The organism is Novipirellula herctigrandis (assembly GCA_007859835.1).
Classification (GTDB): Bacteria; Planctomycetota; Planctomycetia; order Pirellulales; family Pirellulaceae; genus Novipirellula_A; species Novipirellula_A herctigrandis.
In genome coordinates this window covers 4,111,715-4,227,057 of the sequence record SJPJ01000001.1, presented here as the reverse complement: position 1 = coordinate 4,227,057, position 115,343 = coordinate 4,111,715, and the positions used below count along the sequence as shown (strand labels likewise).

98 protein-coding genes, 1 tRNA gene and 1 pseudogene (2 of these 100 running past the window's edge) are annotated in these 115,343 nt (G+C 52.6%); 54 read left to right on the top strand and 46 right to left on the bottom strand.

The window, feature by feature from the left end; genetic code table 11:
• Nucleotides 1–441: the start of an AAA family ATPase gene (locus tag CA13_RS15755; protein ID WP_146398182.1), read on the bottom strand. It extends 594 nt beyond the left edge of the window; the window shows 441 of its 1,035 coding nt (coding positions 1–441); the start codon lies at nt 439–441; the stop codon falls past the left edge of the window.
• A 127-nt stretch (nt 442–568) separates the two neighbouring features.
• On the opposite strand from CA13_RS15755, the gene CA13_RS15750 reads away from it, so the two are divergent.
• The 12 genes from CA13_RS15750 (at nt 569) to CA13_RS15695 (ending at nt 13,162) form a co-directional block, all read left to right on the top strand.
• Nucleotides 569–958, top strand: a complete 390-nt coding sequence (locus tag CA13_RS15750; RefSeq protein ID WP_419194417.1) for a response regulator — start codon at nt 569–571, stop codon at nt 956–958.
• Complete coding sequence (locus CA13_RS15745; protein WP_146398180.1) at nt 955–1,902, top strand: SGNH/GDSL hydrolase family protein; 948 nt, start codon at nt 955–957, stop codon at nt 1,900–1,902. The genes CA13_RS15750 and CA13_RS15745 overlap by 4 nt, the downstream gene beginning before the upstream one ends.
• Nucleotides 1,899–2,429 (top strand): molybdopterin adenylyltransferase, encoded by a 531-nt coding sequence (gene mog, locus CA13_RS15740; RefSeq protein WP_146398178.1) that lies wholly within the window; start codon nt 1,899–1,901, stop codon nt 2,427–2,429. Before CA13_RS15745 ends, mog begins: the two co-directional genes overlap by 4 nt.
• 6 nt (nt 2,430–2,435) lie before the next feature.
• Complete coding sequence (truB, locus tag CA13_RS15735) at nt 2,436–3,332, top strand: tRNA pseudouridine(55) synthase TruB (RefSeq protein WP_419194416.1); 897 nt, start codon at nt 2,436–2,438, stop codon at nt 3,330–3,332.
• Nucleotides 3,333–3,461: 129 nt separating this feature from the next.
• Nucleotides 3,462–4,352 carry a zinc ribbon domain-containing protein gene (locus CA13_RS15730; protein WP_146398169.1) on the top strand — a complete coding sequence of 297 codons (891 nt, stop codon included), beginning with the start codon at nt 3,462–3,464 and terminating at the stop codon, nt 4,350–4,352.
• A gap of 78 nt (nt 4,353–4,430) precedes the next feature.
• Complete coding sequence (locus tag CA13_RS15725; protein WP_146398167.1) at nt 4,431–5,777, top strand: redoxin domain-containing protein; 1,347 nt, start codon at nt 4,431–4,433, stop codon at nt 5,775–5,777.
• A gap of 198 nt (nt 5,778–5,975) precedes the next feature.
• Nucleotides 5,976–6,956 (top strand): ABC transporter substrate-binding protein, encoded by a 981-nt coding sequence (locus tag CA13_RS15720; RefSeq protein ID WP_419194415.1) that lies wholly within the window; start codon nt 5,976–5,978, stop codon nt 6,954–6,956.
• Nucleotides 6,957–6,967: 11 nt separating this feature from the next.
• Nucleotides 6,968–8,500, top strand: a complete 1,533-nt coding sequence (locus CA13_RS15715) for a sugar ABC transporter ATP-binding protein (RefSeq protein WP_146398163.1) — start codon at nt 6,968–6,970, stop codon at nt 8,498–8,500.
• Entirely contained in the window at nt 8,490–9,509 is a 1,020-nt protein-coding gene (locus tag CA13_RS15710) for an ABC transporter permease (RefSeq protein ID WP_419194414.1), read from the top strand. The genes CA13_RS15715 and CA13_RS15710 overlap by 11 nt, the downstream gene beginning before the upstream one ends.
• Nucleotides 9,506–10,459 carry an ABC transporter permease subunit gene (locus tag CA13_RS15705; RefSeq protein ID WP_146398161.1) on the top strand — a complete coding sequence of 318 codons (954 nt, stop codon included), beginning with the start codon at nt 9,506–9,508 and terminating at the stop codon, nt 10,457–10,459. Before CA13_RS15710 ends, CA13_RS15705 begins: the two co-directional genes overlap by 4 nt.
• Nucleotides 10,460–10,625: 166 nt before the next feature.
• Nucleotides 10,626–11,906: a DEAD/DEAH box helicase gene (locus tag CA13_RS15700; protein WP_419194413.1), complete on the top strand. Its 1,281-nt coding sequence runs from the start codon at nt 10,626–10,628 to the stop codon at nt 11,904–11,906.
• Between the two features lie 107 nt (nt 11,907–12,013).
• A complete protein-coding gene (locus tag CA13_RS15695; RefSeq protein WP_419194412.1) occupies nt 12,014–13,162 on the top strand; it encodes a DUF932 domain-containing protein in 1,149 nt (382 codons plus the stop codon).
• A 13-nt stretch (nt 13,163–13,175) separates the two neighbouring features.
• Here CA13_RS15695 and CA13_RS15690 read toward each other — a convergent pair whose 3' ends face one another.
• From CA13_RS15690 to CA13_RS15675, 4 genes are all read right to left on the bottom strand, one after another.
• Nucleotides 13,176–13,829, bottom strand: a complete 654-nt coding sequence (locus CA13_RS15690) for a BamJ family beta-barrel-assembly machinery protein (RefSeq protein ID WP_146403692.1) — start codon at nt 13,827–13,829, stop codon at nt 13,176–13,178.
• A 207-nt stretch (nt 13,830–14,036) separates the two neighbouring features.
• A complete protein-coding gene (locus CA13_RS15685) occupies nt 14,037–15,071 on the bottom strand; it encodes a serine/threonine protein kinase (RefSeq protein WP_146398159.1) in 1,035 nt (344 codons plus the stop codon).
• Nucleotides 15,072–15,209: 138 nt separating this feature from the next.
• Nucleotides 15,210–16,193, bottom strand: a complete 984-nt coding sequence (locus CA13_RS15680) for an aldolase catalytic domain-containing protein (protein WP_146398157.1) — start codon at nt 16,191–16,193, stop codon at nt 15,210–15,212.
• Between the two features lie 51 nt (nt 16,194–16,244).
• On the bottom strand, nt 16,245–17,081 hold the full coding sequence (locus CA13_RS15675; RefSeq protein WP_146398155.1) for a 3-keto-disaccharide hydrolase: 837 nt from the start codon (nt 17,079–17,081) through the stop codon (nt 16,245–16,247).
• A gap of 124 nt (nt 17,082–17,205) precedes the next feature.
• Between CA13_RS15675 and CA13_RS15670 the strand changes: the two genes are divergently transcribed.
• The 4 genes from CA13_RS15670 (at nt 17,206) to CA13_RS15655 (ending at nt 20,447) form a co-directional block, all read left to right on the top strand.
• On the top strand, nt 17,206–18,078 hold the full coding sequence (locus CA13_RS15670; protein WP_146398153.1) for an EamA family transporter: 873 nt from the start codon (nt 17,206–17,208) through the stop codon (nt 18,076–18,078).
• A 61-nt stretch (nt 18,079–18,139) separates the two neighbouring features.
• Nucleotides 18,140–19,066: an alpha/beta fold hydrolase gene (locus CA13_RS15665; RefSeq protein ID WP_146398151.1), complete on the top strand. Its 927-nt coding sequence runs from the start codon at nt 18,140–18,142 to the stop codon at nt 19,064–19,066.
• Complete coding sequence (locus CA13_RS15660) at nt 19,063–19,959, top strand: triphosphoribosyl-dephospho-CoA synthase (protein WP_146398149.1); 897 nt, start codon at nt 19,063–19,065, stop codon at nt 19,957–19,959. The genes CA13_RS15665 and CA13_RS15660 overlap by 4 nt, the downstream gene beginning before the upstream one ends.
• Complete coding sequence (locus CA13_RS15655; RefSeq protein WP_146398147.1) at nt 19,956–20,447, top strand: 6-pyruvoyl trahydropterin synthase family protein; 492 nt, start codon at nt 19,956–19,958, stop codon at nt 20,445–20,447. The genes CA13_RS15660 and CA13_RS15655 overlap by 4 nt, the downstream gene beginning before the upstream one ends.
• Here the strand turns inward: CA13_RS15655 and CA13_RS15650 are convergent.
• The 5 genes from CA13_RS15650 to argB all read right to left on the bottom strand — a co-directional run bounded on the left by CA13_RS15650 (nt 20,444) and on the right by argB (nt 24,923).
• Entirely contained in the window at nt 20,444–21,052 is a 609-nt protein-coding gene (locus CA13_RS15650; RefSeq protein WP_146398145.1) for a thymidine kinase, read from the bottom strand. The two genes, CA13_RS15655 and CA13_RS15650, sit on opposite strands and share 4 nt — an antisense overlap.
• 7 nt (nt 21,053–21,059) lie before the next feature.
• On the bottom strand, nt 21,060–21,770 hold the full coding sequence (gene rph / locus CA13_RS15645) for a ribonuclease PH (RefSeq protein ID WP_146398143.1): 711 nt from the start codon (nt 21,768–21,770) through the stop codon (nt 21,060–21,062).
• A 47-nt stretch (nt 21,771–21,817) separates the two neighbouring features.
• Nucleotides 21,818–22,753, bottom strand: a complete 936-nt coding sequence (gene argF / locus CA13_RS15640; RefSeq protein WP_146398141.1) for an ornithine carbamoyltransferase — start codon at nt 22,751–22,753, stop codon at nt 21,818–21,820.
• 80 nt (nt 22,754–22,833) lie between these two features.
• Nucleotides 22,834–24,036, bottom strand: a complete 1,203-nt coding sequence (locus CA13_RS15635; RefSeq protein ID WP_146398139.1) for an aminotransferase class III-fold pyridoxal phosphate-dependent enzyme — start codon at nt 24,034–24,036, stop codon at nt 22,834–22,836.
• A gap of 23 nt (nt 24,037–24,059) precedes the next feature.
• A complete protein-coding gene (gene argB, locus CA13_RS15630) occupies nt 24,060–24,923 on the bottom strand; it encodes an acetylglutamate kinase (protein WP_146403691.1) in 864 nt (287 codons plus the stop codon).
• A 163-nt stretch (nt 24,924–25,086) separates the two neighbouring features.
• Here argB and proC point away from each other — a divergent pair, with 163 nt between their 5' ends.
• Together proC and CA13_RS15620 are read left to right on the top strand one after the other, a co-directional pair.
• Complete coding sequence (gene proC / locus CA13_RS15625) at nt 25,087–25,890, top strand: pyrroline-5-carboxylate reductase (protein WP_146398137.1); 804 nt, start codon at nt 25,087–25,089, stop codon at nt 25,888–25,890.
• A 24-nt stretch (nt 25,891–25,914) separates the two neighbouring features.
• Nucleotides 25,915–26,172 carry a hypothetical protein gene (locus tag CA13_RS15620; protein WP_146398135.1) on the top strand — a complete coding sequence of 86 codons (258 nt, stop codon included), beginning with the start codon at nt 25,915–25,917 and terminating at the stop codon, nt 26,170–26,172.
• Nucleotides 26,173–26,180: 8 nt separating this feature from the next.
• Here the strand turns inward: CA13_RS15620 and CA13_RS15615 are convergent, their stop codons facing one another.
• The gene (locus tag CA13_RS15615) at nt 26,181–26,447 is read right to left on the bottom strand and encodes a dihydrofolate reductase family protein (protein ID WP_146398133.1); all 267 of its coding nucleotides are present in this window, start codon (nt 26,445–26,447) and stop codon (nt 26,181–26,183) included.
• Between the two features lie 365 nt (nt 26,448–26,812).
• Here CA13_RS15615 and CA13_RS15610 point away from each other — a divergent pair, with 365 nt between their 5' ends.
• A complete protein-coding gene (locus tag CA13_RS15610) occupies nt 26,813–27,445 on the top strand; it encodes a hypothetical protein (RefSeq protein ID WP_419194411.1) in 633 nt (210 codons plus the stop codon).
• 18 nt (nt 27,446–27,463) lie between these two features.
• Here CA13_RS15610 and CA13_RS15605 read toward each other — a convergent pair whose 3' ends face one another.
• The 10 genes from CA13_RS15605 to CA13_RS15560 form a co-directional block, all read right to left on the bottom strand.
• Entirely contained in the window at nt 27,464–29,668 is a 2,205-nt protein-coding gene (locus tag CA13_RS15605) for an NAD-dependent epimerase/dehydratase family protein (protein WP_146398132.1), read from the bottom strand.
• Between the two features lie 36 nt (nt 29,669–29,704).
• Entirely contained in the window at nt 29,705–30,694 is a 990-nt protein-coding gene (locus CA13_RS15600) for a glycosyltransferase family 2 protein (protein WP_146398130.1), read from the bottom strand.
• Nucleotides 30,694–31,368, bottom strand: a complete 675-nt coding sequence (locus tag CA13_RS15595; protein WP_146398128.1) for a sugar transferase — start codon at nt 31,366–31,368, stop codon at nt 30,694–30,696. Before CA13_RS15595 ends, CA13_RS15600 begins: the two co-directional genes overlap by 1 nt.
• Nucleotides 31,369–31,472: 104 nt before the next feature.
• A complete protein-coding gene (locus tag CA13_RS15590; protein WP_146398126.1) occupies nt 31,473–32,780 on the bottom strand; it encodes a glycosyltransferase family 4 protein in 1,308 nt (435 codons plus the stop codon).
• Nucleotides 32,780–33,379: a serine O-acetyltransferase gene (locus CA13_RS15585; RefSeq protein WP_146398124.1), complete on the bottom strand. Its 600-nt coding sequence runs from the start codon at nt 33,377–33,379 to the stop codon at nt 32,780–32,782. Before CA13_RS15585 ends, CA13_RS15590 begins: the two co-directional genes overlap by 1 nt.
• Entirely contained in the window at nt 33,379–34,338 is a 960-nt protein-coding gene (locus CA13_RS15580) for a glycosyltransferase family 2 protein (RefSeq protein ID WP_146398121.1), read from the bottom strand. The genes CA13_RS15585 and CA13_RS15580 overlap by 1 nt, the downstream gene beginning before the upstream one ends.
• Before the next feature lie 75 nt (nt 34,339–34,413).
• Nucleotides 34,414–35,577 (bottom strand): glycosyltransferase, encoded by a 1,164-nt coding sequence (locus tag CA13_RS15575; protein WP_419194410.1) that lies wholly within the window; start codon nt 35,575–35,577, stop codon nt 34,414–34,416.
• 219 nt (nt 35,578–35,796) lie between these two features.
• The gene (locus CA13_RS15570; protein WP_146398117.1) at nt 35,797–37,083 is read right to left on the bottom strand and encodes a glycosyltransferase family 2 protein; all 1,287 of its coding nucleotides are present in this window, start codon (nt 37,081–37,083) and stop codon (nt 35,797–35,799) included.
• Nucleotides 37,084–37,133: 50 nt separating this feature from the next.
• Entirely contained in the window at nt 37,134–39,254 is a 2,121-nt protein-coding gene (locus CA13_RS15565) for a coiled-coil domain-containing protein (RefSeq protein WP_146398116.1), read from the bottom strand.
• Nucleotides 39,255–39,467: 213 nt separating this feature from the next.
• Nucleotides 39,468–40,913, bottom strand: coding sequence for an O-antigen ligase family protein (locus CA13_RS15560; RefSeq protein WP_146398114.1), 1,446 nt, complete (start codon nt 40,911–40,913; stop codon nt 39,468–39,470).
• A gap of 462 nt (nt 40,914–41,375) precedes the next feature.
• Here CA13_RS15560 and CA13_RS15555 point away from each other — a divergent pair, with 462 nt between their 5' ends.
• Nucleotides 41,376–42,815 (top strand): oligosaccharide flippase family protein, encoded by a 1,440-nt coding sequence (locus CA13_RS15555; RefSeq protein ID WP_419194409.1) that lies wholly within the window; start codon nt 41,376–41,378, stop codon nt 42,813–42,815.
• 13 nt (nt 42,816–42,828) lie between these two features.
• Here the strand turns inward: CA13_RS15555 and CA13_RS15550 are convergent, their stop codons facing one another.
• The 9 genes from CA13_RS15550 to CA13_RS15510 all read right to left on the bottom strand — a co-directional run bounded on the left by CA13_RS15550 (nt 42,829) and on the right by CA13_RS15510 (nt 52,253).
• On the bottom strand, nt 42,829–44,259 hold the full coding sequence (locus tag CA13_RS15550) for a class I SAM-dependent methyltransferase (protein ID WP_146398110.1): 1,431 nt from the start codon (nt 44,257–44,259) through the stop codon (nt 42,829–42,831).
• A gap of 3 nt (nt 44,260–44,262) precedes the next feature.
• Nucleotides 44,263–44,787 carry a serine acetyltransferase gene (locus CA13_RS15545; protein WP_419194408.1) on the bottom strand — a complete coding sequence of 175 codons (525 nt, stop codon included), beginning with the start codon at nt 44,785–44,787 and terminating at the stop codon, nt 44,263–44,265.
• Nucleotides 44,788–44,943: 156 nt separating this feature from the next.
• Entirely contained in the window at nt 44,944–46,662 is a 1,719-nt protein-coding gene (locus CA13_RS15540) for a sodium ion-translocating decarboxylase subunit beta (RefSeq protein ID WP_473087464.1), read from the bottom strand.
• 65 nt (nt 46,663–46,727) lie between these two features.
• The gene (locus tag CA13_RS15535) at nt 46,728–48,521 is read right to left on the bottom strand and encodes a methylmalonyl-CoA carboxytransferase subunit 5S (protein ID WP_146398108.1); all 1,794 of its coding nucleotides are present in this window, start codon (nt 48,519–48,521) and stop codon (nt 46,728–46,730) included.
• Between the two features lie 42 nt (nt 48,522–48,563).
• On the bottom strand, nt 48,564–48,773 hold the full coding sequence (locus CA13_RS15530) for an OadG family protein (protein ID WP_419194407.1): 210 nt from the start codon (nt 48,771–48,773) through the stop codon (nt 48,564–48,566).
• Between the two features lie 449 nt (nt 48,774–49,222).
• On the bottom strand, nt 49,223–51,010 hold the full coding sequence (gene recJ, locus CA13_RS15525; protein WP_146398104.1) for a single-stranded-DNA-specific exonuclease RecJ: 1,788 nt from the start codon (nt 51,008–51,010) through the stop codon (nt 49,223–49,225).
• Between the two features lie 132 nt (nt 51,011–51,142).
• Nucleotides 51,143–51,310, bottom strand: a complete 168-nt coding sequence (gene rpmG, locus CA13_RS15520) for a 50S ribosomal protein L33 (protein ID WP_146398102.1) — start codon at nt 51,308–51,310, stop codon at nt 51,143–51,145.
• Nucleotides 51,311–51,508: 198 nt separating this feature from the next.
• On the bottom strand, nt 51,509–51,841 hold the full coding sequence (locus CA13_RS15515; RefSeq protein ID WP_419194406.1) for a hypothetical protein: 333 nt from the start codon (nt 51,839–51,841) through the stop codon (nt 51,509–51,511).
• Nucleotides 51,834–52,253: a 4a-hydroxytetrahydrobiopterin dehydratase gene (locus CA13_RS15510; protein ID WP_146398100.1), complete on the bottom strand. Its 420-nt coding sequence runs from the start codon at nt 52,251–52,253 to the stop codon at nt 51,834–51,836. Before CA13_RS15510 ends, CA13_RS15515 begins: the two co-directional genes overlap by 8 nt.
• Before the next feature lie 299 nt (nt 52,254–52,552).
• On the opposite strand from CA13_RS15510, the gene rplA reads away from it, so the two are divergent.
• From rplA to rplL, 3 genes are all read left to right on the top strand, one after another.
• Nucleotides 52,553–53,230, top strand: a complete 678-nt coding sequence (rplA, locus tag CA13_RS15505) for a 50S ribosomal protein L1 (RefSeq protein WP_146398098.1) — start codon at nt 52,553–52,555, stop codon at nt 53,228–53,230.
• A gap of 96 nt (nt 53,231–53,326) precedes the next feature.
• Nucleotides 53,327–53,851: a 50S ribosomal protein L10 gene (gene rplJ, locus CA13_RS15500; protein ID WP_146398096.1), complete on the top strand. Its 525-nt coding sequence runs from the start codon at nt 53,327–53,329 to the stop codon at nt 53,849–53,851.
• A 57-nt stretch (nt 53,852–53,908) separates the two neighbouring features.
• The gene (gene rplL / locus CA13_RS15495; protein WP_146398094.1) at nt 53,909–54,322 is read left to right on the top strand and encodes a 50S ribosomal protein L7/L12; all 414 of its coding nucleotides are present in this window, start codon (nt 53,909–53,911) and stop codon (nt 54,320–54,322) included.
• A 212-nt stretch (nt 54,323–54,534) separates the two neighbouring features.
• On the opposite strand, the gene CA13_RS15490 is transcribed toward rplL, so the two are convergent.
• Together CA13_RS15490 and CA13_RS15485 are read right to left on the bottom strand one after the other, a co-directional pair.
• Nucleotides 54,535–55,887 (bottom strand): DUF1552 domain-containing protein, encoded by a 1,353-nt coding sequence (locus CA13_RS15490; protein ID WP_146398092.1) that lies wholly within the window; start codon nt 55,885–55,887, stop codon nt 54,535–54,537.
• 44 nt (nt 55,888–55,931) lie between these two features.
• On the bottom strand, nt 55,932–58,262 hold the full coding sequence (locus tag CA13_RS15485) for a DUF1588 domain-containing protein (protein ID WP_146398090.1): 2,331 nt from the start codon (nt 58,260–58,262) through the stop codon (nt 55,932–55,934).
• Nucleotides 58,263–58,605: 343 nt separating this feature from the next.
• Between CA13_RS15485 and CA13_RS15480 the strand changes: the two genes are divergently transcribed.
• On the top strand, nt 58,606–60,051 hold the full coding sequence (locus CA13_RS15480; protein WP_419194405.1) for a hypothetical protein: 1,446 nt from the start codon (nt 58,606–58,608) through the stop codon (nt 60,049–60,051).
• A gap of 69 nt (nt 60,052–60,120) precedes the next feature.
• Here the strand turns inward: CA13_RS15480 and CA13_RS15475 are convergent, their stop codons facing one another.
• On the bottom strand, nt 60,121–61,422 hold the full coding sequence (locus tag CA13_RS15475; protein ID WP_146398088.1) for a hypothetical protein: 1,302 nt from the start codon (nt 61,420–61,422) through the stop codon (nt 60,121–60,123).
• A 79-nt stretch (nt 61,423–61,501) separates the two neighbouring features.
• Here CA13_RS15475 and CA13_RS35240 point away from each other — a divergent pair.
• Both CA13_RS35240 and CA13_RS15470 read left to right on the top strand, forming a co-directional pair.
• Nucleotides 61,502–61,612, top strand: a pseudogene (locus CA13_RS35240) (pentapeptide repeat-containing protein); the annotation flags it as partial.
• On the top strand, nt 61,560–62,558 hold the full coding sequence (locus CA13_RS15470) for an extracellular solute-binding protein (RefSeq protein ID WP_419194404.1): 999 nt from the start codon (nt 61,560–61,562) through the stop codon (nt 62,556–62,558). The pseudogene CA13_RS35240 and the gene CA13_RS15470, both read left to right, overlap by 53 nt.
• A gap of 9 nt (nt 62,559–62,567) precedes the next feature.
• Here the strand turns inward: CA13_RS15470 and CA13_RS15465 are convergent, their stop codons facing one another.
• On the bottom strand, nt 62,568–64,166 hold the full coding sequence (locus tag CA13_RS15465) for a BBP7 family outer membrane beta-barrel protein (protein ID WP_419194403.1): 1,599 nt from the start codon (nt 64,164–64,166) through the stop codon (nt 62,568–62,570).
• 595 nt (nt 64,167–64,761) lie between these two features.
• Between CA13_RS15465 and CA13_RS15460 the strand changes: the two genes are divergently transcribed.
• From CA13_RS15460 to CA13_RS15425, 8 genes are all read left to right on the top strand, one after another.
• Entirely contained in the window at nt 64,762–65,103 is a 342-nt protein-coding gene (locus CA13_RS15460; protein WP_146398084.1) for a DUF6916 family protein, read from the top strand.
• 21 nt (nt 65,104–65,124) lie between these two features.
• Nucleotides 65,125–65,643: a phage tail protein gene (locus tag CA13_RS15455; RefSeq protein ID WP_146398082.1), complete on the top strand. Its 519-nt coding sequence runs from the start codon at nt 65,125–65,127 to the stop codon at nt 65,641–65,643.
• A 23-nt stretch (nt 65,644–65,666) separates the two neighbouring features.
• The gene (locus CA13_RS15450) at nt 65,667–66,215 is read left to right on the top strand and encodes a GNAT family N-acetyltransferase (RefSeq protein ID WP_146398080.1); all 549 of its coding nucleotides are present in this window, start codon (nt 65,667–65,669) and stop codon (nt 66,213–66,215) included.
• 23 nt (nt 66,216–66,238) lie between these two features.
• A complete protein-coding gene (locus CA13_RS15445) occupies nt 66,239–67,009 on the top strand; it encodes a PEP-CTERM sorting domain-containing protein (RefSeq protein WP_419194402.1) in 771 nt (256 codons plus the stop codon).
• Nucleotides 67,010–67,062: 53 nt separating this feature from the next.
• Nucleotides 67,063–67,641, top strand: coding sequence for a hypothetical protein (locus CA13_RS15440; protein WP_146398076.1), 579 nt, complete (start codon nt 67,063–67,065; stop codon nt 67,639–67,641).
• A 467-nt stretch (nt 67,642–68,108) separates the two neighbouring features.
• The gene (locus CA13_RS15435) at nt 68,109–69,218 is read left to right on the top strand and encodes an AAA family ATPase (protein WP_419194401.1); all 1,110 of its coding nucleotides are present in this window, start codon (nt 68,109–68,111) and stop codon (nt 69,216–69,218) included.
• Nucleotides 69,215–70,666, top strand: a complete 1,452-nt coding sequence (locus CA13_RS15430; protein ID WP_146398074.1) for a DUF58 domain-containing protein — start codon at nt 69,215–69,217, stop codon at nt 70,664–70,666. The genes CA13_RS15435 and CA13_RS15430 overlap by 4 nt, the downstream gene beginning before the upstream one ends.
• Nucleotides 70,660–73,452, top strand: coding sequence for a DEAD/DEAH box helicase (locus tag CA13_RS15425; protein ID WP_419194400.1), 2,793 nt, complete (start codon nt 70,660–70,662; stop codon nt 73,450–73,452). The genes CA13_RS15430 and CA13_RS15425 overlap by 7 nt, the downstream gene beginning before the upstream one ends.
• Before the next feature lie 140 nt (nt 73,453–73,592).
• On the opposite strand, the gene CA13_RS15420 is transcribed toward CA13_RS15425, so the two are convergent.
• A complete protein-coding gene (locus CA13_RS15420) occupies nt 73,593–74,429 on the bottom strand; it encodes a carbon-nitrogen hydrolase family protein (RefSeq protein WP_146398071.1) in 837 nt (278 codons plus the stop codon).
• An 85-nt stretch (nt 74,430–74,514) separates the two neighbouring features.
• On the opposite strand from CA13_RS15420, the gene sthA reads away from it, so the two are divergent.
• Nucleotides 74,515–75,906 carry a Si-specific NAD(P)(+) transhydrogenase gene (gene sthA, locus CA13_RS15415; RefSeq protein WP_146398069.1) on the top strand — a complete coding sequence of 464 codons (1,392 nt, stop codon included), beginning with the start codon at nt 74,515–74,517 and terminating at the stop codon, nt 75,904–75,906.
• Nucleotides 75,907–75,908: 2 nt separating this feature from the next.
• Here the strand turns inward: sthA and CA13_RS15410 are convergent, their stop codons facing one another.
• Nucleotides 75,909–76,388, bottom strand: a complete 480-nt coding sequence (locus tag CA13_RS15410; RefSeq protein WP_146398068.1) for a hemerythrin domain-containing protein — start codon at nt 76,386–76,388, stop codon at nt 75,909–75,911.
• Nucleotides 76,389–76,517: 129 nt separating this feature from the next.
• A complete protein-coding gene (gene epmA / locus CA13_RS15405) occupies nt 76,518–77,492 on the bottom strand; it encodes an EF-P lysine aminoacylase EpmA (protein WP_146398066.1) in 975 nt (324 codons plus the stop codon).
• A gap of 34 nt (nt 77,493–77,526) precedes the next feature.
• Between epmA and CA13_RS15400 the strand changes: the two genes are divergently transcribed.
• The 3 genes from CA13_RS15400 to CA13_RS15390 all read left to right on the top strand — a co-directional run bounded on the left by CA13_RS15400 (nt 77,527) and on the right by CA13_RS15390 (nt 81,339).
• The gene (locus CA13_RS15400; RefSeq protein ID WP_146398064.1) at nt 77,527–78,648 is read left to right on the top strand and encodes a ThiF family adenylyltransferase; all 1,122 of its coding nucleotides are present in this window, start codon (nt 77,527–77,529) and stop codon (nt 78,646–78,648) included.
• Between the two features lie 97 nt (nt 78,649–78,745).
• Nucleotides 78,746–80,395, top strand: coding sequence for a uroporphyrinogen decarboxylase family protein (locus CA13_RS15395; RefSeq protein ID WP_146398062.1), 1,650 nt, complete (start codon nt 78,746–78,748; stop codon nt 80,393–80,395).
• A complete protein-coding gene (locus tag CA13_RS15390; protein ID WP_146398060.1) occupies nt 80,392–81,339 on the top strand; it encodes a CobW family GTP-binding protein in 948 nt (315 codons plus the stop codon). Before CA13_RS15395 ends, CA13_RS15390 begins: the two co-directional genes overlap by 4 nt.
• A 15-nt stretch (nt 81,340–81,354) precedes the next feature.
• On the opposite strand, the gene CA13_RS15385 is transcribed toward CA13_RS15390, so the two are convergent.
• Nucleotides 81,355–84,960 carry a hypothetical protein gene (locus CA13_RS15385; protein WP_146398058.1) on the bottom strand — a complete coding sequence of 1,202 codons (3,606 nt, stop codon included), beginning with the start codon at nt 84,958–84,960 and terminating at the stop codon, nt 81,355–81,357.
• 162 nt (nt 84,961–85,122) lie between these two features.
• On the opposite strand from CA13_RS15385, the gene CA13_RS15380 reads away from it, so the two are divergent.
• Entirely contained in the window at nt 85,123–85,941 is an 819-nt protein-coding gene (locus tag CA13_RS15380; protein WP_146398056.1) for a hypothetical protein, read from the top strand.
• 186 nt (nt 85,942–86,127) lie between these two features.
• Here the strand turns inward: CA13_RS15380 and CA13_RS15375 are convergent, their stop codons facing one another.
• Nucleotides 86,128–86,826, bottom strand: coding sequence for a DOMON domain-containing protein (locus tag CA13_RS15375; RefSeq protein ID WP_419194399.1), 699 nt, complete (start codon nt 86,824–86,826; stop codon nt 86,128–86,130).
• 123 nt (nt 86,827–86,949) lie between these two features.
• Here CA13_RS15375 and CA13_RS15370 point away from each other — a divergent pair, with 123 nt between their 5' ends.
• The 7 genes from CA13_RS15370 to rplU all read left to right on the top strand — a co-directional run bounded on the left by CA13_RS15370 (nt 86,950) and on the right by rplU (nt 96,523).
• Complete coding sequence (locus tag CA13_RS15370) at nt 86,950–89,016, top strand: hypothetical protein (RefSeq protein WP_146398054.1); 2,067 nt, start codon at nt 86,950–86,952, stop codon at nt 89,014–89,016.
• Nucleotides 89,017–89,212: 196 nt separating this feature from the next.
• Entirely contained in the window at nt 89,213–90,793 is a 1,581-nt protein-coding gene (locus CA13_RS15365) for a DUF4332 domain-containing protein (RefSeq protein WP_146398052.1), read from the top strand.
• A 134-nt stretch (nt 90,794–90,927) separates the two neighbouring features.
• Nucleotides 90,928–92,169 carry a Glu/Leu/Phe/Val family dehydrogenase gene (locus CA13_RS15360; RefSeq protein WP_146398050.1) on the top strand — a complete coding sequence of 414 codons (1,242 nt, stop codon included), beginning with the start codon at nt 90,928–90,930 and terminating at the stop codon, nt 92,167–92,169.
• A 133-nt stretch (nt 92,170–92,302) separates the two neighbouring features.
• A complete protein-coding gene (locus tag CA13_RS15355; protein WP_419194398.1) occupies nt 92,303–93,067 on the top strand; it encodes a tributyrin esterase in 765 nt (254 codons plus the stop codon).
• A gap of 4 nt (nt 93,068–93,071) precedes the next feature.
• A complete protein-coding gene (locus CA13_RS15350; RefSeq protein WP_146398046.1) occupies nt 93,072–94,184 on the top strand; it encodes a beta/alpha barrel domain-containing protein in 1,113 nt (370 codons plus the stop codon).
• A gap of 292 nt (nt 94,185–94,476) precedes the next feature.
• Complete coding sequence (locus CA13_RS15345) at nt 94,477–96,096, top strand: TrkH family potassium uptake protein (RefSeq protein ID WP_146403683.1); 1,620 nt, start codon at nt 94,477–94,479, stop codon at nt 96,094–96,096.
• Nucleotides 96,097–96,214: 118 nt separating this feature from the next.
• Nucleotides 96,215–96,523 (top strand): 50S ribosomal protein L21, encoded by a 309-nt coding sequence (gene rplU, locus CA13_RS15340; protein ID WP_146398044.1) that lies wholly within the window; start codon nt 96,215–96,217, stop codon nt 96,521–96,523.
• 178 nt (nt 96,524–96,701) lie between these two features.
• Here rplU and CA13_RS15335 read toward each other — a convergent pair whose 3' ends face one another.
• Nucleotides 96,702–98,072 carry a trypsin-like peptidase domain-containing protein gene (locus tag CA13_RS15335; protein WP_419194397.1) on the bottom strand — a complete coding sequence of 457 codons (1,371 nt, stop codon included), beginning with the start codon at nt 98,070–98,072 and terminating at the stop codon, nt 96,702–96,704.
• Nucleotides 98,073–98,339: 267 nt separating this feature from the next.
• On the opposite strand from CA13_RS15335, the gene CA13_RS15330 reads away from it, so the two are divergent.
• A complete protein-coding gene (locus CA13_RS15330) occupies nt 98,340–99,308 on the top strand; it encodes a sugar phosphate isomerase/epimerase family protein (RefSeq protein WP_146398040.1) in 969 nt (322 codons plus the stop codon).
• On the opposite strand, the gene CA13_RS15325 is transcribed toward CA13_RS15330, so the two are convergent.
• Nucleotides 99,292–101,160 (bottom strand): DUF3352 domain-containing protein, encoded by a 1,869-nt coding sequence (locus CA13_RS15325; protein WP_146398038.1) that lies wholly within the window; start codon nt 101,158–101,160, stop codon nt 99,292–99,294. The two genes, CA13_RS15330 and CA13_RS15325, sit on opposite strands and share 17 nt — an antisense overlap.
• Before the next feature lie 159 nt (nt 101,161–101,319).
• Between CA13_RS15325 and CA13_RS15320 the strand changes: the two genes are divergently transcribed.
• Nucleotides 101,320–101,916, top strand: coding sequence for a BON domain-containing protein (locus CA13_RS15320; protein WP_146398036.1), 597 nt, complete (start codon nt 101,320–101,322; stop codon nt 101,914–101,916).
• A 46-nt stretch (nt 101,917–101,962) separates the two neighbouring features.
• On the opposite strand, the gene CA13_RS15315 is transcribed toward CA13_RS15320, so the two are convergent.
• Complete coding sequence (locus tag CA13_RS15315) at nt 101,963–103,102, bottom strand: glycosyltransferase (RefSeq protein WP_419194396.1); 1,140 nt, start codon at nt 103,100–103,102, stop codon at nt 101,963–101,965.
• A gap of 120 nt (nt 103,103–103,222) precedes the next feature.
• Here CA13_RS15315 and treZ point away from each other — a divergent pair, with 120 nt between their 5' ends.
• The 3 genes from treZ to CA13_RS15300 all read left to right on the top strand — a co-directional run bounded on the left by treZ (nt 103,223) and on the right by CA13_RS15300 (nt 107,600).
• The gene (treZ, locus tag CA13_RS15310) at nt 103,223–105,058 is read left to right on the top strand and encodes a malto-oligosyltrehalose trehalohydrolase (protein WP_146398034.1); all 1,836 of its coding nucleotides are present in this window, start codon (nt 103,223–103,225) and stop codon (nt 105,056–105,058) included.
• 294 nt (nt 105,059–105,352) lie between these two features.
• Nucleotides 105,353–106,576 (top strand): amino acid aminotransferase, encoded by a 1,224-nt coding sequence (locus CA13_RS15305; RefSeq protein WP_419194395.1) that lies wholly within the window; start codon nt 105,353–105,355, stop codon nt 106,574–106,576.
• A 133-nt stretch (nt 106,577–106,709) separates the two neighbouring features.
• Nucleotides 106,710–107,600 carry a DUF6655 family protein gene (locus tag CA13_RS15300; protein WP_419194394.1) on the top strand — a complete coding sequence of 297 codons (891 nt, stop codon included), beginning with the start codon at nt 106,710–106,712 and terminating at the stop codon, nt 107,598–107,600.
• A 12-nt stretch (nt 107,601–107,612) separates the two neighbouring features.
• On the opposite strand, the gene CA13_RS15295 is transcribed toward CA13_RS15300, so the two are convergent.
• Nucleotides 107,613–109,487 (bottom strand): PAS domain S-box protein, encoded by a 1,875-nt coding sequence (locus CA13_RS15295; protein WP_146398032.1) that lies wholly within the window; start codon nt 109,485–109,487, stop codon nt 107,613–107,615.
• Nucleotides 109,488–109,640: 153 nt separating this feature from the next.
• On the opposite strand from CA13_RS15295, the gene CA13_RS15290 reads away from it, so the two are divergent.
• On the top strand, nt 109,641–110,150 hold the full coding sequence (locus tag CA13_RS15290) for a CinA family protein (RefSeq protein WP_419194393.1): 510 nt from the start codon (nt 109,641–109,643) through the stop codon (nt 110,148–110,150).
• On the opposite strand, the gene CA13_RS15285 is transcribed toward CA13_RS15290, so the two are convergent.
• Nucleotides 110,147–111,664 (bottom strand): DUF481 domain-containing protein, encoded by a 1,518-nt coding sequence (locus CA13_RS15285; protein WP_419194392.1) that lies wholly within the window; start codon nt 111,662–111,664, stop codon nt 110,147–110,149. The genes CA13_RS15290 and CA13_RS15285 overlap by 4 nt on opposite strands.
• A 186-nt stretch (nt 111,665–111,850) precedes the next feature.
• On the opposite strand from CA13_RS15285, the gene CA13_RS15280 reads away from it, so the two are divergent.
• Both CA13_RS15280 and CA13_RS15275 read left to right on the top strand, forming a co-directional pair.
• Nucleotides 111,851–111,923 (top strand) — tRNA-Cys (locus CA13_RS15280).
• Between the two features lie 342 nt (nt 111,924–112,265).
• The gene (locus CA13_RS15275) at nt 112,266–112,898 is read left to right on the top strand and encodes a corrinoid protein (protein ID WP_146398027.1); all 633 of its coding nucleotides are present in this window, start codon (nt 112,266–112,268) and stop codon (nt 112,896–112,898) included.
• Nucleotides 112,899–112,967: 69 nt separating this feature from the next.
• Here the strand turns inward: CA13_RS15275 and CA13_RS15270 are convergent, their stop codons facing one another.
• On the bottom strand, nt 112,968–113,429 hold the full coding sequence (locus tag CA13_RS15270; protein WP_146398025.1) for a DUF4430 domain-containing protein: 462 nt from the start codon (nt 113,427–113,429) through the stop codon (nt 112,968–112,970).
• 64 nt (nt 113,430–113,493) lie between these two features.
• On the bottom strand, nt 113,494–115,343 hold the 3' portion of the coding sequence (locus CA13_RS15265) for a multiheme c-type cytochrome (protein ID WP_146398023.1). 634 nt of this gene lie beyond the right edge of the window; 1,850 of the gene's 2,484 nt are visible here — the last part of the coding sequence; its start codon lies off the right edge, out of view; the stop codon is at nt 113,494–113,496.

The window sequence follows — 115,343 nt, the reverse complement described above, 5'->3', positions numbered from 1 at the left end:
CGACGCTTGGGTACGCGGTGTCGCTCGGTTGATTTCGTCCGCTAACAAGATTTGCGTAAAGACGGGACCGGGGCGGAACTCAAATTGAGCGGTTTTTTGGTTGAAAATCGACGTGCCAGTGACATCGGTCGGCAACAAATCCGGGGTGCATTGAACGCGTTTAAATCGGCATCCGACACTGACTGCCAATGCGCGGGCCAACATTGTTTTAGCGACGCCTGGAACATCTTCTAGCAGAATGTGCCCACCGCTAAGCCAGGCGACGAGCGAAAGGACCAATTGTTTTCGTTTGCCTACGATCGCCAACTCCACATTGCCGATAATCCGTTTGGCCAATTCTGCGACCGCCGCAGCCGCAGCGGCCGACTCGTTGCCAGATTTGGACGCTGGCGGGCGGGGTGATGCGCCCGGTTGTGGCGATTTTGATGGCGTTTGTGTCACGGCAACCTAGTTTGGATGGCAAAGGGGCTTTTCGGTACCAAACTTGCTGGCGGCACCGAAGTTGCTCATAGTATAATCGTTTTCGATTCGCCTGCCGTCGTGGCAGTTGTCTGCGGAGGAAAAGTGAATGATTGTGCCCAATTTACTTGTGATCGATGATGATACGGCGTTTCGCCAAGTCGTTTGCGAGGGCTTGTCGCGCCGAGGTTTCGAAGTGGAAGAAGCCGTTGATGGCCACCAGGCACTTGAGGTTATCCGAAATAAACAATTTCATTTGGCACTGGTGGATGTCCACATGCCACGAGTGACCGGTTTGGAATTGCTCCGTCAATTGCCGGAAACTCCCAACCGGCCCGCCTGCGTTTTGATGAGTGCCAAATTGGACGAGGCGATCCGTCGTGAAGCCGAATTGATGAAAGCATATCGAGTACTTAGTAAGCCGATTCGGTTGGCGGCACTTTGTGATGTGGTTCGAGCGGCGCTATTGGAATTTTACGATTGGCGCCCCACAGCATGAGTGAGCAACCGATCCAAACGAAACCGAAGCCCCGAAAACGGCTATACCTTCTTCTCGGGATTCTCTTTTTGACGGTCATCGCCGTTCTTGCCTACATTGAGTTCTCTCTTTCGCGGCCGATTGGCGAAGGGCCTGCGGGGCCGACCGTCGATGCAAGTTCGTTTAGCGATGTTTGGTCCGAGGCAAAGGTGCAAGTGATCGGCGTGGGTGATAGCGTCACTGCCGGCCTTGGAGCAAAGTCGCCCAGTCACACCTTTTTTAACCGGCTCTTGAATAACCCATCGGACGAGTTCGCAGACATGGAAGGCGTTTGTCTTTCGACAGTGCTGCCTAATTTAACGTCTGAAAATTTTGCGATATCGGGTTCCGAGTCATCGGTTCACGCCGACGTGATTGTGGAAACCATTCCAGACTACGAAGACGCTTTCGGTATTGTGCTGATGACGAGTGGTGGCAATGACATCATTCACAGCTACGGCCGCAGTAAGCCACGCGAGTGTGCGATGTATTCGGCATCGCTTGAGCAGGCGTTGCCATGGATCGAGAATTTTCGCACGCGCTTAGACAAAATGTTCGAAGATCTTACCGCGAAGTTTCCGCTTGGGTGCGAGATTTATATTGGTGACATCTACGATCCGACCGATGGTGTTGGCGATGCTCCGAGTGTTTTCTTGCCGCATTGGCCCGACGGTCTTGCGATCCATGGAAAATACAATGATGTGATTCGCAGCGTGGCGGGCAAATACGATCATGTCCACGTTGTTCCTCTTCATGCGACGTTCTTGGGTCATGGTTCCCATTGCCGACAATTTTGGCGATCAGCCTACCATGCCGAAGATCCCCACTATTGGTTCTTTACCAACATCGAAGATCCCAATGACCGTGGGTACGATGCGATTCGGCGAGTCTTTTTAAAGACGATAGTTGAAAAGACATCTTTATGAGTGAGATCCGAATCGGCATCGTGACAGTGTCAGACCGAGCCAGCCGTGGTGAGTACGAAGACCGCGGCGGTCCAGCGATTGGCGAATATTTGCGAGATGTTTTGTCAAACCGTTGGGACGCGGTGACTCGAGTCATTCCCGATGATGTTTTGACGATACAAGAGACGCTGGCGAATTTATGTGATACCGAGAAGTGTTGTTTGGTTGTGACCACTGGCGGCACGGGGCCAGCGAAACGAGACGTCACACCCGAGGCGACCGAAACGGTGTGCGAGAAAATGATGCCCGGATTTGGGGAGCTTATGCGCAAAGTGTCGCTTGCGAAGGTTCCCACGGCGATCTTGTCGCGGCAAACCGCTGGGATTCGCGGATCAAGTTTGATTGTCAACTTACCAGGTAAACCGTCAGCGATTGCAGAATGTTTGGATGCCGTTTTTCCTGCGATACCGTATTGTATTGATTTGATTGATGGACCGCGACTTTTGACTCGCGAAGATCGGTTGGTTGCGTTTCGTCCCAAAAAATAGACTTGTGTGGTGTTTGGATTTATCAATTGCAACAAACCGATTGGGATGACGAGTCGTGATGTGGTGAATATTGTGACAAACCGAATTCGACCTCATAAAGCAGGGCATGCCGGGACCCTCGATCCGTTAGCAGAAGGGGTGTTGGTGCTTGGTGTGGGGCGAGCATCGCGGTTGGTTTCATATGTCCAAGATTGTGAAAAACAGTATTCTGCGACGTTTCGTCTGGGGGCCTCGAGTGCCTCGGGGGACTTAGAGCAACCGTTGACCGAGCATGCGGAGGATCCACGGCCGAGCCTCGCGCAACTGCAACAAGCAGCGGAGCAGTTGACGGGCGAGATTGAACAAGTTCCATCTGCTTTTTCCGCGATTTGGATTGACGGGAAACGAGCCTATGAGCGAGTTCGGCGTGGCGAAACGGTGGAGGTTCCACCGCGAAAGGTGACCGTCTACTCGTTGAAAATTGTTCGCTATGAATATCCGGTGTTGGATTTGGATATTGTGTGTGGCTCGGGGACGTATGTTCGGTCGCTCGGCGTTGATTTGGCACGGTTAGTTGGTGCCAATTCCGTAATGACGCGGCTCTGTCGAACTCGTGTGGGGCCGTTTCGGATTGAAGATTCCGTGGATGCCGATTCCTTGAAAACGCCCCCGCTCGATGGTTACGTTGAACCGGCTGTCAAAGGAATCGAGCATTTACCAAAGATGCAGCTCGATGGAGAGCAGGATTGGCGAGTGATCAACGGGCTCTCGGTTTTGATTTCCACCGACCCGCCGATCGACCCATCCGAGGGAAAGATTGCCGCCGCGATCACCGCCAGCGGCGAATTGCGTGCGATCATGCGAGGGAAAACCAAACAGGGCGGGCTGGCTTGGTATCCCGAGCGAGGGTTCCCACCGACGTAACCAGCAAAGTCTGCTGCGGGGATTGCAAAAAGATTGTTCTTCGGGCTCAGAACAATAGGCAATCTGCTGCTTGTTCGTATAGGATAGGCGGGACTGATTGCCTTCCATTCTATAGCCTAGTCCTTCGCCATGAAAATCAAGTGTCCCGGTTGTTCGAAAGCCCTGAATGTCCCTGACACGGCAGCCGGAAAGATCGTTCAATGCTCGTGTGGAAAGAAACTGCGAGCCCCTGGCGGTGCGTCAGTTCCCACGTCGGCGGCGAAACCAGGGGCGGCAAAACCAGCCGCACCGAAACCAGCCGCACCGAAACCCTCTGCGGCGTCACCCGCAGTGGCAAGTGGTGGCTTTGGTGGGTTCGATCCTGAGATGTTTGATGAGTTGACCGAAAGCGATTTGGAACCGGTCGCGGCGGTAGTAAAACCTGGAGTCGCTCCCAAGGTTCAGCAGTCAGCCGCAGGTGGTAATGCCTTGCAAGAACACAGCGGAGGCGACTCGGGGGGGGCGTCCAAACCGAGCCTTCCCATTCCAATGATTGTGATTGGAATCTTAAACGGCTTGGTTACGCTCGCTTTCGGCTTCTTTTGCTTGGTCATGTTTGGCTTAGTTGCAGTGGCAATTCCTCAGCTTGAGGAACAGCCAGACGCAGCGACGACTGGGGTAATTGGAGTCGCCCTCGTAATTGCACTCATGATTCCGTTTGCCTTTTCATTGTTGAACACCATCGCGTGTTTTGTTTCCAAGCCGATCTGTTGGTATTTCTTGGCTTTCAGCTATGCCTTTTCGGTAAGTAGTCTACTGATGACGTTAATTGGTAGCTTCTCAGGGGAAGCTAATCTCTTCTTGATAGGGCTCGCCTCGATTCGGATTCTGGTTGGCGGTTCAATTTTGGCATATTTGAATGTAAAACAACCTCGGCGCTTCTTTCGCGTCGATATGGAATCGTTACCGAAGCATCTTGCCCCGAATATCGCTGGCGCTGCAATCGGTTTCGGTCTCGGCGTTGTTTCCCTGCTCCAGTGAACAGGCTTTTGTGAAAAGTCTATCGTTTCTACCTTCTTTACCAAACCAATCGAGTCTCGCCACGGAGGCGCTCTTAGAATGTGCTTACGCATATTGTTTTCGACCATCTTTCTCAGTTTTGTAACGTGCTTAAACGCGCAGGAGAAACCGGCGACTGCGGCACCATCAACCCCAGGACAAGCGGATCGTGGTGACGAAAATTCGAAGCCAAAGTTTGTTCTTTCGGATGATGTTCGCGAGGTGCTTGAGCCGCTTTTTAAGTCGATTGCCGATGCGGACGTTTCGCGCGCTACGGTCGAGCTTTCTTCGGATTCCGTCCTCGCCGGTCAAGTCGTCGAATCAAAAACGTCGACTTATCAAATCGCGTCGCGCCATCCAAACAAGTTCACCATCTATTTAAAGGAACCTGAGCAGCGGACGCGAATTTATGAAGATGGCGAAAAGATGACGGTCGCTTTAGCACCCGACGCCTACTACACCATTGACGAATCAATACGGCTTCAAGAGGCAGTAATGAATTTGCCGCTGCCGATGGGGCCTTATCCAGAGCCCGTGTTGGCGCTGACGCTCGCAGGCGTGGACCCTTCGCTGACGTTTTTGGGCGGAATGAAAAAAGTCGAAATCGTGGACCGCAACAAGTTCCGTGGCCGTGTGGCGGCGATCCATTTGCGTGGCGAACAGAACGATGCAGTTACATGGGATTTTTGGGTGACACAGGAAGATGTCCCAAAACCTCTCCGTTTGCTCTTCGATTTGACTGCGATGTTAAGAGCGACCGGCCAAGTCCGCGTGCCGCAAGGTTTTGCCTACCAATTGCAATTCGATTTTTTATCTTGGCGAGTCACTGGCGAAGTGGAAGAATCCTTGTTCGCCTTCAAACCGGCGGCGGATGCCAAGGAATATGAATCGCTTGAAGATTACATGGATTCGATTGCCGGTGCCGTGACCGAGCATCCGCTACTTGGTAAACCCGCACCCGACTTCAAAAGCGTGACGCTCCGCGAAGGAACCGTGTCGCTGGCCGATTTGAAAGACAAAGTCGTCGTGATCGATTTTTGGGCGACATGGTGTCCTCCATGCGTTGCCGCAATTCCAGTTATCAAAGAAGTCACCGACGAGTACAAGGACAAGGATGTTGTTTTCTTAGCGTTGAATGTGGCCGAAGGTGAGGAGTTAGTGAAGGATTTTGTGGACGAAAAAGAGTGGGATTTGGATATCGTTTTGGACGTCGACGGAAAAGTCTCCGATGCATTCAAAGCGGATGCCATCCCACAAACAGTCGTGATCGGAAAATCAGGGATCATTGAATCGGTGCATCTGGGATTCGCTGGCGAGAAAGAACTGAAACAGCGATTAGGCGATGAACTGAGCGTTTTGAGTATCGGTGGGCGAATTGAGTCAAGCGTTCCCGAAGAATCGAAATAGGTGATGGTGTCCTCGTCAACTACCCAAATTCAAATCTAGGACGAACACTGCTAGAGGGAGCACAAAACGAGAATCGTTGAAGTTGCCGAGCCGACAGAATTGGTTGGCAAACACAGATCGCTGGGCCAACGGAAGTCGCTGAAATCGAGTAAGCTAACAGATTAAATCTATTGCGACTTTTACACGGGGGAAAAAACGGTGAATCGATACTCCAAGCTTGCTGCATTGAGTGTGGTGGTTCTTGCGGTTGTCATACCAGCCTGTTCGAGTGAAAAAGCGACCGATGCGACCGATGGCAACAAAACTCCTGTAATCGCGTTTGTTCAAACCGGGGCTGACAATGATTGGCGAAATGCTCACACCGAATCGGTCAAACAAGCTGCCGCCGACCATGGCTACGACCTTCGTTTTGCCGAAGGACAATCAAAGCAAGAAAACCAACTCAAGGCCCTCAGTTCGTTCGTCAATCAAGGCGTTGACGTAATCGTGCTCGCGCCGATTGTCGAGACTGGTTGGGACAATGCTCTTGAAAAAGCCAAACAGCGTGGCATTCCGGTCGTGATCTTGGATCGCCAAATCAAGACCGACGATGAATCGCTTTATGTGACTTACATCGGTGCCGATACATATACCGAAGGTCAAAAGGCAGCCCAATGGTTGGCCGGTAAAACCGAGGGAACGGCAAAGGTTGTTGAACTTCAAGGCAACCCGGGTGCTTCGCCAACGATCAACCGGTTTAATGGCTTTCGTGATGTTATCGAGGATCACCCAGGAATCGAAATCATCGCATCGCAAAGTGGCGAATTTCGACGGTCCAAGGGCAAAGAGGTAATGGAAGCGTTACTAAAAAAACACGGCAAAGAGATCGAAGTTGTTTACGCACACAACGACGACATGGCGATTGGCGCGATCAGCGCAATCGAGGATGCGGGCCTGAAGCCGGCCGAAGACATCATCATTGTTTCGGTGGATGCCGTTCGTGCAGCATTTGACGCCATGGTCGCAGGCAAGTTGAATTGCACGGTCGAATGCAATCCACTTCAAGGCCCGTTGGCAATGGAAGCCGTGGCAAAAATTCTTGCCGGTGAAGCCGACTCGCTCGATAAAAAAACACTGATCGAAGACACTGTCTTTGAAATGGAACAGGCGAAAGACTTCATCGATTCTCGCAAGTATTGATTTTCGTCATCATGGATGAAACCTCGACGCCCACTGCCTTGCTAGTCATGCAGGGAATCTCGAAAACATTTCCCGGTGTTCGGGCGTTGTCGGACGTCGATTTTGAAGTGCGCTCAGGGGAAGTGCACGCATTGATGGGCGAAAACGGGGCGGGCAAATCGACTTTGATCAAAGTTCTAACGGGAGTCCATCGCCGCGATTCGGGCAGCATGACACTGGATCAGCATGATATCTCACCCCAAGCACCCATCGAAGCCGAACGACTCGGAATTAGTACGGTCTATCAAGAAGTCAACTTGATTCCGCAATTGAGCGTTGCCGAAAATATTATGCTTGGTCGCCAATCGACGACGGCGGGATGGATCTCGTGGAAAGCGATTCGTCAGCGTGCACAGCAAGCAGTGGATCGAGTCGATTTGTCGGTGGACATTGATTGCGAACTTCGACGTTGTTCGACGGCGGTTCAGCAAATGGTGGCAATTGCCAGGGCGGTGGATCTCGATGCCAAACTACTTGTTCTCGATGAGCCGACATCAAGTTTGGATACGAAAGAGGTTGAGGAGCTATTCAAGGTTCTGCTTCGATTGCGTGAAAGCAACATCGGCATTGTTCTGGTTACTCATTTCTTGAACCAAGTTTACCGCATTGCCGATCGCATTACGGTGCTCCGCAATGGCCAACGAGTGGGTACCTATGCTACCGAGCAATTGCCGCGAATTGAGTTGGTCGGCAAGATGCTAGGCAAAGCGCCCCAGGAAGTGGCTGAAATCGAAAGCCGAACCGCGACGGTTTCTGACACGACTCCGTCGTCCGAGAAAATGCTTGAAGTGAGTCAACTTGGCCGGAAAGGAACGGTGGAACCGTTCGACCTCGACATTTGCCGCGGAGAAGTCGTTGGCTTGGCGGGATTGCTTGGTTCAGGACGCACCGAGGCGGTTCGTTTGCTGTTCGGGTTAGATCGAGCGACAACGGGAAAATTGAAGGTCGATGGAAAGCGGATCGACAAACCTACGCCACGTAAAGCGATTCGCGCCGGTGTTGCATTTTGTCCAGAGGATCGAAAACGCGAAGGCGTGATCCTTGATTTATCCGTGCGCGAAAATATTATGCTTGCCCTACAAGCAAGCCGTGGTTTGTCAGACGCATTGTCCTACAAACAGCAACTCGAATTGTCCCAGCACTACATCGATGCACTTAAGATCAAGACACCCTCGACCGAAACACCGGTCGGAAATCTTTCGGGCGGAAATCAGCAAAAGGTTCTGCTGGCGCGGTGGTTGGCGATGAATCCGAAAGTGATGATCCTGGATGAGCCAACTCGAGGGATCGATGTGGGGGCAAAGGCTGAGATGGAGACGTTGATCGAGTCGCTGCGAAAACGCGGGATGGCGGTTGTCCTGATTTCGTCGGAACTTGAGGAGATGGCTAGGACGTGCCAGCGAGTTTCGGTGATGCGAGATCGAATGAAAGTTGGCGAACTTGCCAATGAAGATGTGACGGATCAAAAAATGATGGAGATGATTGCCCAGCATCATGACGATTGATCCCCCCAATCCGATCCGACGCATCACGACGTCACCCCTATTTTGGCCGCTGTTGGGGTTGGTGTTGTTGCTGATCTTCAATGCCATATTCACTCCGTCGTTTTTCAATCTTGAAATTCGTGACGGGCATTTGTATGGCAGCATGGTGGACGTGTTGAATCGTGGTTCGATTGGCATCATCATCGCGATCGGTATGACTTTGGTCATCGCGACGGGGGGAGTCGACCTTTCGGTCGGTTCGATCATGGCCATTTCCGGAGCGGTGGCAGCACTCATGTTGACAGAAAGCAACGTAAGTCTCTGGGGCGTAATTCCCTGCGCCTTGCTTGCCGCAACGATTGCGGGTTTGCTCAATGGATTGCTTGTCGCAGTCGTGGGAATCCAACCGGTTGTAGCGACATTGATCCTGATGGTTTGTGGGCGTGGCATCGCTCGGTTTCTGACCGGTGAAAAGGTGATCGCTCTGGTGGACGACCATTTCAGCGCCGCGTTTGACTATCTTGGCAATGGGCACTTTCTTGGTATGCCTTTTCCCGTGACGATTTTTGTTTTGCTCGTGTTGGCGACGCTTGTGGTTGTGCGCAAAACGGTGCTCGGACTTTTCATTGAATCCGTCGGATCCAACGAAGTGGCCAGTCGCGCGGTTGGCATTCAAGCTCGCACGATCAAGATTGGTGTGTACGCCTTTTGCGGGTTTTGTGCCGGTATCGCTGGTTTGATTGACGCGTCCAATATTAATGCTGCTGACACGGTCAATGCAGGCGTCTTCACTGAGCTCGATGCGATCTTCGCCGTTGTGGTCGGCGGAACGGCATTGACCGGCGGTCGATTCACCCTTGTTGGATCCGTTGTTGGTGCACTTCTATTGCAGACGTTGTTAACGACGCTCTACACGTTTGGATTTGCATCGGACACCGCACCGGTTCCCAAGGCGATTGTGATTGTTGGAGTTTGTTTGCTGCAATCCGACGCGTTTCGACAAAAATTTCGTCGGAGGTCGGCCGCATGAATCGGATTTCAGAGCGACACGTTATGTTGGCGGTAACAGCAGTCGTCTTGATGGTGTTGTTCTTTGGAGCGTCGATGCGATTCGATGGTTTTTCGTCGCCGTTTGTAATCGCAGATCTGTTTAACGAAACGGCGTTTCTAGGGATTACTGCTGTTGGAATGACGCTGGTGATTATCTCGGGCGGCATCGATTTGTCCGTGGGATCCGTCATTGGCTTTACCACAATTTTTGTGGCGACGATGATCTCTGACAACGGGATGAATCCGGTGCTGGTGTGGGCAGCGGCCTTGGCACTAGGCACAGGCTTCGGCTGCATGATGGGGGCGCTGATCCAAGTGTTTAAACTTCCTGCGTTTTTGGTCACTCTTGGCGGATTGTTTTTTGCACGTGGCATGGCGTTTTCGATCAAGAAGGAATCGGTGCAGATTGATCATCCGCTATATGACGCGGTCGGGGATATTGCGTTGCCGATCGGTGGCGGTGCGTCTTTAAGTTTCCCAGCGATTCTTTTTTTGATCTTGATTGCGATTGTCGTTGTGATCGCGCATCGCACCCGTTTTGGCCGGAACCTTTACGCGATTGGCGGCAGCGAAGATTCTTCTCTTTTAATGGGGTTGCCCGTTACCAGCACAAAAATCGGAGTCTACACTTTCAACGGCTTTTGTTCGGCGCTGGCGGGAATTGCAATGACCATTTACATGGACTCGGGCAACCCCATCAACGCAGTTGCACTTGAACTCGATGCGATTGCCGTGGTCGTGATCGGCGGCACGCTGCTGAGCGGTGGGACGGGACTCGTCGCAGGAACGTTGTTGGGCATCCTGATTTACGCGACGATTTACCAGATCACCTATTTCGCAAATTTGCCAGCATCGCTCGCCACCATCTCAATCGGGACGCTGCTGCTGATTTTTATTCTTGCGCAACAATCGCTGCGGCGACTCCGCTAGCACCATCGAGATGTCCGGTGCTACCTTCGGTAAAAGAAATTTCCATTTTTCTTATTCGGCGTGACCAGACGTGTCACGGCCCTCTTTGACAATGCTCTTCACTGTTACAGCAATCGCTGCTGTGACGCGTGAAGGTTTCTCATAATTGTCGAGGGAGTGCTTACTGATGACGACCTGTCTACTTGAACTAGCTCTGCCGGAAAATTCATTGCCGGAGAACTCACCGCCGCTCCAAGCTACGCAGCAAATGCCCGCGTTGAGCGGAGCACGATTTTCCCCTGATGCACTGGCGGGATTTTCCGTCGGTGTCCACGGTGCACTTCGTGCAATGCTATCGGTTTGTGATGTCCAACCCCGTCCCTACCAACAGCGTATCATCGAATCGGCGGTGAAAATGTTTGGCGGCACGTTTGTCGGACGCAGCGGCCAAGTCTCGCCGATGGCATCAAGCGTGTTGGTCGAGAGTCCGACCGGAAGTGGGAAGACCGTGATGGGGTTGGCCACCGCCGCCATGATCCAACGTGTTACCGGCGCGAAAGTCGGATGGGTGGCAATGCGACGGAATCTGCTCGCCCAAGCGGAGGCTGAGAATCATGTACGACGTTTTGGCGTTCGTATGGAAACGATTAGCATGTTCGAAAAGTCGCCTCCCAAGGTCGACTTGTTGGTTGTTGACGAAGCCCAGCATGATGCGGCGACCAGTATGGCAAACCTGCATAGCCAAATCCAACCAACATGGACACTTGGCTTGTCGGCAACACCGTACCGGAGCGACCGAATCAAGCTTTGTTTTGATCAAGTGATTCGCGACGCGGGCATCGCATCGCTGATTTCCGATGGCTATCTCAGTGCGTACCATCACTACACGATCTCTGAGTATTCGCCCAAGGAAGTTGCACGGCGAATAATTGCAGAACCCGATCGGTGGGGCCGTTCTTTGGTCTTCTTTCATCGACGCAGCGAATGTGATTTGCTCTACATGCTGCTTCGCCAAGCGGGCATTACCACCGAAGTTGTGACGGCCAATAGCAATCGCGAGCAGCAAATCGACAATTTTGTTGCCGGCAAGACACAAGTGCTGGTCAATATGGCGATTCTTACAGAAGGCTTCGATTGCCCGGAGTTGCAAACGGTGTTTTGTCGTCCAAGTGGCAAAGGATGCACGATTCAAATGGCCGGTCGTGTGTTGCGGACGAGTCATCGTGTGCCGGTGAAGCAAGTGGTTCAGTGTCCGCGAACGCCGCACCCGATGCAACGAACCGCAGCGGCGGCCGAGCAATACCTTTGGACCGAAGCGGGTTGGCGAAGTATTCGCACCAACTGCAAACTCGACAAAATGGCTGCGGTCGCTCGTAATCGCGTTGCTCAGGCCGAAGTCTCGCTACCCAATTTGGTCGCGATGAATCGGAACAAACGCGCGGCCCGTTGGTTTTCGCGTGCTCAATAGTCCCCATTCTCAATAGTCCCCGTTCTCAATAGTCCCCGTTCGTTCCCTTCGAAACGAATCAAGGTCTTGTGTTCCCCTTTGACACCAATCCTAGGAAGATTCCTACTATGACTACTACCATCACTCAGCCTGCAAATGAAACGAAGGCCACTGCTCAAACGAGTACACCTTCCGCTCGATTTACTTATGGGCATGCAACCGTTGCTGATTTGCGAGTTCGAAAAGTTGATCGTACCGCAGGCGGTCGTGTAATGCTCCGCGATCTCGAACTAGGTGGGCGACCGGTTCATGCGACGAAGCGTTTTTGGCGTTCCTTCTTTACTCGATTTGGGATCGCTGAAAATGTCTTTCGCTATTTTTCCCCTGCTGAAGTTTTTGGACGCATTGCCCAAAGCAGTGCGGACGATGCATTTCGATTTTGTATCGCAGACACAACCGGTCGAAGTGGTAAAGCGACGGGCGACTTGTTAGCGGTGACCAACATCAAACGCCCTGTGATTCGCTACGAAGAGATCACGGAATTGATCGAGCACTATGGTGGCTCTAACGTGAAGTATCATGAAGGTTTGGTGATCAGCACGCACGAACCTCGCGGCGGTTCACGTGAAATCCAAATTGGTGGCGATCAGTTCCATGACCGTTTTTGCTTGGAGACGCCCGTCGACGGGTTTGGCCATCCGAAGCTGTTTTTGTCGATGCTACGACTGATTTGCCAAAATGGAATGATCGGCTATGCCCGTGCGTTCCGAAGCGACATTCCGGTTGGAAAGAAAATGGATTACTGCATCGCTCGAGCACTCGAATCGTTCGATAACGGTGATGGTTATGCAGCGATTCGCCAGCGATTCGAATCGAGCCAGCGGTCTTGGGCGTCGGTCCACGAGTGTTTGCAATTCGGATTGCTTTTGGACCGCGTGCAGCGTGAAAATCATTTGACGGCCAAAGGCTTGATTGGCCGATTTCGCACGTTGGCAGGGAATTTGAGCGAGCTTTACGGGCTCGCGAATCTCGAAGCTCTTAGCGACAAGCGGCGACGGATTCTGCCTAGCAAGGCTCGCGTCTATGATCTAATCAACTTCGCAAGCGAAGTGGCGACGCACCATGCAACCCCAGAAGGCTCGAAGCGAATCCAAGCTCATCTGGGTTCATTGATTTCGGAAGAGTATGACTTAGAAGGAACCGCCGATAACGCCGCCGATTTCGATGCGTTTTTCATCGACGATGATAAATCTGCGGTTCGTCAAAGTTTGAACTAAGCACGCAGGTGCTTTACTCGATTCCGAGAAGTTCGACTTCAAAAATCAGGACTTCGTTCGGGCCGATCGCTCCTTGGCTTCCACGTTCGCCGTAAGCCAATTCGGAGGGAATGTAGAGCATCCACTTGGCGCCAACTTTCATTTTTTGCAGTGCCATCGTCCATCCCTTTATGACTTGGCCTACGCGGAACTTGGCGGGCTCCCCACGAGCGACCGAGCTGTCGAATACCGATCCATCAAGCAGCTTGCCGGTGTAGTGGACTTCCACTGAGTCCGATGCGGAGGGCGACGCGCCGTCCCCTTCCTTGATCACCTTGTATTGAAGTCCTTCTGCGAGTTCCTTGACGCCTTCTTTCTTGGCGTTTTCCGCGAGCCACGCTTTTCCTTTTTCTTTGTTTTGCAGGATCATTTCTTCTTGGCGTTTTCGAAGTAGAGCTTCGATCTTTCCTTGAACACTCTTGAGTTGGTCGTCGCTCATCGCAGGTTCGGTGTCGGACAATCCGTCGGTCACTCCCGCGGCAAGGGCTTCAAGGTCAATGTCTTCGGCTTGGAAACCTTGGGCTCCCATTTGTTGGCCCACCGAGACACCAAGAAAGTATCCGATTTCTTGAGAAGGTGATTCGTATTTTTTCGCAGCGTCGTCTTGTGCCATGGTGATTCCTGTCATCGAGCAGATCGAGACGAGAGCGAACCCGCCAAGAAAGTAGTGGAGTGAACGATTCATATTGGTTTCCTAAGTTAGATATGCGATATCGCGGGCGAAAGTATACATTCCAATGCGGTAGGGTATCCAGTGCGGGCGGATTGTCGCTCTTTGCGATACCAACGTTTGCTTGCCAATTGGCGATTGCCAAGTGAAAGGTGGGGGAATCCGCTAGTTTCGGGATCCAAGCAGGGTTGCGGCAAGGATCACGCCGCCGATCAGTGCCGCCAGGGCAACCAATCGGCTCCAACTTACTTGCGGCTGTTCACGGCCATGGAGGCGATTGGAGATTTGCTGTTTTAGGATTTGACGTCCTTTTTCGGTGACCGCATCCGCACCAACATCGCACGATTGACCATCGGCCCCCACTTCTGCCTTTAAATCGTATTTTTCCCCCAATTGCAGCATGACGGCTTGCACTGTCCGTGCGTTGAACGGCCGATTTTCGGGGTCCTTTTCAAGTAATTGGTCGATGATGTTGTCGAGTTCTTCGGGACACTGAGGGACCAATTCTCGGATATGTGGGGGGTTTTGACGCAAATGTTGTTCAAACAATTGTGCAAAATTTTCGCCCAAGAAAGGCTTCCGCCCTGAGAGCATTTCAAACAAACAACACCCCAAAGCGTAGAGATCGGTTTTTCCCGAAATCAACGCATCGCCAGTGATTTGTTCAGGCGACATGTATGCGTGCGTTCCAACCGTTAGTCCCGCTGCGGTCAAATCGCTGCTGTTTAGGTCGCGGGCAATGCCAAAGTCACCAAGTTTCACTACGGCATTTTTGGTGAGGAACAAGTTGCCTGGTTTTAAGTCACGGTGGATCACGCCGTGGTTGTGAGCACATTGAAGCGCGGAGCAAATTTGCCGAGCCACATCAACGACAACTTGCCATGGCAAATGGCCGTTGGATTCGATCATTTCCTTCGTGGTTCCCCCTTCAACAAGCTCCATTACGTAGTAGAGCAGTCCATCATCGGATTCGCCGCCGCCGTAGTAGGCGATGATGTTTGGATGGCGGAGTCGTTCCAAAATCGTCATCTCACGCTGGAATCGAGCACGGATCAACTTGTCGCTGCTAACGCCCGGGTGCAACTTCTTGATTGCGTACCGTTGCCGAGTGCATTTTTCGGTACCTTCGTAAATGGTTCCGACGGTTCCGACACCGAGAATGGCCCCGATTTCGTAGTCAGCGATTTGAGACGATGGCACGTCAGAACCTCGGTGGTTGGATATAGAAAAATCGCCTTTCGCTTCGCAAAAGCAGCGTATTCAACGCACTTCTGTGGAGCGAAAGGCGACAATGACTCAATGCCGCCGTTCAGTTCAGCGAATGGCGGAAGTTGCTCTTCAAATTTCAGACTTGATTTCGTCGTAGAACTTCACGAAGTCGTCTTTTGTATCCGATTTGCGATACTTGATCGCGTGTTGAGGATGCAAATTCAGTTGGCCAGTAATATTGAATGGAATCAATGGCCCCCATTCGACCGTTTCACGAATGGGGATAATGTAATCTTGAAGCAACTGAATTACCGGTCGTAGCGAGAACTTTGGATTCCGCAAGAAGCCGAGCAGGATTTCCATCGGACAGTTTCCTGCACCACGGCCCAATCCCATCATGGTCGCGTCGACGCGGTTGGACCCAAGAATGATCGCTTCGAGAGTATTCGCAAACGCCAATTGCATGTTGTTGTGCGCGTGAATGCCGATCTCTTTTCCGGTTCCTTCCATCGCGGCGGCATATTTCTTGTAGAGACGGTCGATTTGTTCGCGGTAGAGGTGACCAAAACTATCGACAATCACCATCGTTCCAGCCGGTGTCGGCGCGATTTTTTCCAGTACCGTATCGATTTCGGTTTCGGTAATGTTCGATACCGCCATCAGATTGGCCATTGTTTCGTAGCCGAGTTCATTGAAGTGGTGAATCATCTCGACCGCTTCGGAAACTTGATGGGCATAGAAAGCGACGCGAATCATGTCGAGCACGCTTTCGCTCGCAGGAACCACTTGTACACGCCAGTCGCTTTTTTCGGCGTCCGCCATCACGGCGAGTTTCAGGCCCGTTTTTTCGGTGTCATGGTCGCCGACGACGCGGTTCAAATCCGCTTCGTCACAGTGTCGCCACGCCCCGAATTCAGACTTGGGAAATAAGCGAGGCGAGTTTTTGTAGCCGATTTCCATACAATCGATGCCAGCGGCGATACAAGTATCGTAGACCGCACGTACCATCTCGTCCGAAAATTGATGGTTGTTGATTAGCCCCCCATCGCGAACGGTGCAATCGAGCACCTTCAATTCGGGGCGGTAAGTAATCCAGGGAGCTTTTTCGGACATCAATTGACCTTTCGTGCCGCATTTTTACAGGTAGAAAGTACCATTGTGCTCTCATTGGGTGACAAACTCAAGGTCCGTGTCGGCCGATTCCAAATCGAGGGGCTTAATCCAAATGTTTCGGTAGAGGACCTCGTGCCCTTCGCACTGCAATTTTAGACCGCCGGGTGCGTCTGTGATCCCGTTGCCGTTTTTGTCGTTGTCACCGTCGATGCCCGAATTGGGGCCGCCCCAGACTCGGGTAATCGTTTGGTTCTGATGAACTTTTTGACCATTAAAATGCATCGTTACCATTGCCTTTTCGGTTCGCTTGTTGTCCGCGAATCGAGCGGCTCGGAAGACAATGTCATATGAATTCCATTTGCCAATTCCCGCATAGGCTTCGTAGGGCGATTCGGTTTCGTTGATTACCGCTCCCATCCCATGCGGGGTTTTATCGCCATCAAGAACCTGGATTTCATAACGGTTCTGTAGGTACACGCCGCTATTTCCACCTGGTTTCGTGATCAGGAATTCAATGTGCAAACGGAAGTCTCGGAACTTCTGCTTCGTGACGACATCCGCCGTCCCGTACAATCCACCCGCTGCAACCGGATCGTCGGTCATTAATACCGTACCGCTGTCGATCGGATCGTCCACGATCTTCCACTTAATGGGTAGCGAGCTGCTAAATCGCGGTCCTTCCCAATAGGTCCATTTTTCGTCCAATCTCTCACGGGATCCATCGAAAAGAATTTCCGCACCCTCGATCGGTTCGGCACCCACTCCTGCTTTTCCAATTTCAATTTGAGTATCGCTAGTGGGTGAATCCGCATAAGCCGTCAACCCGCAGACAAGCAACCCGCAGACAAGAAAACAACTGATAGCGACGAGACGCGATAGGGTGACCATAGGTGGGAATCCGGGGAGGGGAAGAAGCGTGAAACAAAACGCAATGTGGACGCATCCTGCGTGCTGCAATTGTAACATGCCGGGTTCCAAGATGGTGAAGCGCCCGCATATGTTGGCCAATACGATGCATTTACTTCTTCCACTCCTGGCGAGCATACTGTTCGTTTGCGGCTTGATTTTCATCAAGCGGGCAAGCGAAGCGAACGTTGGTCCGGCCACGATCATGTTTCTTACCAATATGTTGGCGGCCCTGTTCTTTTCCTTTTTGTGGTTGTTTGGGGGATCGAGCCAGCCCACTGCAATGCTTTGGCAACCGGCTCTTGTTGCGGGTTTCTACCTAATGGGGTTGGGGTTAACTTTCGCCGCTGTCGAACGTGGCGACGTGTCGATTGCCACCCCGATCTTTGGCGTCAAGGTGATCTTTGTTGCTCTAATGTTGACGATCACCCGCGCCGAGAAGTTGCCGGCATCCGTTTGGTATGCCGCATTCCTTGCTGCTGCGGGGATCGCGTTGATCCAGTGGACCGGTCGCGGGCACCGTCGTCGGATGGTGATGACGATTCTATTGGCATTGGGGGCTGCGGTGTCCTTTGCGACCTTCGATACACTTGTCCAAAAATGGACTCCGCAGTGGGGGTTCGGTCGCTTCGTGCCGTTGCTCTTCTGGATTGTCGCTGCGGTCTCGATCGGACTAACGCCCTGGGTCGAGTGGCATCGATTCAAAGAACCTCAAGTTCGCCGGAGCGTATTGCCCGGAGCGCTATTGATCGCAATGCAGGCAGTATGCATCACGTCGGCTGTGTCGTTCTTCGGCGATGCTGCTCGCGTGAATGTCGTTTACGCACTACGAGGTTTGTGGGGAGTGGTATTGGCGTACGCAGCAGCGCGAATTTGGGGCGGCGCGGAAGCAGATCACAGCCGATCGGTGATGATCCAACGAGCCGTTGGTGCTGGTTTGTTAACCGCCGCAGTGGTGCTAGCGATCGTTTCTCGGTGAAAGCAAGGGCTTCGTCTCTGGACATCTTCCCCACAAGCGTGAATTTCGTCACACTTTGGTCATGAAATCGATCGCTGAGAATTTGTTGCCCTACCCGTCACATGAGCTGACTGTTGGTCCGCACACTCTACGCTATTTGGACGAGTGTGGTGATTGCGACCGTCATTCGGATCGCCCGACGCTGCTATGCGTTCACGGGAACCCGACCTGGAGCTTTTACTGGCGACGCATTGTCGAGCGATTTCGTCCTTCGCATCGTGTGGTAGCCATCGACCATCTTGGCTGCGGTCGTAGCGATAAACCGCCTCGTGGGTTCGATGTCAAACGAGGTGAGTTTCCCTATCGACTTGCCGATCATCGCGACAACCTGATCAAACTAATCGATTCGCTTGATTTGCAACGGATCACTCTGATTGCTCACGATTGGGGTGGGGCGATCGGTTTGACATCGATGTTAGAGCGACGCGAACGGTTGGACCGCATTGTGCTCTTGAATACTGGAGCCTTTCCCCCGCCTTATATGCCTTGGCGGATCGCTGCGTGCCGATGGCCAATTGTTGGGACCCCTGCCGTCCGAGGTTTGAATGCATTCGCCCGAGCGGCGATATCAATGGCCATGTCACGCAATCGACTTTCAAAAGAAGCGGCTGAAGGCCTGCTTGCCCCTTACGACAATTGGGAAAACCGAGTCGCTATTGATGCGTTCGTTCGTGACATCCCAACCTCGAAGCATCATCCGACCTATGAGACCCTTCACCGTCTTGAAACGCAACTGCCGTCACTCGCCGATGTCCCGTCCCTTTTGGTTTGGGGAATGAAGGATTGGTGTTTCCGACCGGAATGTTTGCGTCGATTTGAGCAAGCTTGGCCCACGGCGAAAACGGTGGAGATCGCCGACGCCGGTCACTATGTGATCGAAGATGCACCCGACGAAACGCTTGATGCGATCAGCGAATTTCTGCAAACGCCAAGTGGTAGTGCCGAGTGAGTCGTTCGCTCGATTCGATCCGTCGCGGGATTCGTTCCGGCGCTGACGCGGCACGGTGGGCATGCGTGATGGAGGCAACCGCCCCCAAAGTGGGGAACGTTCACCCAGGTCAATCGTTTTGCGATTTGAGCTACACCGATTTTATTGTCGCGGCCTGGATTGCTGCAGACAAGCTTCAATGCGCCAATACGGATACGCCGTTCAGTTGCCTCGTACTTCAGACGATTCAAGAAACGCGGCTTCAAACACGATCGAACGTCAACCTTGGCATTCTACTGCTGATTGGTCCATTGGCTCAAGTCGTTCGTCAACATTCGGTTGGTTCGCGCATTGATTGGCTCACCGAAGTCCCCCGTCTTCTGGCTCGGCAAACTCATCAAGACGCACTGAATATTTTTGAATCGATTCGCATCTCCTCCGCAGGAGGGCTTGGTGAAGTGGACACGATGGACGTGCATAATGATCCCGGCGATAATCGATCCGAGACCGAGCTTGACTTGATTGAGGCGATGGATACCGCTGCGGGGCGTGATGCGATTGCTCGGCAATATTCCAGCGGTTTTTCAGATTTTTTCAACCGAGTGGTTCCGATCGTCCACCAAGCGATCGAGAAGCAATCCGATATTCTGATGGGAATCGCTACTGCACATATTGAGTTGTTGCGCAGCGAGCCCGACACACTGATTGCTCGCAAGTGCGGATTGGAAGTCGCTTGCGAAGTCCAGCGACGGGCTAGACAACTTGATACGCTGTCACCAGAAGCCGTCGATGAGTTTGACCAATTTTTGCGTAGCGATAAAAACCGGTTGAACCCCGGAACGACGGCCGATCTAATCGCTGCGGCTTTGTTTGTTTTATTCATCGATCCGCGATACGAGACAAGAACATCATGAGTCATTCAAGTTACCGAGTCGAAGTTGCGAAAGAGCAGTTCGTTTTTTCGGCGGCCCATTTTATTACGTTCGCAGGGGATATTTGCGAACGTCTTCATGGGCATAACTATGGCGTTCGCGCGGCGGTCGAGGGTCCGCTTGATGAGAATCGTTACGTCGTCGACTTCATTGCCTTGCGCGACGCGGTTCTAAAACAAACGCAAGCACTCGATCATCATGTGATCTTGCCCGAGCGTCATGCTGAGATCATCGTGTCAAGCGATGAAAAAGAGACCACCGCCACGTTTCGCGATCGGCGTTGGGTATTCCCGAACGAAGATTGTGTAATCTTGCCGGTAATCAATACGACCGCCGAAGAAATTGCTCGCGTCATTGCAGAGCGTGTGATCGAGCAGACGAAAGAACAATTCGGCAGTGCCATCACGCTGCTCGAGATTGGTGTCGACGAAAATCATGGCCAATGGGGCGTATTCCGAATGTCGATCTAATCGACCAAAGGCAATTCGTCGTCGCGGTGGGTTGCCATGCCGTCTTTGAAATGGCGCCGACAAACCGAAATGTAACGCTCGTTGCCGCCGATTTGTATTTGCTCACCATCTTTGAGCGGTTGCCCTTTCGCATCAATGCGAAGCACCATTGTCGCTTTTCGCCCACAATGGCAGATTGTTTTGATCTCAGACAAAGTGTCCGACCATGCCAACAAGTGTTCGCTTCCTTCAAACAAATGGCCAAGAAAATCGGTTCGCAACCCGTACGTCATCACCGGGATGTCGAGCGAATCACAAACGTCGCTGAGTTGGCGAACTTGAAGCTTTGTCAGGAATTGAGCTTCATCGACAAACACCGCATGCAGCGTTTGCGATCGATGTTCCGATGAAATAACCGAGAATAGGTTGTCGACCTGATTGAAAGTGATTGCTTCGGAGGAAAGGCCAATCCGCGAAGTCACCTTGCCAACACCGTCACGATGATCGATCTCGGGAATCAAGATCAACGTGTTCATTCCACGTTCGCGGTAATTGTAACTGGCTTGCAGCAAGACCGTTGACTTGCCCGCGTTCATCGCAGAGTAATAGAAGTAGAGTTTTGCCATTGGTGGGTTACGCCAACGCGTCCATTTGTTTGGTCGTTAGCCCCGCGATTCCCTTGCGAGCAAGCCGCAGCAGTTCCGTTAGTTGGGCGTCATCGAACGTCGCCTCTTCGCCCGTACCTTGGATTTCCACAAACTTGCCTGAGCCGGTCATGACGACGTTCATGTCGACATCGGCGGCCGAGTCGAGTTGGTAGTCGAGATCCAAACGTACCACATCGTCAATCAGTCCAGCGCTAATTGCCGCAACCGAGTCACGGATCGGGCCGTCGCCTACTCGGCTTCCGGGGACTGCGGTTTCGACTGCTTTGGCCAACGCGATGAAACCTCCGGTGATCGATGCGGTGCGAGTTCCACCGTCGGCTTGTAATACATCGCAGTCGACCGTAATCGAATTTTCACCAAGTAAATTCAAGTCAATGATTGCGCGAAGGCTGCGGCCAATCAGTCGTTGGATCTCCGTCGTACGGCCATCAATCTTGCCGCCACGGTCACGCGATTTTCGTGGACTCGTACTGCCGGGCAGCATGTTGTATTCGGCCGTCACCCATCCTTTTCCTTTTCCTGCCATCCATGGCGGCACAGAGGCCTCAAGCGACGCGGTGCAAAGAACAATCGTGCCACCGGACTTATAAAGAACGCTAGCGGGATTCGATGGGATATAGCCAAGTTCGATTTGAACGTCGCGAAGTTGATCGGCAGGCCGAGAAACAGAATTCATGTAGTTGGTAGGGTTAGAGAGTGATTCGAGAGAACAGAAGATGAGAGCTACTTAATGTTCGCATCAATCCATTTACGGTTTAATAGCCACACGAGAAGACCTTTTTGCGCGTGCATTCGATTGCCAGCTTGGTTGATCACGTCGCTTTGATCGCTGTCAATCACTGCGTCGGTAATCTCTTCACCACGAACGGCCGGTAAACAATGCAGCACGCGAGCGGTCGAAGGTGCCTTAGCCATTAGCGCCGAGTTGACTTGATATTTGGCGAATGCTTCGCGGCGTGCCGCCATCTCGGCTTCTTGCCCCATACTCGTCCATACGTCGGTGTAAATCGCATCCGCATCAACGACTGCCTTGAGCGGATCCGACGTGGTTTCAATTTTGGCCTTCGGGTACTGTTTGGCAACGCGTGCAAGCCAATCGGAATCCATTTCATAGCCGTCCGGGCATGCCAAAGTAAAACGCATGTCCAACATGGCCGCAATCAATGCCAACGATTGTGCGACATTGTTTCCGTCACCAACAAACACAAGGTGCCGTCCGACGTAGTCGCCGAAAGCCTCTTTGACCGTGACCACGTCACCCATCGCTTGGCAAGGATGGCATAAATCGGTCAATCCGTTGATTACCGGCATCGCGTTGAATTGGGCCAACGTTTCCACGTGTTCGTGTTTCTTTGCACGGCAAACCACTGCATCGACGAATTGGCCAAGTACGTGCGCAAAGTCAGATGCGGATTCTCGTTTTCCCCAACCGACTTCTTCGCCGAGGAATAGACTGGATCCACCAAGTTGCGCCATGCCGGTTTCAAAGCTAACGCGAGTTCGGAGGCTCGGCTTTTGAAACAGCAGGGCGAGTACTCGGCGCTCGAGGATCGGCGGACGGTCACCCAGAGTCAACCGTTTTTTAAGCGTGAGTGAGGTGTCGAGAATTCGCACCAATTCGGTTGGGTCAATTTCAAATAAGGTTAGTAAGTGTTGCATGGCAACGGTCTCGGTCGGTAGGTCAATTCGAATGGATTCTGTTTCAATGTCGATTTTCGCAGGGCAATGATCGGCAATGTTTACACGCTAAGCTCGGCGGAGTTCTGTTCCATCGTATTCATGGTCTGGGTCAGCCGGTCGAGCAGTTCGTCACGATCACTTGGCTCGACCAATAGAGGTAATTGTAGCAGGATGGAGGTGTCTCCCGATGCTTCGATTCGCAAGCCGTTTTCGGTGGCTATTTGCACTAATTCCTCAGCTGCCAAATCGGTTTCGATGCCGACCGTCATCCCAGCGGCATGAATGTCGCGAATGAATTCAAAACCCGCAATTTTTTCGGCTAACGTTACCGCAAAGGACTGGGCTTCGTCGGAAACGGATTGCGGTAATCCGAGTTCGTGCATTTGCATCAGTGTTGCCAACGCAACATTGGTTTGCAGCGGATATTGTGCCGCGTTGATCGTTGGCGTTCCTGTGAATTTCGACGACGCAATTAGCATCCCGCCGGGTAATCCAGCAAAGAGTCCCGCCGAAACGATCACGGCATCAGGCACGATGTCGCTAATTGATTGGTAAGTAAACAGTCGCCCGGATGCTCCGATGCACAGTCTTGATTCGTCGATCAAGAGGAACAGGTTATGTTCGTCACAAAGTTGGCGGGCTGCGACCAGGAAATCGGCGTCAAGCGGTTTGGCGCCGTCGCAAAGATCAAGCGGCGATAGGAGAATCGCGGCGGTCGAATCATCGATAGCCGCTTTCAAATTCGCGATTTGGTTTGGTTTGATGTGGTCAAATCCAGCCACCATTGGGCCAAACCCAGCATGCAGTTCCGGCCGTCCACTGGCGGACCGACACATCGCAGTGCGGCCATGATCGCTGCCGGACAAGACGATCGTTCGGTATCGTGAATCCGTGGAACTGGTTCGTGAAAACGCCAATCCGGACTCTACCGCTAAATCTGCCGAAGGATGAAGAAGGATTGATTCCGCTAAGAAATCGCCTTCCGTTCCTAACACGTTTGCAATCGCTTCCGGCAATAGGGCGTCGTCATCTGACGTCGCAAAGGATGTCGCAAAGGATGTCGCCAAAGCGTCGCCAAGATAATCGTTCGCCGTTTCCTGAATCGCACGCATGATGCTTTGGTTACCAAACCCGATCGCGCATGCTCGTCCGGCAAGTGCATCGATGCACGCGCGGCCATTCCGGGTACTTCGGCGGATACCTTGAATGTTTGTTAGCTCCGGCGAACTGCTTTGAATTGGATTTTGTTCCAAATCGTCCATAGGGTCTCCTCAACGAAGGCAGGTTATTGATGGATTTCGGTGCCGACACCACTGGTCGTGTAAATTTCCAATAGCAACGAATGGCGAAGTCGACCATCAATAATGTGGACTTTCTTGACGCCGCGACCGAGTGTCTCCAAACAGGCTTCTACTTTGGGGATCATCCCGGAATCGATCACACCGGTTTTGATTAAATCGCGTGCTTCGTTCGACGAGAGCGAATGGATGATCGTCGACGGGTCATCCTTGTCGCTACGCACGCCATTGACGTCGGATAGAAACACGAGCTTCTCGGCCCCGAGAGCCTGGGCGACTGCCATGGCGGCGGTATCTGCGTTGACGTTGTAATGTTCGCCATTTGGGCCTTCACACATCGACGGCATCACGGGGACTTGGTCGGTATAGGTTAGGCTTTCGATCACGTTCCGGTCGACTCGAGTCACTTCGCCGACAAATCCCAAGTCTTCATCTTCGGGGGTTTCGAGTTTTCGACCAAATAGGACATTGGTGGTCAGGAACGACAAATTCATCGCTCGGCCGCCGAGTCGCTCAATCTCTTTGGTCAGCGCGACATTCAAATCCCCTGCCAAAACCTTTTCAACGGCTTTCAAGGTCGGCCCATCGGTCACCCGACGACCTCGTTTGAAATTCGGTTCGATACCGGATTCGGCCAATGCTCGGTTGATTGCTTTTCCGCCACCATGCACGATTACTGGACGCATTCCCACCGATTCCATGAAAATGACGTCGAGCAGAATGTGCATCAGAGCCAATTCGTCGTCTAATAGACTGCCGCCTAGCTTGATAACCGTGGTGGTTCCGCGGAATTGGCGAATCCAGCCCATTGCTTCGATCAGCGTGTTCGCTTTGGCGATCGCTTCTTCCACGATTAAGTCTCCGGTAAGGACGGTTTTCAAAAGGGGTGGTCTTTCCAGCAACGGAAAAACCCATCAATTTAGAGGCGGCTCATCAGGGGGTCAATTGATGTGGACGAAAACTGGTGTCAAACCGAGCATCTTTCGGGAAAACTCGGACGTTTTAAGGGAAACCATGCGAAATAAGTGTTTAACAGTCGTCGGTGGCGGACAAATGGCCCGTGCGCTGCTTTGCGGGATGCTCGATAAAGGGGTGATTGCCGCGTCGGATGTTCGCGTGGTCGAACCGAGCCACTCGGGTTGCGACTGGTGGGCCAAAAACCGCCCTGATGTGCCGGTCGGTGACAATTTGGCGAGTGATGTTGCTGAATCTGATATCGTTATTCTGGCCGTGAAACCTTACGTGATCCCAAAAGTTGCCAACCAATCGGCCAGTTTTTGGGATGGAAAATTGGTCATCTCCATCGCAGCCGGAGTGACGCTCGAAACGCTTTGTAGTCTGATTGGCCACGACCGAGTCGTTCGAGTAATGCCGAACACTCCAAGCCTTGTCGGTGCCGGAGCGTCGGCGTTTTGTGTCGCTGCGGATGTTGCAGCGGATGATAAAGCTTGGATCGAATCTTCACTGCAAAGCATTGGCGTTGTTGCGGAAGTCGAAGAAAGCCATATGGACGCAGTCACAGCGGTTAGTGGTTCAGGGCCGGCATACGTTTGCTTGATCGTCGAAGCAATGGCCGATGGAGGCGTTTTTGCGGGGCTGCCACGTGATTTGGCGATGAAATTAGCGACGCAAACGGTCTTAGGGACTGCGAAAATGATCGCCGAAACAGGCCGACATCCCGGGGAATTGAAAGACTCGGTCGCTAGCCCTGGTGGAACAACCATTGCCGCATTGAGAGTCCTGGAACAGAATGGATTAAGACGCGCTTTGATCGACGCGGTGGTGGCTGCTGCGAACCGAAGTCGCGAATTGAAATAAACTCTTGAGAATTTGTAGAAACTGATGGATGCACCGATCGTAAAAATCGACGACAAGCATGTTCCTCTTTACCGAATCGTTTGGGTGAGTGATGTGCCCCATTTTTGTGGGGAGCCTGATTGTTTGCATGAGGGTGACTATGAAGTTCGGCTTGATGTCGACGATTCGCTTTGGACCAATGCGATGGAACGGGATGCTGTGGTTGCGTCCTTGAATCGTTGGTGTAGTGACCCGCGAGGCGAGGAGCGTGGCGAGGAGCGAGGCGACGACTCGGATTGGTAGTCACTAGGCTAGTTCGATGCCTTCTCTTTCCCAATCACAATCGCTTCATCGACGACCATGCAAGCGATCCCGTCGCGGATCGGGTAGATCTCGCTCCCCCCTTGGACCATCAGTCCTGCGTCGATGGATCGGAGAACTTTCAGGTCCTCGCGATCGCGTGCTTCGCCCCGAGCAATTTCAATATTGACTCGCTGAACGAGGCGACTTTCCGCCATAATCAGCGGTTTGCCATTGAGCGGACACCGTAAGATCGCGAGTAAATTTTCGGCTATCATTTTTTAGACTCAGTATCGCCCCGTCCATTTTCCGAAATAGAGGTTAGAGGGCGAGTTGCAGGGCGGGCAGACGCTCAATTCGCTCTGTTTTGGTGTTCGTTGAGTTGGGTTTCTGACGCACTTTAGCGAATGTTCGTTCTTTTCGTCTATCCACTTCTCGGCGAGGGATTGCCATGAATTATCGAGTTCGCTCGTGGTTCGCAAAACCGTTGTTTCACCGTTGTGTTAACTTGACCGCCTCAATCACCGTTGCGTCGATTGTACTTGGCTGCGTCACCGCTTCGGCGCAAACTTCCCCGGGTTATTATACTGATCCCACCACGGGTATCGTGTACCGGCAGGTGACAAAGACCATTGAGCGCCCGGTGGTCGAAACTAAAACGGAACAAAAAGAGCAAACTGTTTTCCGTCCGCAAACCGTCACGGAAACGAAGCCCGAGTCACGAACGGTCTACACGCCAGTGGTCGAGTACAATTGGGAACCGAAATTAGAAGGACGTTGGAATCCTTTTAAGCCACCGGTGGTTGCCTATCACCACGTCCCGCGAACGCGATGGGAAAGTCGCAGCGAAGTTGTCAATCGAGTCAATCAACGCGTTGAATGGGTGGCTGAAAAAAGAACGGTAGCGGTTCCTCGGCAATTGGTTCGAATGGAACGCGAACAAAAGATTGACTACGAACCTGTCGGTCGCGTTGCTGCACCACCCCAGACGACGGAAGCGGCAATTGCGTCTCGGCTACGTCCTCTCGATTCGAATGCAAAAATCGCACCTCTGGCGACATCGGTTGCTCAGTCGCCGCCCGTTTTCGCACCACCGCGAATTGCCGCGTCGACAGTCGGTAAAATGCAGAGTGACCCACCACGTCGGTCGCCCAGCCAATCAGGTATGCCAGCCAGCGATTTGTATCCAAATTCGGGCGGCTACGATGCACCGCTGCCGCCCTCGAGTAGTGGTAGCGGCGTCGCAGCATTGCCATCGCTGCCCCTTTGGCGCTAAGGTGGTTAGTATCCACGGTTAGGCCATCGCGATGCTTGCCGCTTCGTCGATTCCTTGTCGAATGATCTCGGCACGGTCGCTAGTCGGTTTCCAGCCGAGCATCGTCTTGGTTTTTTCGCAATCAAAGATCGCTTTCTGGGTTCGCGATTCCCAGTCGTGATAGCTTGGCATCCGTCGATCGGGATGCTGGACCATGGTTTTGACAACCCATTTGGCCATGTCTGTTATATAAAAATGCCAAATGTTGGTCGGGCGAACATCGATGCTAACGCCCGCTGCACGTTGAAGTTCCTGCAAATATTCGCGTCCACTTAAAACCGGTGCGTCAATAAAGTTAAACGATTCGCCGGACGCATCGGGGTGATCCATCGCGAGGATTAATCCATTGGCAACATCGTCAACCAAAACCAACGGTAGCTTGTTTTCACCATCACCCCATACCTGGCAAAAGCTTTCTCCCGTCCACATGCCGATGCCCCAGTGGAATGGAGACCCGCCGCGACCGATCACAATCCCCGGTCGCGTAATCACCAAATCTAAGCCTTGCGTGGCATGGATGTCGCGAAGTTCGGCTTCCAAAACCGACTTCGACTTTGCATAAAGATTGCGTCGTTCAATCTTAGGATCCAATTTCGTTTGCTCGGTGATCTTGCCTGCTTTTCCGCCAGCGTAGTATGAATCAATCGAGCTGGTGTAGACTAGTCGCCCAGCCGATTGCTTGATGCACTGCTCGGCGATCTGCTTGGTAGGGAAGACATCCATTGCTTCGTAATCGGGCCATGTTTTTCCCATTCCGCGAGCCAAATGGAAGACGCCATCGACTTCCTGCATCGCACGAGCCACATCGTCGGTATTGGTCATGTCGCCGCGGAATAATTCCACAAGCGGATGCCGAAGGGCTTCCGGTACGTCACTGGGGCGTCGCACAAACGCTCGAATCGGACGTCCCCTATTGATTAACGCCCGGACAAGTGCTTGGCCGATAAATCCGGTGCCACCAAAAACCAAGGATGGCTGCGAACGATTTGGGGATTCTTGTTGCACGTCGTCCCCACTGACCGTAGGTACAAATGGCTTGGGGATATCCGATATTGCAGCTTGATAGGCTGCGGACGCTAAAACGGTGCTTCCCAATTCTTCGCACAATCGAATGGCCATTTGCCCCATGTCGCCCGACAGGCGTTGTGGTAGCGAATCACTTTTTAGCGATCGATAAAATGCTTCGACCGCGTTGGCGATGCTTTCGCCGTAAGGATTCCCGTGCTTGCTGAGTCCCACTTTACTGCCGATATAGCTCATCAATCCTGATCGAGCTTGTCGTTTGATCTGTTTGCTTGTCGATTTGAGACGATGGAAACGATCAAAATCAACCGAGTACTTTGTCGCGCGGTTGAGCGTGAACGTATTTTCTTCGATATCGGCAACCGCACTGCCATGAGTCCCGCGAACGTGAATTTGGAACTCACTGATACCACTACCGAGGGACAATCTCGCCTGCACCGCTACTCGACCTGCGGTCATGCTTAAAGCCCAATTTCTCATGGCCAACTTGCCTGTCGGCATTTTAGTCGGATGCGTCGCCACCCCGGTGATATGATTTGGATATTCCGCCAAATCCAAAATGGGGCTGACCACGTGTGGCCCTAATTCCAGCAACAAATTCGACGGTTCGCGTAGCATCCAAATCGAATAGGGGCCACACCACAATTGTGGTAACGGCTTGTTCCACGAGATATCGATTGCGTCGAGTTGCCCAATTTTTCCATCGCTGACGCAATCGCGAAGCTCTTGGTAAACACGCGAAAATAGAAAGTTGTGGTTGATCCCTAACTGAATCTTATATTGGCTGGCCTCCTCGATTAGCGAGCGGCATGCTTGGGACGATGTCGCCATCGGCTTTTCAAGAAACACATCCAACCCAGCCGCCATGCATTGGCGAGTTACGGAGGCGTGAAAATCAGGAGGAACCAATACGTGCACGAGATCAATTTTCGTTGCATCGTTGTTTGCTGCCTCAAGCAGCGCCTCCACACTGCCGTAATATTTAGGAATTCCAAATTCATGGGCAGCCGCTTTGGCTCGTGATTCACTAACATCCGCGATGGCGACTAGTTCTGCGCCACGTGTTTGCTTGACCGCAAGTGCATGCCACTGAGCAATATAGCCTGCACCAATCAGGCCGACGCGAAGTGGGGTGTTCGATTTAGTGAGAGCCTGAGTCATCTGTCTAATGTGGTTGAAGCCTATATGGGAAAGGCACTATTTGTATTCGATAATTTGCGTGTTGGATCGAGTGATCCTACGCCAAAAATACTTGCTCGCCCCGAGTAATTCAGGGATTTTTGAAAAAACACAGCTCGTTGCATAGACCATCGATTGCTTAATCGGCAATCCACGTCGCATCACCGAGCGAGTCGTTTTGAGCCATAGTATTCCATAGGCCGCCGCTAGAAACAGCAAGCTGATCGCGTGCGAGGGCCAACAAAATACGATTGCCAAGAATGGTAACACGCCTCCCCAAAAAAGGACACTTCGTAGCGGTTTGACGAAATGGCGTTCCGGAGACGCTCCATGCATCGCGAAGCCTTGTGCGTAGCCATGGCCGCAGCGAACCGCCCGCTTCCACCACTGACCAATCGTGTGCATGTTCGCATCATGAAGCGTCATTTCTTGATCAAGACGATGAAGTGTCCATCCTTTTTGACGCATCCGGACACATACTTCGTCGTCTTCTGCGGCGATCACTTGATCATTGTACCCGCCAACGCTCGACAAAGCCTCGCAGCGGATAATTGCATCGCCGCCACAAGCACGCGTTTCACCAATCGGTGTGTCCCATTCAATGTCACAAATGCGATTGAAAACGCTCGCTTCGGGGTGACGCTCCCGGCGTCGACCGCAAACGGCACCCTTCTGAGGATCGGACTCCAAAACGTCTCGACCATACGCCAACCACCCTGCAGCAATTTCACAATCGCCGTCGACGAATTGAGCGTACTTGATCTGCGGGACCCATTGTGTCAATCGTTGAAAGCCTGCGTTGCGACCTCTCGCGGCCGAAAACGGTTTGGACATGTCAAGCGAAACCACTTCGGCACCAAGTTGGTTTGCCATCGAGACACTGTCGTCGGTCGATCCCGAGTCGACATAGACAACGTACTTGGCGTCGCGCATCGCCGATTTGAGGCAAGCTCGCAATCGAGACCCCTCGTTGCGTCCAATCGCAATTACACCAATGTCGTTAAACACTAATACGCGCCCTTGCCCGACAATACCGCAGGAATGGTTTTGAATACTAGTTTTAGGTCAAACCACATGCTGCGTTGTTGGATGTAATCCAAATCCATCTGGACCTGCTGCTCAAATGGAATATCGCCGCGACCGGACACCTGCCAAATGCAGGTCAAACCTGGAAGGACATCAAAGCGGTAAAGGTCCGACGTAGCGTACTGGTCCACTTCATTAGGAATGGTTGGGCGCGGTCCGACAATGCTCATGTCGCCAAACAATACATTCCACAGTTGAGGTAACTCATCGATACTCAAGCGGCGAATGATTCTGCCGGTCAGGGTCGTTCGCGGATCTTGCTTTAATTTGAAGGTGCGATGATCATCGTGCTGGTTCATCGATTCGATGCGTTCTTTTAGTTGGTCAGCGTTCATTACCATCGAGCGGAATTTGATGAACTTGAATCGGCGACCGCCTACGCCGACTCGCGAGGATATGTAAAAAATATTTCCGCCATCCTCAAGCTTGATGGCCAATGCGACCAGCAGAAGAAGCGGTGACAGGAGAATCAGGGCAGCACCCGAACCAGCGATGTCAAAGATCCGTTTGCATAATACGTAAACGCGAATTCCGTTGGTCAACGGAATTCCTGTCAGCGGGTCATAGTTGACGTCTGCCGTTTGGGGATTATTCATGTCGTGCCACTTGCTCAACGGTGGTTTTAATCTTCGCTGCAAAATCACTGCAATTCACTTAAACCAATCGGGCAGAATCAATTCGTCCGACAAACTCATTTGTATCACTCCGGTGCTGTCATTCGCATCATCGGCGAGGGCGTGTCGCCTGGGGACTCTGTTGAGGCAAAGTCGGCGCCGTTCTTGGTCGCATGTCCTTGAAATAAATGAGAAAGCTTTCTGGCCTCGCGTCGGACATCGTGTCGTTGCCGGACTCGTGCCGCACCGGTTTGCCCAAGTTGTTTTAGCTCGTCGGCGGATGCGGTCAATGCTTTCTTCATCGCTCGCGATAGCGACTTTACCGACCCGGCTGGGATCAACCAACCATCAACCCCGGTGCGTATCAGCTCTGGGATCCCTGCGATCGATGTCGAGATCACTGGTCGACCCATCGCTAGCGATTCCATACAGGCAACCGGCAACCCTTCGGCAAAACTTGGCATCACCAAAACGCGGCTCTCATTGAGCAAGCCCTGGATTTCCGCACCCGTTTTCCAACCTGCTAATTTGACGAATTCACGGAGTTCATGTCGATCGATCATCGATTCAAGCGTGGGGCGAAGCGCTCCGTCACCAACGATGGTCAATTCAAAATGGATGCCTTCGGCCGCTAATTCCGCAGCTGCTTGAATCAATAGCGGCATCCCTTTTTGCTCGTGTAACCGGCCAATCGCTAGCAGGCGTGGTGCCGATGGTGGGTCGGTCTTTGGATAATCAAAGTAAGTCGCATCTAGACCACATCGAACCACTTTCACTTTTGGCCAATCTGGAAAATCGGTCCACCGGTAAAGTTGGCTGCGGCCAAAACTACTGACGCCAACGACAAATTCGCTCAGCGCAATCTTCTTGGAAAGTCCAAGTTGTTCGGGTCGGTCGAACTCTTCGGGGCCGTGGACGGTGAAGCTATATTTGGGCCCACCGAGCACGCGGCAAAGTGTGGCCACAGCAGTCGAATTGGTGCCGAAATGGCAATGGATGTGTTCGATTCTGTCTCGCTCGGCCCATCGTTTCACCACCGTGGCTTCGAGCAAGTAAATGAGACTTCGGATCATCGCCCCACTGCGTTGGCCAAACCAAACCGCCGTTCGTAGGGCATCGAAAAATCGCAGAGGATGAAGCATAAGGGCGCCGCCCAATGCTACAAGGATCGTCATGAACGAACTGTCCAACACGTATTGTGTCGCTTGCTCTTCTCGCACGTCGATCTCATCGACAACGGCAACCGCAGGCCGACGAACGCTGTAGCGAGAAATGGGGTGACCAAGTTGTTCGAGTGCATGAATTTCTCGGCGAATAAACGTTCCGCTGATTCCAGGGTACTGGTTCACCAGGTAAGCAACACGAAAATCGGCTGGCTTTGGCGTGTTCGGCATCACTGCGACTCCAGCGTTCGCGTGTAAGCCAATGACAAATCGTTTTCGTCAGCGGGCGAGGTTGATTGCTTTTCCGCTACCGAAACGACTTTCGCAGGGATCCCCGCCGCCAAACATCCAACAGGAACGTCACAAAGGACAACGGCATTGGCTCCAATCGAGGCATCGTCACCGATCGTGACCCCACCCAAGATGCAAGCGCCAGCACCAATATTGACACGGCGACCGATCTTTGGGGCGTCAAACGGTTTGTCGAGGTACCGATTGCCGATTGTGACCCCTTGCCGAATATAGGTTCCCTCACCGATGACAGCGGCACCATGCAGAACGATTCCGTGTTGATGCTCGATCACCACGCCACGGCCGATCACCGTTGGATGCGGTAATTCGATGCCGTAAAAATTGCGGCAAAATCGAAAGAGCCGATGATGGATGAAGCTTAGCGGCTTTCTTAGCCATGGATTGCGGATCGACATTCGGTAGTTTCCGAAGCGATGCACCGCGAGTGATTGGAAACCGGGTTTGGACCAATCGCATCCGTGGTTCCGGTAGTCTTCTGCGATCACACGAAAAAGTTCACGCCATGATTGCGGTTGCATTAGCCGGTCCCTCGCACAAAAATACTGTGAGAGAGAAAATCACGCCACAGTCTCGGTGGATCTTCGGCTGGTTTTCGCTGCAATACAGCTCTTACGTTCCATGTCACTCGGCCGCAAAGCCAAACGGCATCAGCCACAGCGGTTTTGAACACGCCATGTTTGGACAGAAAATAGCGCCGCCGCGAATCAAACCAGTAAGCGGGCCGGCGCCGCAATGTGGCCGATTGTCCTGTCACACCCGAGGATTGGCCGACCAAGTGAACGACGCGGCTTTCGGGTTGATACCAACATGAATATCCGGCACTCTCGGCGCGGTGACAAAAGTCAACTTCTTCGAAATACATGAAGTAGCCATCGTCAAGCAAACCAATTTCGTCAAATACTTCCGTCTTGATGATCAAACTTGCTCCGGCGACCCATGGGACCGCACACGCCTGGGCCGGAGGGTCAGACGAGACTTCGTAGGCGGCAAACAATCGACTGATCACACCACATCGCACCGAGTCGACCAATTCGCTCAGGATTGTGGGATAACGGAAGGTTGAAATTTGAACTTCACCATCGCGATGCTCCAAACGGCTGCCGACTAATCCGATCGACGCATCGGCATGAAGCGTTTCGACAAGGCTATTGAGTGCTCCGGTACGAACAATCGTATCGGGGTTGAGTAACCAAATCGCATCCGGACGGTTTGAGCGATCAAGCGCCGCTTGGATGCCGACATTGTTGGAACCGGCGAAGCCTTTGTTGTCACTCAGTTGCGTGAAGTGAACCCAAGATTGCCAATGATGCTTTTCAATGGCTTGCGAGAGTTGTTCGGGAGAATCGTCAGCGGATCCGCCATCGATCAATTCGACGGAAAACCCAGGGTTCTCATTGGCAATCGGCTCAAGTGATCGCAGGCAATCGATCGTGAGATCGGCCGTGCGATAGTTGACGATAATAGTGACGATATTCATGAATTGAGAAAGTTGATTGAATTGAGGGTCGCGGCTCCATGCTAATCAGGTCGTCAAGGTTCACAAGCGATGAGGTTATGCGGAAACGAGTCTCGCTGTTGGGCAGGGTGATTTTGAGGCTGTATGAGGTCTTGGGATGGCCTCGCAAGTCCATTCGGCACGACGGGAGTACCAAGTTTCCATTGACTGATCAATCGCAGCACGCCTGGCATTAAGCGAGATGTCGTGCAACTGACCTCGTTGGAGATCAAGTTCTGCGATACGCATTGCTGCGGCTGTGATGTCGCCACAGGGCAATAGAATGCCTGTTTTGTTTCGTACCAATTGTTGGCGAATCGACGGTTGGTCAAAGCCAATGATAGGCAAGCCGGCCGCGTAACCTTGCCAAATCGCATTGAACACTTTTGCGGTTGTCTCCGTTTTCGGATCACTGCCAAGCGGAGTGATGAGCATCGCATCGTAGTCGTTAAGCCGAGCAACGACTTGTTGATTATTTGCGTAACGGTCTTCCGCTAAATTCTGTAGCGGCGCGTTCAATCGGACCGAGTTGGTCAGGCCAAGTTTAGCGATTTGATACTGAAGTTCGGATTTTTGAAGACCATCGCCATAGATGTCTAAGGTGACATTCGCACCGTTGGATCGGGCTTGACGAATGATCGCGATCGCATGACCAAGGCCATTTTGGCGTTCCAGGGGAATACTCGAAACAAGCCGCAGAGATGAAATCAGCGAGTCACCACTCAGACGCTTCCTCAGGCTTGCTTCGTCTAAAACGTCCGCGGTCGAGATCACAGGAGCTGGAAACAGTTTTGCATTTCGAGTGAACCCAGTATATTGACGCATTGATTGCTCACTGTCGAAGAGGCTCAAATCGGCGTGGCGAGCCACTTTAACGCAATCGCGAAAGAGTCGATGGCGACGAAAGCGGAAATGATGATGCCTGAATCGTGATTTGCTAGGCAAGGGTTGAACAACAGGTGCTGCGGTACTATGTAAGAACACCGTCGGTATTGATTCGTCCAATACCTGACAAAAACCATTCGCAAAATTTGGGTCCATGCCCTCATCAATCTGGGCCTGCAACACGGAACAGTTTCGGCCTAAATCGGCCACGGTCTTGACCCAGCTTTGCAATTCCTTAGTCGTACTGCTTTGGTCACATGCGTTCGCGTTGAAGGCAGGAATAAGGCAAATGTCTTCTGCGGCGGCATTGAATCGCTCGACGGAACTCGGGGGCACGCAACTCTCGCAACAAGAGGGAAAGGCCGGGGCAACAATCGTTATTCTTCCATATTGGCCTTCGAGCGAATCCCGTAAAAGCCGTAATGACCGTGCCCATGCCGTCGGAAGCAGCGTTTCGCTACCGCGGCGAAAGATGGGGATGTTTGTGGGGATTAGGTACATCGCGTATCAGTCAAACTGCAATTACAAATGGAATATTCTGACAGTGCTCTTTGGCTAACTCCGGTCGGTCCGAATCCACGAACGCTCAGGGCGAAACAGGAACCTCGTATACAGCGGAAGCTTGCGAAAAGCATAGGCCGGAATGCCTAGCAGCATACGAAATGTCGCATTGCCAGGCCGATGTTGACACCAAGCGGCGATTAAACTGACACTGGCTGCCGCTAAGCTGATCGCCAAAATTGCCATGGGCCAAATGTTTAATGTTGTCAAGTAAACCACCAGGTTAAAACTGCTGACCACGAGTGAAGCGGCGACAAGCAGTGACAGTGGGACGATCATCAAATCGAGCGCTGCGACGACGGTGTACCATCGCGGGGCTCGCATCCAACTGCCGATCAGCCTTGGCAGTTGCGAAGTCGCCAATTGCAGATGCCCATGTTCCCAACGACGATGCTGAGTATCAGCCGCTTTGGTTGACGTTGGGAACATTGCCACCAACTTCGCATCAGGACAGAACCCGACCGGCCGGCCCGCCAAAACCATGTCAAATGTCCAACGCATGTCTTCGACCAAATGGCCGCCGGGGCCCGTCAAACGGCTAACTAAATCCCTTGGAAACGCCATTCCAGAACCAAATAGAGTGCAAGCACCTCCGAGTCGCGACACACCGAGGGGACGCACATGATTTTTGATCGTGAAGGCAAATTCTAACAAAACGCGGCTTGCAGTCGCTGGCAAGTGCGCCGGTTGTCGCATCATGTAACTTGCTTGAGCGGGCCGACCAGTACGCGCGACCTGTGATGCCAAATGATCGATCGCATCCGCGTCGACTTGGCAATCGGCATCAACAATCATAACAACGCGATTTGCGGTGTTGGCATCTTCTTGCGTTTCCGCATCGAGCACATCAAATGCGCACCGCAATGCATAGTCCTTTCCACGGTTGGCATCATCGAACCGTTCGAGCAGATATAACTGCACCGGCGACTCATTTGATTTAGCAAGCTTTCGGGCGATGCTTGCGGTGGCATCGGTGCAATTATCTGCGACCACATAAACCCGATCGTCATCACGAAGTGACGCGAACAGCGAATTCAGAGAGCTCGCCAAACCTTCTTGTTCGTTATGCGCCGGAACCACCACATCGACACTTGGGCGAGATGCTTTTTCGTCTTTTTTTAGCCGGTCGCCACTGCGTCGAATTCCACTGCGTCGAATGCGGCTGTGTGATGGCGAAATGGCCCCGAGCAAACATTCGAGTGATAATAGGCATAGTGGCACTGAAATCGCAATCGTCGCGATCCAAGCCAAAATACCCATTAGAAGCTGAATGTTCGTCATGAAAGTCCAATAAATCTCAAGGTGTACGTACGTAGCTATCAAAAGCGTATTTAGGTCGAAATAACCGCACCTAGGAAGCGTGCATCGAAGTCAATTAGGTCGTTGATCAAATTCGTCGATTCCAATGATGCGGCATCACGCTCGAGCGAGACCACGACTACGGCGTCGGCGCCCGCTGAAACCAAACTTGCCACCGACGGGTCTTGGGAGCTAACCCCACCGATTAGGACATAGCGATAGGCACGGATGCTTGCCGACAATTCGTCCCAAACTTGGTTGCTCATCGCATTGCATAGCAGTGACGGATCATTGATGATCAGGCGGTCCACCGGGCCGGTGGTTCCATGTTCCAAAGTCTGTTCTTGAACTTGTTCGGTAGTATGTTCACCAGGAAGCGGAACCAAGCCGGTTTTGCCAATGGTTTCGACAATCAAAACGCGACTGCCTTCCTCGGCCAATTGACTCGCCGCACCGTAGAGCATTCCTGTTGGACAAGGCTGTCGTCCAGTGGATACCAATGCAATGGACGAACCCACGGGCAAATTCAAACGCTGGATTCTCGATGCCAATACTCGCGAGGTCGTTCCGCCCGTGAATCGACTCGCGGACTTACGATCGATGCGGCCAATAATGGGCAAACCATGCTTGCTCGCCAAACGTTCGTACTTGCTCGGTGTGATGCGGAATAATTCAATCAAAAAACCGGGGATCAGCAGCAGAAGTGATCCGGCGCCAAAGCCGGCGACCAACATTTTCTTCTGGTTATTTTTTACCGAATGCATCGACGGGTAGGCTTCGCTGTTGACGGTCAATGTATGTCCATCCGTTGCCAAGAGTTGTTTGATGGCATCGGTTTCTTGCCGCAAAATTTGGCGTTGTTGGTTAAACCCATCCATTTCGTCTTTGAAATCTCGGATTTTCGGTGTCACATCGACCAATCTCTCGTACTCGGCTTCCATATATTTCAAGTGAGCACTGAAGTCTCGCAGTTCATTTTCTGCGATCGCCAATGCTTGCTGTTTGTTTTCCAACTTGTCAGCAAGTCTCGCTAAGTACTTCGCCCGAGCAGATGAGGCAAGGTAGTCGTTGGAGTCCATCTTATCGCGAATTTTTGAAATCGATCCTTCAAGCCGATTGATCGTCTCGTCGCCATTTGACTCGAGCGTTAGAAGTTCTACTTGGCTTTCGACTTCTTGGACTTCTGCCTGAGTGACAAGGTCGCGTGCGAGCAGCGTCTTGAGACGTTGGAGTTCGCTTTGCTTGGCTGATAGTTTTACCCGAGCGGCCTCACGCTGGCGATGATCAACCAACTTGTCTTGCAAGATCGCGTGCCGGGAAGTATCGATACTTTGCTTGACTTCCTCGTCAAGCAGGTCCTGCTCATCCCTGGGGATATTTCCGCCGCGTGCCTCCACGATTGTTTGCTTTATGTCATCGATCGTTTCACGAAGCAGGTTGCATACGATTGTGCGGTGTGCGACCAAGCCGTTGGTTGCCGCTCGGTCGTTTTCGTTCGCTTTGAACTGCGCTTCTAAATCATGAGTATTATACTTCTTGCACAATGCATCGTATTTCTGTTCGGCTTCCTTTTCCTGGTCCTCTAACGCATCGGTGCGCAGCTTGAATTGTGCGAGGTGTTTTTCGATGGCCACATCGCGTATCTCTCGGGACTGTTCGCTGACGAGGACAAGCAATTCATTTAGGATCGCTTTCACCTTCTCTGGTGATTCACCTTGCATTTCGATCATCATATCACTCGAGCCTTGATAGGCTTCGACGGTGATTGAATCGGCCGTCGCTGACTCATCCCCTTGAATATCAAACTCTTTGTGCAGAGTGCGGATGGTTTGAGGCGAATCGACATAGCGGGTGTAGTCAACGGTGGATGGAGCCACAAGAAATGGAAAGCCTACTGAACTCGGTTCCAATCGAAGTTGGCCCGTGAAATAGTAGGTGTCTTTCGCGAAATGTGTTGCGACATACCATGCCATTGCTAACCCTATCACCGTCGCGAGAATCACCCACTTGATCGACCGACGCATGAACTGGCTGAACAAATCTGAATCCATCGCGCCGCCATGTCGCGAAGACTGTGCGTGGTATGAGCGACTCAATGCATTTTGAATAGCATCACTTGAATGCTCGTTTACATTGGGGGGGATACTTAACATAAGCTTGGTTTCCTTTTCATCCTACCAATAAGCGTGTCGAACACGAAAATTCCGCATTCCGATTCGCTAGCCGCCGGGCGATGAAAGTGCTGTTAACTCAGTGTTGTAGGAATTTAATTCAATAGGAAAATAGCGTTGAGGGACACAAATTTGGTTGTGAAAACTTCCTGCTTACCGAGTACTATCATTCGGGTTAGATTCGATAGAAGCAAATCAGTTGAACCCCTTTTTGTCAAAGGTTTGATCAGCGGCGTTTGGAAGACTCTGTGCTTTTCCATTCGCATCGAAAGAGGGCAAGGGGCGGCCAAACAATTGAACTCGTTTTGGCGCTGTTTCGGTTAGCCCGCGCGCGTACCCTAGCAGACCAGCGATCAGGCCAATATTCAATAGAAAAACAAAACTAAATTCCGAAGCGAGCCATACTGTCAGCAAGATTACCGATGTGCCTAAGACAGCGGAGAATGATGCGACCGTAAAGAATTCGGTTTCACCCTTTAGTTGTCCCGCATATCGTCCAAATATCACGAAGAGCCAAACAAGCATAATAAAGAAAGTGGTGGTTCCCACCACTCCCGTATTTAGGTAATGCAGTAAGTATTGGTTGTCGATCGAACCAAATAGACGTCGTAGGTCAGGGTGGATATAGCTGATGTGTTTGGCGGACGTTCCCCAGGAGCCAAACCCAAGCCAGCCCGCATCTGCAATCGCTTCTTGATAGACCGGGAACAGCAAGTAACGATGTCGGCTTCCAGAATAGACGTACGTCTTTCCTTGGATTTCAATTTCTCGGATGTCATTAGATGACTCGACTGATTCACCCATTTCAACCAGTGATGGTAACATGACCGCAGCCATTGCTATTGCAATAATTCCCGTGTAGACGATGGGAATTCGAATGGGGCGATAGTAGTAGAACGCGAAGCCACCAATCACACTCAAAAAAACCATAAATGGTCCTCGGGAAAGCGTTGCACCGACTCCTGCCGCCACCATAAACGGAGCCAGAAGCCAAAACTTAGAGCACCCCTGATAAATTGCCTGATAAGTTCGCGTGAATACCCAAGGCGAGCTTATCGCCAAAAAGAGTCCCGCACTGATTGGATGGCTAAATGGCCCCTCGGCTCGGGTCAACCCAAAACGCTGTCCCGATTGGCTCTGAAGAGAACCTTGGTGTTGTAACACGGCGTTCCATACATTGAGACCAGTCACGCATTCGAAAACGAAAGCCATAGCCAAAAGGGTTGTTAGCGCCGCAGCAATTGGAATCAGCTCGCGCAGGTCCTCGGGACCAGTCACCATCAATCGACCAAGAACGTAGGGGGAGACCCACAAGAACGCCAATTTTGCCACCGTGGTTGGACCGAGCGAATCGTTGTAAGCGATGCTAATCGCCGACGATGCCATCAATGCCAACGGTACTAAGTCAAACCAACTGAAGACCGGAAATTTGAAGCGGGATGGACGTAAAAAGATGACCACCACCGCCAATCCTGCGACGACGGTTTGGCTATTGATTTCAGTTGCCCCCACGTACCGACAAATCCAAGGAGGCACCAGCATCGTCAGTGCCCACCCGACGCGCGCGGCTTGACCGGGCGACGAAATCGTCGCGATCGCCAGCATAAACGCAGCGACCATACCGGATATAACTAAAATCATGCCACAAAAACCTGCGAAAAACGATGGTGACTGAAGCTTGGGGCCGCTAGCGAAATCCTCGGAAAATGTGGATTCCTGTTCGTCCCTGCTCAATCTAGCAACGCATTCCTCGTCGCTTTTCAACTTTCAACACGCGATCCCCACCATGCAAATTCATCATGATATTTAAGCGAAAATTATCCCGAATCACCGAGTTGGGGGGCGATGAAAAAGTCGAAACTTGATGTAACTTTAGTCACCTCGAGGATGGGATTAAAGGACATAACGATCAGATGTCCCTAATTGGTCTGATGAAATGACTTGTAACCCTACAATGGCGGTTGGTCGCGCCTTGGAGCCCCAAATGACACGTCTTTCGACAGATAGGCCTAGACGTGGCACGTTGGTCTAGTAGTCTCGTGCCATTCTTTCATCAGGTATCTGACCCCGTACTTTTGCAGCGTTTGGAATCGACTTCGACACGTGTTTTCACATTATTTCAACCTGTTTTTCTCGCGGATACGCAACAGTCCGGCGACTTTCGCTTCGCTGACAACGGTTGGTCTCTTTGGTGCTAGCCTCATCCTGAGACTTGGTAGCAACCTCGTGCTTTCGCGCTTGGTCATACCCGATGTGTTCGGATTGATGGCACTTGTGACGATTGCGATTATCGGACTTGTTTTGCTTTCCGATGTTGGACTCGCCCCAGCGGTGGTGCATCACGAAAAAGGGGACGACCCCGATTTTTTGCGGACCGCATGGACCGCTCAAGCGGCCCGAGGTGTGTTGATATGGGGCGCGTGCTGGATCGCCGCCCCAGCGGTCGCGTGGTTCTATGGCGAACCGATGCTCACGATTCTGATTCCGATTGTCGGCATGAGTGTGGCAATCGAAGGCTTCTCGTCGACCGGCGTGATGACCGCACAGCGTCGGCTAAAACCGACGGCGATGATTAGTTACAACGTCTTGAGCCAACTGCTTGGGACGATCATTACTTGCACAATCGCTTGGTTCTATCCCAATATTTGGGCGCTAGTGATAGGCACCCTGGCGGGTTCGTTGCTGCGAGCAATAAGCAGTTATCTACTACCTAGTGTGATCAAGCACCGATTCCGATGGCATCGTGAATATGCGTGGGAACTATTTCATTTTGGCAAGTGGATTTTCGTTTGTACGGCCGCCGGTTTTTTCGCGATGCAGATTGATCGTATCGTTTTGGGAAAACTCGGCAGCCTTGAAGTACTCGGCCTGTATAGCATCGCCGCGACGATCGCAATTTTGCCCGTCAACTTAATCACCCACATCGGCGACTATGTGTTGTTCCCACTGCTTGCGAAAATGGCTCGCGAAACGCGCGAGACACTACGTCTCGAATTGGCTCCGGCACGAGGCCGTATTCTGGGTTTTGGATTGATTCTCAATACGGGGGTCTTTGCGACTGCACCGTTGTTGTTCGACCATCTCTATGGTGCGGAATACCAAAGCGCTGGTGCTTTGTGCCAATGGCTTGTCCTGTCGACTTGGATTGGCATCTTGGTGACAGTGTCGGTTCAAACACTGAAAGCAGTCGGGGATGTCCAGTCGATGGCATTTGGGAAGATCCTTCGCTTTCTTGCAACCATCCCGCTTAGCATTGCGGGCTTTCATTATTACGGTTTGGAAGGGTTTATTGCCGGTTTTACACTCGGCTGTGTTCCTGAGCATGCGTTAATCGCATGGCAACTATGGAAGCAAGGTCTCTTTTTGCCGGTCCAAGAGATTGGTTACACGTTGGCATCGATCGCCTCAGTGATCGCGATTTATTACTTCGGGACGTCATTCTGGGCGATTGCAGCGTTAGTGGTTCTGATCAGTGCGTTGACCCTTTTCGCTGTCTACCATAGCGAGGGGCGAGGAAAACGAGAGGTAGCAACCGCGTCCTAGAAGTGGCAAGCAACTATCGTCGCGAAGTCGCCCGGATCACCATTTCGCGGCTAAATTGCTTTTTCGCTAGTCCGAGTGTCATCCAGTGATATCGCTTGCAACCATCGGTAAGTCGCAACTCGATCGATGCATCGAAACCTGCATCACGGAACCAGTCCCTCACAAGCCTAGGTGTCGTAAAATGCAGGCCTGTTTGATTGTAAGTCCACGGACTCTCAAAGCCCGTTTGCGATTTCATCGATTTCGAGGTGTCGGGATAATTCCACCAGCAGTCAAAGTTTGGAACTGTCGCGACGATCGATCCGCCATCGGTGAGGCAGCGATCAAGCCACTCTAAAAGTCCAACCGGATCTTCGAGTCGTTCGAGCATATGGGCGACACAAATCACATCAAACGATTTTTCGTGAAGTTCCTTTTTTGCCTCGCTCCAAGAAGCCGATGTGACTTTGACACCGATCGATTCGGCCGACGCTGATACGATACTGTCGAGAGGAATCCCGGTGACATTGTGGCCCGATTTCACGAGGGCGTGTTCGGCGTCGGATCCGCTCGCACCGAGCCATAGCATCTCGCGCGCCGCACCGTCCGACGGTTCTAAGAACACTTCCTCTTCGGTTTCATCAAAGTTTTTATCCCAAGTAGGCGATGCTAAAGCGGTGAACGGTTCGAGCAATTTTTGGGGTGTTTTTTTTCCGTCTGCGGTTTCGATCAATGCTTTGATTTGCGCATCAAACAAAGCTCGTCTCAATCCAATTCGTTGTTTGTGAAAACGGTTTGCGAGATGAGGAAACAAGAAGTCGTCGATATGGCTGACAGGAATCACTCGACGAAGCCCGCATTCTTCGAACAGTTGCGTCGACGCCCTTTCGATCAATTGGAAGACTCGAGTGGGCGAAAAAATATCGCAAAAATGCGGTGACGCCATCGCGCAATCTAGATGTTTTTGAGTAAACATTAGCACGGCCGCTTGCAGATTGGTTAGCTCAGCGAAAACCCAATCGCCGAATCGCGTGGGACTAAATGGATCCCACGAAAAATTGCGATGAACGGTATCGATATGAACCGAACCATCGGGCCAATGCTCCCAGCGTAAAAAGCCAGGCATGGTTTTTTCGTCGCATTGGTTGGACGCTTCCACAAATGCCCGCACATGGCGTTCTTCGATCGGCGTGTCGTCTTCAAGACCGATATAGACATCGTATTGACCCGCCTTTTCCGCGAACAAGCGGCGTGGCAACAGTGGCATGTACAGCGGTCCTTCGTCGGGAACGCCGATCCGGACCTCCACATCGCTACCAAAATCTTTTGGGCGATCGCAGAACAAGACGATATCCTTATCGATTGAAATGCTTCGCAAATCGCTCAGTACTCGTTCGAGATAGTGATCGTTGGCGGTGCCGTAGTTGACGATGCCGACCAGCAGTTTCATCTGTTTCTCGTTCATCTATCAAGCCGAGTCCGCCGGAAGCATTTTTGCTGGCACGCCAACGGCGGTTGATCCTTCAGGCACGTCCGTGATCACCACCGCGTTCGCGCCGATTTTTGCGTGGTCGCCAATCGTGATACCGCCGAGGATCTTCGCTCCGGTGCCGATATCAACATGCCCGCCAATTTTAGGTGCGCCTGAGGGCCCATTTCCGATGGTCACACACGAAGCGATCCAACAATTGACTCCAAGTGTTGCATCGGGGTGAATGACCACGCCCGTTGGGTGAGCCAAAATTAGCCCCCCCTCAATTTTGCAGTTCACTGGAATGTCGGTTGCCGTGATGACTGACCAAAGGTGATGCGAGGCAATCGTCAAGTGTCGCCGCAGCCAAGCGATCGGCCCATGTTTGTCTTGGAGTCGTTGGAATTGGCGAATCGAGCGAAGCAGTCGCCGAGGCGGATCATAGAAGCTTGTTGGCCGTTCACGTTCCCAATCAGCAACCGAAGCCGAGATAGATGGAATAAAGTCAGAAGTGTGCGTCAAGGCCGAGCCTCTTCCTGTGGCGAAGCAGAAACCGATCGGCTTCTGAGCTTAGTTCAAGCGCGGCCGTTTTCAAGTCGTTTCAATTCGTGCCTTGGCCGTCTTTCTTGTCCATCCGCGCTATGCTATCCGAGCAATGAAGCTATCCGAGCAATGAAGCTATCCGAGCAATGAAATCAGAATCCCAGCGGCGACCGCGGAGCCGATAACGCCGGCGACGTTTGGCCCCATCGCATGCATCAGCAACAAGTTTTGGCGATTGTATTGCGCACCGACGACCTGGGACACGCGTGCTGCCATCGGAACCGCCGAAACGCCGGCCGAGCCGATCAGAGGATTGATACGACCACCCGATACTTTGTTCATGATTTTTGCCATGAGAACGCCGGCCGCTGTGCCGACCATAAACGCGGCGCAGCCAAGTACCACAATCATCAGCGTACGTGGGTTCAAAAACGCATCGGCGGATAGCTTCGTTCCCACCGCCAAACCGAGGGCGATGGTGACAAGGTTGATCAATTCGTTCTGAGCCGTCTTGGACAATCGCTCGGTTACACCGCTTTCTCGCAGGAGATTGCCGAACATCAACATGCCGATCAGGGGTAACGCGTCGGGAAGTGCCAGCAGGCAAAGCAGAATGACGACGATGGGAAACAGGATTTTTGCATTTTTGCTGACCGGTCGTCGCTGTTCCATCATGATTTTCCGCTCGTCGTCATTGGTGAGCAGCTTCATGATCGGCGGCTGAATAATTGGGACCAAAGCCATGTAGCTATAGGCAGCCACAGCGATGGCACCGAGTAAATCGGGGGCCAACTTGCTTGCCACGTAGATTGATGTCGGCCCATCGGCGCCACCGATGATCGCGATCGCACCGGCCTCTTGCATCGTAAACAAACCAACCGAAGCGGCGACCAAGAATGTACCGAAGATGCCGAACTGGGCTGCCGCTCCAAGCAATGCACTCCATGGGTTGGCGAGCAGCGGGCCGAAATCGGTTAGGGCTCCGACCCCGAGAAAGATCAATAGTGGAAAGATTCCTGTCGTGATCCCATAGAAAAAAAAGTAATAGAGCAGGCCGCCGTCGTTACCAACCGGACTGGCCGGAGTCACCATGTTGGCACCGATGCAATTGACGAAGATACATCCCATTGCAATCGGAACCAAAAGCAACGGCTCGAAGCCCTTTGCAATCCCGAGATAGATCAGCACCAAAGCGACGCCGACCATCAAGTAGTTTCCAAAGCTCCAACCGATCTGTGCCACGCCGCTGGAATTCCAAAGCTTGCTCAATCCGCTGCTCAGCATCGATCCAAGGCCTTCGCTTTCGGCGATGCGTTTTGGTCGTGGCACCGAGGAATAGCCACGGGCCTGATAAAGTGAATCGAGGCGATATTGAAATTCATTTGCTACGGATTTTCCTTGGTTCGGAATCACCATTACGAGTGATCCGCTCGGCTTCATCATTCCCTTGCTCTCGACCGTATGAGTAAACAACGGGAACTCAAAGGGCACGGCATCATCGACATCAATTTCTTGGAGGTCCTGACCGGTTGCTTCTGCAAAAGCATCGAAAATGGGTTTCCAAAGTTCGCCATCTTGGGACGGTTGCGTGGGATCAAGGTCGCGTATGCTCGGCACGCGAAATTGCGGATCGCCCATCGCGTTCAGTTCGTGGATCAGATCGCATGCCAAGGAATAGTCGCCGGGAAGGTAGATGAGGCTATAACTATCACTCGGCTGAAGCATTTCGTTTGGTACGAGTGGTGCACTCGGCGCGAAATCGGCCGCTTGCAGCACGGTTGACCATAACAAGACGAAGAAAATCGAGATGGGGCGCATGATGTTCTTTTGCGATACGAGTTTTTTGAAGGGCATGGTTTTCGATAGTCCCTTCGCTTCGAAAAATCGAGCTCTGGGCGGTGTGGACTTCGCTAAGGAATTTAGCGAAGCGTGTACAACGTATCGCCCACTGCGATGGCATCCCCTTCCTTTACATGTATCGCCGCGATCGTGCCGGACTTGGGAGCGACAACTTCGGTTTCCATTTTCATTGCCTCAAGCGTCATCACCGTTTCGTCGGTGGCCACACTGTCGCCGACACCTTTGACCAATTTAATGACGTTACCGGCAAGGGTTGCCTTAACCGCTTCGCCGGTGGACCCGGATGCGGCAGCAGGTGCTTGTGCCGCGTTGGAGGCGACGGGCGAGGCGTTTGTAACGGCGCCGCCTTCGCTAACGGTGACCTCGAATGCGCTGCCGTCAACGGTTACGGTGTAGTTGCGAGGCCCACTTTTCGCGGCGGGGCTGGCTGCGGCGACGGCAGGTGCGGCTGGTTTTTCGGCAGCAGCGGCTTGCGGGTCCTTGCCTAGGTTCTTAGGTCCTTCACTGCGAGTCTTGAAGAACTTCGGTGCAACCTGAGGAAACAGTGCGTTGGTCAGTACGTCTTCGTCGGAGCCATTGAATCCTTCTAGCGACTCCGCCTCGCCTTTCAGCTTGTCCCATTCATTGTCAAGTAAATCGGCGGGGCGGCACGTGATGGGATCCTTGCCAGTTTGTGCTTGAGCGATTTTGACAACCTCAGGGTTGTATTCGCCACTGGTCTTGCCGTAGTAGCCAAGCATCAAGTCCGCAAATTCGCCGGTCAACTTTTTGTACTTGCCCATCATCACGTTGAAGACCGCTTGCGTCCCAACGATCTGAGACGATGGCGTCACGAGTGGCGGATAGCCGGCGTCTTTTTTGACTCTCGGCACTTCTTCGAGGACCTCGTCTAACCGGTCGCCGGCGCCTTGTGCCTTGAGTTGGCTTTCCATGTTCGAGAGCATGCCGCCGGGGATCTGGCTTTGGAAAATATCGGTCTTCACGCCCGTGAATTTGGTGTAGAACTCGCTGTAGCGACCCTTCACTTTTTGGAAATGCTTGTTCGCACGGGCAACTGCGGCCAAATCAATGTTCGTGGTGTATCCGGTTCCCTCAAGCATCTCGACAAAACTTTCAGTCGGGTTGTGGCCTGTGCCCAAGCTCATCGCACTGAGGCTCGTATCGACTTGGTCACATCCCGCTTCAATCGCTTTCATCAGAGAGACCATCGTCACACCGGTAGTGGCATGAACGTGCAAGTGGACCGCCATTTCGTCGCCGCAAGCCTGTTTGATCGCTTTCACTAAATCATAGGCTGCTTGCGGTTTGATCAGTGCAGCCATGTCCTTGATACAGATCGAATCCGCTCCCAATTCTTGGAGCCGCATCGATAGTTCAGCGTACTTCGCATTTGTGTGGACCGGGCTGACGGTGTAGCTGATGCATCCTTGGGCGTGCTTGCCTGTTTTCCTGACCGCGTCCATTGCCCGCTTCAGGTTCCGAGGGTCATTCAGTGCGTCGAAGACACGGAACACATCCATCCCGTTTTCAGCAGCCTTATCGACGAAGCGGTCGACTGTGTCATCGGCATAGTGTCGATAGCCAAGTAAGTTCTGGGCGCGAAGCAGCATCTGTGTTTTGGTATTCTTCAAATGCTCTTTGAAAGTACGAAGCCGTTCCCAGGGATCCTCATTAAGAAACCGGATGCAACTGTCGAAAGTGGCGCCACCCCAACACTCCAATGACCAATAGCCCGCTTGATCCAAATCGTGCAGGGCCGGGACCATATCCTCCATCGCCATGCGGGTAGCCATCAAACTTTGATGTGCGTCGCGAAGAATGACATCGGTAACTTGAATAACTTTGTCGGACATCGAGTGTGAATCCTATGGTGAGGGGAGCCTACGGTGGTCGAGCTAGCTGCGACGGTCAGCTTCGAATGCAGTGACTGCTGCTTGAATGACTGCGACAACCTGCTTGTCGGACCTCTGTGGGGATGACAGAGTATCGCCGGCAGAAACCGGCTGCTTTTCCGATGGTGGAAAAAGATGCGTGATCAACTCAATCGCCCCAACCAGTACGGACAGGAAAACGTAGACGCCTGTCATCCCGATAAACGCAATCATCAATTGTTCCATCTTTCCTGCCTCGCAAGAGCTTGTTTGATCATGCCTTGGTGGAGTGTCCGCCCGGGGTAACCCCGGAACAGCAAGCGTCACCATTGACGTTTCTTACAGAACTATGTTAACCCGCAATCTGCTGCAGGTATACAAGGCTGGTAATCTCGTCGTTAGCGATTTCCTATGTCTCTCAGGTTGTCGTTGAGCTGGGTTATTGTCGTTGGTGGGCTGACGAAGAGTGACGAATTGCGAATCAGCGGGTAACGTCCGGTCTTGCCAGAAGGTTTTTGGCATCGGTGGACTGGGGCCGAGCGATGCTCGTTTAGGCAGCAGGTTGCATCGCGTCGTCCGTTTCCTGGCGGAGGGAGGGCGTTTCCAGGCGTAGAGAGAACGCTCGCGTGGCCCAAAACGCACTGAACGTGCGATCAAGCTATGCTCGTTCGGACCCGAGGGGGCTATGTGGTGACTGCCTTGGAAGTTTTGGTCGGACGTCCTTGGGTTGCCGAAATTCGCCAGTCAACCAAATGAATTTCTACTTTGCGGAAGCCGCGGAATTCGTTGATCACTGGGCGATAAGCGATTTCGATCGGGCCCTTGATTTCGTTCAGGACCTCGCACCAATCACCCGCTCCAAACGCAACGCCTCGGACGGTTTTAGTCCCTTGTTTCAACTTGACGCTTAAGTGACGGTCGCCGCCGCCCATGCGTCTTGCTGGTTCATCAAGTTCGATCCCACCGCAAAATAAAATTGGACGAGGATTGCCGGCACCGAATGGCGCCAGCATTTCGATATGCTTGGCTGTTTCGAGATTCAACTGACCAAGCGACGCTTCGGCGTCAATCACAATCTCCGGTTCAACTTGCCGTTCTTGCCATTGGCGAGCGACCGCTTCGCAAAAGTCTCCGCGAAAGGAATCGATTTGGTCTTCGAGAATCGTTAGCCCGGCGGCGGCTTTGTGGCCTCCGAAGCGAACCAAGCGCTCGCTGCATTCGCTAAGCGCTTCGTGCAAATTGATATCCGTTCCGCCTGCGCGGCCCGATCCGACCGCTTCGGGTTTACCGGTGGAGTCGAGCGATAGGATGAACACGGGCTTGGCATACTTTTCCGCCAACCGGCCAGCGACGACACCGATTACCCCGGCGTGCCAACCGACACCGGCGAGTACCAACGCCGCGTCGTTGGTTGGGTCGAATTCTTCTTTGGCTTGCTTTTGTGCCGCAAGCGTGACGCTCCGCTGCAACGTGTCGCGATCGCTATTGAGCGAGTGGATGTACTGGGCTAGCGACACCGCACGCTCTCCGCCAGGCGTGGTCAATAGCTCCACGGCCAATTGGGCTTGGCCGAGTCGTCCAGCGGCGTTCAGTCGTGGTGCTAGGGTGAACGCGATACTGTCCGAAGTGATGGATGCGGATTGGTCTAACTTGGTGACTTTCATCAACTCCGCCAAGCCTGGCAGTGGTGTGGCTTGGAGCGTTTTTAATCCGTGCTCGACCAACACGCGATTTTCGTCCAGCAGTGGAACGACGTCAGCGACCGTTCCGATTGCCGCCAGCGATAGTGATTGCATTAGGTAGCGGCGCATCGGATCGGTGACTTTGTCGCTACCGCAAACTTGTTGGCACAATGCCCAAGCCAATTTGAACGCGACACCCGCACCGCAAAGTTCGCCGAACGGATAGGTGGTGCCAGGAAGCCGCGGGTGGACGATCGCATCGGCGCAAGGAAGGTCACCGTCAATCGTATGGTGATCGGTGATGATGAGCTTGATGTCTAAATCACGACAAAGCTTTGCATGTTCGCGGCTGGTGATTCCGCAGTCGACCGAGATGATGAGTTTCTTGCCACGATCGGCGAGCTTGCGAATTGCCTCCTCACCGAGTCCGTAGCCATCTTCGAGTCGGTTGGGGACGTGATAGCTAACATCGGCTCCCATCAATCGCAGTCCGTTGACCAGAATCGCTGTGCCGGTCATGCCATCGGCGTCGTAGTCGCCATAGATCGTGATGGGCTGTTTCGCTTCAATTGCCGGTGCGATGATCTTCGTTGCTTCGACAACCCCTGGCAGTTCACGGGGGTCGCGAAGGTTGGTCAGCTTCGTCGACATGAACGCAGCAGCGTCGTCGGCAAGATAGATGCCGCGGCTTACCAATAATTGAGCGACGACGGCTGGTAAGCGGGCGGTGCGCACGAGTTGATCGACGCGCGAGCCATCATGAGGAATGATCCGCCATCGACGCTGCATCCATGAACTCCGTGAAAGAAAAGAGAGGCGGTAACGATGCCGACACCATTGCAACAGGCGTGCTCGCAAAAGGCGTCATCGACTCCGCAGACGCTATCGCCAAGAGCGGTGACCGGAAGCCACTGTTTCGAACTACTTCTTCTTTTCGGTGTGCCAAGTGTGCTTGCGCAGTCGAGGACTGTACTTCTTTAAACGGAGCTTTTCGCCCCCCGGTTTACGTTGAAGCGTGTAGTTGTAGTCTTGGGTTTCTTCGCATACCAAGAAAATGGTTTCTGCTTTTTTCTTACTTCGGCCGGCCATCGGAATCTGCTCTCTAAGCTTATTGGTGCACTAAACGTGTGTTCATTTCGGGGTGTTTGCCCTTTCGGGCAACCCGCGATTATGACAGGGGACAAGCGGTTTCGGCAAGCCTCTTTTGTCTTGCTTTGCCCTACTTGGCGGCTTTTTCGATTTGCGGGAATCGCCAAAGGTCGCCCGTTGGCTTGTGAACCGAATTGGTTAATCGCCATCCATCACCGCTTCTTTGATCGCTGTGACAATGTGGCGCCGGCTGCTTGCCGTGGCCGTCACGCGGTTAACGTCGAGGCCGAGTGTCTGGGCGATTCGCATCGCTAAATCGACATCTCGAATCCCTTGGTATTGGTTTGTCAGTTGGTTTTTTACGTAAATTGTCTGGCTGTTACTTTGGAAGCCTGATTCATAGTTGTCGGTCAATTCTTCGATCCAACGTTGAGGAACGCGGCGTTCACGGCAGTGTTGAACGCTCCAAATGTCGTCGCCGGTGCATTCCGACAGGAGTGCCAGGGCGCGGTGCCGGGCGATTTCAATCATGAGACGGTTTCCTGCAATGCTTTCCGTGAACTGATGTGTCGTCGAGTAATTGGTCGATCTTGGCAGCCATGACAAAGTCATTTTCGCTAAGCCCGCCAATCGCGTGAGTCGTCCATTCGACCTGAAGGTAGCGATAGCCGGTTAAGTGGAGATTCGGATGATGCTGTTGGGACTCCGCTATGCTCGCGATCTCCCGAATCTGTTCGATTGCTTTTGCGAAGGTTTTGCAGTTGATCTTGCGCTGAATCGATTTCCCGTCTTCGGACAAACCCCAGTGTGAGAAAGACTGGATCATGGTGTCGATCGACGGGCGATCCAACGGCGGTACCCCGCCTTCACAGGGGACGCACTTGGATTTTGCCAAATTGGATTTCGCCAAATGATTCGCTGCTTTGTTTGCTGGCTCGTTCATATCCGTTTTGATCGTTTGTGGTTCGTTTGATCGTCTGCGGGGGCTAGATCGATCGTTTACGCGTGCCAAATGAAGCGGTTCCTTGAGAATCTTACAAAAAAGTGTGCCAAAGGGGATGGTTTGCCGTTGACGACTCGCACCGGATTGGCGACATTCTCCCGCTTCGCAACACTACTGCTTGCGATAAAAATAAGTGGGAGAGCTTGCCGCCGAGGCAAATCGAAAGCGTCTTTCGGTTTTACTCGGGACAGAGTGAGACTCGCCAAACCACCCGACAACCACCTAAGTCGTGACCAGATATGGGAAAAAAATCAAAGCGTTACCGCGCGGCACTCGAGAAGCAGCCCGCTAAGCTCCTGCCCCTCCAAGAGGCAGTCGAGACGCTAAAGAAATACGATGCGACCAAATTTGACCAAACGGTCGAAATTCACATGCGTTTGGGCGTTGATCCAAATCAAGCGGACCAGATCATCCGCGGCAGCATTGTTTTGCCTAACGGAATTGGCAAGACCCAACGAGTGGTTGTGTTCGCCAAAGGCGACGCAGCGAAAGCCGCCGAAGAAGCTGGTGCGGACGAAGTTGGCCAAGAAGACCTGGCGAAGAAGATCAAAGACGGCTGGACGGACTTTGATGTCTGTATCGCCGCTCCCGACATGATGGGCCAAGTGGGGCCACTTGGTCGTGTCCTTGGTCCTCGCGGTTTGATGCCGAGTCCCCGAGCGGGAACCGTTACACCGGACGTCGCAAAGGTCGTTGGTGAATACAAGGCTGGTAAGGTTGAATTCCGCAACGACAAGGGCGGAAACGTCCATGCAATGGTCGGCAAATTGAGCTTCGACGCTCCGAAGCTAACTGAAAACATCACTGCATTCCTTGATTTCGTCATCGGAATGAAACCCAATACGGTCAAGGGCACCTACGTCAAGGGCGTTGCCATTTGTGCGACGATGAGCCCAAGTGTAAGGATCGCGTTGTAAAGAGGCTGGCTTGGTCATCCACGGGTGGCCATGCACGTAGTCAATCGAAGTGATTCCCAAACACCCAAATCGATCGCACCTAAGTGAACTTATACGATGAGTAAATTTGTCAAAGAATTGGTAACACGCGACATTCAGCGTGAACTAGAAGGCGTCGAAGACGCTGTGCTAGTCAACTATGTCGGTTTGGACGCCAATGCCACCAACGAACTTCGCGGCGAATTGGATGCGAAACAAATTCGCATGCTAGTCGTCAAAAATTCTCTCGCGCGACGAGCGATTAAGGGCTCTTCGTTGGCACCTGCATTTGAAGATGCCAAGGGCCAAGTCGCAATCTGTTGGGGGGCGAGTGATTTCGTCTCTCTAGTAAAAGAGGTCGTTCGTCTTGATAAGGACAGCGAGAAGTACGAGGAATTCTCCGCCAATGGCGGGGTCATGGACGGCGAGAAGCTTGATGCGGCGAAGCTAAAGGAAGTTAGCAAATGGCCAAGCCGCGAAGAACAAATCTCGATGCTGGTGGGCCAGATCCTTGGACCTGGAGCTCAGTTGTCGGCTGCACTGCTCGGGCCCGGTAAGAAGCTCAACAGTCAAATTAAGAAAATTTCAGAAGGCGACGAGTAGTTGCTCTTTTGTTAAGCGTTACGTAGCAAATCACCAACTGTTTTTGAGGTATTAGAAATGTCCGAAGAAGGCACTGCAGTCGCAGAATTCAGCGCCGATGCGAAAGAACTCGGCGACAAGATCGCCAACATGACCCTGAAGCAAGCCAAAGAGCTTAGCGACTACCTGAAGGACGTGCATGGCATCGAGCCAGCCGCCGGTGGTGGCGTTGTGATGGCTGCTGCTGGTGATGGTGCCGGTGGGGCTGATGCGGTTGAGCAAACCGAATTCGACGTTGTCTTGACCGGTTTCGGCGATAAGAAGTTGAACGTTGTGAAGGTTGTTAAGAACCTGACCGGTGCTTCGCTGATGGAAGCCAAGAAGATGGTCGAAGGCTGTCCAGCCACCTTGAAGGAAGCCGTATCGAAGGAAGATGCGGAGAAGGTTAAGGCCGAAGTCGAAGAAGCAGGCGGTACCGTTGAACTGAAATAGTTCGAACGCGTGATAGCCACTCCTTTCCATACACAAAAGCCCTGGTGTTTTTCACCAGGGCTTTTTGTCGTGTTTGTATAGGATTCGAGGGGGAGGCGGTTGGACACTTGATGTGATTTGCGACTGTGCGCGGCTCTGTGGTATTTGCGGCTCCGTGGTATTTGCGGCTCCGTCGAAACCCAGAATGCCGGCGCCAACAAAGTCGAGCGTTTTTACAACAATCCGGTTAACGGCCCATCGCCGCAATAGTCCGGATTGCCGAATTTCTTTTCTGGGTAGCCCATCGCTTCGGTGATGCTCAGCAACAATCGGTTGTGGGCGACTCGGTCGAACTTCATCGCTCGGCCCATGTCCCATCCCAAGCCGCTACCGACCATCACGAAAGGAATGTTGTCGCGAGTGTGCGAGTTTCCTTTGCCAAGCTCGTTTGTCCACACGATCGTGGTGTTGTCCAGAAGTGATCCGCTGCCACCGGGCTCGGGTACTTCACTAAGCCGCTTGGCCAAGTAGGCGACTTGCTCGGCGTACCACGTGTTAATCTTGATCAACTCCTCGTAGGCCTTTTCGTTGCTATCGGGTTCATGCGACAAACCGTGGTGTCCTTCATCGATGCCAAGCCATTTCATTCTTGCGTTTCCGACGCTATTGGTGATCTGGTAAGTGGCGATCCGAGAGAAGTCGGACGCGAAACTGTTGACCAATAGTTCGATCTGCATTTTTGCAATCTGAGGCATATTGTCGTTTTCGGTTTCCACGTTCGGTGGCATTTCAGGAACAGCGTGGCCGAGGTCAGTCGTTTGGGACTCTTCAGCCTTCTGGGATTGGGCCAATTCAGTCTTCAGTTCTTTTTCAACCGCTCGGACCATCTCGACATGTTCTTTGAGAATGTGACAATCTTCGCTGCTAATCAGATTTTCTACTCGCTTGAAGTCTTCGCTCAAATCATCCAATACGCTCGCAAGCAATTGGCGGTTTTTTGCTTGCCCGTACAGTTTGTCAAACATCTGATACGGATCGCTAATTGGTGCCATCGGTTGATTGGCACCTGCATACGACATGCGTGTCCATGTGTCCGCACGATCCGGTACCATCACGCCGAACTCAAGCGAACCGAATCGCGTTTGTTTTTCTGGGTCGCTTTGAAATTTGTTTTTCAAATGTTGGTCAATCGAAATTCCCATCGACCATCCGGCGGGCGTGTCCGATCCGCCTTGGATATCGCCAGGGAACAACTCTACACCTGTCAACAGGCAGCCGATTCCTCGCATGTGCCCATCGCCATCCCCTTGGATTTTGTTGCACACGCCATGCAGGGTCATCAGTTGATCTTTGAAACTGGCGAGCGGCTCGAGGATTCGCTTGACGTCAAAATCGCGTCCTTGGTTGTCGGGCCAGAAATGCTTTGGGATCACGCCGTTGGGGCTAAACAGGAAAACGATCCGTTGCTTGCGTGATTGCGATGCGGCCCAGCCAAGGCTAGGCAATCCGAATAGGAATTGCCCTGCTGCATAGCCAACGCCGAGTTTCTTCAAAAAGTCGCGTCTTGATGGGGGCTGTGGATTCATGATCACTTCAATGCTTCGGATTCAACATTTAACGGGTTAGATGTTCAAGCTTCTTCTTGAGTCTTTAACGGTTCCGTCGCCGCAGTCGCTGCGATTGCGACAAGGAGGTCTCGGACCTTAAAGCCGCTGTTTCGGAATTTATCTGTGAGGCGGTCCAACGTATCGCTGCCATAGGCGGTGACAGGTTGTTTGACAAAGTATTCGAAAGCCGCTTCGACAAAGGCCTTGTGGCAATCATCGCTTTTGGCCAAGTAATTTGCCAAGTCCGACGCACCTTCAAAGGTGACCGTTTTGCTGTCGCGCGTCAAGTAATTTCCGCTGGCATTGACCGGACGATCATTCTCTGTCTCTCGCCAACGACCGACTGCATCGAAGTTTTCGAGGGTAAAACCAAGGGCATTAATTCGTTCGTGACATACTTGGCAATTTACGTCCTCGGTCTGCAACGAGACCCGTTCTCGAGTCGTCAATTGCGGATGCAAGTCAGGGTTAAGTGGGGCGAAAGCGGCATTCGGCGGGCGTAGGGTTCGGCCCAAAATGTAGCGGTTCAAAAACACGCCGCGGTGGATCGGTGATGTCGTTTTGTAGTACGAAAGTGAGCTCATCACTAGCGGATGGTTCAGCACTCCCATGCGGACTTTCGCATCGCTGACACTTCGCCTTAGTGGTGGCCCTTCGGCTTCAACCGGTTTCCATGCATCGCCATAGAAGGTAGCCAAGCGGTCCGTCGTGAAGGTCCAATCCGCTATGAAAAATTGACGAAAATCACTCGTTTCGCTCCATACGACCTCATCTACAAACGCATTGAACGAAGCTCGTAAGTCGCTGACGACGGCTTGATCGAACCCGGGATAGGCTTCGCTGTCTTTGGGGATTTCATCGGTCCCGCCAACGTGGAACCAATGGTACAGGAACGATCGCATTTTGCCTTGCGTGCGGTAGTCGCTCACCATACTCCAAGCCGTTTGGTTGGCCTGTGCTTCGGTTGCAAGTTCGTCCTTTTGGATTTTCGCTAAGAGCCAATCATCGACAGGAAGCGAATCATAAAGAACCAATGCCAAGCGGTTTGCGACGCGTCGTGAAGCAGTTTGATTCGAATCGAGCGTTGGGTAAAGGAACCGCGGTGACTTAAGGGCCAACAAGCAAACGCGGCGAATCGCTTCCCTATCATCCTCGGTCGCGTCGACTTGTTCATCGATGTAGAGCTTGCGAGCGATCTCATCAAGCGAGCCCCGAAAGGCGGTCTCGGCTAGCTCACCGAGAAACGTCCTTAGCTTCGCACGATTCTCGTTGGAATCCTTTTTGTGTTTTTGTTGATACAGTGGCCAAAGTTCATCTCCCGCGAATTGTGAAAACTCAACCGCTGCTTGCGTGGTTGAGTCGTCCCAAATGCGGCTGATTTGAGTGCCCCGTTCGTAGCCATAGCTACTGTCATCCGGAGGCAACTTTGTCTGTAACGAAAACGCTGGCGGAAAACTGGTGGCTAACAAATTACGCTGCGGGATAACCTCTTCTACACCTCCTGGTGGAACCCAGCAAAACGAAACCAACGCAGGCGGTTGGTCCGTTTTTCGTTCTCTTTGGATAAACGAAAGTTCAAACGGGTAGCCTCGGCCTGCGGTCAAACGAATCCGTTTGCGAAACTCAGTACGTCCTTCCGATTGAACATGGTTGTCGATCAACTTTCGCTGAGTGTGGCCAAAATCGAGCGTGCAAGAACAGGTGCTGCGAAGTACAAGCTCGTAATCACCGGTGCGGTCTGCTTTCAGGGTTCCGGTCCAGTGGATATAGAATGATTCAGGTTCGATTCCCTCTCCTGGGCTGTCGTGACCGAAATCAAAATCAATCACCGAGTCGACTCGCTCGATTTTCCTTTTCTTGTCATTCCACCTGTCCCCATCAAAATAGATCGCATTGACGCCATGGTCTTCGTGAGCCCAAGTGTTCCCAGCAAAGGAACCGTAAAGGTCGGCCAAACTTTGACGCAGTTGTTCACCGGTCAATCGAGCCAAAGCAAGTTTGGGAGGGCGGTTCCGTAGCCGGGCGGCTTCGCCGTAAAACGCGTGATGGATGTAACGGGCAACGGCAACCGCATCTTCGCCCACGCAAAGATCGGGATCCTGTTCGGGCATCGTGTCGCTAATGACCTCAGCCAACTCTCCTATCGACGCATCGCCAATGAGAGCGGCGGCGTATTCACTTTGAACTCCCTCGCCCTGTTCCCCATGGCACTCCGCGCAGCCCTGGGAATAGATCTTGGTTCCCAATCCAAACTCGGTGTCCTCAGCACAGACCGAATAGGACGGTATCAGGATCAAGGCCAACAAGAGTGTTGATGACAGACTGAAAAGCGGTCGAGCGGAAGGGAGCAACATCGGTGCTTTTTCGTGGCAGCGCGATTCCAGAAGACCAAGTGTCGGCAAGGTAGGAATGACGCTAATGGGGAGGGATGCTTGGAAGGTAAACCGTAATCAATAGTAGCACCTTGACAATAAAAGGAAATGGACAAGGCGTACCCCCCCAATTGTATTAGGAAAGCTCGATCAAAAGTGTTCCCAGGACCTTTGAAATGCACAATCGAGGACGCATTGGGTTGAGTTTGCGGGCAATACGGCAAATGCGGGTTTTCCAACTTGGATCGCGCCGAATTAGTAATCCTAGGTAACCGTTGCGATCCGACGGTAGGACCATCCATTTCTGCTTTAACGAGACTAACTAATGAAGAGGCTACTTCGACGAGGGGTTACTGGACTGACCGCCACCACCTTGATATTCACAGGGTTGTTGGGCGCACGTTCAGTATTGGGGCAAGGAACCCCTCGTCTTACTTTGCCAACTGAAACCGAGGCCGAGGCCGCTGAACGGGACGAGTGGATTGATTTGCTTTCCGCTGAGTCGATTCACACTTGGAACACTCAAAATGCCGAGCAGATGCAACCGGGCGTGCAACAAGCGAGCTACACTCCCGTGTGCGCGCCGAAGTGCAAACCGGAACCGGACGGTCTAAAGGTTGGAAAATTCAGATTCGTCCCTTACGGAACGATATGGGCCGATGCCGCTTTTTCCACGGGTCGAACGGTTCCCGGCCGGTTCGCTCTTTGGATTGCGTCCGAAGAACAGCAAGGAGAATCGGCGTTAGAATTTGATGCGCGCCGTAGTCGAATAGGCGTCGATGTGTTTGGGCCGGATATTGCATGCTTCCGTAGTGGTGCAAAAATTGAAGTCGACTTTCTCGGAAACTTTGTCACCGACAACCAGCCAGACGTTCGGCTTCGCCACGCCTATTGGGAAGCCAAGAACGATAACGCACGGTTTTTGGTAGGCCAAACGTGGGATGTCGTTTCTCCACTGTTGCCAAACACGGTCAGTTTCCCCGTCAATTGGGCAGCAGGCAACATCGGTTTCCGGCGGACCCAAGCTCGCATCGAACGCTATTTCGATCTCGGTAGCAACACCACATGGACGCTTCAAGGAGCGGTTGCCCAGAACATCATTCAAGACTTGGCGAGTGGTGCTAACGCCGTCGGTGTAACGCGAGAAACGGGGAATTGGCCGATGGTACAAGGTCGCTCCGCAATCACGTTTGGCAACATCGCCGCAGGTGGCCAAACGTTGGCGTTTGGCCTATCCGGTCACATCGGTGAAACAGGCTTCGATTTTTCTACCGGTCATGTCGCCAATCCCGCACTTGGCCCTGAGGACGATGTCCGAATTGAAACATGGTCTGCAAACATCGATGCCAAGATTCCGCTGACCGAGCGATTGAGTTTTCAGGGTGAGTTCTTTACCGGAGCCAACCTTAGCAATCTACTCGGCGGGATTGGGCAAGGTGTGTGTCCCTGTTTACGCGTGCCGATCGATACCACCGGTGGATGGGGTGAATTGTCATACGTGCTTACCAAAAAGGCGACGGCGCATATGGGCTACTCGATCGACGATCCCGATGACAACGACAGTTTGCTTGGCCGAACGAAGAACCAAGTGATCTATACGAACATCTTTTACAAGGTTACTGATGACTTGACTACCGGTTTTGAGGTCTCGTCGTGGCGAACGGATTATCACAACCGAACCGATGAGCCCGGTTACGTGTACCAACCAAACGCTCCCACCGAACCTGGTAAAGCGGTGTTGTTTGATTGGACGCTACGGTACAAGTTCTAGTAGCGGTTCTAGGTCTGATTTAGGCCTGGACCTAGCCTGCGATGATCCCACGTCAATGATGAGCATGCTTTAGCGAGCGAGTTGGACCTGGTAACTACCGCTGTTGTCTGATCGATCGCTTGTGGCGTCGTTGATCTGAAACACCAGCCAGCTTTCGGTAGTGCACTTGAGTTGAGTTTCCGAATTGATCGGGACGATCTTTAGCGGAGCGTATGTCGCCCCACCGGAACGTTTCGTTGGAACCAAGCACGCCAAAAGTTGTCCGAGTGGTTTACCGTTAACGTATCGAATCGTCACGCCTGGTGGTTCGCTGATCCATTCATTTGTACTGCGTGTGGTGTTACTGCGTTGGGCGTTGCTATGGTTGGCAATTGTGCATCGCCCGCTCGCGCTGACTTGAAACGTCGTCGAGGCTGGAATGCGAACACCTGACGACTGCCAACCTTGCGACGCATCGACCGGGAAGGATCTCTTCGCCCCGTTCCAAAGTGGATCGGAAACGTCGATGGCAACACGGTTAGCATCCCAATTGTATCCATAGTCGAGTTGGTTGCACATCAACCGCCACCGAGCTACCACGGCGGGCCACTGTGGAAACAAGCGTTGATAGAGCTGGCGAGTGAACTGCGAGCTATTGTCACGCCCTTCGCGAGCCGCCGCTTGGTAGACACTCCGGTACTCAGGGTACTCGGACAACAACATCACTGCTGCCCAGCTCCAACCGTATGCCTCGGGGTCCGCTTTCAAGTCCGCCGGATATCGCATCACCGTTTCAATCGCAGGGATATCCCCCTCGGTTCGTCGCTCCGACATGACTTTCAACCGTCCCCAATAGGGAACCGATTCACGGTCCACTGGGACCCCACCCACTCGGGCATCACTTCCAACGAAGCGGTGGGTCGAAAGGACTTCGGCGGTCCCTTCGGCGAACCACGAGGGGCCGGTGCCGTCGAATCGATCGATCGCCAAGGCATGAACTCCCTCGTGAAGAAGCAAATGCCGTGTGTAGTACTCGCTCGGTTGAGCAACCACCCAAACGGTGTTTCCCAATGCGTAGCCTTGCGAAAATTCCGGAATGCGGCCGCTGATCAGCCCCGCTTCGATAAATGCTGATTTGTCACGCATCACAAAGGCTTCGATCTGCCAATTCGTTTGACCGGAATTTGGCAAGTCAAAGAATTCTTCCCACTGCGGAACTACAGCATCGAAGGACTCGACAAGTCGGCTCGCTTCCTCATCGGACTCGATATCGGTTGTCAACGTGATATGCTTACCGGAATATTTCGCGAAATCACCAGCGACCGCAAAGTGGCAAATTGCCAAACCGGTCCAAAGCCCAATTAGAAAGTGTAGAGTCCGTGCAGCGTTCATCCCCTCAGTTTAATCTGTTTTTCCGTTTCATGGCGATGCCGATTTTCAGGGCGCCGATTTTCAGGGCGCCGATTTTCAGGGCGCCGATTTTCAGGGCGCCGATTTTCAGGGCGCCGATTTTCAGGGCGTTGATTTTGATGATGGTCGTTTTGTCATCCTCAAGCGGTTGCGTGCAGCGATCCGAAAGTGACGTCGTCGTCTACTCGGCACTTGACGAAGGATTCGCCACACCGATCCTCGACGCTTTCCAGCGGTCGACCCAAGGCGAAGTGAGCGTGGTCGCGAAGTTTGATGTAGAATCGACCAAAACCGTGGGGTTAGTCAACCGCATCATTGCCGAAAAAGACTCGCCGGTCTGCGATCTATTTTGGAATAACGAAATTATGCACACCGTTCGGCTTCAGAAATTGGGGCTTTTAGAACCAAGGTCATGGGATGTTGAAGGTGGATGGCCCGCCGACATGATCGCCAGCGACGGATCGTGGTGCGGGTTCGCCGCGCGGGCGCGAGTGTTGATCGTGAATACTCAATTGGTTCCCGATGCGAACGATTATCCGTCGTCGGTTTCCGATCTTGAGGATCCAAAATGGAAAGGCCAATGTGCGTTTGCCAGGCCGCTGTTTGGAACCACGGCGACCCATTTTGCCGTCCTGCGAGAGATCAACGGACGCAGCGAAACGCTCGATCAACTTCGTCGAATGAAACAGAACGCCGTTGTCTTGTCTGGCAACAAACAAGTCGCCTTGGCGATTTCCGCTGGAACGGTAGCGTGGGGATTAACCGACACCGATGATGCGATTATCGAAAAGGATTTGGGACGCCCCGTAGCAATCGTCTTTCCCGATCAATTGCCTGACCAACCGGGTACGTTGCGGATTCCAAACACCGTCGCGATTTTGAAGAATGCACCGCATCGAGCTGCCGCGGATCGTTTGGCTGACTATGTGGTTTCACCAACGACCGAAGATCGTTTGGCGATGGGTGATAGTAGCCAGTTGCCGATTTCGCAGACGAGCAAATTTACGCCACGCGTGCTGCCGTCAACTCCGGTGCGATGGATGCACGTTGACTTTGAAACGGCCGCCGAGGGTTGGGAGCAATGGGCCGAAGAATTGTTGAAGGTCTTTGCAGAGTAAAGCCAACGGTTAAAAAACGTACTCGAGTCCAAAATGAATTCCATGGACGTAGAAGGTTTTGTCGCTCAATTGCCGCGATGGACGTAGCGGATCGTCGACGGGATCCGCCAAGTTGGATGCCAATTGGGGATCGATCAATCCCGACACTTGAACGGCATCGGTCATCGCGATGATATGGTACCCCACGGTCACATCGAATTGTGGAAATTGGTGCCATCCAAGCGACAAGTCCAATTCGGGAACCCAGCCAAAAGTGTGATCGGTTTCCGTCCCGTCATTGGTGCTGCGTACCAACAAACCGTTGGGGTCAACCACGGTTGTGACATTGCTGATTTCGGTACGGCCGGACAATGCGGATCGCCGTGTGAGTTGGCCAAATGCCACTTTCCACAAACTGCGAAATGACCAGCATCCTTCGCGGTAGCGGCTTGCGAAACCAAGTTGTCCACCGTGGAATTCGTTTTCCGCTTCGAACGAATCCGTAATCGAGATCACTGACCCAAGTGGCAATGCGTTGCTGGCCCCTGCCGTTGAAGTGCTAAAGGTTCGTAGGCTGTCATTCATTCGCATGTATTGGTAGCCGTACAATACGTCAACTGTGCCACCGAATCGAGAATAGGCTTGTTGGCGAATTGAAATGTCGGCACCGTGGACTTCGTTCGCCGCGTGGACCGTAGCAACGCCGACGGTGGTAAAATCCGGTGTCGCGATGACTTGCGTGTCTTGGCTCGCCGCTTCGCCCGTGGTGACATTGAAAAACGGTCGCGTGATGACGGGAGTGCGGCTTTGATCCGTTTCAAAGTTAAACGTCTCGTCGCCCGTTAGCCAACCACGAAACACCATGCTGCGCAAATGGCAATCATCAAGCCAGGTGCCAAGTTGCAATCGTCCGCCAGCAGTCATTTCGTTCAGCACGCTGCTGTTGCCGACAAGTACGCTCGTCCCTGCGGCTCCGATTTGACCCGGATTGGGACTGGTTGTTGGACCCGTGGTTAGTAGAGGTGGCAAGGTGTCTCCGCTGCGAAACATCAACAACAATTCGATGGAGCCAAACCAACGATCCGGAGTAAAGCCAAGTCTCGCATTCGTCCACGATCCCGGACCACATTGGCCATAGGAATCACATCCATAGCTATCGCACGAGTCGCATCCACAATTGGGCTCATGAATAGAATCGGATTCGTAATATTCGCCCTCGGTATATTCGCCATCAATGACATTGCTCTGATAAGCGTCGTGGTAAATGACATTACCGTCACTTGGTAGATACTGCGCTGGCATTGGCCAAGATTGAAGTGCATCTTCGCTATGACCGACTTGCTTGATGGACGCTTCGCGACGCAGTAACTGAACCTCTTCATCCTGAGGCAATCCTTCGATGGCGTTGACACCGGACGCCTCTGTCACAGACGCATCGACGAGGAAATCCTCGGTCGATTTTGTTCTTTTCGACGGAGTGACCATAGGAGGTTGATAGACCCCGCGATCCGGTTTTTTCGTGCGCACTTGGCCGTTTGCGGGCAGGATGTTGATTGTGACGCTTGCAAACATGGCCAGCAGAGCGAGCCAAAGGGTGGTTTGTGCGTCGTGGGCGCGTGGCAATCTCATCGCGGTATTTCCGGCGTTTGGAACCATCAAAACGATTTCTGGGGCCTGAAAAGGTCCCTGTACGTATCATTTTTCGACCATTCCAGTCATGCGGGTTGAGTAAAACTGGCAAGCTTTGCCGGTTATCGCGAATGTGATGGCTGTTTCTCAAGCAAGGAAAGGCGAAAGGAAACCGACAAGCTTGGTTTAGAGTTCAACGTGTTGTCTATCTGAGTACATGTGGTCCTTTGGGGGTAAATTCGAATACCTCTAGGCTAAGTGTCCATCCTAGCCAATGTAAGCCAGTTATTTGCGTATTTCGTTAGCCTTGTACCCATTTTTTGGCGATCACACGTGGATCTTAAGCCAGATCGGCTCGGAGACTAATTTTCCAAGAAAGTTGATTTCATGACCCCCATTAATATAGTCGCCAAGTATCCACCAGAGGGGGTGTGGAGTGCGTTTACTTCTGTGGGTGTTGGGGTGGAAGTCGGGGTTTGCGAGTGAAGTGATTTGCCAGTCTCAGGGATCCCGAGATTCAGAGATGACGCCAACGCACTTTTCACGCTTCATCACGGTCAGTCGTCAATTAAGAAGAGTTACCTAGAGACACGCGATGGCATTGGCGTTTGAAAAACTATCCGCAGTCCGCTACGAGACGTTCTTGCCTTTGGTTGGAGACGTGTTTTTAGTGAACGGTGGGTGGCAATTAAAACTGGTCGAAGTACTTCGCTATCCCAATGCATCCACGGCGTTGGGCTCATCTAAAGGTCCTTTGCGAGCGCCATTTTCATTGTTGTTCGAGGCCACCGACGCGTTTTCCCTGGGGACAGGAATCCATTGTGTTGAACATCATCAGTTGGGCGAGCTTCCTCTCTCCATCAATCCCGTTCAAGTTCAAACCGATGGGTTGAAAAGCACTTGCGTCCCATCTCACTACGAGTCCATTTTTGCTTAGCTACTTACAGGAGAAACCCGCATGTCAGAACCTTATCTAGGGCAAATACAGATGTTTGGATTTAACTTTCCGCCTCGCGGTTGGGCTCAGTGTGATGGTCAAACGCTTCCAATATCTCAGAATTCCGCACTCTTCTCTCTGCTGGGAACTATCTACGGTGGTGATGGACGAACGACTTTTCAGTTGCCTGATTTGCGCGGACGCGCACCGGAGCATCAAGGACAGGGTCCTGGGCTTCCAAACGCGCCAATTGGCGGTCGCAATGGGGCTGTGACACATCAACTGACGGTGCAGCAATTGCCGTCGCATTCTCATAATTTCCGAGTCGATTGCAACACGGATGAGGGGAGTACCGACAATCCGCAAGGTGCTTACCCAGGTCCATCCAACGAAGATGTCTACTCTCCATCAAAGGATGACAAGATGGGCGGCATGACGACGGATGCGACTGGAAACGGCAGCGCCTTCGACATTCGTGGACCACGCTTAACGGTCAATTTTTGTATTGCCCTTCAAGGGATTTTTCCGTCACGCAGCTAGGGTTTTTCTGATTAGGCGACACGATGGATCATCGATCGTTACGATTGCAGCGAATTCAACGAGCGGACCACGAGTTTCTATTCGCGGTCTTTTGTGGTACCCGGCCCGATGTAATGCAGGCTGAGCTTTCGCCGAGCCAAACTCTCCACTTTCTAAGGATGCAGTTTCAGGCACAGCACAACTATTATCACGAAGCATTTCCGAATGCCGATTATTCCGTTGTTCTGCTTGGCGATGTTGGGTCGAGACATTCGAAGATTGGACGGCTTTATGTGGATCATCGGTACGATGAAATACGGATTCTAGACATCGCGTTATTGCCTGAGTTTCAATCGAGAGGCTTTGGCACGGCTATCGTCCGGGCCGTCATTGATCGGGGGTGGGTCGAGCGAAAGCCGATTCGGATTCACGTTGAACTATTCAGTCGCCAAATTCGGTTCTACGACAGGCTTGGGTTTCAGAAGATCGGTGAGATTCCCACGCATCAGTTGATGGAGCATCCGATCGAAAACCAATCGGCTCTTGCGTTTGCCGAAAAAACTTTCCGTCCTGTTCACTCTTACTCACCATGACCGCTTACAGAGAGGTATTTTTGATGTTTCGAAAATTGTTGATGGCTACATTCTTAACTCTACTAATATTCACCGAAGGTTTTTTGACATGCGACCTTTCCCAGGCGGCACCCGTAACCTTGATGTTGGAAGACTTTGAAGACAACACGGTTCACTTTTCATCGTCCTCCGCCTTATTCCATGACGGCAGTAACGACTATTTTACGATCACGCCTCTCAACGGAGTTTCGGATCCGATTGACGCTTACAGCGGATTCGGGGGCAATAATTATTTTGCTGCCGAGGACATTGATGACGGGGCGACAAGACCGAGTACTGCTACGTTAAGCTTCAATATCAATATCAGCAACTTTGAGAGTTTGACGTTTGATGGGCTCTTTGCTGTTGGCGGTAATGGGGCTGCTATACCCACGTATGATGACGAGGAAAGTGTTCTGGTCCGTGCGACGATCGACGCTGGTCCGACTCAAAACTTGCTCGCGTTTGAAGCGGTGGAGCCTGGCGGTGACGTAACAAACAACATTGTTCGTCAGGATACCGACTTCGATGGGATTGGTGATGGTTTCATGCCAACGTCTACCTTTACAGCCTTCAATGATCTTGTCATCGTCGGCGATGGGGCCAACTTACTGCTCGAAGTCGTCGTTACAAGCACCGACGGTGGTTCTGAATTTGCATTTGACAACTTAGCCGTTCGAGGCATTTCATCTGTCCCCGAACCCTCGTCGTTGGCTTGCTTGTTGGTGACTGGATTTGTTTGGACGAGTCGGCGAAGAAAGCAGGCTAAGTCCTAAACATTTAATGTCGTTTTCACGAAATGTAACCTCACTCTGTTAAGACGCCACTGATGACAAAACTAAATCGATCTCGTCGCTTGCTTCTCAAAAATGCGTCGGTGTGGACGATCGCAGCGACAGTGAACTCGTTTCCTTGTGCATCCAATGCTCAGGAAATCTCCGATTTCGATCATGTTCAAAAACTCGATGTCGGTGTTCGACCGCAGTTGAATTCATGTGGAGTTGTCATTTTTGAAGTGAATGATCGAACGTTCGTCACCTTTGAGGCAGAGCAGCGAACCGAAGACTCGGTCGAATTTGGTACTGCATTGATTGAGTTTGAGGGGCTGCTAACGCATAAGACGCGGCATGGCGGTTCAGAATCCTTCGTCGATCATACCGTTGACATCGATGCATTGGATTGTTGCGAGATTTTTGAGGTCTCTCATTCAAATTGGCTCCGTCGTTGGGAGCCCTTGACTTCGTCGACGGATGCTCAGCCTCGGCATTTTATCATCACTTTTCTTGGCATGAACTCACTTGTTAGCCGAGGGGTGCATTTTGAGTGTCTGGCCAAAGATATTCATGTTGATTTTGTGAGCGTCAAGTCATTCGAGGAGGCGGTCGCCTTTGCGAGTCGTCTTCGTTAGCACGCATGATTCCAAGGATGGTTTCCAAGCGAGCGAGCAAACCATGACTAGCGTCATTTAGACAATCGGCCTTGTTCGACCACCAAATATATTGGCCGTCAGACCTTAGGCCGTGAAGCCAACGAGGTTTCTTCTTCACCTACAACTCGATCCGATTCAATGTTTTGTATGTTGCCGCTCAGTCAAGGATTGGGTGGGCCAGGATCGTGCCACTTGATTGCTTCCCCAGGCATCGCTTGCCTATCGTTAGATACGTAAGCCGGCGAAGAAGCATCCGCACGAGAAAACCACTGTTGCGATAGAGATGCAACATCGGATAGCGAGTCGATTACTACTCGCCCCCGGTTCGCGCAGTAAGCGAAGTTGTCGCCACCCATTAGGCGCGTCACACCAAGGCATGTCGTGCCAAAATTGGTTGTTGCCACATGGAGGTACCCCTTCGGCTACAATGGTGATGAGGACAGTGATTGCGGCCTGAAGGAGCCCACAGTGAGAACGACATTCGTGCCCGCTACGAGTGCGATGGCTCGTTGGAAAAGGTGTGGTTCCGTTGGTCGGATGGAGGCAATCCCTCATTTTTCTTTCACCCCAATTTGCCAGTGATATTGATGTCCTTGCCAAACCCATCCACTCATCCTGCTCGTCCCGATGCCTTGTTGGCAAAAATCGATTTGGTTCGTCAATCGCTTCAATCGGTGATTTTGGGGAAAAGTGACGTGATTGATGCCGTGCTGACGGCTCTATTGGCAGAAGGCTCGGTGCTGCTTGAAGACGTTCCGGGCGTCGGTAAAACCACGCTTGCGAAATCACTTGCCCGCTTGATTCACCTCGAATTTCAGCGAATTCAGTGCACGCCCGACCTTTTGCCCGCAGATATTCTTGGCAGTAGCGTTTTCAAGCCGTCATCGGGAACCTTCGAGTTTCGAGCGGGACCGGTTTTTAGCAATTTGCTGATCGCCGATGAGATCAACCGTGCATCACCACGAACTCAAAGCGCGCTGCTTGAGGCGATGGCTGAATCACAAGTCACGATCGATGGAACTCGCTACTCACTGAAACGACCCTTCATTGTCTTGGCGACTCAAAACCCGTCGGGCTTCGAAGGAACCTTTCTGCTACCCGAATCCCAGCTTGACCGTTTTTTGATGCGATTGTCGATGGATTATCCGGATTCAGAAAGTGAAATTGCGTTACTGCTGGAACAGTCCTCAAACGATCCTGCCGAAGAATTAACTCCGGTGATGAGCCAGGAAGAGTTGCTCGCTTTGCAATCGTTTGTTCGCAACGTGAAGGTCGATCGTAAGGCGGCGGCCTATATTGTTGCGATTGCAGCGGCGACTCGTACCGACACTCGGTTGCGAGTGGGTTGCAGTCCGCGAGGATCGAAAATGCTATTGCGGGCCGCACAAGCTCGGGCGGTTCTGCTAGGACGCGACTTCGTCTTGCCGGATGACATCCAAGTGTTGGCTCCTTCGATTCTGTCACACCGAGTGTCGCCGCGCAACGCACTGCAAACGTCGATGGAAACGACACAAACGATCCAAGATTTGCTGCACACAATCGAGGTGCCGACGTGAGTGCCGAGTTGGGAACCACGACCATCGCAAGCAACGAGAAACCGAATCGTGGATGGTTCTACTTCGGTAAATTGCTGCGTTTTCTGTTGGCGGTGATTGTTTCGCCAATTCGAACGGCGCTGGCGATTCGACGCTCGGCCACTGCCGCATCGGTTTCCTTGCTGCTCATTGGCATTGTGACGCTCAATATTTTATGGGGCTATCCATGGATCGGCTTATTCGCTGGATGCGTTTCCGCGATGGCGATTGGATTAGTCGTCAATCGCTTTCTAATGCCAAAGTTAGCAATCGGATTTTCCTTGCCGCGAAGTGTCGAAGCGGGGCAAGCGGTACCACTGCGAATGCATTTAAAGAACCGGCGTCCTTTGCCTGCACTGCAATTGCTCGTTGGATTTGACTCCAGAGAAACACGATCTCTATTTCGAAAACGGACTTTGTTTAGTCGGAAACACTCGCGATCCCAATCAAAATACCGAACCTATGAAGTGAAATCGGACGAAGTGGCGGTGTCGTTGATTGGACCTCGTGAGCGCGTATCAATTGAAGCCTCGATCGCGTATTCTTATCGCGGTATTCAAAAGTTGCCTCGTGTGCGTGTTAAATCACTCTTCCCGTTTTGTTTGTATGAGTCGACGACTGTTTTCCCGAGTAGTACAACTATCGCAGTGACACCGCGGTTGTTGGCCGAAGGAGACGATGCGGTAGCCGGTGGGCAATTGTCGGATTTGTCGAATTGGGCGCGTCAATTTAAAACCGCTGAAGCCTGCGATTATTTTGGCAGCCGAGAATACGAAACGGGGATGCCCGTACGACGTTGGGATTTCGCTTCCTGGGCTCGTTTGGGAAAACCAATTGTCCGAGAGTTTCGATCACCAGGCGTTCGTACTGCGGTGATGTTGGTCGACACGGCTCCCGAGACCGATGTGAAAAACAAGCATGCCATTGCGCAAGATCGCGATGAAGGTGTGGAGCGTGTTTTGTCGTTGGCGGCGACAGCGATCACGGAACTTCGCCAACGCGGGATTGGGGTTCAAATGATCATTACAGGCGAAGACCCCGAACGTTTGCAGGAACAGAGCCGATCATCGAGTCACTCGAGTGATTTAGAAACACTCTTGATAAGATTGGCTCAAGCCAAGAACACCTCAATATCGGATGCGGACAAAGCATGTGACGAAGTCGTACAAATGATGCCAGGCACGCCGTTTTTGGTGCTAACATCGCGAAGCCATTTCTCGGCTGAATTGCACTCGGCAGCGTCGAAAATTTTGCGAGTCGACAACGCTCACGAACGAGGCCCCCACGAACGAGGCCGTCACGAACGAGGCCGTCACGAACGAGGCCGTCACGAACGAGGCCCCCACAAGGTTGGACCCCGCCAACAAGGCTTGCTATTGGGCTCGCCGTTGCACGAATCGACCGACGAGCTAAAAGGCGAGCGGTGCTAAGCTTTCGCGGGCAACTTCGCCCGAGTCAACTGGAAGTTGCCGAAATCGCGCGAGAGCATTTGGCCCAAGGCAAACGTCGACTCCATGTGGTCGCACCACCCGGAAGTGGAAAGACCGTCATTGGGCTCTATATCTGGGCCGAGTTGGTTCGTCAGCCCGCGTTGGTCTTGTCTCCCAATTCAGCGATCCAGGCTCAATGGGCCGCGCGAACGAGTTTGTTTCAGCGCCACGATGTGGAGGATTTGCAGTCGTTGGTTAGCACGTCGGCGAAGTTGCCCGGTCTGCTCACGTCGCTGACCTATCAAGCCGTTACCATGCCGGGACGAGCCACAGAGCACTTTCAACAGCGGGCGATCGATTTGTGGATGGCAAGGTTGTTGGAAAAAGGCCAAGCAAAAGATGTCGTTGAAGCCGAAGTTTGGATCGAAGGCCTACGCCAGCACAATCAAGATTTCTTCAACGAACGGCTGGCACACTATCGGAAAAAAATTCGCGAAGAGGATGCTGCCGGAGGGTTGGCGATGACCCTCTTGCATGATCGATGTATCGATGCACTAGTTCGCCTCCGAGAATTTGGTGTTGGGTTGTTGATCCTCGATGAATGTCACCATCTGATGGGGCATTGGGGAAGCGTCTTGGCGGAAGCAAGTGAATACCTCGGAGATCCGATTGTTTTGGGACTGACCGCCACGCCACCCGATCGCGAAGGTCGAAAACCAGAGGCGGTCGAACGATACGATCGTTTTTTTGGGGAAGTGGACTACGAAGTCCCGGTTCCTGCAGTTGTCAAAGATGGATTCTTAGCGCCCTACCAAGACTTGGCTTTTTTTGTACGGCCCAATGAAAAGGAGCTCGATTTTGTCGCTAGCGCAGACACGCAATTCGATTCCTTGATCGAGGCGTTGTGCCAACCGCGAGAGACAACGGAGTCGCTCGAAGCGATTCGCCCTCGCGAGTCGCTCATCGAGTGGCTCGTGCGCGTATTGCGGGACCGACAATTGCCAATTGGGCAAGCGAAGGATTGGCGTCGTTTCTATGCTCGGGATCCAAACTTTGCGACAGCAGCTGTCTCGTTCTTGCAGTCACGTGGTGTTGAAGTTCCAGCCGGTGTGCCGCCATTGTTGGCACTCGAAAATGACGACCAACCAATGGACGACGAAACCTTGTTGGTCACTGTCATTGATCGTTACACACGCCATTACCTACGCCGTTCACCACACCAAGCAGACCATGCCCTTGCACGTAACGCAGTGGATCGATTGCGGATGCTTGGAATCCAAATCACTGACACGGGGGTGCGTGCGTGTGCGTCGCCAGTGTCACGCGTGATTGCGTACACTCGTAGTAAAACCGAGGCGGTCGTTTCCATTCTCAAACAGGAAATGGAAACGCTTGGAGCGAAGACGCGTGCGGTGGTGATCGCCGATTTTGAAAAGTCCTCCGCTATTTCAGCCGACATTGCACATCTATTGGATGAAGAAGCTGGGGGGGCTGTTGCGGCGTTTCGAACGTTACTGGATCACCCCGCGACCAACCAACTTGATCCAGTGCTGCTGACAGGTTCGACGGTGCTTGCTGATGCGGACTTGGTAGTGCGTTTGTTGGACGAGTCAAACCGATGGATGGCGGAACGATCGGTCTCGGTTGATTTGTCTAGCACACCGCAAGGCACCTTTCACGAAATCACGGGCCGAGGAAGAGATTGGTGCCCGAGAGTTTATGTTGAAATGATCACGGAACTGTTCCAGCAAGGTTTTACACGATGCTTGGTCGGTACACGCGGTTTGCTCGGTGAAGGTTGGGATGCAAACAAGGTCAATGTTCTGATTGATCTTTCGACCGTTACGACGTCGATGACTGTCAATCAATTGCGAGGCCGGTCAATTCGGCTTGATCCCGATGAACCGCGAAAGGTTGCGAATAATTGGGACGTTGTGTGCATTGCGCCAGAGTTCACCAAAGGGCTTGACGACTACCACCGTTTTATTCGCAAACATAAAACGATCTATGGCATTTGCGATGACGGGGCGATTGAAAAAGGGGTGGGGCACGTCGATCCCGCGTTCACCGATATGAAACCCGAATTAGTCGATAACCGTATTGACGAACTTAACTCGAATATGCTCCATCGATCCGCTCGACGTCGTGAAGCGTATGATTTATGGCGAGTCGGAAAACCGTATAGCAATGAACCCATTCAGGCGGTTGAGATCGCCTCGCGGCGAAGCAACTTCACGCATGGCTACCCACCGTTTCCAAAGAGTAAAAAGTTTTGGACGCTCGATTCATTGGTGCAGGAAATTAGCTGTTCGGTGCTCGGGGGACTGTGCGAAACAGGTCTTGTTTCTTCAAGTGGATCGGTTCGTATTTCAAATCGTAGCGGTGGGTACGTTCGAGTTTACCTGGAACACGGAACAGCCGATGAAGCCAACTTATTTGCGGTGGCAATGCGCGAGACGCTTTCACCGTTGGCAGACCCGCGTTACGTGATCCAGCGGTTTGTGGATGTCCCCAAAGATAGCTTCGTGCGGCGGTTGTTGCCGTCGATGTTTAGCCGGCTATTTGAACGGCGCGTTCGAACGCGGGTTATGTTGCACGCCGTTCCGAGCATGATGGCCTCGAAGCGAGACACGGTCGAAATTTATCGGCAGTATTGGAATGCGCATGTCAGTCCAGGCGAAGCAGTGTACGTCAAAAACGAGAAAGGATACCGGCATATCGTCAGCGCCATTGAGCAGGACCAAACTCCGACGACGATTGTGCATCAAAAAGAGTTGTTTCTCTAAGACCACCACTTGTCGACTTATTGACCTTGGCTGCGAAGCACTTGATCCCCGGTCAATAAAAAAATTCTCGCCAAATATTGTACGGCGATTTTTTTGAGTGTGTGAAAATCGCTACTTGACGATTATTACAACCGTTGTGGTCAACCGTTGTTGGTCGTCTTTTTGGTGATGGCCCCGTAGAAGCGGGGGCATCGATCTTGGAAGCGGTCGATCACGTGAGCTCCGGGAGTGCGTTCGATTCGCTTATTTCGGGCTTGTTCCAAGTCGACGTCGGCGTACAAAATCGTCGGTTGAGCGTCATGGCTTTGTGCCAAAATGACCCCATCCGGGCCGCATATGGAGCTGTGTCCACAGAATTCGAACCCACCTTCGCTGCCGATTCGGTTCGCCGCTGCGAAGAAAATATGATTCTCCATGCTTCTGGCGGGCGGTACAATTTCGGCGGTCCGCTGGGCGGCGCTAGGCCAATTGGTACCCAATGCGATAATGTCCGCGCCCTCAAGGGCAAGCACACGCATTGGTTCGGGAAACGAGGAGTCGTAGCAAATTGCGAGTCCAACCTTTGCCGGACCTGCGGAAAATGGCTGGTAAGCAAAGTCGCCGCGATCGACAAACCGGTCGACCCCCAAATGCGGCAAATGAATCTTGCGATATTGACCGGCAATCCCGGCTGGGCCAATCATTACTACCGAATTAAACAGGTGATCGTCATCTTTTTCGAGAAAACCAAAAGTCACATGCATATCGTACTGTTTTGCGATTTCGCCAATTTCCGAGAAAACGGGATGATGGACCGAGATCGCTTGTTCGATTGCTTCGGTACGGCTTTCGTATGCATATCCGCTCAGCATACATTCGGGCATAACGACCAAGTTGGCCCCCTTTTCGCCCGTTTGATGCATCCATTGGACAAGCTGGCGGCGGTTTTTGTCAAAATCAGCAAACGCAATATCGGTCTGGACGCACGCGATTAACATCGTACAACATTCCTTATTCAGTAATTAAAAGCGATTTGGTTCCGCTGGATCATCCACGAGAAACGACATCCCCAAACGACCCGTTATGAACGATTCACAATTCGACTATGACCTTCTTGTTCTCGGCTCCGGCCCCGGCGGCGAAGGAGCGGCGATGCAGGCAACCAAAGGCGGGATGCGAGTCGCCGTTGCGGAAAGATATACGCAAATTGGCGGTGGTTGTACCCATTGGGGCACCATCCCTAGTAAAGCGCTTCGCTATACGATCACTTCGACGATGAAGACGCTGCAAAGCCCTATTTTCCAAGAATTGGGTGTTCATGTCAGCCCGTCGCTTGCCCAATTACAGCGTGGCACCCAAGCGATCATTGCCAAACAAGTGTCGATGCGTCAATCGTTTTACGAGCGAAACAATGTTCCGGTGCTCCGTGGCAACGCTCGATTCCTTGACCAGCACACTATCACGATTGGCGGCTGTGATCCAATCCGAGCTAAGCATTTTGTGATCGCAACCGGGTCGCGTCCATTTCATCCCGAGGGAGTCGATTTCGATCATCCACGGATTTTTGACAGCGACACCGTTTTGAATATGCCTCCGCAACCTGGCTCGATGGCTATTTACGGTGCGGGAGTCATTGGCACGGAGTACGCGTCCATGTTTCGAAATATGGGCATCAAAGTCAACTTGATCAACACTCGCGCAAAGCTGCTCGAATTTCTTGATGACGAGATCATCGATGCGCTGGCATATCATCTCCGTGACCAAGGAGTCATTCTTCGTCACAACGAAGAAATGGAGCGGATTGAAGGAACCGACGACGGCGTCGTGTTGCATCTGGTCAGCGGTAAACGACTCAAAACGGACACGCTCCTTTGGGCCAACGGTCGGACGGGCAACACGGATGAGTTGGGGCTGGAAACGATACCATTGGAAGCGAACAGTCGCGGGCAATTGGAGGTTGACGAGCAATTCCAGACTTCGGTGCCGCACATATACGCGGTGGGGGATGTAATCGGTTTTCCGGCGCTCGCGAGCGCCGCGTATACCCAAGGCCGGGCCGCAGCGATGCACATGCTTGGGAAAATCGACGGCAATTTGCGGATCAACGACATACCGACCGGGATCTATACCAGTCCCGAGATTAGTTCGGTTGGAAAGACCGAACGAGAATTAACTGCTGCCAAGGTTCCTTACGAAGTTGGCCACAGTCTGTTCCGTTCACTCGCCCGTGCCCAGATTACAGGTGAAACCACCGGCATGCTTAAGATCCTATTTCACCGAGATACACTCGAGATTCTCGGGGTTCATTGTTTTGGTGCCAACGCATCCGAAATCGTCCACATTGGTCAAGCGATCATGAGCCAACCCGAAGGGCGAAACACGTTAGAGTACTTTACCGAAACAACATTCAATTATCCCACGATGGCCGAGGCGTACCGAGTCGCAGCTCTCAATGGAATGAATCGATTGTTCTAGAATCAATCGCAAACGCCGAGGTCACTTTCAAGTGCTTCAAGAATCAAATTTAATTCCAGTTCTTCGTGGGTCTGGAATGCTCGGATGAATGCATTGTAGCGTTTCAGAAGCCGAGCAATTTTTTCTTCTTGGTCGGGTTGAAGTTCTGCCGCCGATTCGACTAAGTGTCGGATCGATTCGAACAATTCAGAGTGCTCACTGCGAAGCGATTCCGCTTTGGTGCTTAACTCGGGAGCCGTATCGACTGCTTCTTCAAAATAGCCATAAGCTTCTTCGAGCGAAAAATGGAGAGCCAATTGGTCCCGAAGTTCGGACAGCAAATTGATCAATTCTAGCCAATGATTGCCAGCAATTTTTTCATGCGAAACCATCGGGCTAATTTTTTCTAGCAACACCTTCAAATGATGGCTATCATCTTTGATGTCTCGTAGAAACGCTGCATTGACGGCTAATCGCCTAGTCGAAGTTCGATCTTGGTTCATAACGACTTCTCTCAATAGTGGTGAAGAGACGATTCATTTTAACCGCTGCAATGGAACTATGGGGCTGATAATGGGATTGTGCTAACGAAATCCGCCTGAATAGTCAAAACGCCTGACAAGTTATATGACTCAAGACCGTTCAATAGGAAATGGATGGACTTTATCGATTGATTTGGTTTTCGTCTTTACCATTAGCAGGCGGTCCACTCCCATCGCCACGCCCGTTGATGGGGGCATTCCTTTTCGCATCGCGGCGACTAAACTAGTTTCAATCGGAATCGGTTGACGTCCACTTTCCACGCGGCGATGGTTCGTTACGCGGGACCGGTCGAGTAGTACATCGGCATCGAGCAATTCGTCATAACCGTTAGCCAATTCGACGCCGTCAGAAAAAAGCTCAAACCTCGCGGCACATTGCGGATCCTTTTCACATACTCGCGCCAGTGCAGCTTGGCTTAGCGGATATTGTTTGACAATGATTGGAACGTCGATTCCCAATTCTGGTTGAATTTTGTGCGTGAACAACAAATCCAGTAACGCGTCGCGGTCATCACGGAGTTGAATCGACAACTCGTGGTCCACTTCGGAAGCCTTCGATGCGAGTGAGTTAAGCGGAATCGAAATCGGATCGAAACCGAGCTTGGCCTGGAAAACCGTTCGATAAGTCACGCAGTCAAACCGAGTCGCTCCGAGCACTGTGGCCACCAATGTGCCAAGTGTCTCGATGCCTGATTCCATATTGGCGCCGACGTCATACCACTCCAACATCGTGAATTCGATGTTGTGTTGTTCCCCTCGCTCCCCTGCACGAAACACGGGCATAACGCTATAGATAGAAGGTGCCCCAGCGGACAACATTCGCTTCATCGACAACTCGGGCGACGTTTGCAGATAAAATCTAGGTGGCAAATCGAGGCTGGGAATCAAAAACTGGTCTGCGTCAATCGTGATTGGATCTATATAGGGGTCGACAACACAGTCGCTCGCCAAACAGGGTGGTTGAACTTCGAAGAAACCACGGTCGTCAAAAAACGTGCGGATGCACCGGAGTAAAGCCGCGCGCTGGCGAAGCAACGTAATGTCGGGTACTTGGTAAGAACGCATGGAATTGAATTAACGAGACGAAAAGCGAGTAAGAATGCAGGGTTCTAACGACGATCAAATCACAGATGATCGACACTCCGGTACAGGGGATGCAAATGGTCGATATGCGCGTCAGGTTCAATTTGGGCCTGTTGGTGTATCGGGCCAGAGCATGATATCGCAATCGACCGTCAGTGTCTTGGGATGTGGTGCGCTCGGCACCGTCGCCTGCGAGATCCTCGCTCGTGCCGGGGTCGGACACTTGCGGTTGATCGATCGTGATATTGTTGAATGGACCAACCTGCAACGGCAATCCCTGTTTGACGAATCTGACGCGACACAGGGACGCGCCAAGGCTCAAGCGGCTGCCGAGCGATTGGAGAGCATTAACTCGAAAGTCGCCATCGAACCACTTGTCGCCGATGTCACCGCCGACAATATCGATTCGCTTCTTCAAGGGTCTGATTTAGTAATCGATGCGGCCGATAACTTTGCTATCCGTTTTTTGCTTAACGATTGGTCGCTCAAAAACACCACCGCGTGGGTCCATGGTGGTTGTGTCGGTGCATCAGGACAGGTTCGATTGTTTTCGGGAGCGGGAAGCCCCTGTTTTCGATGCTTGGTGCCACAACCACCTCCCCCCGCCTCGGTTGCTACATGCGACACCGCCGGCGTGATTGGCGCCGCAACGCACGCGATCGCCAGTTTGCAGGCAATCGAGGCGATCAAGTGGCTTTCGGGAAACCAAGATTCCGTTCACAGCAAGGTTTGGTCCTTTGACTTTTGGCAAAACCGGATTCGTGAATTGGCGATCGATCCTGCGTTAAGTGAATCTTGCCAGGCGTGCAAAGAGCGTGTTTACGATTTTCTCGACGCCACTTCGGGATCCGCCACTTCGGGATCCGCCGGCGGTTCAACGATCGTGCTGTGCGGTCGCAACGCTGTCCAGATCACGCCGGGTTCAAAGATTCGTGTTGATTTGCAATCGCTCGCTGAACGCTGGCAAAGTCAAGGCAAAGTCCAGCAAACGCGTTTTTTTGTTCGGCTTCAGTGGGTAAGTGAACCACGGCAAGCCAGCCTTCGTTTGACACTCTTCGCCGACGGCCGTGCGGTGATTGAGGGAACCGACGACCCAAGCCGCGCCCGCACGTTTTACGATCGCCTCGTTGGCAGTTGACGCAAGTCGACCGTTTCGTCGAAAGTTGGTAGACTCAAGGCAGCAAAGCTTCCCACCATTGGATCCTTTTACCTTCTATTTCGCGGAACATTAAATCATGCCGGAGACTTCCGAAAACATTCATGGAATCGAGCTTGTGCGTGCTGCATTCCTTGGTGAAAAAACGGCTCGTGCCCCATGGGTTCCTTTTGTCGGTTGCCATGCTGCGGCACTTATTCCTATGCCGACTTCGGATTATCTGCGAAGCACCGAAGCAATGCATAAGGGGTTGAATCTAGCCATCTCGCGGTATCGCCCCGATGGAATCCCCGTTGCTTTCGATCTGCAAATTGAAGCGGAGACGCTGGGTTGTGGACTAAATTGGGCGGAGGAAACTCCTCCATCCGTAAGCTCGCACCCACTTGTCGAAGGAGTGACACTCGGCGAGTTGCAGGTCCCCGATGTTGACGCCGGTCGCATCCCGCTCGTACTTGAAGTAGCACGCCGGCTTCGCGCCGAACATCCTGATCTAGCGTTGTATGGGTTGATCACCGGTCCATTTACTCTTGCGCTACATTTGCTCGGGACCGACATTTTTATGCGGATGTTTGACGACCCTGAAGATGTCGAAAAACTTCTCAGCTTTTGCAGCGACGTTGGTGTTGCAATGTCAAGTTATTACCTCGATGCCGGTTGTGATGTGATCGCCGTCGTTGATCCGATGACGAGCCAAATCGGCCCTGACCAATTTGCCCAATTCGTCACACCATACGCCAAGCCAGTGTTTGATTTTATTCGTGAAAAGGATGCTCTCGGGTCGTTCTTCGTTTGTGGTCATGCACAGCAAAATGTTGAATCAATGTGCAAAACGGGGGCACACAATCTTTGTGTCGATGAGAATATTCCGCTCGATTTTGTTCGCGACGTTAGCCGAAAGCACCATGTTAGTTTCGGCGGAAATCTTCAACTCACCACCGTGTTGCTATTGGGTAAACCCGAAGATGCGGAGAAGAACGCGGTACAGTGTTTGACGATTGGCGAGAACCACGGTTTTGTCTTAGCGCCGGGATGCGACATTGCGTACGACACGCCACCTGAGAATTTGGAGGCGATTGGAAAGCTCGTTATTGATCCCTATCGACAAGAAACGGTCGCGACGTTGGCTGAGACTCGTTCGCTCGATGACATCTTTGACATGTCGCAGTACGGGCTGACCGACAAAGTGATTGTCGACATCATAACACTCGACTCCGAAGCATGTGCCCCATGTCAATATATGGTCGAAGCGGTTCAAAAAATCACGCCCGAATTTGAGGGGATTGTTCAGTGGCGCGAACACAAAATCAAGTATCGGGAAGAGATTGTCTTTATGACCAGTTTGATGGTGAAGAATGTTCCTACCATTTGCATTGATGGCCAAATCACTTTTGTGTCACAAATTCCGCCGCGTGACGAATTGATCGCGGCAATTCAAAAGCGGATCAATCAAAAAATGCGGGATCGAATCCAAAGTCAGCGAGCATCGGTCTATGTGCTCGGCGATACCGAGGAAGCGTGCGAACCGACTCGACAGCAAGTCGATCGCGCGGTCATGGAATTGGGTGCCGACGTGAATGTTTCGGTGGTGACGGATGAGTTTGAAATACGTAGCTTTGGAATTCCACTGTCTCAGACGCCGGCGATTGTAACGGCGAAATACCGAGTTCAATCGACTCGTGAGGTGCCGGAAGTCGCAGTCATTAAGGAATGGATTAAGTCGCTACAATGATTACGATTCCCGTTTATCTGTTAACCGGCTATCTAGGGTCGGGTAAGACGACGCTTCTGAATCACTTGTTGTCTCAGTCCGAATTGAAATCCAAACGCGTAGCGCTGATTATCAATGAATTCGGCAGCCTTGGTGTTGATGGGCAACTGATTGATCATGTGAATGACGGTATTTTTGAACTCAATCGGGGCAGTCTGTTTTGTGCCTGCATTCAAACGGATTTCGAAAAGACGTTGCGACGCATTGCTAGTGAGGTGAAGCCCGAATTGGTGATTGCCGAAGCGACGGGGATTGCCCATACGAGCGATCTTTATAAGTGGCTGGATATTGGAGCAGATGAGCATCGCTTTGAAGTCAGGGCCAACGTTTGCATGGTCGACTTCATGAACTTCACAAAAATCCTTCCCAACTTAAAATCAGCATCGGCACAAGTGACTGCGGCTGACGCGATTTTGATCAACAAGGTCGATTTGGCTCCTTGCCAGGAACACGTGGATCGATTGTCGGAAATATTGTCCGACATGAATCCAAGGGCGGCTCAGTGGCGAACGGTCGAAGGTCAGCTAAAATGGTCGCTGATTGAATCCCTCGAACATCGTGCTTGTCAAACGCCACCGGCTATATCGCCGCCTGAAGAGTTGGCGAGTTGTTCGGTGCCGGGGCGTTTTGTCGATCGTGATCGGTTTTACGATGCTATCGCAAGTGTCCAAGGGAGCCTCTTGCGATTGAAAGGGGTTGTCGATTTTGGGCAAGGGTTGGTGTTGGTCGAGTCGGTCTTCGATTCGCTTTCCGAAAAAACGGCACCCGATACCGTGAAGCGGTTCGGCTTGACGGTGATTGGATGGAATACAACGGCCGAGCATCTAACCAGTGTTTTTTCTAAAGCGTTTAAACCCGTTCCGCCTTCGGCCGAAGGCATTGTTTCGATCACGTTCGGATCGTAGCAATAATCGTTTTATTTACCGACCAAAGAGTTTGTCGATACTTTTTCCAAGTTGTTTTTGCAGGTAGTTCTCGGCGTTACTTTGAACCGCTTGGATTCCCAATTGCGTGACTACTTTGCGAACTCCGGATGAATCAAGGCTAGGCCGTGATAACGTTCCATCGATTGGTAACGTCACGGGTTGGCCAGCCAGTCCTTGCAAATCGCTACCTAACCAGCGAGCGTCCAAGGGCACTTGAGCGTCCAAATCCATTCGGCCATCGAACGATACGTTGCCACTGGTAATCACCGTCGCTCGGTCAATGTCTAAAAATAGCCGTCGGTGAGTGACGACGCCGTGGTCGACCATGAAGTCAACCGTTTGTGCAGGCATGCGAATCAAGGTTGATGATTGATTGGGGGCGGTTTGTGGAAGCGATGCTTGTGAAAGCGCCTTCAATTGCTGTAGGCCACCGATGATTTGGTTTCCTAGTGGCCCCGCATTCATATTGACCGATTCAATATTCAATCGCCCCACCACACGACTTTGTTGGGGGTTGTCGATCACGATGATCGCTTCGTCAAGTTCGGCACCGAGTGTTCCGTCAATGCGCGATGCTTCGGACGCCAATGGTGCGAGATACTTGAGCCATCGATCGGTCATTTCGGGGGTGACGCGGATCGATTCTGCAATCCGTCCCGGTTCCACGCGCATCCAAAGGGGACCCGGTCGGTAGTTGACTTCGCCCGCTAAGTTTAGTCTTCCATCGCCAACGGGAATCGTTGACGGCGAAACGAACACCGTCGTCTCCGTAAGACGAACGGGAACTGTGGAGTGGCCAATTTTGACTCCAGCCACTTCCGCTGAATCCCAGCCCAAATCGCCGGCGACCGTTATCGCGATGTGCCCATCCGACTTTCTATTGACGTTGATTTGAATCGGCGTCTCTTGAATACCTTCGGCAAGGATCGTGGTCCCAGTCAATTGGCTCAGTCGCTTCGCCACTTCGTCCATCTTGATTCTTGCCGGTCCCTTTACGGACAAATCCGTTTGCATTTCATTCCAATTGGCATGCCCCGTCAAACTGCTGGCGAACCAATCCGAAGCAATCTTGATTGAATCGGTGACGACCTCGCCCGCGGTGGGGGCGACCTTTAATACGCCATTGATCTTCAGATTCGGTTCTGACCAAACCACTTGCGCGGCTCCCAGCGGTTGGCCATAGCTGGATGGTCGATTGGGTATTGGTCCCATCATCTGCGAAACCGCACTTGCTTTTGGGGGTTGAACCAGCGCGACGCGTTGTCCATTAAATTCGGTATCGACGTTGTACGATTGGTCGTTTCCCGTGATGATAAAGCGTCCATTGCAATCTCCCATCACCAACCAATCTTCGGTTTTTGGAGGTGGGCCGGTTTGGTAACCGACTTGCGTGATCGTGGCACCTGGTCGTGAGACAATGCGACTTTTGACGCTCCCTTGGATCCGTTCAAGAATTGCTCGCCATGCGATTTCGAGGTCGGTCGACTGTTCGGTTATTTCGCCTTGAACAGCTGCCGAGAACGCATCGCCTGTGACCGTCATGGAGCGGCACTGCATGTCGGAACTCGTCCAATCGTATTCGCCATCGAATTGCATTCTAACATTCGGCTGCGAAAAATAGCGATCTCCGTACGCAACGCGCGGCTGAGTCAATTCAGTGGTAGCTGCGGTCAACCGACCGATGCCCGACGCGACCGACACTTCGGCGCGAGCGTTCATGGTGAAACCACCGTCAATGTCATGCAGGTTTTTCGGCAGCCATGGTCCAAGTGTTCCGGCGAGCGTTTCCAGGCGGCCTTCCCCTTGGATACGAATTGGCAAAGCCGTTTTTGTGGAAGGGTTTCGAATCCCTTGAACCAATTCTGCTCGGATGTTCAAGCCTGCGCTAGACAGTTTTGCATTGGCCACCGACAATAGATCAAGGTTCTGACCGTTCCACGTTCCCACCGCGTCGACGTCGAGTCGCAGCGATGGATGGCGAAGTTGGTTGCCACTCGGAAAGCTCAGCAATAATTCGCGGGCATCGGCAAATCCAACCAATCGCCATTCGTTTTGGCCCGATGAATTCCATTGGATTTTTCCTTGTGCCGATCCGGCAAACGCCGAATCCGAAATGTCGATAATCGGCCGCAGCATGGTGACCAAACGCCCAAAGTCGACATCAATATTGGTCTCGCCACTACGTAAATCTCCGTGTCCCGACGCCGATGCAAAGCTGCTCTTTAGATCAAATCGCTCGGCACGAATTTGGTTTTGATCGCTCGAAACGATCGCGGAAAGATCAATTGGTTCTAGCATCACTGGGCGGCCACTTGAACGCGCTCGAATCGAATCGCTGCGAATACTCAAGCTGCGACGGCGAAGTTCGTGTGACGGTAACGACTCGATCGATGCAATCACTCGGCCTGATACCAATTCCGCTTCTTGTCGAAGTGGCAATACGCCTGGCATTGCTCGTTCGAACGACGCTAAGTCGACTTCCGCCGTCGCGGCACCTTCGAGCGCATCAAGCCATCGAACCGGATTGTCGCTCGCACCGACCAAAGTAATCGATCGGGAAAAAGCACCATTGAGCGTTACGCGTGCAAAGTCCGTTGTTGCCACCAAGCCTTCGCCGATAACTCGATTGCCGAGTATCCGCAAACGGCCATCCAGGGTCGCCAGTTGGTTGTTCCATCGCCGCAAATTCTGAGAGGGGCTTGCAGCAGCCAAGTTGCGAACTTGAAATTGCCGCACGACCGCATCAATGGATCCGTCGACGCTTCCATAAACTTCGATGGCGCCCGTCGCGTCGCCACGCACTTCGGCAGGAATATGATCCGCCAAATCCGTGATGCGACGACGTACCAGAGAGACAACCGAAAGCGGTAGCGAATCGCTAGTCAGATCCAGATGCCATGCGGAATCGTCCGCTTTGTTGCCCGATCCAAATTCAATCGTTCCTTGGAGTGACCCCTCGCTGCCGCGTGGTTCGCTCAAAACTCCACTGAATTTGCTTTGTATGGAAGTCGCCAATAGCTCGACTTCTGTGTTTGCCTGAGATAACGTCCATGTTTGGTCATTGGCCGTCTCTTTGACTCTTACGGTAAGGTCGTGAAGGTTGATTGTGCCTGTGGTCGTTTGGCCGCTACTGGGTTGGTCAAAAAAGTGCTTCAGGTCATCTTCAATCGAGCATCGTCCATTTTGCATTTCGCAAGCAGCATCGACACCGCGCAGCGAGACGGCTCCGAGGTGATTGGTTTCACCTTGAAGCAAATCGAGGATCGTCAATTCGGTGTCGAGCTGCTCGATCGTGACCGTACTGCCTGCTTCGCGTCCGGTAATCGACAAATCGTTGATTCGTAGCGGCGTGATCCACCCAACGCGAAGTGAGCTCGCTGAGGCATCGATGCCAAAACCATCGGCAGTGCTAGCGATGATCGATCGCCCCATCGGTGAATGGCTGACCAAACTCGGGCCGGCTAAAAATAGAAATGCGACTAGTAAAATGCTGCCGAGCATGTAATAACGCCGGCGCCGACTTTGATTTTCGCGGCGGCGCAATGTTTGTTGTTTTTCGGTTCGCTCGATTCGATCGAGGTAGGAATCGTCTGTCTTCACGGAAACATCCTTGCCGCGGACCACACAAATATGAGAAGAGAGGCAAGTGTGGAGTGTAACCAGAAACGACCGGCGAACCCAAGACAGATTTACAGCGGGTTTTGATAGCATCGGCGATGCATATTCTGCTAGATTTGAGGTAGTCACCTCTCGCAGAAGAGGATGACGCCTGCACTCGCGCCAGGATTCCTGGCAACTCATCTGTTTGTGGCGTTGAATTTGAACCGAACTCGCTCTGCCGCTTTGATGACGATTCGTTGGCCGGTCGCATTGCAACTGGTCACGCTCTTTTTAGTGCTACATGCAACCCTTTGGTTCTGGTCCATCGATCCGACCGAGCCGGTTCCGTTGAGAGAAACTGACGCTGCGCTTGCCTTTTTCTCGCTGGGGCTCGCCACCGGTTACACGTTGGTAGCACACGTCATGATCGTCTATGCCACTTGGTACGGCATCAAAGGTTGGCATGGGCTCTTAGCATTACTTGTTATCTTGTTTGGCTTTCTCGGACCCCACGCAGCGGGAGCGCACAACGTGTTCGATTCCTTGATGCAGCATGGCACGAAACGGCTTTACTGGTTCGACGAACTTCTTTTCCAATGGACGCTGACATTTGCGATCGCGATTTCGCTGCGTCCGTTGGTCAATGGCTTCTTGGTGCAATCCAAACACCGTCGCCAAATCGAGCTCGTCGACCTGTTTTGGGTAACGCTTGGCATCGCGATGGCTTGTTTTGGATGGCAGCGTTTGTCACTACAACCACCATCACATTGGGGCGTCATCGTGGCGTTTTCTCAATCACTAACGGCCGCGTCAATGGTGTTGGTGTTTACATGGCAGCGAAAACGATTGGCCATCATTCTATTGGCCATCACATTGGGCGTTTGGATGTTTGCCGCGTCGACGGTCGCCCCGGCAAATGTGTTTCCGGATCCATTTTCGCCATCCCCCGGCGGTCAGATGGGTGGCGGTGGCATGATGTAGTGACAGTTCACGGGGCTACAGTTCACGGGGCTACATTTCAGTGGGCTACATTCGACGAGCGTTGTTTTGCCTGTTGATGGCGTTTGCCGTTTCGTTTGTGAGCGAGCCAGCGACCCGGGCAATTCATTGGAAACAGCCAGAACACCATCACCCAAAAATATCGATTCCAACATCATCGCATTGGGCTCATGCGCGACTGAGTTCGCCCTCGCCCCACAAACTCGGATCTTCCAAGACAGGATATTCGGGGCCGAGTGTCAACGTTTGCCACCCCAATTCACGGTCAATCACTGCGTAATACAAACTGATCCGAGGTTGGTCGACTGGGTCGTATCCCGTGAGTGCTTTGGCAGGAACAAAGCCCGACATTTGATAACCGTCGTGACGAGGGCTTGCGGCGATCTTCAGTGCATCGGGTGCAACCGGTTTCGGATTCGCTCTGGCTCGGTTAATCGGAATCCAGGCCGCGACCGGGGTCTCTCGTTTCGGTCCACCACCAGCCGGCATCCAAAGAAAGCGATGACAAAACTGAGTCGCGCGGTGAATCCCAGGACTGCAACGTGTATCAATCCAGAGGTGGAATCCGTCGCTGTCGTCAAGCCGCGAATCACGGCACCACGGCAATTGACGCTTTCCCGCTACGCTGACTTGAATGCCCAATCCGGATGCGTTCCAAGCCATCCGTACATCTGCGAACACATTTCGATCAGCAAGAGCACCGAACGAAGGCAGACGGCAGCTCTCAGGAAGTGACAAACCTTTGGTGGTCCAAGCCAGATCGTCTTGAGTCAACCGAACTTCGAACCGAAACAAGAACGATGGATCAATTAGCGATTGGGGTTTCGTTTCGTTCAACTTGGGACGCACCTTTGATAGAGCCAACATATTTGACAGCAGCTATAGAATTATCCGTATTGGCTGTTGATGCGAAAGGGCAGCGACAGACAATCGGGCCAGTTTCGATTACATTGAAGAACCGTTGATCCACTCGAAGTTGAGGACCTTTTTTTGCGATTTTTACGCCCGCAAGCCAGCTTGCTAGTTTTTTTTATCGTCTATTGGGGCATTTTAAATGTTCCGCAAGCGTCGGCGGGTATCGTCCCCGAAAATGTGATTGTCGTCGTCAATTCCGGGTCAACCGAATCGAGGACATTGGCTAATTATTATTGTGAACTTCGCGACATTCCAACTGGAAACGTCATCTTTCTAGAGGATGTGCCAAAGCGGTTGACGATTGAATTGGGTGATTTCAAGTCCAAGATTCTGATGCCACTGCTTGAGACGATTGACAAACGCGGGCTTGCCGGGCAAGCAAAGGTGATCGCCTATTCGGCAGGGTTTCCCACTTCGGTGACGGTGAAAGAGCACACCGCTCGGCTCACCGACACGGCGGCAAAGAAGTACCAAAGTGGTACCGCATCGTTAACCGGTTTGACATTCTTTTATCGCTTCATTCTTGCCGACGAAGCGGGCTATTTGGGCTGGGAATCCAACCTCTATGCGCGTGGAACGTTTCAACGAACCTTTCGCAATCCTTTCTCGGGCGAAGAGGCCGAGCAGTACGATAGTGCCATCGAAGGTTTGGAAAGTGACACTGCGAAAGCGTCCGCCGAGTCGCTGAAGGCCCTTTTTGAAACGCATCCAACCCTTACTGCATTGGCGATTAAATCCGCCGAAGCTTACTCTGCCGCCGACGATCCCCAGGCTGCAGCGGAGATGTTGCGAAAAGCGATCGCAGGTGGATGGGATTATGCTCGCTACCTGAAAGAAACCAAACTTCTCTCTGCTCTCATTGAAGACGAGCCAATCGCATCGGCGGTGAAGGCGATGAACGCCGCGCCGCTTAGCATGCAAAGCCCGGTTGGCTTTTCGAGTCTACGTGGATGGATGGCATCCGGTGAAGCGGTTCCCGTCAAAGATGGTGGGATCTCGTTCTTGTTAAGTTGCATGCTTGGTACGGTCCATGCACACGGCAGCACGATCGATCGCGCCGTCGAAGTGCTTCAACGGAGTGCTACCGCCGATCGAACCTATCCGGATGGCGAATACCTATTCACGCTCACGGGCGATGTGCGAACCAAGACAAGGCTTCCGGGGATCGCAAATACGCTGGTTTATCTGAGCAATCAAGGTGAAATGGCAAAGATTGTTCATGGCGCATTACCAAAAGACTCCGTCAATGTGTGTGGACTAATGCTTGGTGTGGCGACGTTTGACTTGCTAACACGTCGGTGGAAATTTGTGCCCGGCGCGATTGCCGATAACTTGACCAGTCATGGGGCCAATTACCACACCGCCTCACAAACTAAGTTGAATGCCCTGCTGCATGCCGGGGCGGCGATGAGTAGTGGCTCCGTTGCAGAGCCCTATTCGCTGCAATTCAAGTTTCCGCATCCGATGATGTATGGATATTATGCGGATGGCGTGACCGCAATCGAAGCGTTTTATTTGTCAATTACCTCGCCGTATCAAACCTTGATCGTCGGCGATCCATTGTGTCAACCGTTTGCTCGTCCACCAATCGATCAAGTCGAGATGGCGATGAAGTCAACGGTTGGCTCTAAGGCTGAGTTGATCAACGTGGTGGGAATTCGGCGGAGCGCGAAAGAAACCGAATCCCCCACCGCTCAGGCTCACCACGCGGAGTTGTTTGTCAATGGGAAACTCGTTCAGGCTGCGCCGGCGCTCGCGAATTACAACCTCCGATTCCCCGACAAACTCTCGGGTGAGTTACAGATCACGTTGGCGGTTGTCGGAAAAGATCCTACCGAGCCGATGATGCGATACGCGAAAACCTTTCGTGCGCCCGGGCGATACGATGCCCCCGTTCTAAAGGTGGAAGTGACCGAAGCGGGAAAAGCCGACGTTTCTGTGTTGTGTAAAGAAGCCCAGTCGGTGGAAATATTCTGTTTTGACCAGTCGCTCGTCATGATCCAAGGCGATAGCGGCACCTCGTCGATCGACCTGAGCAAACTCGGCGACGGCCCGCTCAGGTTGCAAGCCATTGCTAGCTTTGCCGACGTCGACGGCGAAGTGGTTGCAAAAGTGCGAGGCGAGCGAACTGTCATCGAGTAAGTCGGTGACAAAGTAAGTCGGTGACAAAGTAAGTCGGTGGCAAAGTAATCGGTGGCAAAGCTAACGGGGGGGCAAACGAGACGAGTCGATTCCCGGATCTCTCTTGCCGTCGTGGCGAAAAAGATGGCAGACTTGGGCCGGTGCGGCTACTCCGTCCTGATGAAAGACTCTCTAAACGCCAACGGTTCGTGACGTGATGAAACCACTGCTTTCGATTTTGCGAGCGGCTCACTGCCGAAGTACGCATCACTATTTTGCAATCGATGCCCTTCCCCTTGTTCAAACCGACAGCGGCCAACGATTATCGAACCTACTGCTTCAGCACCATGACCGATATTTAACGGGCGCAAAAGACCCCGATACTCGGTTCCGTGATTTTCAAAACCATGTCGTCCATGTGAACGATGGCTATTGGGGCGGCGCCCCGAGAGTGGCTCATCAATGGTATGACCGACTGATGAAATACCTGCGAACGGATCGCTTCCGCGACGCGGCTCATGCGGCTGGCGTACTTAGTCATTACTTCACGGACCCGATGATGCCGCTGCACACGGCCCAATGCGAACGTGAAAAGGTGTTGCATCGACCGATTGAATGGAGCGTCACAAAATCGTACCACTCGATCTATCAAAATTGGGTCGATGATGAGCTTCGAGTCGTTTTCCAGATGTCGGACCATCCCGGATGGCTCGGAGAAGCCATTTTGCATGGAGCCCGTTTTGCCAACCGAAAGTACCAATTCTTGATTGATCACTATCGATTGGATGAGGGCGTGAAAGACCCGCAGGCCGGTTTTGACCATGACACCCATGCGATGCTCAGCGAGCTTTTTGGATTGGCGATTACGGGGTGGGCTCGCGTGCTCGAGCGAGCCTCGCTCGATGCGGAGTCGCTTCGTGCAAAGCCTTTGCCCACTGGATCACTAACACTGCCGATGCTGATGTCGACGATCAAGGTGCCAACTCGTTTGTGGCTTCGCCGAATTGAATCGAAAGTTCAAAAGATCAAGATTGAAAAGCTATTTGGTGAGTACCAACGCACCGGCGACGTTCGCGAGCATTTGCCTAGTGATGTTGATGTGGTTCACCGTGTAGTCAAGGTGCACCGCGACGAGCTTCGTTGGAAGGCCCAACGCAAGCGGCAATTGGAGTCGACGGAAACGAAGATTGCCGTGACGGCGGCGGATTCCGACAATCCGTTTGCAGATGTCGATCCGTTTGCAGATGTCGATGTCGACGCGTCCGAAGCGGCCCAGACCACCGGCACTTCGGTGCGATATGATGAGCGCGGGAATCCTGTGTCGATTGCGATGAATCGCCCATCGCCGCAGCTTGGAAGTCTTTCGCGGCGAGATGCGTTGGTCGATGCCCCGTCGATTGGCCCCAAAACGGCTGCTCGATTCGAGGCGATCGGGATCCACTTGGTCGGTGAGTTTCTCGACGCGTCTGCCGAAGTGGTTGCCAAGCAGCTTGCGACCTATTGGATTACTGACGAAACCGTCGCATTATGGCAAACGCAGACGACGCTGATGTGCGAGGTCCCTGGTTTGCGAGCCCGCGATGTGCAAATGTTGGCTGGCGCAGGTTGTCGAAATGCTGCGGATTTGGCAAAGTGCGACATCAGTTTCTTGCATCAAGAGGTGCTTCGCTATTCCACCACCTCGGCGGGACGGCGTTACCTGCGCGGAGCCAAAGCCCCCAGTCGTGCGGAAATAGCTAAATGGATACGAAGCATTTCCAATATCGCACCGGTGCACGAAGTCCGACGCTCGGCGTAGGATTGCACTGTAAGGTATTGCACGAAACGGGATTGCAGGAAAGGGCTGACATCTGTCGCTGCTCTTAGGGGGACTTCCAGTCGTGCTATTCTATTGCATGATGTTTTTTTCTTCATCATTGGAGTGACCGATAGATGCGAGCGTTCGAAGCAACCCAAATCTTTTTTGATGCCGCGGCAGAGCACTTGAAAATTGACCCTGCCATGCGTGAAGCGTTGCTGATGCCGAATCGCGAAATCCAAGTCCAAGTTTCGATCGAAATGGACAATGGGCAATTAGCCAACTTCGTTGGTTTCCGCGTTCAGCATGATAGCGCGCGTGGGCCGATGAAAGGTGGTTTGCGATTTCATCCAAAAGTAGACCTCGACGAAGTACGTTCGCTTGCCTGTTTGATGACTTGGAAAACGGCTGTGGTGAATCTGCCCTATGGTGGTGCAAAGGGCGGGATCGGAGTGGATCCTACTCGGCTATCCGAACGAGAAATCGAACGATTAACGCGTGCCTTTGTGGACCAAATTCATGATGTCGTAGGTCCTGATTCTGACATTCCTGCTCCTGACATGGGGACCGATCATCTGGTGATGTCTTGGTTTCGCAATCAATGGGAAAAGTATCACGGGTTCAATCCCGCTGTGATTACCGGAAAGCCGGTCGAAGAATACGGAGCACGCGGGCGAGAAGAAGCAACCGGTCGTGGCGTCGGAACATTGACCGTCAAACTCGTTCGTCGGCTTGGGATGAAACCGGAAGCCACAAACATTGCCATCCAAGGATTCGGAAATGTGGGAACACATGCAGCAAAATTTCTAAGCGAAGCTCAATTTCCAATCGTCGCGGTCAGCGACGTCACCGGTACCTATTACAATCCGGAGGGATTGGAGGTGCGGGAATTGTTGCGTCACACGATGAAACACCCCAAGGGGTTCATCGAAGGTTTTGAGCCATGCGAGGTACTTCCGCGGGATGCGTTGCTAAACCTCGAGGACGTTTCGGTCTTGATTCCGGCAGCGCTTGGAGGCGTGATCACCGAAGAAAATGTTGACGATATTCGTGCCAAGGTGATCATCGAAGCTGCGAATGGCCCGATTTTGCCGCAAGCAGACATCGTGCTACAGGAGCGTGGTGTGATCGTACTGCCCGATATCCTAGCCAATGCAGGCGGAGTAACGGTCAGCTATTTTGAGTGGGTTCAAAACCGTCAGCATTACCGTTGGTCACTCGATCGGGTCCGCCAGGAACTTGACCACACGATGAATGAAGCGTTTGAAACAATATGGGAAACTGCGAAAAAACACAATGTTTCGTTGCGGACGGCCGCCTACATGATTGGCATCGCGCGGGTGCATCGGGCGACCGAGTTGGCGGGAATGATTTGATAGCCGTGGGCGGATGAGTCGTTTTGGAATTACCTCAATCGATTGTTCGATGATACAATAACCGAGCGGCGTTTCCTTTTCGTGCCGCGATTCCACCAACCGCAATCAGATCAACAACCGCAATCAGATCACCATGCCGTCCAAAGATCCAAGTTCCCCGTTAAGAGATTCGGCGTTCATGTCGAATGGGGTGACGCATGCTTTCTCGATGGTTGATTTGTCCGACGAGGAACTTTGTCAACAAATCACAAAGGTGCCCGCTAGCGAATCGGACGAAGAGTTAACCAAAATTCAAGTCCTTGGTGCGAGCGGCCAGCATGCTGCGATGATGCGATTAAATCATCCGGTTCGTATCCATGTTGAAGGGCATTTAGGCGACTACTCTTTCGCCTACAACCGCCAAGCCGACATTCGGCTGAGTGGTAACGCGGGGCACGGAGTGGCTGAGGGGATGAGTAGCGGCGCGGTGCGAATTAGCGGCAATGCGGGTGCGGGGGCGGGCGTTGCAATGACCGGTGGCACACTTGCAATCTTCGGTTTGGCCGGTGACCGATGTGGTGCGGGGATGCGTTCAGGCAGTATCTTCGTGCGTGGTAATGTAGGGGACGAAGCAGGCGTCGGTGCACTCGGAGGAATGATCGTAATCGGTGGCGATGCAGGCAGCCGGCTGGGTGACGCAATGAACAATGTGACAGTCTTCATTCGAGGCAATGTCAAGAGTTTGGCCGATGGTGTCACCGAAGCCCCGCTGCGAAAACGAGAAGAGCTGCGTTTGGGGTTGCTGCTGATTAACGCATCGATTCGTGGCGATGCGAAGGAGTTTCGACGAATCGTTCCCGAAGCAATGTTGCGAGCCGAAGCAACGCAGCGCGGCGAAGTGGTGCCCAATTGGCGTTAAAACGATGAAACAGCGACTCTCTCCATTGCATCTATTGCCGCCGCCGACCAACACACCTTGGACCGGTGGGAGCCTCAATCCCGTGCGTAGTGAGATACGTCGGAAATTTGGGGCGTCGGTTCCGCTGCCTTTGCCGCTGTTTTGGTACGATCCGCCGTGGCACGAAGTGACAGCCGATCAAGCGGACAACCTAGCCGTCGGTGTTGGTGAACTTGGCGTGTTGGTTGCTGCATTGCGGAGCGACTTGGCGGGGCCTGATTGTGAGCCCGTTTTCCATAGCGGCCGAGATTCAGAGTCGGTTGACGGAGAAGACACGACGGTGCATCGCAGCTATCCACGTATGTTGCCTTATCGCTCGGAACGCTACGGTTTGACCGTCGGGGACTTTGACGGCTCATCCGTCGTGGATCTTCGGCTATCAATACAGCGAGACGTATCCGGACGATTTGCCTATTCGCCATCGCAAATACAACGATGGGAAGCGACGCCGACGACATCGCCTGTTGCGGGCGGCAGCTGGGTTCCCGCGGCGACCTTTCCGCCCGATGTTGTGTCGATCGAACACCTCGAAACCAAAGTCGAGCAACTTCGTCGACTCGTGGATTCTGCGGCAGTCTTCATTTCATTGGGGCCTTACCGATTGGAAAAGGAATTGCCTGCGATCGTTGCCACTCATCCCGATGGCATTATTCTGCGACTCGATGAAATATCGCTTGAGGGACTCGAATTAGCCGCATTGACCCGCCGGGCACGTTATGTGATGGACGCAGCCAAAGCCAATACGGTTCCGCTGTGGGTGGTTCCCGGGAAAGTGTCACCCGATGATGCCGTCAAGCTCATTGCTTTGGGGGCGTCGGCGGTCGCCGTAGATTCATGGTGTAACGAACTCATTCACGAGACACACATGACCGGCAAGGATGCGACATTAAGTTACTCTTCCCCGACCTCCCATCAATATGATCCGCGTTGGGGTGAATTCGCCAAAGGTAAACTTGGTGAGCGAATCCAGCGTGTTGAAGGGTTGTTCGAGTCGCTTCAGAGCGTTGCAAACAATGAACGGCTGGGCAGCCTCAGTGCGACGTGGGCGAAAACGCTTGGTGTTTTGGCACTCGGCTAGGCTTTGGCGGATAAGAAACGTATCACAATAGGTTATGAAAAGCTTGGTGCCAGGTGCGGCGCTACATCGGTTGTCGCTGAAATTGATGTGATCATGACACGATTCTAGCGGCCAACGGGAGCGGGCGAACGCAAACGGAGCGGTAGCCGGCTTCGCTTGAGATCGCACCGCACTACGAAATGGTAGGATATGTCGCTAAGCTGTGCGGCCAGTCACACTCATTTTCGTTTCGCGTCTCTACGAAGTTGCTTTGAATTATCCGCTTCTGTTCCGGGTGCTCGGCACCATTTGCATGCTGATTGGCGGCTCGATGAGCTTTGCCTTGCCGTTCGCGTTTCCTGCAATGGCGGACCGGACTTACTTACCCGCGGCCACTGCGGTGGAAACGGCGGCGGTAACGGGATTGCTTCAGAGCATGGCGATCAGTGTCGTCGTCGGGGCGATTCTTTGGATGATTGGCAGACGTCATCGCGGCGGCCCCCTTTATCAGAAAGAGGCGATGGCGATTGTCGGATTGAGCTGGGTATTGGCGACGGTCCTCGGGGCGCTTCCTTTCTATTTGAGTGGAACGCAAATCGCGAGTGGTGAGCCGATTACGTTCATTGAATCAATGTTTGAATCGCAATCGGGTTTTAGCACGACCGGGGCAACCGTGCTATCAGATCTGGAAACACCGGGGCTTGTTCCCCATTGCATTCTGTTTTGGCGGTCATGGACCCACTTCCTTGGTGGACTTGGGATCGTGGTCTTATTCGTCGCCATTCTGGGGCAAGGTTCAGCGGGCAAAGCGATGATGCGAGCCGAAATGCCGGGGCCAACCAAAGAGGGCAGCATGCCGCGGATGCAGCACACCGCGTTGGTTTTCGCCGCCATTTACATTGCACTCAACGCCATTTTGACCGTCGTGTATTTGGTCGAAGGGATGTCGCTATTTGACTCACTTTGTCACGCCTTTGGGACAATGGCGACCGGTGGGTTCAGTACCTACAACCGCAGTCTCGGTAGGTTTGACAGCCAAACGATCGAATACACAACCATCGTGTTCATGATCTTGGCGGGGACCAACTTTACGCTGCTTTATCTGACGCTGATTGGTGGACCGAGCAAGTTGTTTCGTGACGTGGAATTCCGAACCTTTGTTGGTGTCATTGTTGCGGTCACGGCGGGAATCGTATTCTTTGGCATGCAGTCAGGGGATGTTGGGTTTGGCTCGATCGGTGATTCGGTTCGTAACGGAATGTTCCAAGTTGTCTCGATCATCACCACGACCGGTTACGGCACAGCCGATTTTGATGGTTGGAACAATTTTGGGCGTGGCATTCTGCTGCTGCTTATGTTTGTCGGCGGATGTGCGGGCAGCACCGGTGGCGGTTTGAAAGTCATTCGCCATGTTTTGTTCTATAACATTCTTCGCCACGAAATCGAAAAGGCTCATCGTCCGCGAGTGGTTCGTTTGCTGAGAGTGGGCGGGGTGACCGTGGATGATCCGAATTTGGCACACGGCATCTTGGTCTATTTCACGATGATTTTAGCGATCTTCGTTCTCTCATGGCTGTTACTGATCACGTTTGAACCCAACAGCACTTGGGGGGTAGTCACGGAGCAGGCGATAACGGAGTTCGAAGCGTCTCAACCCCAAGAGGCGGTCGAGCGAATCGAGGAATCGAAGGAAGAGATTTCAGAATTGATGAGCGAAGGGACGATTGATGAAAAATTGCTCGATTCGGCCAGTGCGGTCGCGGCAACGCTCAATAACATCGGCCCCGGATTGGGGGTCGTGGGGGCAACCCAGAACTATTCGCGGTTCAGTCAGGGAGCGAAACTGCTGTTCGTTTGGTTAATGATGCTGGGCCGAGTCGAGGTTTTTAGTGTCCTTGTGCTGATTTTTCCCAGTTTTTGGCGACGTATTTGACAATTTTTGGTCACTTTCGACAGGCAATTTCGGCTCGAGGCCTGTACTTGAGCGGGCTTGGTCGATAGACTACGCCGCTCGATTAACCGCTTACTGACAGAATCTTAAGAGTATAAATATGTACGCTATCGTTGTTGATGGTGGCCGCCAATATCGTGTTGAACCAGGTATGGAGGTCGATATCGACTTTCGTGACCTTTCCCAAGGCTCGGAAATTACCTTTGATAAGGTACTCGCAATCAGCGGCAGTGATGGGTTGAAACTCGGTTCGCCAACGGTGGATGGCGTGACCGTGACCGCTTCGGTGATTGGGCCCAAGAAGGACAAGAAGATTTACGTCCAAAAGTTCCGTCGACGCAAGCACAGCAAGAGTCGCACAGGACATCGCCAAATTCATACTCGCGTTAAGATCGAATCGATCGCGTAGTTGAGCGTCCTTCGGATTACTGATTGCCCCAAGATGGTTTGGCACTCAGTCGTAAGGCGAGTGATGAATACAAGCTCGCCGTCGCTACGGTCATGAGGTGGACATGCCTTCTTTGGCCAATGACATGTTGATCGCTTTGGTCGCTGTTGCGACCCCATACAGGGCGTCGCCTCTCAGCCTATCGAGCGTAACGTTCGATCATCTGCATGAATTCGGCGGTCGGCTCCGCGACCGTCATCACTTGCGATTGATTCGCTGGATTTCTTCGGTCCCGGACAATCACGATCACTTCTTGATCGGAGTTCTCTGCGATTGCCGACGGCTGCATCGCTGATAGGGGAAGCCCAGCAGGCATGACGGAGTCGTTGGGCAAACTGACCATACGCTCTGGTGGTGCTGATTGCCCTTGTCCCGAAGTTTGTGCTGCTATCGGGTCTGCTTTGGGGCTATATAGATGGGCTAGGTTCACTCGGTCGAATTGCCAATGAACGGTACCAGGGCCAGCATAGATGCCGACATCGCCCTTGTAGTCTGCTGCATTGCAAACGCCGATCAAACGTCCTTGTTCGTCAAATAGACCGCCACCGCTTCGGCCATCGATCGGTGCTCCTTGAATTTCAAGATTCGAAACGCCTAGGTGTTGGTTGTACTTGTCAACGCCGGTGATACGGGTGTCTCGTCGTGAAGGGTCGTCGCCACGATCACAACCAAAGCTGAACGCGGTTTGCCCCGTACTGACCTGGGTTCCGGATGTGATAACTTGGACCGGTTCAATGGGAAAACCAGGGCGAATTGCGACCAACGCGATGTCACGGTCCTCGGCATCATAATCGATGACTTGGCCGAGTACCGTGCGAGTTTCGCCACCGACAAACAGGTCTACTTCGATTTTACCCTGTCCTTTGGTTTCACGGAACAAATGGCCGCAAGTCAATACAAGTGCTTCTTCGCCATGGGTATCAACAATGGTTCCTGTGCCAGCACCGTAGCCTCGTCCGTCGTGGACACGCAGCCGAACGGTTGCGGCTTGGGCTCGTTCGACAGCATCTGCCAAGCGGATGCTTGGCATCGTTTCTACCGACGGTGATGCGCCCATGGTCGACGCTGCAGTGAGTGTTTGATTGGATGGGGCAAACGCGCCCATTGGTGCCAAGCGAGTCTGAGGCGATGGGAATTGTTCAAATGATTTTGCTTGTGATCGGGTTGGAACCAAGGGGCCACCGGGATTGGTTGCCAGTGCCGATTGCAGATCCTGTAAAGATTGCATGCCGACCAATCGCGTGACTTCTTTGCCATCGGAAACGACAACAAAGGTTGGTGTTTGGCGGATGCCGTAGCGTCGAGCAAGGTCTTGCTCGGTTTCCACGTTGACGTGACGTACTGGAACGCCCGATTGTTCGAGGCGGCTGATGATCGGTTGCATCGCCCTGCAAGGTGGGCAATGTGCAGATGAGAAATCAATCAAGATCGCGTTGGCTGCCGATGCACTCGGTGCATCCGAAACAGCAATTGCAAACACTATCGCCACAGCGAATAAAGCCTTCTTCACGAATCGTCCCTCCATGGACGTTTGTGGAGTTTGGTGGAACGATGGGTTGTCTCGCGCTTCCTTGCCCGATCACGTCGTTCCCTTAGCGTCGACCATCGTGCGTGAAATGGCACTGTGATGGCAAGGGCAATGGTGTTTTAGAGGACCGAACTTGAGTTTTTTTTCAGTTTCACGGCAGTTTTTCTAGAAATTGTTGTTTCGCAAATGGAGGCTGATATAAAGGTTGTTCCCTCCCTTTTGTCGCTACTCCTACCGGGAAACATTTCTATGATCCCCTCAAACCGTCGTGGATTTCTTCAGCAGCTTTCGTTTGTTACCGGCGCAATTGCATCGGTTTCTCCGCTTTGGGCAGGTGAATTGGATGCGGCAAAAGGACGTCAGTTCACGATCGATTTAAATGCTGGCGCGATCGGTGTGAATGGGGGGCTCGAGGAATTGATTGTCTTGGCTAGCAAGCATGGGTTCGAAGCGGTTGACGCTTGGTCGGGGGCCTTCACCTCGCTTTCCGACGATGAGATCGCTGACTTGAATGAGGCTCGAAAAGAAGCCGGGCTGGTTTGGGGGGCGGCGGGATTGCCCGTTGATTTTCGTGGTGGCAAAACGAAGTTCAATGACGGTTTGAAGGAATTGCCATCGCATGCTAGTGCGTTCGAGCGAGCGGGCTTCACGCGAGTTTCCACTTGGCTGACTCCCGCAAGCAACGAGCTAACCTATTTGGCAAACTTCAAGCAGCACACGGACCGGCTGCACCAAATTGCCAAGATTCTCGATGATCACGGGCTTCGCCTTGGGCTCGAATACGTCGGGCCCAGGACCTCGCGAGCCTCCGCACGCTACAGTTTTATCCACACAATGGCTGAAACCAAAGAATTGCTCGATGCGATCGACGTACCGAGTGTCGGCTTGGTCCTAGACAGTTGGCACTGGTACACAGCCGAGGAATCGGTTGACGATATTTTGTCGCTAACCAATGGCGAAGTGGTGGCTTGCGATTTGAATGATGCTCCGGCTGGGTTAAGTGTGAGTGAGCAACGCGATTCAGCTCGCGAACTACCTGCTGTGACGGGAGTCATCGATGTGAAATCGTTCTTGAACGCGCTGGTTCAGATCGGTTACGACGGCCCGGTCCGAGCCGAGCCTTTTAATAAAACGCTTAATGCGATGGACAATGAAGCGGCAGTGGCGGCAACGGCCCAAGCGATGAAGAAAGCATTTGCAACTACGGTTTCAAGTTAAATGCGCCGAAGTGGATGCCGCTCGGTTCGTTGTATCCAAATATTCCACCAGGTGCGAAGTACTTTTCAAATTCATCGTAGGGAGGCAATTGGTTTCGCTGCAATAATTCAGCGAATTGGCGGGCGACAACATTGTTTTCCCCTCTGCGACGAAGGAACGCGCGAGAGTCTTCGCTCTTTGCCAACTCGTAAAGAAGTCTCAAATGTTCTGCGCCGCGAACAAATGAGATCATGAACGGTTTCTCTCCATCCAACTTGCCTCCTAGCTCGCTGGCGACCAAATCAAAATCAGGTTCCTCGGCCAACCGAGGCAATCCACCCTGTTTGGCTTTGACTGCGCGTTCAAGCATGGGCCGGCTATCGCTAAGCAACAACCAATTGTCGACGATCGCAAATCCCGGGGTCGGCTGACGGAATCCCTTGGGCATGTTTCGCCGAACGCGTGTAGGACTGTAAACGACGATGCCCGAGACAGTGTCCACCTTGAGTGCTTCCGGTTTGACTTCCCGGAACCGTGCGATGGCACTCTTGGCTACTTCAGGGTCGTTAAGTTCAAACCCATAGGCAACGACTTGGCTATTCAGTTTTACGGGCGGTTCCAACCACGTGGCACTGGCGTAACGTCCGGTCAAATTTTCGATCACGTCTGCTTTGACATTCAACCGTGCTGCTTTTTCGAGCGGGTCTTCAACAAAACGTTTCAGCGGTTCCTCGCCTTGAAACTTGGCGATAATCTTGTCGAGATTTTCGTACGCTTTGGCAAAGTCCCAATGAACGGTCGAGTAGGCGGTCACGTCATCGGGGACCCAGTCTGGTGGTGTGATTTTGCCGGTTTCAGGTCGCAGTACCCCGAAGAACCCATCACGCGGCGTGTCAATCAGGATATGTAGATGGTTGATGTCCTCGAAGGTTTCGCCACCACGGAACGAACTGCCCCCAATGCCCCGGATTTTGCTTAGACCGAGATCTTCGAGCATGGGCCAAACAAAGGCTCCTGCCCCACCCCGTTTGACCAATCTTTCAATCACGTGATAGGGATCAGCGTAGAAAGTCATTTGCGGCCGAGTCGATTCGGCGCCAACACATCGGCTCATGACGTTGCCAAAGTTGGCACTGTCGGCCAACGTCCGCTCCTCACTACGCTCAAGCCAATGATCGAGCACTTTGGATGCCGTCAAATGGCCAATCCCAAACACGATCGTTTCTTGGTGCTCGAAGAATTCGATCTCGGGTCGCCCACTTCGTGGCGGCAGTAAACGAACGAGGTCAACTTTTTCGATTTGGCTTGCTCGACGAACGTATCCTGATTCAATAAGACGCTTTTCCAATCGCTCGACGATGGTTCGTAACTCCGAAACATGGTCCCCAGCGTCGACGATGAACAAACCGGCGAGCGAATTTTGCTCGCGCCGTTTTTGTGCAATTCGTCGTCGGATCGCTTCTTCGGAGTCGTCGTCATCGGCCTGTTTGGCGTTGCTTGACTCTTCATCAGGCAGGTTGCCCGGCATCATCGCTGCGGCAACTTGGCCGCTTGGGATGGCGAGTAAATCGTCAAGCGAAACGCCCACCTCGTCACTAATTTCGGCGAACAAATCAGACAACGTTTGGTAAATGTCTCCAGCGAACGGTTTTAATTGCGGGTCGTCAAGCATTTTGCCCAACGAAGAATCCTTCATCCCCTCACGCAGTTTGTCGGCATTGTCAATGCGAAGGTATAGCAGGGTATCTTCGGGAATCAGGTGGGGAGCACCGGGAACGTCGGCCTCTTCGGCCAATGCCGAAGCGGAACTAAAGGCGAACCCCAATGTGGCGAAAGCCGCGAAGAACAAAGGGCGCAGAGGGAGCGTTTGCATGGGTTTTCTCGTTTGGGAGGGCAGGTTGCACAATGTTTTATTCGAGAATGCTTGGAAAGTCTTGGGTGCAACTCAAAAAAAGCTGCTCGTTGGTCGAACTCGATTACAATGAAACGATTCGTATTCGTACTTTTTTCACCGCTTTCTTGGTATATCCAAATGATACACGTTCGCTTGGGAGCTATGGTTTTCATCGGCGGAATGCTCGCTGCTCTGCCTGTACATGCTCAGACAACGAATGATCCTGCGAGTCAAACGGGCGACCAAACCACTGGTATTGCAGGCGCCCTCGATCCCAGCACCGCTTTTTCGGCTATCCAGCGTGGCGATTCGATCGGTGATAGTTCGGACTCCAGTCAAGGTTTTGGACTCGGTGCGGTCTCGGGCAATAATACCGGAGCCGGCGGCGGGTTTGGTGGTGGTTTCGGCGGCGGGCTTGGCGGGCTCAGTGGATTTGGCAACTTATTTGGAAACAATGCCGGTGGCGCTACTACTCCCGCGATTCGTACTCGGCTAAGAAGTGCAATCCAGGTACCGCCGGTGTCGCCCCTTCGTACTCAGCAGCGATTGACGCGGCAACTTCAATCCCTGCCAAGTCAAGGTCGTTTGCCGAATGTGAACGTCAATATGAATGGTCAAACGGCAGTACTAAATGGAACAGTTCAAAGTGAACGCGAACGCCGTATGAGTGAATTGCTGATGCGATTGGAACCCGGCGTCCGGATGGTTGAGAATCGAATTCAAATCCAGCCGTGAATTTGGTTTTGTCAGCTCTGCATTTTTGGGGAAAAACAAAACGTTGCTAGCCGAGTAGCAGTGATTCGATATGCTTGAGGGCTCGGTCAATGCTGTGGAACTCCGTCACATAGCGGCTTGCGGCTATCGCTCGATCGTCAGCCTCGCCACGGTGGGTCGCAAATTCAAGAATTGCTTCGGCAAGCGATTTGGGATCATTCGGCTGGGCCCATAAAATGGTCGGTTCGTTGTATTGCAGTTCCACCGTCCCCCCAGCTCGCGTGGCGATCACGGGTGTGCCAATCGCCATGGCTTCTAGAACGACGTTGGGCATCCCTTCAAAGATCGATGGCAACACGAGACCGTCGGCCGCCGCGATTGCCTGTGCCGGATTCGAGTCAATGCCCACAAAATCAATCGCGTGTTGATGTACCGTTTCGCGGGCGAGCGTTTCAAGGTTTTCGCGAAGCGGCCCGTCACCGATCATGGTTAAGCGCAGCGGCGGTGCAGAGTCCGGCCAAGTCGATTGGGTCAATGCAACGGCACGTATCAAGTCGGCGTGCCCTTTTTCAGCCGTCATACGGCCAACGCAAACCAAAGCAACATGATCTTCTGCTTTGGGGGCTTTGACTTCGCAGCTGTTCCGCAGCGACTCGATATCGACTGGATTGGGAATAACTCGAATGACCCCTGGCGGAAGTTTGTAATAAGTCTCCGCTGACATGGCCGCGATCTTACTGACCGCGACAATGGATCGTGAGGCTCGGTAAGCTTTTGCCAACAACGCTCGTTTCATGCCGACGAACCGGTGTTCGACCATCGGCAATGCCAATTCCGGCGGGCTGACAATCGTCGAGACCCGCGGCACGTTGACTTTCTGGCATGCAGGGCCAGCGATAAAGCTCATGTGAAATGTTCGATCGTAAACGGTTTCGATTTGGTTATCGACCAAGATGCTGCGCAGGTGTGCGGCTTGTTGACGATGAATCCGTCCCGGGAAATAAAGTCCCCCTGGATCTTTGAAATCTTCAAACGAATGGATCGGCACATCCGTGGGAACGTGGCACAACAAGTCGCCGGCTCGGTCGGTCAGATATAGGTGCGGCTCGAAGCGAGTCCGATCGAGATGCTTTAGCAGTAGCAAGGTTTGTCGTTCGCTGCCGCCTCCACGCATCGAACTGATCATCAATAGCACACGTGTTGGCATGAAGATTTCTTGGGGAATTGCTTAGGGGATTGCGTTAACGAAGCGGATTTCTGAAGTTGTTAGTGTCAATGACTGACGGCCTAGTCTAACCTTTTTTGAATTTCCACGATTGCTTGTCAAATGAAACCCAGAGTGAGTCCGCGTGCGATCCCTCCGATGGAGTTGCATCGATACCTTGGCGCCCATGCGTATCTCGACGCCCACTCGGTTGGGCCTCCGAAAACCCGGTTCCTTGTTTGGGCGCCATTGGCCGAAACCATCGAAGTGCATCGGGTTGGTCTCGATTCGTCGTTCGCTTTGACCAAAGACAGCGAAGGCTACCACCTTGGCGTGTGGGACGCCTGTGGGGATGGCGATCGCTATTTCTTGTCCGTTGACGGCGGGCCACCACGCCCGGATCCCGTTTCGCATTACCAACCGCTTGGTGTGCACGGGCCGAGCGAGGTTACGAACCCCGATTTTGACTGGACCGATCAAGACTGGGTTCCACCGGCGGCAGACGACCTGGTGATTTACGAGCTTCACGTTGGTGCCTTTACCGCCGAAGGAACATTCGCAGCTGCGATCGAAAGACTCGATGAGTTAGTCGAATTGGGGGTCACTGCAATTGAATTGATGCCGCTCGCGGAATCGGCTGGTCGATGGAATTGGGGATATGATGGCGTCGGATTTTTTGCCCCAAGTCACAATTTTGGAACGCCACAAGAGCTGAAGCGGCTTGTCGATGCGGCACACTCCAAGGGTGTCGCCGTGATCGTCGACGTGGTCTACAACCATCTTGGCCCCGAGGGGAACTACTTGGACGATTTCGCCCCCTATTTTTCGAGTGACCATACGACACCCTGGGGCGAAGCACCCAATTTTGACGATCCTGATTGGGGGATTGATGTTCGCCGATTCGTAATCAGCAACGCGATCTATTGGCTCGATACTTTTCACTTTGATGGCTTGCGAGTGGATGCGATTCATTGCACTCGAGATGAATCCGATCCACATGTGGTCGCGGAAATGAGCGACCATGTGACTCAGTGGTCCGAGGCGAACGATCGGAAAGTCTTTTTGATTGCCGAGTCCAATGTTTATGATCCTGAAATGTTGGTCCCGCGAATCAATGGCGGAGTTGGTTTTGATGCTGCATGGTGTGACGATTTTTTGCACAGCGTATTCGCGACCGTTCGACCCGGCGAACAATTGTCGAACCGCACGTATCGTCCCGAGACTGATTTGGCGCAGGTGTTGGCAAAAGGTTATGTCTACCAAGGGACGTTACGCAAAGAACGCCGTCGCGAAACGCCGAATGAGCGTGTGAAGACGCATGGGCTCGTGTACTCAATCCAAAACCACGATTTTATTGGCAATCATCCGCTCGCCAAGCGGTTTCATCAACTGACGTCAATCGAGACGCAAAGGGCGGCTGCGACGTTGCTGTTGTTAACGCCCGCGATTCCGATGTTATTCATGGGCGAAGAATTTGCGTCGAACCGACCGTTTTTGTTCTTTGTCGACTTCGGCGATGAACGACTTCAGAAAGCGGTCGTGACGGGGCGGCATGAGGAGTATCCACAACATGATTGGTCGCAAGGCATGCTGCCGACCGATCCAACGGCGTTTGAATCATCAAAGCTTGAATCGAAAGAGGAGGGGAACTTGGCCATGTGGCAATGGTACCAATCACTCATCCAATTGAGAAAAGAGCTGCGCAGTGAAGGGATCTTGTGCGACGAGGCGATTCATACGCAGTTCGATGCCGGCCAAGGGATTTATCGCATTGATTATCGCAGTCCTGATCAAGTGGTCACGGTTTTCTCGCGGCTCGCGCCCGCAACGGTTGAACCAACGACGGCAATCATCGAGGCATCCGGTGAGTTGTTACTCGATTCGCGTCCTGGGGCGACTCAAGAGAACGAATTGCTCGTCAATCACGCAAAGGTTTTTCGGGAATGCTTAATGGGTTAGCCCAGTTCGGCTGAGTCGGTTCGGCTGAGTCGCCGACTGGCTTCCGCAAGCGGCTGAAGCACGAATCCTCGCTTAGTCGGTTTTGCTAATTGTCCCTTCGATGCACCACGTCTCGGCTGTTTTGAAGATTCGTTGTTTGAATCAATTGGGGGTGGCTTCGGGGGAAAATCCGCAAAATGGTTATAGGCGATGTTGGGATTTTGGATTACGATTTGCGGTCAAATAGGGTATGCGGGTTCGATTGACGACATATCCTCTCCCAATTTAATTCCCCTTTTCTCATTTTGTGCTGCTATGACTGCTTCATCCAGTTCAGGTTCTGTGCAACGCTTGGCTACGGTTCCCACCGCTCCACCGGATGCGATTCTCGGATTGACCGAGGCGTTCAATGCGGACAAAAACCCGAATAAAATGAACCTTAGCGTGGGCGTATATAAGGATGCGTCCGGAAAAACGCCTATTCTGAATTGCGTCAAAGAGGCCGAACGGCGGTTGGTTGATGACGAATCGACGAAGGGATATTTGGGCATCGACGGTTTGCCGTCTTATCGCGAACAGATTCGTGCGCTGGTATTTGGTGATCAATTGCCGGCCGATCGTATTGCGGTTTTACAGACGCCCGGTGGAACGGGAGCCCTCCGAGTTGCAGCGAATTTCTTGGTCACGCAGCTTTCGCCAATCCGAATTTGGATGTCCTCGCCGACATGGGCCAACCACCCAGCGGTCTTTTCTGCGGCCGGGTTGCCGACCGAGACGTATCGGTATTTGGGAAGCGACCGGACTTCATTCGATTTAGATGCAATGCTTGAGGACTTGAACGAAAAAACATCTCCCGGGGATGCAATTTTGCTTCATGCTTGTTGTCATAACCCAACCGGGATCGATCCGACGGCGGACCAATGGAAAGAGATCGCTAAAACGGTTTCAGAGCGACGATTGTTGCCATTGATCGATTTTGCTTACCAAGGTTTTGGTGACGGGTTGGATGAAGACGCAGCCGGACTCCATACGATTCTCAGTACGGTGGACGAAGCAATTGTTTGCACCTCGGCCTCTAAGAATTTCGGGCTCTATAGCGAACGTGTTGGTGCGGTCAGCTTGGTGGCTGGGGATTCCGCTGCGATGAAAGCGTCACAAAGCCAATTGAAAGCAATTGTGCGTGCGAATTATAGCAACCCACCACGTCATGGCGGGGCGATTGTCGCAGCCGTACTTGAAGACGCCGAGTTAACAGCTCAGTGGAAAGTCGAACTTGAAGAAATGCGGCAACGGATTACTCGACTTAGGAACCAGTTCGTTGAAACGATGAAGTCGACTGGTAAAGGACACGATTTTTCGTTCCTATTGCCCCAGCGTGGAATGTTCTCGTTCAGCGGTTTAACACGGATGCAAGTCGACCAATTGAAGAACGAATTTGGAATCTACATCGTCGGTAGCGGGCGAATTAATGTCGCTGGCATGAACGAGGAAAAGATGCAATCACTTTGCGATGCGGTCGCGAAAGTCTTGGAATCGTAGGTCGATGGTCTGAGCGTAGTGGATCCCGCCAAAGGTCGATGATCGCATAATTCACCTTGTCGCGCCGGTTACATCAGTGCTAAACCATTCTTTGTAAACGTCCTGCCTGATCTTCTGCCAATGTTATTTCGTGATGTTATTCCCCCTTGATCAATCGACCTCTCCAACGGTCAGCCATTTGGCGTTTGCCGTTTGTTTGATCGTGAGTTTGGCTAACTCGATTGGATGTGGGACGACCCGTGAACGGGAAGCGACCGAGCAATTGGTCCTCAGCAATGCAGTGGACCGAAGCGTTTCGGCAATTGATTTCCGGCCCTTGTCTGGGAGGACTGTCTATTTGGACACTAGTTACTTGAGGGAAGTCAAAGACCTCGGGTTTGTCAATTCGGCTTACGTCACCAGTGCTTTGCGTCAACAGATTGTCGGTGCTGGGTGTCTGCTTCAGGACACCACCAAAGACGCTGAAATCATCATCGAAGCCCGCATCGGCACACTTGGATCCGATGACCATCGAGTCACATTTGGGATACCTGAAAATAATTCGCTATCGACTGCGGCGTCGTTAATTCCGAACAGCCCCTCGATTCCTTCGATTCCAGAAATCGCCGTTGCGCGTCGTGATGCTCGAGAAGCGGCAGCCAAGATTGCTGCGTTTGCTTATAATCGTGAAACACGCAAAGCCGTGTGGCAATCAGGCGTTCGCCAATCGTCTGCGACTGCACGTGACACTTACGTTTTTGGTGTCGGGCCTTTTCAGGCGGGAACCATTCGCGAAGGAACGAAATTGGCTGGCAGTCAATTCGTGCGATTCGGCAAGGATGATGCGAAACACTCTCCGAAGGATCGGTTTGAGCGTCCGCCGGTCGACTATACAGCCGAGATTCGCTATCAGGACGGTTGGCCCATTTTTGATACGCGCTCGATCGCTGCTAACATGCTCGACGAAGAAGCCCCCGTCAAAAGTTCGAATAGCGAAACATCCATTGCCACTCTTCCCGATGGTTGGGAAACCGAGAATCGTTGATCGCCGATGGGATCAATCATTTTCAAGCGGTAAGATCACGGTGACCGTTGTCCCGGATCCCGCTTCACTACGAATCGAAATGGTGCCGCCGTGGACCGAGACGATTCGCTGGCAAATCGGCAGGCCAAGTCCCGTTCCTGATTGTTTCGTTGTGAAAAACGGTTCAAAACTTTTTCCCACGTTGTTTTCGGGCATTCCGGGGCCATTGTCGGACAACTCGATGTACTGAACGGGTGATCCCAACACATCCATGTCGGAGATGCGAGCACGAATGATTACACCATCGGGCGATGCCGCCATCGAATTTTCAATCACATTGCGAAACACCTGAATCATTCGGTGCGAATCGCATCGTATCGCCGACGTATCACGTTGCTCGATCTCGAGCCGATGCGTGCCTGTGGGGTACTCGCACAAGACATTGTCAAAAGCGGACTCGATCAAATTGGCAATTTTCGCGTCGTCGCGACGCAAATTAATGGGAGCGGCATATTGTCGAACCTCCTCATAATTGTGTTGCAAGTCCCCGAGCGCCTTGCGGACGCGTGCGGTGAGGTCGAGTTGTTCGGATTGTCCTTCCAGGTCCAATTCAAGCAAATCCAAACAACCACGTGCACGTTGCAGCGCGTTGCGGCTTTCGTGTGCTAGGCCAGTGACCATTTGGCCAATTGCCGCCAAGCGTTCGGCTTGCACCAATTTGGCTTGCGCATCATACAACTCGGTGATGTCGGTGACCAACCAAACTTCATGGTGATCGTAGCGATGACCGGCGATTCGGATCTCGCGTTCGACGCCATCTTTTCGAATGATCTTGAGCACACATTCTTCGCGAAAGCCCAACTGTTTGACTGCATTGTATTGTGCAAATCCCACCTCGTGGTTTTCGCCACAAAGGACTTCGAACCAATCGTTGACGGTGCGTATGTCGGTTGACAAATAGCCCGTCATTTTTTCGATCGCTCGATTGAAGAAAAGATTTTGTTGGTCAACATAGACCGCCCCGGCAGGTAAGTTTTCGACCAAGAAACGCATCCGACTTTCACTCAGACGGAGTTCTTGGCGAACGCGATACAGTTCGGTTTGAAAACGTAGTCTCGAAAGCAATGCATCTTGATTGATCGGCTTGATTAAGTAGTCGTCAGCTTTCTGGCAGCTCTCCGCCAAGTTGTTGTTAATTTCGGCATGCGTTGTGATAACAATGATCGATGTGTCCGGAGCCCGTGTGCGGAGTTCCCCAATCATTTCGCAGGCGTCACCGTCGGGCAGGTTTTGATCGAGCAGGATGGCGACAAAATCAGATAAATCGTTTCGCGACAGGGTGTCACGACGAGATGACGAAGACTCGACGGCGGTCGCGTCGAGCGAAACGATACGGTGGATGGCCTCACAACTGGCTTTGTCGTTGGAGACGAGCAGTAGCGGTGGATTCGGTGTGTTCGTCTTAGGCGAATTCACTTTCGGCAGCATCGCTTCGCTGCGCCGTTGTTCGTCTTCGGCACGCCGGCGTTCTGTCGCGTCAATCACATTGGCGAGCACCATAGGATCGCCATTGACCTTAATCGGACGCAAACTGATATCCACCGGAAAGACCGTGCCATCTTTTCGACGTGCGAGGAAATCGGAGTTTTTAACCATCGATCGAGAACGAGGATTAGCCATATAGTGATCCCGATGACCTTTGTGGCCATCTCGATGGGCCTCGGGAACCAGTTGCTCAATGCTCTCGTTGATTAGATCCCCTGTTTCATACCCAAACATCGCTTCGGCCGACGGGTTTGCGAGCACGATTTGACCGGCCCGATCCGCAATAATCATTCCTGCTGGGGAAGCGTCCACGACAAGGTGGAACAGTTCGTCGTGGTCAGCGAACTTCTCTGATAATGGCATTGATGTTTTATCCGCAACGAAAGACTGACTGATGGTCCGATCGAGCGTGAAGGCTTTCGGTGAAAGGACCAGTGTACTATCGTAGGCTCTTCTCCCCGCGTTTGCACGGCATTGTGATTTTTGTGGGGCTTTGATGGACCAGAAAGAATGTTCATGAACCTGAACCAACGTGCTGAAGAGCTTGCGAGCCGACTGGCTGATACTCACACTCAGGTTGTTTTTGCCGAAAGCTGTACGTCGGGTTTGGTCGCTGCGGCACTCGCAGCGGTCCCCGGAATCTCGGAGTGGATGTGCGGTTCGGCAGTGGTTTACCGCGAGGAAACGAAAGCCGTGTGGTTGGGGATTGATCGCGAGGTGTTAAAGGAACACTCGGCTGTCAGCGCACAGGTCACTCAAGATCTCGCTGTTGCGGTGCTAAAGAAAACACCCGAGGCTGATTTGGCGGTTGCCATCACGGGGCACCTTGGCCCCAATGCGCCCGCGGATCTAGATGGAGTTGTCTATATTGCGGTCTATTGGCGGGGTGAAGTGATTGAAGATGTCGTCGCCAGTCAGTTTCGACTTCTTGCCCAGCAGCGAGTTGAAAGACAACGCGAAGCAGCGACACGAGTCCTCAGCGAAGCGACTTCATCGATCCATCGACGCTTCAGATCAAACGGTTAGAACTTGTAAAGCAGCAATAGCGAGTAGTAAACGTCGTTCGCCAAGGCACCTTGGGGAGTGCTGTCGTAGCGATCGGTTGCGGCCAATTTCAAGCTCAGGTTTTCGCTTCCGTCGAGCAAAATTTCCCACGAAAAATCGCTCACCAAACGATAGTCGGAAAAGTCTTCCCATGCGGGGAAGTAGTCGATTTTTGCCTTCAGCTTTTGACGGCTGGTGAGTTGACGCGAAGCTTCAGCACCAAAGACTGCTTCCGGTGTCCACTCGTCAATCGGAGCACCGATTTCTCGCGATGCACCCGCACCAAACCGAGTGACCAAGGTCGTGTCGTCGGTTCGGATCCAATGGTAGCCAGCACCGCCGTTGATATTCAACCGCAGATCAAATGCTTTGAACTTATCCCATTCCATGCCGTACTTTGCGAACAAAGACCATTTGGAATCGCTAAGCATTCGGTCGTAGTCGACATTGAATCGTCCGTTGTCCTCGGTCGTTACCCGTCGGCTCGTAGCGTTGCGGTAATCAACATCAATGGCGAAAGTATAGTCGTCGGTTTGGCGTTTCATTTCCAGTCCCATTTGTAACGCTAGCGTTTCAGCGTTACCGCTGCTGCCGTCCAGACCGAATTCGGCATGACTGTCCCATCCATGCATCCATTGGACGGGGTATTGATACCAACGAAGGACCTCCTGTTCCAGCGGCGGTTCTTCGATGGTCATCGAGTGAGAATCGATCGTATTCATTTCTTCGGGAGCGGACGTCGCCAGCGGTAACGTGTTTTCGGAGGGTGGCGTCGCAAGTCCTTGCCCGATCGGTGCCGACGGACTCCAAAACTCAGAAGGTTCCTCACCAAGCATCTCGAAATCGGTCACTGGCTCCGCGAACGTAGGTGTGCTCGCCGAGTTTGCGGTGGAAAACGCTGGTGACGGTTGGGCCGACGGTGTTGTGATCGGTCCCGACAAACTGGGGGGCGTCAGGTTGGCGGCAATTGTGGCGGCGGGATAAGAAATACCAATGGCTTGCATCGACGGATCGAACGGGACGGTATATGGCGGAGTGACAGGATTGGGCGTGGTCGGAACGACGGACGACGAGTGAGAAACTTGCTCGATATTCAATCCCGTCTGGGCGTGCATGCCGTCTTCGGCGTGACTCACGGGGTTGGCAACCGAATTTGTCGCAGCCAAAGAAGGGGATGGATGGCTATACCCCGTCCCGTTCCACTGCGCGACGCCTTGTTGCCAAAGCGGTACTTTCGGCGTGCTGAACGTCTCTGATGCTGGATTCCCAGAGTCTCTCCATGAGATTTGTGGTTCGGATGCGTTGACGGACCATGCAAACCATGCGGGGACACCAAACCAAATCGTCCAAATAAGCCACTTTTTGGCTGCTCGGAGAGGGGTGAAGGATTGGACCACGAGAACACCTGCAAGAAAATGATGGGAAACCGGACGGTCGTTCTTTAACAAAAGCTGTCCGCTGGTGTCACGGTGGATTTGCAGTTTCTCGATTCGCATGGGCAGGCAAAGTTTCGCGAGAGCGACTAAAAATGGCTATTCGCGATTCTTTTTCGCTTCTCTGGCTAAAGAGCGAGCGGGATAGGGTCCGATAGGAACCTCATAATCGGATCGTGCTTTGAAGAACTTGCATACGCACGATCTTGACTAATCCGCATACATTTCCTAATTTGCGGGCTTATTGAAGGCGACGTGGCCAAGTGGCTAAGGCGAAGGATTGCAAATCCTTTATTCGTGGGTTCGAATCCCACCGTCGCCTCTGACGCATTAAATGCGATTTCTTTTATAGCCGAAAACATCTTTTTCGTGCGATTTCTACCTGCATTACTTTGGATCTGGTTAAGCTGGCGGTAGAGTAAGCCCCTGCGGTATCCACTTGGGCGATAGGGGCCCAAGAAAGAAAGCCGTCCGAGATTCAGGGCAAATTCGTAAATTGGTCTACAAGATTGTTTTGATTCACAACAAAAGCAAACTTCTCCCGTTTAGCTATTGCGAGCATGAAAAGCAAATATCCAACCGATGACTAACTGGTAGTTGACTTGGCCAATGCATAGCCTGAAAATCGAGCTCTTTCCCGCCTTCGCTAATTTTTGGAGCACCCATGTCGGATTTGTCACAATTGTATGATGCGATTCTTGTAGGAGATGCGAAAACGGCTTTTGCGGTGACACAAACTGCACTTGACGAGGGAGCGGATCCTCAATCGCTTGTCGTTGAATACATGACTCCGGCGATGGACGAAGTCGGTAAGCGATTCGAGAATCACGAATACTTTGTGCCCGAACTACTTATCGCGGCTCGGGCGATGAAGGGGGCGTTGGAACTCATTCGCCCACTATTGACTAGCAGCGGAGTGGAACCGGTTGGACGGGTCGTGATTGGGACCGTAAAAGGTGACTTGCATGATATCGGCAAAGGGCTCGTCGCTTCGATGCTTGAAGGGGGCGGATTCGAAGTCGTCGATTTGGGCGTCGATGTCTCAGCAGCCGCATTTGTCGAGAAAGCGAAAGAGACCGGAGCGACGATTATCGCCGTTTCTGCCCTATTGACCACGACGATGACCGGCATGAAAGCGGTTGTCGATGCGGTGACCGAAGCTGGGCTTGAGGGCGTCAAAGTGATGGTCGGCGGAGCCCCCGTCACGCAGCAATATGCCGATTCGATTGGTGCCCATGGCTATAGCAATAATGCGAATGCCGCGGTCGCGATCGCCCGAGAATTGGTTGCATCCTAGCAACGGGGTGCGTCGCAGTATGCAGAATACAGCCGTTTGAAGAACACGTCCTCTTAGCGAGTTGCAAGACTACTCTTGGGACGCTTGGGTGGTCGCTGATTCGTCGTTCGAGGTGTCGACTTTGTTCCCGATGGTTTGTTCGTAGGTGCCGTAGGTCCATGTGACGGTTGCCGGTGGAACCAACATCACGCTGCCGATTCCCTTGTTGACGTACTCATCGTTGACCATGTAGGTCCATCCCTTTGTCGATTCGGTTTCGACACCATCCATCTTACTGACAAATGCGGTTACGCCTGATCCGTTGATCGTGATCGGAACCTCTTCAATTGATCGCATCACGGATTCGACGGTCGCACCAGGCAACACGTTGTCCACCTCGGTTTGACGTTCGCCCTCACTTGATTGAATCACGACGGTGACAGTGCCCGCTTCGGTAGTGATTTCTTCAGCAGATGGTTCAACCGTGGCACGGTTGCAGCCAGCGATCAAAAAGGAAACGGATAGCAATACGATAAAGTGTGTCTTGTTCATGCCTTCATTCTACTAGCTGCATCCAAGGTTCGGCTATTCCCCTTTTCGAACGCGTTCATGTCTGCTACGAATGACTCGCCGAGGTTTTCCGTGTTCTTCGCCGGCGGTACCAGACCAAAGCAGCCAAACCGATAAGGGGGGCTCCGATGATTGCTAACGCTTGCCCCCATGCACTCGAAAGGACAATTTTATTTACAAGTGAATCGTGTTCCGAAGGTGTTTTGGGGACCCCGCCGGTGTACGCGGCCACGTGATGCAGCAGGCTTACCGCCAACGAAGCTTTGGGGATTTCCTTGTGGCACGCCAAGCACGTTCCTTCACGGCTGATCCGATTGAGTTCTTCTTGATTGAACGCTCGTGACAACTTGAAGTGATGCCCAACGGTCGCGACTTGATTTCCTTCTTGATCGACGACTTGCGACCAATCGTGATCCAAATTCTCGACCGCCGACATTTGTGGCTGTGTCTTCTGTGGCAACACCTTTCCATCGACCGTCTCTAAATCGACAAGATGCTCTTCATTCCAAGGTCTGGTTCCCTTAATGCCCAACCCTAATGCCTTGTCCGAAGCGTGGCAAGATTCGCAGGAACGGGCATTTTTAGTGGTTGTATGAGGCTGCGTCGGACTCATGTCGATTGACAATTGACCGTCATCACCGGCGCCCTCCGAATCAGCTTGTGTTTTGTAGATGTGATTAAGTAACAGCGGCTTTCCGTCTTGACCGATCACGGTCACCGACACTTGGCATCCTGGCGCGAGCGGCGTGACGCGGCCTTCGCCATTGATACCGAGCATCGGTTCTTCCCATCGTTCATAGCTGCGTTGTTCACTCACTTTTCCTGGGATGATCGTGTCATAGCCTGTCTCGCCACGATCGGTTCGGAACTCATCTTCCCCGTGAGCCCGTCCTGCGCCGACCCAATCAAAGCCCATTTTCGACTGCTCGCATTCGGGGCATTTGTCCTTTTGCGAAAAGTCGATTTTGACGTGACAACCATAGCACTGGGGCGTCCAACTGGTGTGGCAAGTGTAGCATTCCATTCGCTCCAAGTGGGATGCAACGCCTTGCATCGCGACACGGCCACGCTCGCTGACCTGTTCTTCTTCGATTAGTTTCTTGAGCGGCTTCATGCGAATGTCAGCGCCCGCAGCGGTGTAGACGATCACTTCGTCTCCATCGCGAACGACGTTTTCATACGGGTTGCCCCGAGCCGTCAGAAGGTAGCCATCGAGTGGTTCCAATTCGCTTCCTTGAAGGGTGTGGGGCAGCAGTTTATTGGTCACGCCACGCATCTCACCCGTGGCAGGTGATTCTTCGAATTCATCCATGAAACCGAGAGGCAATTCCCAAGGGTATTTGTCGGGCGTCCCGTGACAATCAGAACATTCGATTTGTACTGCAGCCAAATTTGCACCCGTTAGAAAACCATCGCCGTGCACATCAAGTGAAGTGTGGCAATCTTGGCACGTCATTCCTTTTTGGTAGTGGATATCTTGATCCATCGCGATGTAATGCTTTGTATGGAGCTTCGGCTGATCGCTACCGTCGGCCGCATAAGGCGAAGTGAATGGTGTTTCCATTAAGCCTTGAAACGAAACGCCAATTCGTTTGCCGCGATCATGGCACGTCGTGCATGTTTCCACAGGAATACCACTATAAGTGGTGCCGTGAACAGTCACTTTCGCTTCGCGGGAACCTTGAATCGAATGGACCAGTGGGTGGCCGGTTTCGGACGTTGGGATCGAAGGGTCGGCTCCTTCATAGATGCCTTCGTTGCCGTACGGGATGTGGCATGAAGAGCATCCCATCCCCCGAAAGTCACCTCGTTCTTGGCGTCCTTTCACCGCATGATGACAACGCTGGCATTCTTGACGAATGTAGGTGAATGCGGATAGCGAAGGATCTTCGTCGA

Coding starts and splice junctions, on each gene's coding strand:
- CA13_RS15705 (WP_146398161.1), top strand. CDS start 9,506: ATGAATCGGATTTCAGAGCGACACGTTATGTTGGCGGTAACAGCAGTC.
- CA13_RS15615 (WP_146398133.1), bottom strand. CDS start 26,447: ATGATAGCCGAAAATTTACTCGCGATCTTACGGTGTCCGCTCAATGGC.
- CA13_RS15535 (WP_146398108.1), bottom strand. CDS start 48,521: ATGTCCGACAAAGTTATTCAAGTTACCGATGTCATTCTTCGCGACGCA.
- CA13_RS15515 (WP_419194406.1), bottom strand. CDS start 51,841: ATGATTGAAATCGCCCGGCACCGCGCCCTGGCACTCCTGTCGGAATGC.
- CA13_RS15440 (WP_146398076.1), top strand. CDS start 67,063: ATGACAAAACTAAATCGATCTCGTCGCTTGCTTCTCAAAAATGCGTCG.
- CA13_RS15320 (WP_146398036.1), top strand. CDS start 101,320: ATGATACACGTTCGCTTGGGAGCTATGGTTTTCATCGGCGGAATGCTC.
- CA13_RS15485 (WP_146398090.1), bottom strand. CDS start 58,262: ATGTTGCTCCCTTCCGCTCGACCGCTTTTCAGTCTGTCATCAACACTC.
- CA13_RS15410 (WP_146398068.1), bottom strand. CDS start 76,388: ATGAACCAAGATCGAACTTCGACTAGGCGATTAGCCGTCAATGCAGCG.
- CA13_RS15590 (WP_146398126.1), bottom strand. CDS start 32,780: ATGCCGAACACGCCAAAGCCAGCCGATTTTCGTGTTGCTTACCTGGTG.
- rplJ (WP_146398096.1), top strand. CDS start 53,327: ATGAGTAAATTTGTCAAAGAATTGGTAACACGCGACATTCAGCGTGAA.
- CA13_RS15730 (WP_146398169.1), top strand. CDS start 3,462: ATGAAAATCAAGTGTCCCGGTTGTTCGAAAGCCCTGAATGTCCCTGAC.
- CA13_RS15605 (WP_146398132.1), bottom strand. CDS start 29,668: ATGACTCAGGCTCTCACTAAATCGAACACCCCACTTCGCGTCGGCCTG.
- CA13_RS15700 (WP_419194413.1), top strand. CDS start 10,626: ATGACGACCTGTCTACTTGAACTAGCTCTGCCGGAAAATTCATTGCCG.
- treZ (WP_146398034.1), top strand. CDS start 103,223: ATGAAACCCAGAGTGAGTCCGCGTGCGATCCCTCCGATGGAGTTGCAT.
- sthA (WP_146398069.1), top strand. CDS start 74,515: ATGAACGATTCACAATTCGACTATGACCTTCTTGTTCTCGGCTCCGGC.
- CA13_RS15585 (WP_146398124.1), bottom strand. CDS start 33,379: ATGCAACCGCAATCATGGCGTGAACTTTTTCGTGTGATCGCAGAAGAC.
- mog (WP_146398178.1), top strand. CDS start 1,899: ATGAGTGAGATCCGAATCGGCATCGTGACAGTGTCAGACCGAGCCAGC.
- CA13_RS15470 (WP_419194404.1), top strand. CDS start 61,560: ATGATGGTCGTTTTGTCATCCTCAAGCGGTTGCGTGCAGCGATCCGAA.
- CA13_RS15475 (WP_146398088.1), bottom strand. CDS start 61,422: ATGAACGCTGCACGGACTCTACACTTTCTAATTGGGCTTTGGACCGGT.
- CA13_RS15635 (WP_146398139.1), bottom strand. CDS start 24,036: ATGGACGATTTGGAACAAAATCCAATTCAAAGCAGTTCGCCGGAGCTA.
- CA13_RS15670 (WP_146398153.1), top strand. CDS start 17,206: ATGCATTTACTTCTTCCACTCCTGGCGAGCATACTGTTCGTTTGCGGC.
- CA13_RS15400 (WP_146398064.1), top strand. CDS start 77,527: ATGCAGGGTTCTAACGACGATCAAATCACAGATGATCGACACTCCGGT.
- CA13_RS15360 (WP_146398050.1), top strand. CDS start 90,928: ATGCGAGCGTTCGAAGCAACCCAAATCTTTTTTGATGCCGCGGCAGAG.
- CA13_RS15580 (WP_146398121.1), bottom strand. CDS start 34,338: ATGAATATCGTCACTATTATCGTCAACTATCGCACGGCCGATCTCACG.
- CA13_RS15455 (WP_146398082.1), top strand. CDS start 65,125: ATGTCAGAACCTTATCTAGGGCAAATACAGATGTTTGGATTTAACTTT.
- CA13_RS15365 (WP_146398052.1), top strand. CDS start 89,213: ATGAAACCACTGCTTTCGATTTTGCGAGCGGCTCACTGCCGAAGTACG.
- CA13_RS15710 (WP_419194414.1), top strand. CDS start 8,490: ATGACGATTGATCCCCCCAATCCGATCCGACGCATCACGACGTCACCC.
- CA13_RS15510 (WP_146398100.1), bottom strand. CDS start 52,253: ATGAACGAGCCAGCAAACAAAGCAGCGAATCATTTGGCGAAATCCAAT.
- recJ (WP_146398104.1), bottom strand. CDS start 51,010: ATGCAGCGTCGATGGCGGATCATTCCTCATGATGGCTCGCGCGTCGAT.
- rplU (WP_146398044.1), top strand. CDS start 96,215: ATGTACGCTATCGTTGTTGATGGTGGCCGCCAATATCGTGTTGAACCA.
- CA13_RS15665 (WP_146398151.1), top strand. CDS start 18,140: ATGAAATCGATCGCTGAGAATTTGTTGCCCTACCCGTCACATGAGCTG.
- CA13_RS15450 (WP_146398080.1), top strand. CDS start 65,667: ATGGATCATCGATCGTTACGATTGCAGCGAATTCAACGAGCGGACCAC.
- CA13_RS15305 (WP_419194395.1), top strand. CDS start 105,353: ATGACTGCTTCATCCAGTTCAGGTTCTGTGCAACGCTTGGCTACGGTT.
- rpmG (WP_146398102.1), bottom strand. CDS start 51,310: ATGGCCGGCCGAAGTAAGAAAAAAGCAGAAACCATTTTCTTGGTATGC.
- CA13_RS15270 (WP_146398025.1), bottom strand. CDS start 113,429: ATGAACAAGACACACTTTATCGTATTGCTATCCGTTTCCTTTTTGATC.
- CA13_RS15445 (WP_419194402.1), top strand. CDS start 66,239: ATGTTTCGAAAATTGTTGATGGCTACATTCTTAACTCTACTAATATTC.
- CA13_RS15275 (WP_146398027.1), top strand. CDS start 112,266: ATGTCGGATTTGTCACAATTGTATGATGCGATTCTTGTAGGAGATGCG.
- CA13_RS15650 (WP_146398145.1), bottom strand. CDS start 21,052: ATGGCAAAACTCTACTTCTATTACTCTGCGATGAACGCGGGCAAGTCA.
- CA13_RS15355 (WP_419194398.1), top strand. CDS start 92,303: ATGCCGTCCAAAGATCCAAGTTCCCCGTTAAGAGATTCGGCGTTCATG.
- CA13_RS15480 (WP_419194405.1), top strand. CDS start 58,606: ATGAAGAGGCTACTTCGACGAGGGGTTACTGGACTGACCGCCACCACC.
- CA13_RS15565 (WP_146398116.1), bottom strand. CDS start 39,254: ATGTTAAGTATCCCCCCCAATGTAAACGAGCATTCAAGTGATGCTATT.
- argF (WP_146398141.1), bottom strand. CDS start 22,753: ATGCAACACTTACTAACCTTATTTGAAATTGACCCAACCGAATTGGTG.
- CA13_RS15695 (WP_419194412.1), top strand. CDS start 12,014: ATGACTACTACCATCACTCAGCCTGCAAATGAAACGAAGGCCACTGCT.
- CA13_RS15490 (WP_146398092.1), bottom strand. CDS start 55,887: ATGAATCCACAGCCCCCATCAAGACGCGACTTTTTGAAGAAACTCGGC.
- CA13_RS15290 (WP_419194393.1), top strand. CDS start 109,641: ATGAACCTGAACCAACGTGCTGAAGAGCTTGCGAGCCGACTGGCTGAT.
- CA13_RS15595 (WP_146398128.1), bottom strand. CDS start 31,368: ATGAATAATCCCCAAACGGCAGACGTCAACTATGACCCGCTGACAGGA.
- CA13_RS15375 (WP_419194399.1), bottom strand. CDS start 86,826: ATGTTGGCTCTATCAAAGGTGCGTCCCAAGTTGAACGAAACGAAACCC.
- CA13_RS15570 (WP_146398117.1), bottom strand. CDS start 37,083: ATGACGAACATTCAGCTTCTAATGGGTATTTTGGCTTGGATCGCGACG.
- CA13_RS15550 (WP_146398110.1), bottom strand. CDS start 44,259: ATGAACGAGAAACAGATGAAACTGCTGGTCGGCATCGTCAACTACGGC.
- CA13_RS15420 (WP_146398071.1), bottom strand. CDS start 74,429: ATGTTAATCGCGTGCGTCCAGACCGATATTGCGTTTGCTGATTTTGAC.
- CA13_RS15675 (WP_146398155.1), bottom strand. CDS start 17,081: ATGGTCACCCTATCGCGTCTCGTCGCTATCAGTTGTTTTCTTGTCTGC.
- proC (WP_146398137.1), top strand. CDS start 25,087: ATGCGAAATAAGTGTTTAACAGTCGTCGGTGGCGGACAAATGGCCCGT.
- CA13_RS15745 (WP_146398180.1), top strand. CDS start 955: ATGAGTGAGCAACCGATCCAAACGAAACCGAAGCCCCGAAAACGGCTA.
- CA13_RS15540 (WP_473087464.1), bottom strand. CDS start 46,662: ATGCCCTTCAAAAAACTCGTATCGCAAAAGAACATCATGCGCCCCATC.
- CA13_RS15680 (WP_146398157.1), bottom strand. CDS start 16,193: ATGTCCGAAAAAGCTCCCTGGATTACTTACCGCCCCGAATTGAAGGTG.
- CA13_RS15315 (WP_419194396.1), bottom strand. CDS start 103,102: ATGCCAACACGTGTGCTATTGATGATCAGTTCGATGCGTGGAGGCGGC.
- CA13_RS15465 (WP_419194403.1), bottom strand. CDS start 64,166: ATGAGATTGCCACGCGCCCACGACGCACAAACCACCCTTTGGCTCGCT.
- CA13_RS15295 (WP_146398032.1), bottom strand. CDS start 109,487: ATGCCATTATCAGAGAAGTTCGCTGACCACGACGAACTGTTCCACCTT.
- CA13_RS15715 (WP_146398163.1), top strand. CDS start 6,968: ATGGATGAAACCTCGACGCCCACTGCCTTGCTAGTCATGCAGGGAATC.
- rplA (WP_146398098.1), top strand. CDS start 52,553: ATGGGAAAAAAATCAAAGCGTTACCGCGCGGCACTCGAGAAGCAGCCC.
- rplL (WP_146398094.1), top strand. CDS start 53,909: ATGTCCGAAGAAGGCACTGCAGTCGCAGAATTCAGCGCCGATGCGAAA.
- CA13_RS15350 (WP_146398046.1), top strand. CDS start 93,072: ATGAAACAGCGACTCTCTCCATTGCATCTATTGCCGCCGCCGACCAAC.
- CA13_RS15725 (WP_146398167.1), top strand. CDS start 4,431: ATGTGCTTACGCATATTGTTTTCGACCATCTTTCTCAGTTTTGTAACG.
- CA13_RS15750 (WP_419194417.1), top strand. CDS start 569: ATGATTGTGCCCAATTTACTTGTGATCGATGATGATACGGCGTTTCGC.
- CA13_RS15390 (WP_146398060.1), top strand. CDS start 80,392: ATGATTACGATTCCCGTTTATCTGTTAACCGGCTATCTAGGGTCGGGT.
- CA13_RS15530 (WP_419194407.1), bottom strand. CDS start 48,773: ATGATTGCGTTTATCGGGATGACAGGCGTCTACGTTTTCCTGTCCGTA.
- CA13_RS15460 (WP_146398084.1), top strand. CDS start 64,762: ATGGCATTGGCGTTTGAAAAACTATCCGCAGTCCGCTACGAGACGTTC.
- rph (WP_146398143.1), bottom strand. CDS start 21,770: ATGAATTCTGTTTCTCGGCCTGCCGATCAACTTCGCGACGTTCAAATC.
- CA13_RS15300 (WP_419194394.1), top strand. CDS start 106,710: ATGTTATTCCCCCTTGATCAATCGACCTCTCCAACGGTCAGCCATTTG.
- CA13_RS15345 (WP_146403683.1), top strand. CDS start 94,477: ATGCTGATTGGCGGCTCGATGAGCTTTGCCTTGCCGTTCGCGTTTCCT.
- CA13_RS15285 (WP_419194392.1), bottom strand. CDS start 111,664: ATGCGAATCGAGAAACTGCAAATCCACCGTGACACCAGCGGACAGCTT.
- CA13_RS15395 (WP_146398062.1), top strand. CDS start 78,746: ATGCCGGAGACTTCCGAAAACATTCATGGAATCGAGCTTGTGCGTGCT.
- CA13_RS15380 (WP_146398056.1), top strand. CDS start 85,123: ATGACGCCTGCACTCGCGCCAGGATTCCTGGCAACTCATCTGTTTGTG.
- epmA (WP_146398066.1), bottom strand. CDS start 77,492: ATGCGTTCTTACCAAGTACCCGACATTACGTTGCTTCGCCAGCGCGCG.
- CA13_RS15690 (WP_146403692.1), bottom strand. CDS start 13,829: ATGACAGGAATCACCATGGCACAAGACGACGCTGCGAAAAAATACGAA.
- CA13_RS15560 (WP_146398114.1), bottom strand. CDS start 40,913: ATGATTTTAGTTATATCCGGTATGGTCGCTGCGTTTATGCTGGCGATC.
- CA13_RS15330 (WP_146398040.1), top strand. CDS start 98,340: ATGATCCCCTCAAACCGTCGTGGATTTCTTCAGCAGCTTTCGTTTGTT.
- CA13_RS15655 (WP_146398147.1), top strand. CDS start 19,956: ATGAGTCATTCAAGTTACCGAGTCGAAGTTGCGAAAGAGCAGTTCGTT.
- CA13_RS15325 (WP_146398038.1), bottom strand. CDS start 101,160: ATGCAAACGCTCCCTCTGCGCCCTTTGTTCTTCGCGGCTTTCGCCACA.
- CA13_RS15620 (WP_146398135.1), top strand. CDS start 25,915: ATGGATGCACCGATCGTAAAAATCGACGACAAGCATGTTCCTCTTTAC.